This window comes from Enterococcus sp. AZ141 (genome assembly GCF_051714385.1).
In the GTDB taxonomy this organism is placed as follows: domain Bacteria; phylum Bacillota; class Bacilli; order Lactobacillales; family Enterococcaceae; genus Enterococcus_D; species Enterococcus_D entomosocium.
In genome coordinates, this window is record NZ_JBIORT010000001.1 from 3,032,501 (window position 1) to 3,147,843 (window position 115,343).

General features: G+C 41.7%; 94 protein-coding genes, 2 rRNA genes, 1 pseudogene, 1 riboswitch and 1 other annotated feature (1 of these 99 cut by a window edge). Of the genes and pseudogenes, 22 read left to right on the top strand and 75 right to left on the bottom strand.

Annotated features, from left to right (window positions below):
• The 15 genes from IGI89_RS14035 to IGI89_RS14105 form a co-directional block, all read right to left on the bottom strand.
• Window positions 1-1,078, bottom strand: a 23S ribosomal RNA gene (locus IGI89_RS14035) (it extends 1,837 nt beyond the left edge of the window).
• 229 nt (window positions 1,079-1,307) lie between these two features.
• A 16S ribosomal RNA gene (locus tag IGI89_RS14040) occupies window positions 1,308-2,867 on the bottom strand.
• Together the 16S and 23S rRNA genes form the textbook arrangement of a ribosomal RNA operon.
• Before the next feature lie 542 nt (window positions 2,868-3,409).
• On the bottom strand, window positions 3,410-3,595 hold the full coding sequence (locus tag IGI89_RS14045; RefSeq protein WP_005236216.1) for a hypothetical protein: 186 nt from the start codon (window positions 3,593-3,595) through the stop codon (window positions 3,410-3,412).
• 138 nt (window positions 3,596-3,733) lie between these two features.
• The gene (locus IGI89_RS14050) at window positions 3,734-4,255 is read right to left on the bottom strand and encodes a GNAT family N-acetyltransferase (protein WP_438735753.1); all 522 of its coding nucleotides are present in this window, start codon (window positions 4,253-4,255) and stop codon (window positions 3,734-3,736) included.
• A 57-nt stretch (window positions 4,256-4,312) separates the two neighbouring features.
• Window positions 4,313-5,251 carry a dihydroorotate oxidase gene (locus tag IGI89_RS14055; RefSeq protein WP_087664183.1) on the bottom strand — a complete coding sequence of 313 codons (939 nt, stop codon included), beginning with the start codon at window positions 5,249-5,251 and terminating at the stop codon, window positions 4,313-4,315.
• Window positions 5,252-5,457: 206 nt separating this feature from the next.
• Complete coding sequence (locus IGI89_RS14060; protein ID WP_438735754.1) at window positions 5,458-6,498, bottom strand: galactitol-1-phosphate 5-dehydrogenase; 1,041 nt, start codon at window positions 6,496-6,498, stop codon at window positions 5,458-5,460.
• Between the two features lie 17 nt (window positions 6,499-6,515).
• The gene (locus IGI89_RS14065; RefSeq protein WP_430601599.1) at window positions 6,516-7,175 is read right to left on the bottom strand and encodes a class II aldolase/adducin family protein; all 660 of its coding nucleotides are present in this window, start codon (window positions 7,173-7,175) and stop codon (window positions 6,516-6,518) included.
• Complete coding sequence (locus tag IGI89_RS14070; protein ID WP_438735755.1) at window positions 7,141-9,063, bottom strand: BglG family transcription antiterminator; 1,923 nt, start codon at window positions 9,061-9,063, stop codon at window positions 7,141-7,143. Before IGI89_RS14070 ends, IGI89_RS14065 begins: the two co-directional genes overlap by 35 nt.
• An 11-nt stretch (window positions 9,064-9,074) precedes the next feature.
• Window positions 9,075-9,515, bottom strand: a complete 441-nt coding sequence (locus IGI89_RS14075; RefSeq protein WP_438735757.1) for a PTS sugar transporter subunit IIA — start codon at window positions 9,513-9,515, stop codon at window positions 9,075-9,077.
• 62 nt (window positions 9,516-9,577) lie between these two features.
• Window positions 9,578-10,834 (bottom strand): PTS transporter subunit IIC, encoded by a 1,257-nt coding sequence (locus tag IGI89_RS14080; protein WP_005236230.1) that lies wholly within the window; start codon window positions 10,832-10,834, stop codon window positions 9,578-9,580.
• A 2-nt stretch (window positions 10,835-10,836) separates the two neighbouring features.
• The gene (locus IGI89_RS14085; RefSeq protein ID WP_015509814.1) at window positions 10,837-11,139 is read right to left on the bottom strand and encodes a PTS sugar transporter subunit IIB; all 303 of its coding nucleotides are present in this window, start codon (window positions 11,137-11,139) and stop codon (window positions 10,837-10,839) included.
• A gap of 24 nt (window positions 11,140-11,163) precedes the next feature.
• The gene (locus tag IGI89_RS14090) at window positions 11,164-12,237 is read right to left on the bottom strand and encodes an alcohol dehydrogenase catalytic domain-containing protein (RefSeq protein WP_438735856.1); all 1,074 of its coding nucleotides are present in this window, start codon (window positions 12,235-12,237) and stop codon (window positions 11,164-11,166) included.
• A 746-nt stretch (window positions 12,238-12,983) separates the two neighbouring features.
• The gene (locus IGI89_RS14095; protein WP_438735758.1) at window positions 12,984-13,877 is read right to left on the bottom strand and encodes a DUF5677 domain-containing protein; all 894 of its coding nucleotides are present in this window, start codon (window positions 13,875-13,877) and stop codon (window positions 12,984-12,986) included.
• A 747-nt stretch (window positions 13,878-14,624) separates the two neighbouring features.
• Window positions 14,625-14,954, bottom strand: coding sequence for a metal-sulfur cluster assembly factor (locus IGI89_RS14100; RefSeq protein ID WP_005231940.1), 330 nt, complete (start codon window positions 14,952-14,954; stop codon window positions 14,625-14,627).
• A gap of 74 nt (window positions 14,955-15,028) precedes the next feature.
• Window positions 15,029-15,964: a YitT family protein gene (locus IGI89_RS14105; protein ID WP_005230189.1), complete on the bottom strand. Its 936-nt coding sequence runs from the start codon at window positions 15,962-15,964 to the stop codon at window positions 15,029-15,031.
• Between the two features lie 153 nt (window positions 15,965-16,117).
• Between IGI89_RS14105 and IGI89_RS14110 the strand changes: the two genes are divergently transcribed.
• Entirely contained in the window at window positions 16,118-16,609 is a 492-nt protein-coding gene (locus IGI89_RS14110) for a YajQ family cyclic di-GMP-binding protein (protein WP_429961860.1), read from the top strand.
• 91 nt (window positions 16,610-16,700) lie between these two features.
• On the opposite strand, the gene IGI89_RS14115 is transcribed toward IGI89_RS14110, so the two are convergent.
• From IGI89_RS14115 to IGI89_RS14125, 3 genes are all read right to left on the bottom strand, one after another.
• A complete protein-coding gene (locus IGI89_RS14115; protein ID WP_429961859.1) occupies window positions 16,701-19,190 on the bottom strand; it encodes an ATP-dependent DNA helicase in 2,490 nt (829 codons plus the stop codon).
• A gap of 259 nt (window positions 19,191-19,449) precedes the next feature.
• Window positions 19,450-19,986: a hypothetical protein gene (locus tag IGI89_RS14120; protein WP_016613385.1), complete on the bottom strand. Its 537-nt coding sequence runs from the start codon at window positions 19,984-19,986 to the stop codon at window positions 19,450-19,452.
• A 278-nt stretch (window positions 19,987-20,264) separates the two neighbouring features.
• The gene (locus IGI89_RS14125; RefSeq protein ID WP_244733589.1) at window positions 20,265-20,678 is read right to left on the bottom strand and encodes a GNAT family N-acetyltransferase; all 414 of its coding nucleotides are present in this window, start codon (window positions 20,676-20,678) and stop codon (window positions 20,265-20,267) included.
• Between the two features lie 98 nt (window positions 20,679-20,776).
• On the opposite strand from IGI89_RS14125, the gene IGI89_RS14130 reads away from it, so the two are divergent.
• The 3 genes from IGI89_RS14130 (at window position 20,777) to IGI89_RS14140 (ending at window position 23,118) form a co-directional block, all read left to right on the top strand.
• Window positions 20,777-21,397 (top strand): MBL fold metallo-hydrolase, encoded by a 621-nt coding sequence (locus IGI89_RS14130; RefSeq protein WP_005236256.1) that lies wholly within the window; start codon window positions 20,777-20,779, stop codon window positions 21,395-21,397.
• A gap of 34 nt (window positions 21,398-21,431) precedes the next feature.
• Window positions 21,432-22,136 (top strand): histidine phosphatase family protein, encoded by a 705-nt coding sequence (locus tag IGI89_RS14135; RefSeq protein ID WP_005236258.1) that lies wholly within the window; start codon window positions 21,432-21,434, stop codon window positions 22,134-22,136.
• A gap of 148 nt (window positions 22,137-22,284) precedes the next feature.
• Window positions 22,285-23,118 (top strand): undecaprenyl-diphosphate phosphatase, encoded by an 834-nt coding sequence (locus tag IGI89_RS14140; RefSeq protein WP_005236259.1) that lies wholly within the window; start codon window positions 22,285-22,287, stop codon window positions 23,116-23,118.
• 74 nt (window positions 23,119-23,192) lie between these two features.
• Here the strand turns inward: IGI89_RS14140 and IGI89_RS14145 are convergent, their stop codons facing one another.
• Both IGI89_RS14145 and IGI89_RS14150 read right to left on the bottom strand, forming a co-directional pair.
• Window positions 23,193-23,816, bottom strand: coding sequence for a DUF47 domain-containing protein (locus tag IGI89_RS14145; RefSeq protein ID WP_008381351.1), 624 nt, complete (start codon window positions 23,814-23,816; stop codon window positions 23,193-23,195).
• A gap of 12 nt (window positions 23,817-23,828) precedes the next feature.
• A complete protein-coding gene (locus IGI89_RS14150) occupies window positions 23,829-24,884 on the bottom strand; it encodes an inorganic phosphate transporter (protein ID WP_438735759.1) in 1,056 nt (351 codons plus the stop codon).
• 236 nt (window positions 24,885-25,120) lie between these two features.
• Between IGI89_RS14150 and rpsT the strand changes: the two genes are divergently transcribed.
• Window positions 25,121-25,375, top strand: a complete 255-nt coding sequence (gene rpsT, locus IGI89_RS14155) for a 30S ribosomal protein S20 (RefSeq protein ID WP_005230162.1) — start codon at window positions 25,121-25,123, stop codon at window positions 25,373-25,375.
• 52 nt (window positions 25,376-25,427) lie between these two features.
• Here rpsT and holA read toward each other — a convergent pair whose 3' ends face one another.
• The 4 genes from holA to IGI89_RS14175 form a co-directional block, all read right to left on the bottom strand.
• A complete protein-coding gene (gene holA / locus IGI89_RS14160; RefSeq protein ID WP_301389368.1) occupies window positions 25,428-26,447 on the bottom strand; it encodes a DNA polymerase III subunit delta in 1,020 nt (339 codons plus the stop codon).
• Between the two features lie 31 nt (window positions 26,448-26,478).
• Window positions 26,479-28,722: a DNA internalization-related competence protein ComEC/Rec2 gene (locus IGI89_RS14165; protein WP_429969898.1), complete on the bottom strand. Its 2,244-nt coding sequence runs from the start codon at window positions 28,720-28,722 to the stop codon at window positions 26,479-26,481.
• Window positions 28,694-29,191: a ComE operon protein 2 gene (locus tag IGI89_RS14170; RefSeq protein WP_005236270.1), complete on the bottom strand. Its 498-nt coding sequence runs from the start codon at window positions 29,189-29,191 to the stop codon at window positions 28,694-28,696. Before IGI89_RS14170 ends, IGI89_RS14165 begins: the two co-directional genes overlap by 29 nt.
• 93 nt (window positions 29,192-29,284) lie before the next feature.
• On the bottom strand, window positions 29,285-29,926 hold the full coding sequence (locus tag IGI89_RS14175) for a helix-hairpin-helix domain-containing protein (RefSeq protein ID WP_429969899.1): 642 nt from the start codon (window positions 29,924-29,926) through the stop codon (window positions 29,285-29,287).
• Between the two features lie 371 nt (window positions 29,927-30,297).
• Here IGI89_RS14175 and IGI89_RS14180 point away from each other — a divergent pair, with 371 nt between their 5' ends.
• The 4 genes from IGI89_RS14180 to IGI89_RS14195 all read left to right on the top strand — a co-directional run bounded on the left by IGI89_RS14180 (window position 30,298) and on the right by IGI89_RS14195 (window position 35,739).
• Window positions 30,298-32,070 (top strand): sensor histidine kinase, encoded by a 1,773-nt coding sequence (locus IGI89_RS14180; protein ID WP_438735760.1) that lies wholly within the window; start codon window positions 30,298-30,300, stop codon window positions 32,068-32,070.
• Window positions 32,060-32,668 carry a response regulator transcription factor gene (locus tag IGI89_RS14185; RefSeq protein WP_005236276.1) on the top strand — a complete coding sequence of 203 codons (609 nt, stop codon included), beginning with the start codon at window positions 32,060-32,062 and terminating at the stop codon, window positions 32,666-32,668. The genes IGI89_RS14180 and IGI89_RS14185 overlap by 11 nt, the downstream gene beginning before the upstream one ends.
• Window positions 32,669-32,765: 97 nt before the next feature.
• Entirely contained in the window at window positions 32,766-33,458 is a 693-nt protein-coding gene (locus tag IGI89_RS14190; protein ID WP_438735761.1) for an ABC transporter ATP-binding protein, read from the top strand.
• 1 nt (window position 33,459) lies between these two features.
• Complete coding sequence (locus tag IGI89_RS14195; protein WP_429969901.1) at window positions 33,460-35,739, top strand: ABC transporter permease; 2,280 nt, start codon at window positions 33,460-33,462, stop codon at window positions 35,737-35,739.
• A gap of 488 nt (window positions 35,740-36,227) precedes the next feature.
• On the opposite strand, the gene IGI89_RS14200 is transcribed toward IGI89_RS14195, so the two are convergent.
• Window positions 36,228-37,268 carry a CAP domain-containing protein gene (locus IGI89_RS14200; protein ID WP_429961853.1) on the bottom strand — a complete coding sequence of 347 codons (1,041 nt, stop codon included), beginning with the start codon at window positions 37,266-37,268 and terminating at the stop codon, window positions 36,228-36,230.
• Window positions 37,269-37,464: 196 nt separating this feature from the next.
• Window positions 37,465-39,264 (bottom strand): penicillin-binding transpeptidase domain-containing protein, encoded by a 1,800-nt coding sequence (locus tag IGI89_RS14205; protein WP_429969902.1) that lies wholly within the window; start codon window positions 39,262-39,264, stop codon window positions 37,465-37,467.
• A 170-nt stretch (window positions 39,265-39,434) separates the two neighbouring features.
• Here IGI89_RS14205 and IGI89_RS14210 point away from each other — a divergent pair, with 170 nt between their 5' ends.
• Window positions 39,435-40,103, top strand: a complete 669-nt coding sequence (locus tag IGI89_RS14210; protein ID WP_005236299.1) for a response regulator transcription factor — start codon at window positions 39,435-39,437, stop codon at window positions 40,101-40,103.
• Entirely contained in the window at window positions 40,093-41,535 is a 1,443-nt protein-coding gene (locus IGI89_RS14215; protein WP_438735762.1) for a HAMP domain-containing sensor histidine kinase, read from the top strand. Before IGI89_RS14210 ends, IGI89_RS14215 begins: the two co-directional genes overlap by 11 nt.
• Before the next feature lie 72 nt (window positions 41,536-41,607).
• Here IGI89_RS14215 and IGI89_RS14220 read toward each other — a convergent pair whose 3' ends face one another.
• The 5 genes from IGI89_RS14220 to IGI89_RS14240 all read right to left on the bottom strand — a co-directional run bounded on the left by IGI89_RS14220 (window position 41,608) and on the right by IGI89_RS14240 (window position 46,578).
• Window positions 41,608-42,225, bottom strand: coding sequence for an HAD-IA family hydrolase (locus tag IGI89_RS14220; RefSeq protein ID WP_438735763.1), 618 nt, complete (start codon window positions 42,223-42,225; stop codon window positions 41,608-41,610).
• A 229-nt stretch (window positions 42,226-42,454) separates the two neighbouring features.
• Window positions 42,455-44,047: a TPM domain-containing protein gene (locus IGI89_RS14225; protein WP_429969904.1), complete on the bottom strand. Its 1,593-nt coding sequence runs from the start codon at window positions 44,045-44,047 to the stop codon at window positions 42,455-42,457.
• Window positions 44,048-44,187: 140 nt separating this feature from the next.
• Window positions 44,188-45,537, bottom strand: coding sequence for a PFL family protein (locus IGI89_RS14230; RefSeq protein ID WP_005236305.1), 1,350 nt, complete (start codon window positions 45,535-45,537; stop codon window positions 44,188-44,190).
• 8 nt (window positions 45,538-45,545) lie between these two features.
• Window positions 45,546-45,812, bottom strand: a complete 267-nt coding sequence (locus IGI89_RS14235) for an ACT domain-containing protein (RefSeq protein WP_005236306.1) — start codon at window positions 45,810-45,812, stop codon at window positions 45,546-45,548.
• Window positions 45,813-45,915: 103 nt separating this feature from the next.
• Window positions 45,916-46,578, bottom strand: a complete 663-nt coding sequence (locus IGI89_RS14240) for a 2,3-bisphosphoglycerate-dependent phosphoglycerate mutase (protein WP_142424606.1) — start codon at window positions 46,576-46,578, stop codon at window positions 45,916-45,918.
• A 393-nt stretch (window positions 46,579-46,971) separates the two neighbouring features.
• Between IGI89_RS14240 and IGI89_RS14245 the strand changes: the two genes are divergently transcribed.
• The 3 genes and pseudogenes from IGI89_RS14245 (at window position 46,972) to IGI89_RS14255 (ending at window position 50,340) form a co-directional block, all read left to right on the top strand.
• Complete coding sequence (locus tag IGI89_RS14245; RefSeq protein ID WP_005236308.1) at window positions 46,972-48,453, top strand: ABC transporter substrate-binding protein/permease; 1,482 nt, start codon at window positions 46,972-46,974, stop codon at window positions 48,451-48,453.
• Window positions 48,446-49,168 (top strand): amino acid ABC transporter ATP-binding protein, encoded by a 723-nt coding sequence (locus IGI89_RS14250; protein WP_005230134.1) that lies wholly within the window; start codon window positions 48,446-48,448, stop codon window positions 49,166-49,168. The genes IGI89_RS14245 and IGI89_RS14250 overlap by 8 nt, the downstream gene beginning before the upstream one ends.
• Window positions 49,169-49,185: 17 nt before the next feature.
• Window positions 49,186-50,340: pseudogene (locus tag IGI89_RS14255) on the top strand (pyridoxal phosphate-dependent aminotransferase).
• A gap of 154 nt (window positions 50,341-50,494) precedes the next feature.
• Here the strand turns inward: IGI89_RS14255 and IGI89_RS14260 are convergent.
• Window positions 50,495-51,202: a DUF4811 domain-containing protein gene (locus tag IGI89_RS14260; RefSeq protein WP_008381376.1), complete on the bottom strand. Its 708-nt coding sequence runs from the start codon at window positions 51,200-51,202 to the stop codon at window positions 50,495-50,497.
• Entirely contained in the window at window positions 51,199-52,677 is a 1,479-nt protein-coding gene (locus IGI89_RS14265; RefSeq protein WP_034872230.1) for an MDR family MFS transporter, read from the bottom strand. The genes IGI89_RS14260 and IGI89_RS14265 overlap by 4 nt, the downstream gene beginning before the upstream one ends.
• Window positions 52,678-52,814: 137 nt before the next feature.
• On the opposite strand from IGI89_RS14265, the gene IGI89_RS14270 reads away from it, so the two are divergent.
• From IGI89_RS14270 to spxB, 3 genes are all read left to right on the top strand, one after another.
• Window positions 52,815-53,300, top strand: coding sequence for a MerR family transcriptional regulator (locus IGI89_RS14270; RefSeq protein ID WP_016620848.1), 486 nt, complete (start codon window positions 52,815-52,817; stop codon window positions 53,298-53,300).
• Between the two features lie 175 nt (window positions 53,301-53,475).
• Window positions 53,476-54,168, top strand: a complete 693-nt coding sequence (locus IGI89_RS14275) for an N-acetylmannosamine-6-phosphate 2-epimerase (RefSeq protein ID WP_438735764.1) — start codon at window positions 53,476-53,478, stop codon at window positions 54,166-54,168.
• A 127-nt stretch (window positions 54,169-54,295) separates the two neighbouring features.
• Window positions 54,296-56,029: a pyruvate oxidase gene (gene spxB / locus IGI89_RS14280; RefSeq protein ID WP_429969905.1), complete on the top strand. Its 1,734-nt coding sequence runs from the start codon at window positions 54,296-54,298 to the stop codon at window positions 56,027-56,029.
• A gap of 77 nt (window positions 56,030-56,106) precedes the next feature.
• Here spxB and IGI89_RS14285 read toward each other — a convergent pair whose 3' ends face one another.
• On the bottom strand, window positions 56,107-56,235 hold the full coding sequence (locus IGI89_RS14285; protein WP_005236316.1) for a hypothetical protein: 129 nt from the start codon (window positions 56,233-56,235) through the stop codon (window positions 56,107-56,109).
• Window positions 56,236-56,646: 411 nt separating this feature from the next.
• Between IGI89_RS14285 and IGI89_RS14290 the strand changes: the two genes are divergently transcribed.
• Window positions 56,647-57,192 carry an NfeD family protein gene (locus IGI89_RS14290; protein ID WP_438735765.1) on the top strand — a complete coding sequence of 182 codons (546 nt, stop codon included), beginning with the start codon at window positions 56,647-56,649 and terminating at the stop codon, window positions 57,190-57,192.
• Between the two features lie 25 nt (window positions 57,193-57,217).
• Window positions 57,218-58,672, top strand: coding sequence for a flotillin family protein (locus IGI89_RS14295; RefSeq protein ID WP_008381386.1), 1,455 nt, complete (start codon window positions 57,218-57,220; stop codon window positions 58,670-58,672).
• A 78-nt stretch (window positions 58,673-58,750) separates the two neighbouring features.
• Here IGI89_RS14295 and IGI89_RS14300 read toward each other — a convergent pair whose 3' ends face one another.
• The 3 genes from IGI89_RS14300 to IGI89_RS14310 all read right to left on the bottom strand — a co-directional run bounded on the left by IGI89_RS14300 (window position 58,751) and on the right by IGI89_RS14310 (window position 61,074).
• A complete protein-coding gene (locus IGI89_RS14300; RefSeq protein ID WP_005236324.1) occupies window positions 58,751-59,320 on the bottom strand; it encodes a sugar O-acetyltransferase in 570 nt (189 codons plus the stop codon).
• Window positions 59,321-59,342: 22 nt separating this feature from the next.
• A complete protein-coding gene (locus tag IGI89_RS14305; RefSeq protein WP_008381393.1) occupies window positions 59,343-59,852 on the bottom strand; it encodes a cyclophilin-like fold protein in 510 nt (169 codons plus the stop codon).
• 124 nt (window positions 59,853-59,976) lie between these two features.
• Window positions 59,977-61,074, bottom strand: coding sequence for an alpha/beta hydrolase (locus tag IGI89_RS14310; protein WP_008381394.1), 1,098 nt, complete (start codon window positions 61,072-61,074; stop codon window positions 59,977-59,979).
• A gap of 215 nt (window positions 61,075-61,289) precedes the next feature.
• Between IGI89_RS14310 and IGI89_RS14315 the strand changes: the two genes are divergently transcribed.
• Window positions 61,290-62,168, top strand: coding sequence for a LysR family transcriptional regulator (locus tag IGI89_RS14315; RefSeq protein WP_438735767.1), 879 nt, complete (start codon window positions 61,290-61,292; stop codon window positions 62,166-62,168).
• Between the two features lie 309 nt (window positions 62,169-62,477).
• On the opposite strand, the gene IGI89_RS14320 is transcribed toward IGI89_RS14315, so the two are convergent.
• From IGI89_RS14320 to IGI89_RS14440, 25 genes are all read right to left on the bottom strand, one after another.
• The gene (locus IGI89_RS14320; protein ID WP_005236333.1) at window positions 62,478-62,939 is read right to left on the bottom strand and encodes a DUF3788 domain-containing protein; all 462 of its coding nucleotides are present in this window, start codon (window positions 62,937-62,939) and stop codon (window positions 62,478-62,480) included.
• 43 nt (window positions 62,940-62,982) lie between these two features.
• Window positions 62,983-63,447, bottom strand: a complete 465-nt coding sequence (locus IGI89_RS14325; protein WP_008381399.1) for a hypothetical protein — start codon at window positions 63,445-63,447, stop codon at window positions 62,983-62,985.
• A 231-nt stretch (window positions 63,448-63,678) separates the two neighbouring features.
• Window positions 63,679-63,810: a hypothetical protein gene (locus IGI89_RS14330; protein ID WP_438735768.1), complete on the bottom strand. Its 132-nt coding sequence runs from the start codon at window positions 63,808-63,810 to the stop codon at window positions 63,679-63,681.
• 171 nt (window positions 63,811-63,981) lie between these two features.
• Window positions 63,982-64,347, bottom strand: coding sequence for a hypothetical protein (locus tag IGI89_RS14335; RefSeq protein ID WP_438735769.1), 366 nt, complete (start codon window positions 64,345-64,347; stop codon window positions 63,982-63,984).
• Between the two features lie 268 nt (window positions 64,348-64,615).
• The gene (locus tag IGI89_RS14340) at window positions 64,616-65,599 is read right to left on the bottom strand and encodes a serine hydrolase domain-containing protein (protein ID WP_008381404.1); all 984 of its coding nucleotides are present in this window, start codon (window positions 65,597-65,599) and stop codon (window positions 64,616-64,618) included.
• 140 nt (window positions 65,600-65,739) lie between these two features.
• Window positions 65,740-66,276, bottom strand: coding sequence for a CDP-alcohol phosphatidyltransferase family protein (locus IGI89_RS14345; protein WP_438735770.1), 537 nt, complete (start codon window positions 66,274-66,276; stop codon window positions 65,740-65,742).
• Window positions 66,277-66,418: 142 nt separating this feature from the next.
• Window positions 66,419-67,102 (bottom strand): M23 family metallopeptidase, encoded by a 684-nt coding sequence (locus tag IGI89_RS14350; RefSeq protein WP_087664201.1) that lies wholly within the window; start codon window positions 67,100-67,102, stop codon window positions 66,419-66,421.
• A gap of 301 nt (window positions 67,103-67,403) precedes the next feature.
• The gene (locus IGI89_RS14355; RefSeq protein WP_430619527.1) at window positions 67,404-69,368 is read right to left on the bottom strand and encodes an FtsX-like permease family protein; all 1,965 of its coding nucleotides are present in this window, start codon (window positions 69,366-69,368) and stop codon (window positions 67,404-67,406) included.
• A gap of 3 nt (window positions 69,369-69,371) precedes the next feature.
• Window positions 69,372-70,130 (bottom strand): ABC transporter ATP-binding protein, encoded by a 759-nt coding sequence (locus IGI89_RS14360; protein ID WP_086332323.1) that lies wholly within the window; start codon window positions 70,128-70,130, stop codon window positions 69,372-69,374.
• Window positions 70,131-70,223: 93 nt separating this feature from the next.
• On the bottom strand, window positions 70,224-71,207 hold the full coding sequence (locus IGI89_RS14365; protein ID WP_086317327.1) for a sensor histidine kinase: 984 nt from the start codon (window positions 71,205-71,207) through the stop codon (window positions 70,224-70,226).
• A complete protein-coding gene (locus IGI89_RS14370) occupies window positions 71,200-71,892 on the bottom strand; it encodes a response regulator transcription factor (protein ID WP_086332322.1) in 693 nt (230 codons plus the stop codon). Before IGI89_RS14370 ends, IGI89_RS14365 begins: the two co-directional genes overlap by 8 nt.
• Before the next feature lie 107 nt (window positions 71,893-71,999).
• Complete coding sequence (locus IGI89_RS14375) at window positions 72,000-72,830, bottom strand: prenyltransferase (RefSeq protein ID WP_086317325.1); 831 nt, start codon at window positions 72,828-72,830, stop codon at window positions 72,000-72,002.
• Window positions 72,831-73,160: 330 nt separating this feature from the next.
• Window positions 73,161-73,589 (bottom strand): VOC family protein, encoded by a 429-nt coding sequence (locus IGI89_RS14380; protein ID WP_005236359.1) that lies wholly within the window; start codon window positions 73,587-73,589, stop codon window positions 73,161-73,163.
• Window positions 73,590-73,663: 74 nt separating this feature from the next.
• Window positions 73,664-75,325, bottom strand: a complete 1,662-nt coding sequence (locus IGI89_RS14385; protein ID WP_438735771.1) for a phosphoenolpyruvate carboxykinase (ATP) — start codon at window positions 75,323-75,325, stop codon at window positions 73,664-73,666.
• A gap of 424 nt (window positions 75,326-75,749) precedes the next feature.
• Window positions 75,750-77,117, bottom strand: a complete 1,368-nt coding sequence (gene rlmD, locus IGI89_RS14390; RefSeq protein WP_010749606.1) for a 23S rRNA (uracil(1939)-C(5))-methyltransferase RlmD — start codon at window positions 77,115-77,117, stop codon at window positions 75,750-75,752.
• Between the two features lie 244 nt (window positions 77,118-77,361).
• Window positions 77,362-79,191: a translational GTPase TypA gene (gene typA / locus IGI89_RS14395; protein WP_005236363.1), complete on the bottom strand. Its 1,830-nt coding sequence runs from the start codon at window positions 79,189-79,191 to the stop codon at window positions 77,362-77,364.
• A 127-nt stretch (window positions 79,192-79,318) separates the two neighbouring features.
• On the bottom strand, window positions 79,319-80,656 hold the full coding sequence (locus tag IGI89_RS14400) for a sensor histidine kinase (RefSeq protein ID WP_061054025.1): 1,338 nt from the start codon (window positions 80,654-80,656) through the stop codon (window positions 79,319-79,321).
• A 27-nt stretch (window positions 80,657-80,683) separates the two neighbouring features.
• The gene (locus IGI89_RS14405; RefSeq protein WP_087627605.1) at window positions 80,684-81,385 is read right to left on the bottom strand and encodes a LytR/AlgR family response regulator transcription factor; all 702 of its coding nucleotides are present in this window, start codon (window positions 81,383-81,385) and stop codon (window positions 80,684-80,686) included.
• Window positions 81,386-81,581: 196 nt separating this feature from the next.
• Window positions 81,582-82,043, bottom strand: a complete 462-nt coding sequence (locus IGI89_RS14410; RefSeq protein ID WP_153884046.1) for a hypothetical protein — start codon at window positions 82,041-82,043, stop codon at window positions 81,582-81,584.
• Entirely contained in the window at window positions 82,040-85,111 is a 3,072-nt protein-coding gene (locus tag IGI89_RS14415) for a glycoside hydrolase family 3 C-terminal domain-containing protein (RefSeq protein WP_438735772.1), read from the bottom strand. The genes IGI89_RS14410 and IGI89_RS14415 overlap by 4 nt, the downstream gene beginning before the upstream one ends.
• A gap of 80 nt (window positions 85,112-85,191) precedes the next feature.
• Entirely contained in the window at window positions 85,192-86,766 is a 1,575-nt protein-coding gene (locus IGI89_RS14420; protein WP_016611074.1) for an MFS transporter, read from the bottom strand.
• Window positions 86,763-89,324 carry a family 78 glycoside hydrolase catalytic domain gene (locus IGI89_RS14425; protein ID WP_438735773.1) on the bottom strand — a complete coding sequence of 854 codons (2,562 nt, stop codon included), beginning with the start codon at window positions 89,322-89,324 and terminating at the stop codon, window positions 86,763-86,765. The genes IGI89_RS14420 and IGI89_RS14425 overlap by 4 nt, the downstream gene beginning before the upstream one ends.
• Window positions 89,325-89,334: 10 nt before the next feature.
• Window positions 89,335-91,719 carry a glycoside hydrolase family 2 TIM barrel-domain containing protein gene (locus IGI89_RS14430; protein WP_438735774.1) on the bottom strand — a complete coding sequence of 795 codons (2,385 nt, stop codon included), beginning with the start codon at window positions 91,717-91,719 and terminating at the stop codon, window positions 89,335-89,337.
• Window positions 91,720-91,909: 190 nt separating this feature from the next.
• Window positions 91,910-92,920 (bottom strand): glycosyltransferase family 2 protein, encoded by a 1,011-nt coding sequence (locus IGI89_RS14435; protein WP_438735775.1) that lies wholly within the window; start codon window positions 92,918-92,920, stop codon window positions 91,910-91,912.
• Window positions 92,921-93,011: 91 nt separating this feature from the next.
• On the bottom strand, window positions 93,012-95,444 hold the full coding sequence (locus IGI89_RS14440; protein ID WP_438735776.1) for a glycoside hydrolase family 3 C-terminal domain-containing protein: 2,433 nt from the start codon (window positions 95,442-95,444) through the stop codon (window positions 93,012-93,014).
• Window positions 95,445-95,678: 234 nt separating this feature from the next.
• Between IGI89_RS14440 and glf the strand changes: the two genes are divergently transcribed.
• Window positions 95,679-96,806, top strand: coding sequence for a UDP-galactopyranose mutase (gene glf, locus IGI89_RS14445; protein ID WP_104010378.1), 1,128 nt, complete (start codon window positions 95,679-95,681; stop codon window positions 96,804-96,806).
• Between the two features lie 132 nt (window positions 96,807-96,938).
• Here the strand turns inward: glf and IGI89_RS14450 are convergent, their stop codons facing one another.
• The 3 genes from IGI89_RS14450 to IGI89_RS14460 form a co-directional block, all read right to left on the bottom strand.
• On the bottom strand, window positions 96,939-97,706 hold the full coding sequence (locus IGI89_RS14450) for an inositol monophosphatase family protein (protein WP_016611043.1): 768 nt from the start codon (window positions 97,704-97,706) through the stop codon (window positions 96,939-96,941).
• An 8-nt stretch (window positions 97,707-97,714) separates the two neighbouring features.
• Window positions 97,715-97,987, bottom strand: coding sequence for a UPF0223 family protein (locus IGI89_RS14455; protein WP_008381425.1), 273 nt, complete (start codon window positions 97,985-97,987; stop codon window positions 97,715-97,717).
• Between the two features lie 207 nt (window positions 97,988-98,194).
• Window positions 98,195-99,100 (bottom strand): hypothetical protein, encoded by a 906-nt coding sequence (locus IGI89_RS14460; protein ID WP_438735777.1) that lies wholly within the window; start codon window positions 99,098-99,100, stop codon window positions 98,195-98,197.
• 188 nt (window positions 99,101-99,288) lie between these two features.
• On the opposite strand from IGI89_RS14460, the gene IGI89_RS14465 reads away from it, so the two are divergent.
• Window positions 99,289-99,813, top strand: a complete 525-nt coding sequence (locus tag IGI89_RS14465; RefSeq protein ID WP_005236373.1) for a type 1 glutamine amidotransferase domain-containing protein — start codon at window positions 99,289-99,291, stop codon at window positions 99,811-99,813.
• A 72-nt stretch (window positions 99,814-99,885) separates the two neighbouring features.
• On the opposite strand, the gene IGI89_RS14470 is transcribed toward IGI89_RS14465, so the two are convergent.
• From IGI89_RS14470 to IGI89_RS14515, 10 genes are all read right to left on the bottom strand, one after another.
• Window positions 99,886-101,085, bottom strand: coding sequence for an MFS transporter (locus tag IGI89_RS14470; RefSeq protein ID WP_429947555.1), 1,200 nt, complete (start codon window positions 101,083-101,085; stop codon window positions 99,886-99,888).
• A gap of 162 nt (window positions 101,086-101,247) precedes the next feature.
• Window positions 101,248-102,519, bottom strand: coding sequence for an O-acetylhomoserine aminocarboxypropyltransferase/cysteine synthase family protein (locus tag IGI89_RS14475; protein WP_086332317.1), 1,272 nt, complete (start codon window positions 102,517-102,519; stop codon window positions 101,248-101,250).
• Between the two features lie 50 nt (window positions 102,520-102,569).
• Window positions 102,570-102,823, bottom strand: a binding site (T-box leader).
• Window positions 102,824-102,933: 110 nt separating this feature from the next.
• Window positions 102,934-104,340 (bottom strand): dihydrolipoyl dehydrogenase, encoded by a 1,407-nt coding sequence (gene lpdA, locus IGI89_RS14480; protein ID WP_005230052.1) that lies wholly within the window; start codon window positions 104,338-104,340, stop codon window positions 102,934-102,936.
• Window positions 104,341-104,347: 7 nt separating this feature from the next.
• A complete protein-coding gene (locus IGI89_RS14485; RefSeq protein WP_005236379.1) occupies window positions 104,348-105,994 on the bottom strand; it encodes a dihydrolipoyllysine-residue acetyltransferase in 1,647 nt (548 codons plus the stop codon).
• Between the two features lie 25 nt (window positions 105,995-106,019).
• Window positions 106,020-106,997 carry an alpha-ketoacid dehydrogenase subunit beta gene (locus IGI89_RS14490; protein ID WP_005230047.1) on the bottom strand — a complete coding sequence of 326 codons (978 nt, stop codon included), beginning with the start codon at window positions 106,995-106,997 and terminating at the stop codon, window positions 106,020-106,022.
• A gap of 2 nt (window positions 106,998-106,999) precedes the next feature.
• On the bottom strand, window positions 107,000-108,109 hold the full coding sequence (gene pdhA, locus IGI89_RS14495) for a pyruvate dehydrogenase (acetyl-transferring) E1 component subunit alpha (protein WP_005231936.1): 1,110 nt from the start codon (window positions 108,107-108,109) through the stop codon (window positions 107,000-107,002).
• Between the two features lie 434 nt (window positions 108,110-108,543).
• A complete protein-coding gene (gene mgtA / locus IGI89_RS14500; protein WP_005236382.1) occupies window positions 108,544-111,135 on the bottom strand; it encodes a magnesium-translocating P-type ATPase in 2,592 nt (863 codons plus the stop codon).
• A gap of 187 nt (window positions 111,136-111,322) precedes the next feature.
• Window positions 111,323-111,494: riboswitch (M-box (ykoK) riboswitch) on the bottom strand.
• Window positions 111,495-111,892: 398 nt separating this feature from the next.
• Entirely contained in the window at window positions 111,893-112,993 is a 1,101-nt protein-coding gene (gene wecB, locus IGI89_RS14505) for a non-hydrolyzing UDP-N-acetylglucosamine 2-epimerase (protein WP_034872223.1), read from the bottom strand.
• A gap of 121 nt (window positions 112,994-113,114) precedes the next feature.
• On the bottom strand, window positions 113,115-114,092 hold the full coding sequence (gene guaC, locus IGI89_RS14510) for a GMP reductase (RefSeq protein WP_080555199.1): 978 nt from the start codon (window positions 114,090-114,092) through the stop codon (window positions 113,115-113,117).
• 210 nt (window positions 114,093-114,302) lie between these two features.
• Window positions 114,303-115,217 (bottom strand): aldo/keto reductase, encoded by a 915-nt coding sequence (locus IGI89_RS14515; RefSeq protein ID WP_008381441.1) that lies wholly within the window; start codon window positions 115,215-115,217, stop codon window positions 114,303-114,305.
• Between the last annotated feature and the right edge of the window lie 126 nt (window positions 115,218-115,343).

Sequence of the window (115,343 nt, forward strand, 5' to 3'; positions counted from 1 at the left end):
CCCCACATCCTTTTCCACTTAATAGTTATTTGGGGACCTTAGCTGGTGGTCTGGGCTGTTTCCCTTTCGACTATGGATCTTATCACTCACAGTCTGACTCCCGGATATGAATGAATGGCATTCGGAGTTTATCTGAATTCGGTAACCCGAGATGGGCCCCTAGTCCAAACAGTGCTCTACCTCCATCATTCTCAATTCCGAGGCTAGCCCTAAAGCTATTTCGGAGAGAACCAGCTATCTCCAAGTTCGTTTGGAATTTCTCCGCTACCCACACCTCATCCCCGCACTTTTCAACGTACGTGGGTTCGGTCCTCCAGTGCGTTTTACCGCACCTTCAACCTGGACATGGGTAGATCACATGGTTTCGGGTCTACGACAACATACTCATTCGCCCTATTCAGACTCGCTTTCGCTGCGGCTCCGTCTCTTCAACTTAACCTCGCATGCTATCGTAACTCGCCGGTTCATTCTACAAAAGGCACGCTATCACCCATTAACGGGCTCTAACTTGTTGTAGGCACACGGTTTCAGGATCTATTTCACTCCCCTTCCGGGGTGCTTTTCACCTTTCCCTCACGGTACTGGTTCACTATCGGTCACTAGGGAGTATTTAGCCTTGGGAGATGGTCCTCCCGGATTCCGACGGAATTCCTCGTGTTCCGCCGTACTCAGGATCCTCCTAGGTGTTATCCAAATTTCGCCTACGGGGTTTTTACCCTCTTTGACATACTTTTCCAAGTATTTCGACTATCTGAATAGACTACCATATCGGAGTCCTACAACCCCAACAAGCAAGCTTGTTGGTTTGGGCTTTTCCCGTTTCGCTCGCCGCTACTCAGGGAATCGAATTTTCTTTCTCTTCCTGCAGGTACTTAGATGTTTCAGTTCTCTGCGTCTACCTCGACTGCGCTATGTATTCACGCAGACGTAACATCCTATAAAAGATGCTGGGTTTCCCCATTCGGAAATCTCTGGATCATAGCTTACTTACAGCTCCCCAAAGCATATCGGTGTTAGTCCCGTCCTTCATCGGCTCCTAGTGCCAAGGCATCCACCGTGCGCCCTTATTCACTTAACCTTTGACCTTACGGTCGGTTTTGAGTACTTCTTCTAGCGATAGAAGGTTGCTCAAGAAAATAAGCGTTGAACTTATTAAAAAACTCTTTTAACATTTCAACTCGGTGTGTGTTACTTGTTTTGATTTTTTCTTCGATATCCAGTTTTCAATGAACAAATTTTGTTTGAGAGTAGACCTCTCAAAACTGAACAAAGGCAAACGATGTGTAGTCTTCCGAAATATTCCTTAGAAAGGAGGTGATCCAGCCGCACCTTCCGATACGGCTACCTTGTTACGACTTCACCCCAATCATCTATCCCACCTTAGGCGGCTGGCTCCAAAAAGGTTACCTCACCGACTTCGGGTGTTACAAACTCTCGTGGTGTGACGGGCGGTGTGTACAAGGCCCGGGAACGTATTCACCGCGGCGTGCTGATCCGCGATTACTAGCGATTCCGGCTTCATGTAGGCGAGTTGCAGCCTACAATCCGAACTGAGAGAAGCTTTAAGAGATTAGCTTAGCCTCGCGACTTCGCAACTCGTTGTACTTCCCATTGTAGCACGTGTGTAGCCCAGGTCATAAGGGGCATGATGATTTGACGTCATCCCCACCTTCCTCCGGTTTGTCACCGGCAGTCTCGCTAGAGTGCCCAACTAAATGATGGCAACTAACAATAAGGGTTGCGCTCGTTGCGGGACTTAACCCAACATCTCACGACACGAGCTGACGACAACCATGCACCACCTGTCACTTTGCCCCCGAAGGGGAAGCTCTATCTCTAGAGTGGTCAAAGGATGTCAAGACCTGGTAAGGTTCTTCGCGTTGCTTCGAATTAAACCACATGCTCCACCGCTTGTGCGGGCCCCCGTCAATTCCTTTGAGTTTCAACCTTGCGGTCGTACTCCCCAGGCGGAGTGCTTAATGCGTTTGCTGCAGCACTGAAGGGCGGAAACCCTCCAACACTTAGCACTCATCGTTTACGGCGTGGACTACCAGGGTATCTAATCCTGTTCGCTCCCCACGCTTTCGAGCCTCAGCGTCAGTTACAGACCAGAGAGCCGCCTTCGCCACTGGTGTTCCTCCATATATCTACGCATTTCACCGCTACACATGGAATTCCACTCTCCTCTTCTGCACTCAAGTCTCCCAGTTTCCAATGACCCTCCCCGGTTGAGCCGGGGGCTTTCACATCAGACTTAAGAAACCGCCTGCGCTCGCTTTACGCCCAATAAATCCGGACAACGCTTGCCACCTACGTATTACCGCGGCTGCTGGCACGTAGTTAGCCGTGGCTTTCTGGTTAGATACCGTCAAGGGATGAACGTTCTACTCTCATCCTTGTTCTTCTCTAACAACAGAGTTTTACGATCCGAAAACCTTCTTCACTCACGCGGCGTTGCTCGGTCAGACTTTCGTCCATTGCCGAAGATTCCCTACTGCTGCCTCCCGTAGGAGTCTGGGCCGTGTCTCAGTCCCAGTGTGGCCGATCACCCTCTCAGGTCGGCTATGCATCGTTGCCTTGGTGAGCCGTTACCTCACCAACTAGCTAATGCACCGCGGGTCCATCCATCAGTGACGCAAAAGCGCCTTTCAACTTTCTTCCATGCGGAAAATAGTGTTATACGGTATTAGCACCTGTTTCCAAGTGTTATCCCCTTCTGATGGGCAGGTTACCCACGTGTTACTCACCCGTTCGCCACTCTTTTTCTTTCGATGGAGCAAGCTCCGGTGAAAGAAAAAGCGTTCGACTTGCATGTATTAGGCACGCCGCCAGCGTTCGTCCTGAGCCAGGATCAAACTCTCATAATGATTTGTTTGAATGACCATACGGTCATTAAGCTCATAAAAATTAACTTTGCTAGCTATTGCTTGCATGTATTTGTTTCAATAAATTGAAACGTCCTACACATTGGTTCGTTTGCTTGCTTTGTTCAGTTTTCAAAGGTCTACAGTGCTGTGTTAGCAACTTTTATATCATATCAGAGCGACGTTTGATTGTCAACTCTTTTTTAAAAGTTTTTTCGCTCGTTGTTTTTCAACTTCGCAGCGGCTGTCTCAGCGACTTCATTAGAATAACAAATGATTTGTTATTTGTCAACAACTTTTTTTAATTAATTTTGTTGATGTATCAACATCGATTAACTGTTTTAAAATTGCGACTTCGTTATAATATCATCTGTTTCATTTTTGGTCAAGTCTTTTTTTGAAGTTTTTTCAAAAGCTTTTTTGACCCGCTGGCTCAATTGCCAACGTTGAATACTTTATCATTCTAAGAATGAAAGAGCAAGCTTTTTTCTGAAATATTTTCAACTAAGTCGAGATAAACAAAAAAACTACCCAAAATAGGTAGTTTAATCAATATCGATCGTACGAAAACGGATCTGATTTTGATCGTCTCGTTTTAAGGTTGTTTCTTCTTTCAGATAAGAAAACTTCTTCTCATTGATCGCTGGATTCTCAAGCATTTCTTCATAACCCGCAAAAATATCATGGATATATTTTTTATACGCTTTTTTCTTTTTGATTCTTTTCTTCATTTGGCACCGTCCTTTACGTGCTTATCTTAGCAAGCCGAAAGGATTCTGACAACCATTATCCGCATTTTCATACCAAAAATTCACTTTGACACAACTATTCCATTAATTCAGCCAAGTGACACTAATGGAATAGAATGCTTAGCTTGCGGTCAAACGTTTTTGAAAAGCCAATCGCTCTCCGTTCGGAAAAGGGAATGTTACCTCCCCTTTGTATTGATAGCCAGCTGCTTGGATATTCTTTTGCATACCAATATTAGCTTTATACGTATCGATACGTAAATCAACGATTCCTTGCTCTAATGCAACCACTTCAAGAGCTTGCAGCAATTTGGCGCTTAACTTTTGCCCTTTAAAATGAGAACTGACAACGACGCGATGAATGGATAGATATGGACCGTTTCCATCCCACCCTGCGCCGGTAATTGCGTTGTAGACAGGATCATCACCAGAAACCAACGCTGCAGACGCTGCGATTTTTCCATCTTTCACCAACACATAGCTTTCACCATTGGCAATATCTGCTTTGATTTGATTTTCTTTAGGACCGTACCCATCTTGCCATTGCGGAGATCCTTGTGCTTTTAAGAAAGCAATGCCTTCTTCAAAAATCGCCATCAACTCAACCAGATCATCCTCCGTTGTTTTACGAAACTTCTCCATTAAAAACCACCTTTCTTCTATAAAAAGAAGCGGATAGTAAAGCATTCAAAGTCGTTCTTAATCAATCGTTTTTAATTTCCCCTGGAACTCACTGATTGATTGATACCCTTTTTCTTTCATGATCGCTGCTAATTCTTTCGTCAATCGTTCAAAGATCACCGGTCCTTCTTTTTGCAGCTCTGTGCCGATCTGCAACATAGAAGCGCCACATAACAAATGTTCGTACGCATCTTGACCATTACGAATCCCACCAGTACCGATAATTTTGATTTCTGGCTTGAGACGTGTATAGAAAGCCCGCACATTGGCTAATGCCGTTGGTTTCACATATTCGCCTCCCAAACCGCCAAAACCATCTTTTGGTTTGATAACTACTGAGTCAGTAGCAGGATCAATGAATAAAGCATTCCCAATACTATTGATTGAATTGATATAAGTTAACGGATACTTGTTCAATATCTTAGCCATCTCATCAAAGTGCGCCAAATCAAAGTATGGCGGCAATTTGACACCTAAAGGTTTTGTGAAAAAACCAAAGACGGTTTCCAGAATTTGATCGGTCAAAGGAAAATCATAGGCAACTTGGGGTTTTCCTGGCACGTTTGGACAAGAAAGATTTAACTCTGTGATTCCTTCAAAATCACTTTCTTGGATTTTCTTCAATAACTCAATGTTTTCAGCCACGCTCATACCAGCGACAGAGAAAAAGAAGGGCGCTTGCTGGGTCACTTCCTGCTGTTTTTTGATGGCATAGTCTAAGTAGTAGTCCACCCCTAGATTTGGTAATCCCATCGAATTGATGCTTCCTAACAGTAAATCGGTATAACGTGGTTCTGGATTTCCGGCACGCGCTTCTAGTGTTGCACTCTTCGTGACAAATGACCCAGCTGCTGACGCTGCTAATTCATCTAATTCCTCGATCGTCATACAATGGACTCCTGAGGCGTTCATAAACGGATTTTTGTATGTATATTTCCCAAAATTCGTAGCTAACATTGATTCATTCCTCCAATCTTTCCAACTAGTTTACCGTTTCATTTCTGAAAATGCAACGATGTCTTTGAGTTGGACAGGTTTTAGAACGAGCAACCTCTGTAATCAGAGTAGCAAATCAAAAAAACCATATCCATACAGCTTGTTAAAACTTACTGAATAAATATGGTTTTGAAAACAATCGGTTTATATTGTACTCAAATGTTTTTTTAGAGCATGATCATGATTTTATTAAAGCTTTCACTTCTATTTACCGCTAAATCAAATGCTCTTTGAAGATCCTCTAATGGAAAGCGATGGGAAATCATATGACTGACACTCAAGCGTCCGCTTTCTAAAAAGGTGATTGAATCAAACCATTCTTTACCTGGGAAAGGCGCAGAATAACTATTCCAAAAACCCTTAATGGTTAATTCACTGCGAAAGATTTTTTCAAATGCCCGTTGTCTAATCAAAACATCAGAATAAGCGATCCCTTGAAATCCAATTTTCCCGCCTTTTTTTGTCACTAAGAGACATTGCTCTTCGGTTATTTTAGTACCTGCACATTCCATTGCAATATCCACGCCTAAACCATCCGTTATTCGGGAGATCTCTGTTTCAAGATCTTGAAGACTAGGATTAATCGTATCGGTGACACCTAAATCTATTGCTTGTTCCAGTTTCTCTGATTGAATATCAATGCCAATGATCGTTTTCACACCCGCAATTTTTAACCATTGGATCGTCAGCAATCCAATCGTTCCTAACCCAAAAACTGCAACGACATCGCCCACTTTAGGTTCGATTCCATAAACACCATGCGCTGAGACAGCAAGAGGCTCAATCATGGCCGCTTCTTCAAAAGACAACTTAGTCCCTATTTTCACGATATTGCTCGCTGGCACGGATACGTACTCTGCAAATCCCCCAAACCGTTGCGATCCCATCATGATATAGTCCGTACATAATTGATACTTCCCGATAGCACAGTATGCACAGTTACGACAAGGAATAAACGGGACAACAGCGACCCGATCGTCTTTTTTTAAATGATGAACAGAATGACCAACTTTTACAATAGTCCCAGCCATCTCGTGCCCCATGATCATGGGTAACTGGTATTTCCAGCCTTTACTCATTTTGTGGATATCTGACCCACAGATTCCTGAAGCTTCTACTTTTACAATCACTTCATTCTGATGGCATTGTGGAACATCCATTTCTCGAATCTCAAATTCATTCAGTCCAATTAAGAAACCAGCCCTCATCCACTCTCCTCCAATCTTCATTCATGGGATTCATAGGCAACGTTTGTTTTGTCAGTATAATATTCATAGCCCTGCTGGAGAAGCGCTTGCGAATGTAAATGCACATAAGCATTTGTTTCTAGTCTTTCCAGATAATCATTTGCAAAAGCCAAATTAGTGGCTCCAACAATTACCCCATGTTCTCGCAATAACATTCCATAAGGTAGTTTTTCTTCATTTGTCACCATGTTTTGAGAGTAGTCACCAACCAAGTGTGCTAACTTTTCAGTTGTTGCAGGTGCATAATCCAAACAACGGATCGCATCCGGTCCGAAACGAAGGTTTTCACAGACGATGGGCATATCAGTCCCTATACAACTGTAAACCATCAAATTTAATGGATGAGCATGAATCACTGCTTTGATCCGTGGATCTGAGTGATAAAAACTCATATGCATATTGATTTCCCTGGTCAAGCGACCAGTGCCTTCGATGAGGGATAGTTTCTTATCTACCAAAAGAATTTGCGCTGCCTCTAATTCCCAAAGATACTGAACAGATGCCAAAGTAGGTGTCATCAAGAAATGATCTTCTGAAACTTTTATAGAGATATTGCCACCAGCAGCATCCGTTAGCTTCCTGTCAAATAAAGATTTGGCGATTTTACATATGAATTTCCGTTCTTCTAAATAATCCATCGGCTTCCTCCTGTCTAAAACGTAAATATTTTTCAATTAATCCATATTTCCCAAGAAACATTATATCTTCAACAATTTCTAAGTATTCTTCACTTCTTACAAGAGCGACGAAGAAAACATAAGTCACTTGAAAATAATCCTCAGATCCGTAAGAGATTTTTTGTTTATTCGTCAAAAGGCTGATCGTGCTACGGTGGACATTTCCCCGATTGTTCGCATGAGCTAAAGCAACACCTTCACTTATTACGATATAAGGTCCATTTTGTTTCACGTTTTCAACGACTTCTTCTACATAGCTCTGCTCGATACACTCATTTTGTGTCAATACTTCCCCTGCTAAGCGTAAAGAACGCTCCCAAGAACATTTTTGGTCGATTCTGATAACATGCGAATTTAACAAGTAATCATGCAATCTCCTTTGTGGTTGTTGGACAAATTGAACAAATTTTTCTTCAGTCTCTTCTTCATTAATCGTAAACAAACGGTCAACCATCTTTACTATTTTTTGGATATCTTCTTGGGTCACAAAAGGTGTTATTCTTAAAACATCCTCTTCCAAAAAAGGCGAAGAATCAGCAGTTAAGATTAAACGATTGGCTTTTTGACGGAAGCACATCTTACGATAAGTACCAAATGTTAGCACATTCATAATTTTGAACTGCTTGTATCGACTAATTTTCATAGCAATCATTTTCGCTATCGATAAATTTTCACACACGATCCAGATATCGATTTTGCTCATCTTATATTCTTGTCGGGTTAAGGCAGTTGCGATATGAATAGCGATCGTAGTAATAAATGATTCATTGAAGGATCGGGACAGGTAGTTTTCAATGACACCACTATTAGCCCTTACAGCTACGATAATATCCATAAACTGATGCCGCAAAAGACCGATATTTTCAATATCCAAAATAATGTTCTCTTCTTCAATAATTTGTAAGTGATTGTATATATCAGAAATTAAGTCAAATTCGTACTTTAGAGTCGTCCCTAAATCTTCATCAATTTTATTCAGAAAATAGATGACCAAATTATACAATTCAGCATCCTTCGCATTTTTTCGCTTTTTCAAATGACAAAATTCTGCTATTGCCTGTTTGTCTTCGAAAGAGATCGTTCGATCAAATCTTTTTTCAATTTGATCGATGAGTATGTTCAGGTTTTCCGACATAACGACAAATTTGGGAGATTCACCTTGTTCTTTGCGAGGCATATTGATAACGATAAAAATATAGACGAAAAGATCAAACTGCTGATACTTTTCTGCATACTTTAACTCGTTAAAAATGAATCCCAAAAAGTCTAAATACTCCATTGACCCGTCAAATGCCCGAAGGATTTGCATTCCGACATAATTGATGTATCCTTTTGCGTCTATATTTTCTAAAAACAATGTAAACAAATACTCTCTTTTCTCCGATTGATTCATCTTAAGGATAACCCCTTCACCCCTAAGCGTTTCGATATATTTACTCATGATCACTTCTTGTTTTTTCAACGTATTGATATCGCGGATGATTGTTAATCGACTGACGTAAAACAAATCAGCAAAATGATCCATCGTAAGAACATCTTCTGTTATCAATAAATTGATCAGAAGTAATGTGCGTCTTTCATCAGGATTCAAGGAATAGTCGTAAGGGGACAATTCTAAAACAAGCTGATAAGCTTCTGACAAATCTAGTTCATCAGGAACCCGTAAGTATCCGCTTTCAATTTTCACTTGCGGCATATCGTGAGTATTTAGAAACGAGTTCATGACTTTGATTTCACTCGTGAATTTCTTTGGCGAGAGATTCAAGTTTTTATAAAGTTGCTCCAATCTAATTTTCGTTATTTTGTTATATAGTAGGAGATAGATGATTTCAGCAGTAATTTTCCTCACAGCACTCCTCCTTAATGAATAGACAAATTCTCTCTTAGAAAATCAACAAGGTTTTCAGGTTCACACTTGCTTAATTGAACAATAAAATTTTGAGACTGGATGCTTAAAATCAATTTTTGAAGAAAATCAATATAGGTATGCTCATCTTTTAGTGCCATGCAAAATACATGTTCGACTGCTAAGTCATCTACTTGAGTATCCATCTGTTTAAAAGTCACAGGCTTTTTTAGTCTTGCATAACAAACAGAAGATTCTTTCACAGAGGGATCAAAGGTATGCGGAATCGCAACTGGCGGGTCAACTGGCAAACCAGTAGGAAAATGATGTTCGCGTTCGATACAAGACTCAATAAAACTATCCCCGACGATCCCTTCGTTAAGCAGCTCAAGTCCGCATTGTTTAATCACTTCTATATTTGAGCGCTCATTCAATTCGATTGCTTTAAATTTCATACACTATTTCTCTCCCACTAAGCCATTTATTTTGTCAATAATTCGTTTATTCATTCGGTCAATTACCCAACGATTCGATGAAATAAGCTGATTATAATATTTGCTAAATTGTAGCCCCAGAAACTATCTGTCACAACACCTTCCACAGGCACACCGGTCGCATTCATCATTTCGGTTGCTTCAGGTGCAAAGGTGTTTGTTCCAATTAGAACGATGACTAAGAAGAAAAAGCCAGTGACGAGTGTTCGAAAAAGATTGCCATTTGATGCTAATGCTAGCAGTGGAATCATATATACGATTACTGTTAAAACACCTACTGGAAAATAATGCATACCAGGGATAATAAATGCTAAGAATATTGCTATCGGAATCAGAATCACTGTCGTTGTGATCGCTGTCGGATCTCCAAGACCAAGAGCAATGTCCATTCCAATATATAATTTTTTCCCTTCGCCAATATGTTTCTTCATAAATTCTTTGGCAGCTTCTCCGATCGCAGTCAAGCCTTCCATCATAACAGAGACCATTTTGGGTATCAGTACTAGCACCGCCGAAACTCCAACCCCCATAGAAATCGCTACCGTAAATTCTTGGCGTGTCAATACGCCTAGAAAAGTTCCCACCAACAAACCGATAACTGCTGGATCTCCAAAAAAACCAATTTTACTTTCCACTTTTTCCAAACTGATATCGATTTTGTTAAGACCAGGAATCAAATCGATCAGTTTATTTACTAATAGTCCAAAAGGATAAGCGAATGTAATAAATGAAAATGTCGTACAAGTCGTGCCTTCCAGTCCGTAATACGCCTCCCATCTAGGAGCAAACCACTGAGCCACGAATAAAGTGACAATTGATAAGCCAACCGTAACAGTCAAACCTAGCCAAAAACTATCAAACAAGGCATACGCTAATGCTCCAGGAATCAAAAAATGAATATAGTTCCAAATGTCGACATTCATGACCGTTGTCCATTTCAAAAGAATAAACAATACATTCAACCCCACGATCATCAAAATAGCAATCGCTGCAAAAGGTACTGACCACGAAGCCGCTCCAACAGCAGCCCAGCCAACATCCATCGTGGTATATCCTGATCCCATTTCCTGATAATAATCGATGGCTGGTTGCAAGGAAGTACCAAGGAGTCCTACAACAAGTCCCAACCCTTGAAAGCCGATGCCGACTAAAAGCCCTGTTTTTAGCGCTTTGCCAATTTTCATCCTAAAGACACAGCTCAAAATAAAAATGACAACGGGTAGCATAACCGATGCCCCCATATCCATGATGTTCTGAATAACTGATAATACAGCTTCCATTTTTATCCCCCTTTAATAATTCGATGGCACTCTTCAACGATTTTCTGCGCGGTCTGCTCTTCGTTGATTCCAGAGATCAAACTGAAAACAGGAAGAATCGGTACTTTTACTGGCTTGACATATCGAGTAGTCACCAAGATTAAATCCACCGTTTCTGCTTTTGAGGGAATTTGACTAATATTCCCTTTGGTGATGGAAGCCTGAATGTTGCTCTGAGCCAAGATTTGTTTGACTTTCTCTTGAACAACTGTGGACGTGGCGATCCCACTACCACAGGCAATATAGATCTCAATTTTTTTATTCATTTTCTTTCTCCTCCTTTCCTTACTCTATTTTTGAGATTTCAATAAAGAATGAATTTTATACTCTTCTTCTGGTAGTAAAACGACTTTTAACGCCTTCCCTTCTCTTGTCAATTCGATGGCCTGATTGATGTCAGTTAAAGGCAACACATGAGAAATAATTTTTTCAGCAGGAAACTGATCTGATAAGGATAAATGGAAAGCTTTTTCGACTTGAATACTATTTGCACCATAATGACCATAAATCCAGAGATTGTTATAATGAACTGCATTCGTATCCATAGGCGTTAGTTGATTCTTTGCTACACCACCAAAAAAGACGACAGTCCCACATTTTCTAGCCATAAAAATACTTTGTTGCTGTGCTTCTATTGATGGATTGGCTGAAACCACTTTATGTGCGCCATGTCCATTCGTATACTCTTTCACCTTTTCAACAGGATTTTCTTTTGAAGAATCGATCCTATGATCTACATCAAACGCTTCCATAAGAGCTAGTCTGTCAGCATTTTTATCAATCACGATCACCTTGCTTGCTCCACGAATCCTTGCTAGAATCGCTAAAAAGACCCCAATTGGACCTGCACCAATAATGACGACCGAATCACCTAACGAAACCTGAATATTCTCCATGCATGCATAAGTGGAGGATAAGGGTTCAGCTAATGTTGCCGCGATAGGCTCTCGTCCTTCTGGCACTTCAAAAATCGCTCCTCGTTCTACTCTTGTAGCACTATATGCTATATACTCTGCAAAACCGCCTTGAAGATCGGTGTAACTTTCAGCTTCCGTACAACATTCGTGCTTCCCATTACGACAATTTTCGCAACGTAGGCAATGAGCCATAGGGTATACATAAACCATCTGCCCTCTTTGATACTTCGTCACATTTTCATCAATTTCGACGATCTCACCAACGATTTCGTGTCCATAAATATGAGGGTAGCGCCCCGCTTTTGAATCAGTCAGCAAATTGCGAATATCAGATCCGCACAGACCAACTGCCTTAACCTTCAATAGAAAACCTCCTTCTGGACAGCAGGGTCGCTCTACTTGTTCATAGCGAATATCTCCTGGTCCATACATCAACGCAGCCTTCATTTTTTTCACAAACGTTCAACTCCATTCATTCTTTCTTATTTTACATGTTCATTGTAAGGTGCGTCAGATGTACCTCACAAGTAACACTTTTAGTATTTCAAGTTCCATATTTGTTACTTGAAAGAGAAAATGTCTGTGAAAAACCAAGAACGATTTTTCCTTTTTGCAATTATTTCTGAAGTCACGTAAAAAACAAAAAACCTCGTAACAATGAGTCACGAGATTTTGGTGAAGCAATCTATTCTATTTATGAGTATTTAAAAACTATCCGTAGCTCATCATATTGATAAGTGGACTTTATTGAGTACTCTTATATAGATAAAAGATTTTGCCACCCTATAGTTTATGGGCTATTTATAGTAAATTCTTTTACCAGATATTGCTAATCAATTACTTAGAAAACAAATATATTACAAACGATCTTTTTTGATTTTATATTTTAAAACTAGATTAGAGTGTGTCATTTCTTTAATTTGGAAAATTTTCCCGATAAAGTTATTAGTACTTATGTGCATCGTATAATTCTTTCAGAAAAAAACATATAGAGTCCTACTTCATTAACTTTAAGTCTCAAAATTTATTTATAAAAGTAATAAGTATAGGAATTCAGATCCATACGTTAACAAGCCCTATATTTTTTAATGTATGCATAGTATAGGTTGGATTTTTTAATATTACATTTTCATGCTATTAAAATTCCATTCAGACGCTTTGACACAGAAAAATTCCCCTTCGGCTTGAAAAAACTATTTTTTATATACTCTTCTAAACTTATTTTTTTCCTTATCAAAAACAATGGAATTATAGGGACTTATTCCATAGCTTTTTCTATAAAAATATAATTTAACCTGCATATCAAAAGGAAATTTCATTTGTTTTATATCAAAATCAATGTATTTTTGTAAAACTTTTAAAACAGTAAACATCATCCAGTTAATCAAACTGAGCACTGCAACAATCATCTCTTTTTGAGAGTAGTCATATTCATTAGTACTGTTACTTAGTACAGCAGAAGGATTTAATGAGTGAACTTCGATACTGTATAACATATAGAATTGATAAATATGATAATCTTCAAGTCCTAAAAAATCTTTTTTTTGGCACAAATCTTTAAAATTTCTCTCACTATACCAGTTTAATTTTAACGTTTTACCCTTCTTAGTTATATTAGATGGCTGATATTTATTCCATTGAAATACCCAAAAATTATATTCCTCAAAAAGATCTTCATATTTTGAGCATCTCTCTTCTTTACTCAAAATTTCTATATATTTCTTCATAGTATTTAACTCGTTACTGATTACGTATCGTTTAGCAGTGAGCGATTTTTGCTTAGAATCATCTATTGTGTTTAAATACACATAATTCTCAATAAATATTCTTGCTAATGCATTTATTCCACTTATATTTCTATTTTTTATCAATGTATCTATAGAATTCATTATATCAACTAGACTTTCAGTTAATATATATAGTGCCGTTTTTACTAAAATCTCTTCATTCTTTTTGCTGCTTATTTTACTCCACGAATACGTATGTTTTTTCTGATATACTCTTAACTGATATAGCAATCCACTACTTCCACAACATACTTCTAGTAAATCTTTAAAAAAGATATATTCTTTACTCTTATATATCATATAAAACTCCTTATAAATATGAATATATACTTGTTTTTTTCTATATATGGTTATATTGAATACTAAAAGACAATTCACAAAATTCCACATTATCTGGAATGCATAAAATTATGGATTAATTAATTAAATTATATACAACCAGACCTTTCTAATATACATTCGTAGTATTTATTGATAAATAACCAAAAATTTTTTATTGCATTACCGCCTGAGAAGATTATAAATAATAAGAACAATAGAATTTCTGAAAATATAAGGAATAAAAAAAAGAATTTCTTTCCTGATCCTATAACTATTCTTTTTTTACTACAAGATTTTTCTTATAAAAAATTTAATTCGCTAACAAAGCATGAAAGTACGTTATAGTTATTTAGCCGATTTTTGGAGTTTAACGGAAAGAGATTTGTAATTTAATTCAATATCTCTTCTTATTGTGCTTCCCATTAAAAACTTAAAAAATTATCCTTTACACATTGACACACTTAATACACTGACAATGTATCCTATTATATTATATAAATTGCTTAAACTTCAAGTTAGCCTTCACACTTTCATTGGTGTACACTGCCTCTAATAACTCATCTATAATAATGTTTTATTACTAAAAAACACTTCTACCAACTTTTTCAAAGTTAATAAAAGAGTTCTGTGTTTATATCCTCATTTTGCCAACTGTCCGACACCTAAGAAAACAGCTTGTTCCATCTAGTTAACAAATATGAAACAACTTTCTATGATTGAAAATCCTTAACGAATCCCCAAAGCAATCCGTGCATAACGACTCATTTTATCGGTCGTCCAAGCGGGATACCAGACTAATTTTACCTCTGGATTTTTGACTTCTGGAATATCGCTTAGTGCTTCGTGTATCGATTCAGTCAATACGTCGGCTAAGGGACAGCCCATTGTTGTTAAGGTCATTTTGATTACGGTATTGCCTGTTTCTGCATCAAATTCGACTTCATAAACTAAGCCTAGATTCACTATATCAATCCCCAACTCAGGGTCAATCACGGTTTCCAAGGCAGCCAAGACACGCTCTTTGATTGCTTCTGCTTCTACTTCAGTATATGCCACGGTTGAAGACCTCCTTTAATTCTTGTTTCAAATAATACCTTCTTTTGCAAGATTTGTAAATGGACGATCCTTGATTATGGACGGCTTTTCTTGTGTATTTTCAGTTCTGGGAAGACCCCTGTCGTTTTAAAGGTCCGTTGTTCATCATCTGTCGCAAAACGGCCTGTAATCGATTGGGTCGGCACAAAATTAATAAACGCATTGCCGTCAGCTTCTAAAACAGCTTGTTCTAAATCGTAGATCTCGTAGCGGGTCACGACCATCATGATCATATTGCCAGGTACGCCTGAATACCCTCCGACTGAGGGGAACAAAGTCATGCCGCGAAACACATGCTTAGAAATATTTTTCCCAACAGCTTCCGCATTGGTCGTAATAATCATTGCCGTTACCTTTTGATGACTTGTGTGCAGCATGTCCACAACGTAGCTCATTGCGAAAATCGAAATGATCGTGTACAAGGCACTTTCCCAGGAAAAGACGAAACCTGAGACCATGACAATGATGCCGTTTAAAATAAACATATATTTACCGACTGTTTTTCCAGTCGTTTTTGATAATATCAACGAAAGGATATCCATTCCGCCGGTGGTAAAACCCATTTTCAGTGAAAACGCAACGCCGACGCCCAACAGTACGCCACCTAGCAAAGCGTTAACCAAAATATTGTCAGTGATCGCTCCTTGCGGAAGGATCATCGTTAAGACGGAAACGACAACGACATTGATAAAGCTCAATAGTGTCGATGATTTCCCGAGTTTGATGAACCCGAGAACAAAGATAGGCAAGTTTAAGAGGAAAATAAACAGCCCTGTACTAAGGTGAACGCCAAAATGTTCCAAGGCAAGTGCCACGATCAATTGGGCGACCCCGTTCATCCCAGCAGAAAGAACGTTTGCGGGAATCAAAAAGAAATTTAAAGCAATGGCTGCAGTAATACCTGACAGCAAAATAACCCCTATTTTTTTCAATCGTTCTGATTGTTCGTGCTTCGTTAATAACTTACTCACAATGATCTAGCTCCTTCACTAAAAATCTCCTTCCAAAGAATAGCAGTTTGTGTGAAAAAATGAAACAATTATTTGCAAAAATTTACTTTTCATTCCCGCATCGTTCGCCTCCATGTTAAAATCATAGGTAAGAGATGAGAGGAGTGATTGATTTTGGCAAAAGAAGCAAGTTTTGATGTCGTATCTGAGATCAACACAGAAGAAGTGAAAAACGCCATTCAACAGGCGGAAAAAGAATTGAAAAACCGATTTGATTTTAAAGGCTCCACGGTAGAAATCAAGATGACTGAGGGCAAACTGACGATCGTTGGAGATGATGAATTTAAGTTGGAGCAAATCAAAGATGTGCTCTTTGCGAAGATGATCAAACGGAATGTACCAACGAAAAATATTCAATTTGGCGAAACGGAGCATGCCTTGGGGGCAAAAGCTCGTCAAACGGCAGAATTGATCAATGGGATTGATAAAGAAAACGCCAAAAAAATAACGACAGCGATCAAAAACGCCAAGCTAAAAGTTAAAACTCAAATTCAAGACAATCAAATTCGGGTAACCGGCAAAAGTCGTGACGATCTGCAAGAAGTGATCCAATTGTTGCGTAAACTGCCCCTGACGATCGATTTACAGTTTACAAATTATCGCTAATCAAAAAAACTAGAACAGAGTCTAACGTGATGGTTAGGCAAAATCGGCCTTACCCGCTGATTTTGCACAACCTCTCCTGAAAGCTCTGCTTCTAGTTTTTTTCTTGCCAAAAATGAGTCAATGCCTTTGATAACTCTTGTGGCCGACGAATGTTTAAGGCATGCTGCCAGTGCAGTGGGAAAAGTTCTTGGTAACGCGGTGTCCGAAAACGTTGATCCAGCAATAACACCACGCCGCGATCGCTGACATCCCGGATCACTCGACCGGCTGCTTGCAGGACTTTATTCATCCCGGGCAGCTGATAGGCATACGCAAAGCCAGCTGCCTTTTTCTCATCGTAATATTCCCGAATCAATTCTTGCTCGTGATTGATTTGCGGCAGTCCGACTCCTACCACTGCCGCACCGATCAAGCGATCGCCTTTCAAGTCGATCCCTTCAGAAAAAATTCCACCAAGGACACAAAATGCCACTAATGTTTTTGGCTGGCTCTCTTGTCCGTCTTGACTTGTTTCTAGCAGGGATGATCGTTGCCGCTCAAAAGATCGAAATTGTGCAAGAAACGCCTCGCGCTCTGCTTCGTTCATGGCTGTCCCCTGAATCAAGACCTCCACCTCTGGCGCCTGTTGGGAAAATGCTGCCGCCACATCATCCAAGTAACGATAAGAAGGGAAAAAGACCATATAGTTTCCCGCTTTCGCTGCGGTCATTTGCTGGATTGCATCAACGATTGCAGGAATGCTGGCTTCACGTTGGCGATACGTTGTTTGGATATAGTCTGCAATAAAAATTCCCTGATTTTTCGGATCAAAAGGACTTGGCAGGCGATAGCGCAAAGCTTCATTGCCGCCTCCTAATACCTCTTGATAATAGGTCAAAGGAGTAAAGCTCGCAGAAAACAACAGGCTGGCCTTGCCCTTATCTAACACAGATTCCAAAAACGGCGCTGGTTCAATGCAAAATTGCCGTAGTTTGATATCATAGCGGTCGATCTCCACCGTCGTTTCGTAGTGATCATCATAAAATTCACTGATCTTCAAATAATGGTTAGCTTCAAAATACACTTGCAGCACTTCTTCTTGCAATTCATGCTCAGGATTTGCCGGCAACCATTCCTTCATCAATTCAGCTACTTTGTAGAGCTGATTGCCCATCGTTTCATGGGGAGCTGCTTGATGGTGGTATTCCCACTCTTCCTCTTTTGCTATTTGAGCAATAGCCGCAAATTCTTTGTCAACTTTGTTTAGGGCGCGTTTTAATTTTTGCTGGTCATTGGATAGTTTCTTCTTTAATTCCTTAAATGGCTGCCGGGTAATGGTTGCCGAATACATTTCTTTGGAACGGTTGACTAAGTTATGGGCCTCATCCACTAGAAAGAAATATTCTTCATCCGGCTCCTCAAAAAATCTTCGCAAATAAACGGTGGGATCAAACAAATAATTATAATCACCAATAATGACATCGCAAAAGACACTGACATCCAGTGAAAGCTCGAAGGGACAGACCGTATGTTTCTTTCCGTAGGTCTCGATCACTTCTCGGGTTATTTGGTTCTCGTGATGCAACAGATCCCATAGTGCTTCGTTGATTCGATTGTAATAGCCTTGCGCATACGCACAGTGTTCTGGCGTACAGTTTCGTTCATCTAAAAAACAGATTTTGTCTTTGGCGGTAATCGTGACACTTTTGGTTTCACTACCGTTGTCTGCTAACTTGCTCAGTGCATCTTCGGCCACTTGTCTGGTGATCGTCTTCGCCGTCAGATAAAAGACTCGATCAGCCCCTTCTTCCCCTAGCACTTTTAATGCGGGAAACAGCGTTGACATGGTTTTTCCAGTTCCAGTTGGCGCTTCCGCAAAAAGTCGCTTGCCATTTTTTAGTGTTTTATACGCCGCTGCTGCTAACTCTCGCTGCCCTTTGCGAAAGGTTTCAAAGGGAAAAGACAGCAGCTGCAAAGACGTATTGCGGACACGGCGCCAATTCTCTTGAAAAACTAACCATTTATGATATTCCTGAAGTAATTCTTCATAAAAAACAGCTAATTCTGAAAACTGAAATGTTCTTCTCGTACGGGTGGTCAGCTTTTCAGTGGTTTGATAATAAGTCAATTGTACGGCGATTCGATCGATGGGTCTCTTAGGATCATTACCTTCAGCAGTAGGTTCTGCTTCTGGTTTCTCTTGATTTTCACTGTCACTAAGCGCTGCTTGTTCATTTTCTTGTAGTAAAAACAAATAAGCATAAACCATTCCCTGGGCAAAAAACAAATCGATTTGATCTTCAGGGATATCTTCGAACGCTGGTTCTGAAGTTTTGATCTCATCGATCACCCAAGAATTAACAGTTGCATCAAAAAAGAGACCATCGGCACGTCCTTCGACAGTGATCGAATCTTTCTCAAATTGGCTTTCTCGTTTGAAAAAGACTTCTTTTTGATACCCATCCCCAGCCTCTTTTTGTAGTTGGCGATGGATACGGGCGCCTTCTTGCGCGGTATGATTACTGACTTTGCGGCTATCAATATCGCCTCGGCGCAAAATAAATTCTACGATTTTTCTAACCGCAACTTTTCCTTTATACACGTGTTCACCTTCTCGTTTGCCATTATAGCGGATAGATTACTTTTGGAAAAGCGAACAGAAACAGCTTTTCATCCTCTGCGGAGAGTATCCTATCCAAACAGGTTTTATCACCATGAAAAAACCACTTGCAACAAAACACCTACTCATCAGATAATTGACTTCATTTTTTCTTCCAGAAAATGGGTTTGGCGAAGGATTTACAAAAAAGCCTACTCTACTCACCTAAGCAAGTAAAGCAGGGCTATTTTTTGAAAGATATTTATTGATCGACTTGAATATCATAACTGACACCATTTTGGTCAAAAGCTTGTTGATTGTCTAGATCTAAGGTGAACTCAAAGGTCCGTCCATCTGCTTTGATCGTCAAATGCTTCCCTTCAACCGTGTATGATGCATCTTGATAGGTGATCTCATAAATTTGATAAGGGTCGTTGGACAACTGTACCTCTGAATGGGAAAAATGACGCTGAAAATCACTTTCGATTTGTCCTTCATACAAGGCAACATCACTAGAGCTGGCTGAACTATCTTCTAAATCTGCCATCGGCAAATACTGCTTAACGATCGTCAACTCATTCTCATGAAAATCATAAACCCCTTGGCTTTGCGGAAAGATGACACTCTCATCTTGGATCAGCATCAAATCAAGGTCGCCATTTTCAACCGTTTTTGAGGCGGAAGTAACAGTTTCAGAAACTTCTTTCGAATCGTTGATGGTTAGCTCCTCTTGGCCACAGCTCACTAAAGCGAGCGCGGCGAAGCATAGAGTGAAAAAAAATTGCAGGGATTTTTTCATAAAAACACCTTCTTACAAAGAGTTGAGGTATACCAATCAAAACTAACGCAAGATACAGATCACACACTTTCCTCGAAGTTGGTCACGAAGAATGTTCATGCTTTCGTCAAAAACTAGACCCGTTTCAAACGAATCAACGCTTTCTTATTTTAATTAGTATAACAGCAGTTTTTTGCTAATGCGGTTTCTTAGAAAAATTTTCGAATTCCCACAATAATTCTAAGCTTTTCTCTCATCAAACTATTGGTTATCCTTATCACCTGCCTGCCAAAGGTTGATCACAGCATCTTCACGAAGTAAAGCCTATCCGTGCCAAGCACAGGTGTATCCGTAAGCACAGCAAACGGTTCGAAGCCGACTGCTTGGTAGAATTGCGGCGCTTGGTAGTCTTGGGTGGTAACCGTCACGGAACGACACCCCGCTTTTTTACCGTGATCAAAAAGTGCTTTTATCAATTGTTTCCCGACCCCCTGATTCTGATGGCTTGGATCAACTGCTAACAATTGAATATGGATCGTATTGCCTGTCCGTTTTCCAATCACCCCACCAAGTTGATCCTGATTGTCAAAAAAAGCAAATGAAAGCTGCTCTTGATCGGAAAAGGCACTCACTGCCTCTGTTTTTTTCGTTGAATGATTTAGCCATTGACAGACTGCCTGACGATTGTCTTCTGCGTTTATCGTTTTTATCATTAATTTTTCACTCCTAAAAACCTTTCTTTGTTTCCTCTTATACTTTAAGCTATACTTATAGTCAGACACAAGTATTTGTGATCCTAGGAGGTTTTAGCATGAAAATCATTGGTTTAGTGACAGGACCCGTTCAAGAAAATTGTTACCTAATTTGGAAAGAAGATGTTTTGTTGATTATTGATCCTGGAGCAGAAGCAGCGAGATTGATCGCTGAGATCGAAAAAACAGGCGCAAAACCAGCAGCGATTTTATTGACCCACACTCATTATGACCATATCGGCGCAGTTGACCATTTGCGGGATTATTATCAGATCCCCGTTTACGTGAGTCCGCTTGAGCAAGGATGGCTAAGTGATCCTATGAAAAACCTTTCTGGCCGTCATCCTGAATTAGGAACCATCACCGCACGTCCAGCTGAATTCGAGCTAGAGTTGAAAGAGTACGAGATAGCTGGCATGTCCTTTAAGGTTGTTGCAACCCCGGGTCATTCCATTGGCAGCGTCAGTTTTATTTTTGACAATTTTGTCGTTTCCGGAGACGCCTTATTTAAAGGTAGCATTGGTCGGACAGACCTGCCAACCGGAAATTTGGAACAATTGCTGACCAGCATCCAAACGCAACTCTTTGTTTTACCGAATCAAATGGCGGTCTATCCTGGCCACGGAGAACCAACAACGATCGAAATTGAGAAACGGACCAATCCGTTTTTTAACGCATAAACGTATGACGAATCAAAAGGAGGAATAACTAGTTATGGCAAAGACGGAATTGTATGTCGTGCGTCACGGAAAAACAATGTTTAACACATTGCAGCGGGTGCAAGGCTGGTGTGACACACCATTGACTCGAACCGGTGAACAAGGCATCCACTATTTAGGCCTTGGGTTACGCGATGTGGATTTTGTAGAAGCAGTATCCAGTGACAGCGGTCGAGCGATTGAAACCATGCGTCTGATACTGGGTGAACATGTCAGAGGACCGGAGATCCCTTATCACATCGACAAACGGATTCGTGAATGGTGCTTTGGCTCCCTTGAAGGGGCCTATGATGCAGAAATGTGGGGCGTTCTGCCGCGGATTCTTGATTTTCCTGATTATGATGAGATGATTGCTAATCATGTCACGTTTGAGGCGATTGCCAATGCGATCTACCACGCCGATACAGCCAATTGGGCGGAAACCTTTGATGTTTTGACCGAACGTGTCAAAACAGGGTTTGAAGATATCGCCTATCGCGTTGAGAAAAAAGGCGGCGGCAATGCGTTAGTTGTGTCTCACGGCTTAACGATCGCTTTTCTTTTGCATCTGATCAATGATGAGAACAATGTTCGTATGGATATTGAAAATGGTTCGGTCACTCGACTGATCTACGAAGACGGCAGCTTTACCATCGCCGAAGTTGGTAACACAGAATACATCAAAAAAGGCTTAGCGCTCTCCCAAGAGCTTTTGTCCTAAGAGAAACCTCTGACGGCTAATCAATTTCTTCAAGAAAGGAGCAGTTTTTGTTTTAAAAACTGCCCTCTTTTTTTAGGAAAAAGATTGGTATTCGAATCAGGAAACGGTATACTAAGAGTTGTATTTTGTCATAGAAAGGACTGGACCAATGTTTTTTACAAATTTTATAAAAGCGATTTTATTTGGGATCATTGAAGGGATCACGGAATGGCTGCCAATTAGCAGCACTGGTCACTTGATTCTTGCCGACGAATTTATCGGTTTGAATGTTACCCCCGAATTTATGACGATGTTCAATGTTGTCATTCAATTGGGCGCGATACTAGCGGTCGTCTACTTATATTTCCATAAACTGAACCCTTTTTCCCCACAAAAAAATGAAATAGAGAAAAAAGATACGTGGACGTTATGGTTTAAAGTTATTGTTGCGGTCTTGCCATCGGTTATTATCGGATTGCCGTTAGATGATTGGTTAGATGCGCACTTCTACAACTTTTTCTCCGTTTCGATCGTCTTGATCGTTTATGGGATCGGCTTTATCGTAGTTGAAAAACGAAACAAGAATAAAGCACCGAAATGTACCGATTTGAACAAATTCACCTACAAAGCGGCCTTGATTGTCGGCATGTTCCAGGTATTGGCATTGATCCCAGGAACTTCTCGTTCTGGTGCTACTATCTTAGGTGCTATCATGATCGGCGCTTCTCGTTATGTTGCTGCTGAATTTTCATTTTTCTTAGGTATTCCAACCATGTTTGGTGCCAGTGCCTTGAAAATCTTCAAGTTTTTGAAAGATGGCAATGCCTTTGATTTCCAAGGAACCGTCATCTTATTAACAGGAACCATCGTCTCATTCATCGTTTCGATCATCGCGATCCGTTTCTTGATGAACTACATCAAGCGTAACGATTTTACCGTATTTGGATGGTATCGTATCGTTTTAGGAATCATTTTGATCGGCTATTGGCTGATCCAATTATAAGCAAAAAGAGCAACTCTTGTGGCACTTACCTGCCCAAGAGTTGCTCTTTTTTTGTTTGAAAGGTCTCTAGTTCCTCACGTGTTTTTGATTACCATACCGTCAATAATATCCACCGCACTTTCGGTGTCGTTGATAATTGATTCAAAACGATCATAAACATCTTTCCATTTAATGATTTCAAGAACGTCCGTTTCGTCTGTGAATAACGCTTTTTTCATTTTTGAATACAAACGGTCTGCTTCTGATTCAATCGTATTCACATCATTAATCATTTGACGCAATGTTTTTGAATTTTTGAACTTAGGAAATTCTTTTAAGGCCGTTTCAACGCCTTGTGTCGCTTGAACGATCATTCCAGCAAATAAGTTGGTTTCAGGGCGGATCTTCGTAATGACCAAATTCTCAAATAAATAAGTCAGTCCCATAATGCCATCCAAAATATCATCTAGACGCTCTGAAATGACTAGGATGTCCTCGCGATCGATAGGGGTGATAAATGAATCATATAACTCATTGGTTAGCTCAGCGATCACTTTATCCCCTTCTTTTTCCAAAGCATGAATCTCAGCTGCTGCTTCGGTCAATGCTCGTTCAGAATAATCGTTGATCAAAAGCGAAAAACGTTTGGCAGCTAAATGGCCGTTCGTCGCCAACTGCTCCATTGCTGCAAAATAATCGAATCCTTTTTTTCGTGCCATTACTTTCTCTCCTCACAAAATTAGCAATAAAAATTTGACCATTAGAAACGCAATCAATCCACAGCCAGGAAAGGTTAAAATCCAAGCATAGATCATTTCTTTTACAATGCGCCAATCAACGCTAGAAAAACGCCGAGACGCTCCAACGCCCATGATAGCGGTCGTTTTCGTGTGCGTTGTTGAAACTGGGATACCAAATACGGAAGACAAGAACAAACAGATTGCTGCAGTAACATCTGCAGAAAAGCCTTGGTATTTTTCCAGTTTTACCATATCCATCCCCACTGATTTAATGATCTTCATCCCACCGACCGATGTACCGATCCCCATGGTCAAGGAACAAAGAACCATCACCCACAGTGGGATGGCAAAGCCATTGCCGGTCTTTTCAGCAAGATTGTTGTAAAAAAGGCCTAACATGAACACACCCATGAATTTTTGTCCATCTTGGGCACCATGCAAGAAGGCATTGGCACCAGCCGCAATGGCTTGACCAACTGTAAAAATTTTGTTGGCTTTTCGCCGTTGGGTATCGCGAAAGAGCCATACGATCAGTTTCGTGATCAGAAAGACGCCAATGAAGCCCATCAACGTAGAAACGACAAGACCGATCAAAACTTTCAGCCACTCCTCGCCATTGACTGCATGTAACCCACCAAGGGCCATGGCTGCACCAGTCAGTCCTGCGATCAACGCGTGGGATTCACTGGTTGGGATCCCAAAATACCAAGCTGCGACCGTCCAAACAACAATTGAAAATAAGGCAGCGGCTAATGCGATCTGTGAGACCCGAAAACTCCCGCCTGAATCAAAAGTCACAATGTTGCTGATGGTTTCTGCAACTTGCGCATTAAAATACGTCATCACTAGCACACCTAAGAAATTCATGACGACAGCCATGCCAATGGCGATATTCGGGCGTAAGACTCTCGTGGAGACAGCGGTTGCAATAGCATTCGGCGCATCCGTCCACCCGTTGACGAAAATCACCCCTAATGACAAGACAATCGTTAGAAACAAAGCGATATTCACATAGATTCCCCCATTTAAAAATTCCGAAGTAATCATAGCATAGAAAGCTCTTTCTGTGTAAACTTTTTATAACTATTCAGTAAAAAATGTGTAAAGAAGCATTTTTCAAAACCATAAAGCAAAAAATAGCACGGCCAAAAAACAAATTTTTGTGTTAAGTAAAATTTCTTTACAACTTTTATTGCAATCACTCTTGGCATTAGGTATAATGACTAGTGTTGATTTATACGTTTTCTAAACGTAATTGAACTTTTTTTTCGGAGGTGAAATACATGCCAAACATTGAATCTGCAATCAAACGTGTTCGCACAAGCGAAGCGGCTAATGCTAAGAATTCATCTCAAGTAAGCACAATGCGTACAGCAATCAAAAAATTTGATCAAGCTGTTGAAGCTGGTGCTGATAACGTAGATGCGTTATATAAAGATGCTGTTAAAGCAATCGATATGGCTGAGACTAAAGGATTGATCCACAAGAACAAAGCTAGTCGCGACAAATCTCGTTTAAGTAAAAAAATTGCAAAATAAGCAAATTAAGAAAGGCGCAGCAATCATCGATTGCTGCGCCTTTCTTTTTGACTTACTGTTTGCCATGTTTTAAAACAAATAGCTGGAACAAATACTCTTTGTCCATCTGGCCACTTTTTACTAAGTAATCATTTTCGATCAATTCGTTATAGAGTGCCGCTAATTGCTTTTCTCCAAAGCCTCGCGCTTGCTGCATCGCTAACTTCACTCGGTACGGATGAATCCCCAACGTTTCTGCGATATTGGCTTGCTGGTAGCCAATTTTCATCAAAATCGCTGCCTGTAACAGTAGACGGACTTGGCTGATCAAAATAGCATTGATCTTGATCGTCTCTTCCCCTTGCAATAATAGATCGTCATACAAGCGCAACGCATCCGATACGTTCCCCTTTAAGACATCACTGGTTAATTCAAAGACATTATGTTCCAACGTCTTAGGGATCAACTGCAAGACGATCTCTTTCGTGATTTTATTGCCGTTTCCTGCATACAATCGTAGTTTCTGTAACTCCTGCATCGCTTTTGATAGTTGCAGATCCGTTAACCGTAAAAACAAATCAAACGCCTCTCGGCTCATCTCGATGCCATCATTGGCCAACGACTGTTGGAGATACTGACGCACGTCGGCTTCTTTCATAGGTGCGACATCAATCACAACTGCGGCTTTCTTCAGCTGCTTAGTAATTTTTTTCCGTTCATCTAATTTATCGACATCTGCAAAAATCACCATTACCGATGATTCCAATGGGTCTTTGATGTAATTCAAAAAATCATCTAGGTCATGCTCAGGTGCATTGCTCTTTTTTTCAGCCGTTAAGAAAAATGGCCGCTCAACGAAAAGTAATCGCTGATCGCCAAAAAAAGGCAACGATTGGGCTTCTTGGATCACCATATCAAGGGGATCTTTCTCCATGTCAAAGGAAGCAAAATTCAGATCATCTTTCCCAACGGAAAAACGCTCCAAAAAGGCCGTGCGAACTTGCTCTTGTAAAAACATTTCACTGCCGATGACTAGATAAATCGATTGCAACTCCTTGGTTCGAATTGCTTGCAACGCTTTTTGTAATTCCATCGTTCCCCCCGCTTTCATTCTTATCCTACCATTAGTCAATCGGATAGTCTAGCAGCGTTTTTATCAAAAATGATTGTTGTTTTTCAGACCAAATAAATTGGATCATGCCTTGCTGATCGGTTCGCAAAACGGTCTGATTTACCAACGTTTCAAGCACCTCTTCATGAGGATGCCCGTACCGATTGTTCCGTCCACTTGAAACGATCCCGAATTGGGGATCGATTGCCGCAACAAACTCAGGTGCCGTCGAGGTTCGACTGCCATGATGCCCTAGTTTCAATACATCAACTTTTAAATTCGGATAATCATGAATCAACTTTTTTTCCCCTGCTTGTTCGAGATCACCAGTAAACAAAAACGTTTTGTCTCCTACCTTGGTTTTAATCACCAGCGAATCTTCGTTTTGTCCTGCACCTGATTCTGGTGCCAATACTTGCAACTGAAGGGAATCCCCCACCACTTGGTCAATCGTCGTCCAAACAACGTTTGTCTGCTTAAGCAGTTCGTTTAATAGCTTGGCGATGCGGTGATCTTGTTCACTTCCTGGTACGAGATATAACGTTTCAACGGGGATCGCCTTCATCAAGGCTAGTGCGTCCCCCATATGGTCCGTGTCCCCATGAGTTAGAAACAAACCAGTAATCTTCCTGACTCCCTCCCCTTTCAGAAAAGGAATCAATGTAGATTCCGCGGCAGCTTGTCGTTTGCGCTCTTGCCAGTTTTCTTTCGGAAAAGACAGTGAACCTCCAGTATCGATCACATAAACTTCGCGATTTTTTTCTGCCTGCAAAACGATACTATCGCCTTGACCAACATCGACATAACTAATGGTGGATAAAACTCGATTCTGCTGAAAGACGATTGGTACAACAAGCGAAAAACAGATCACCAGCAGCCACCTTTTCTTTTGGTAAAAGAGCATGCTGAATAAACAACAACTGCCAGCCAATCCTGCAGGAACGGCACCCACCGTTATCGACACGCCTCCTACAGCGCCCACGACAACTTCCATAAGCAGCAAAAGCCCTTCAAAAAGGGCAATCAGCCCACTGATGGTTGGGAAAAGTGTCCCAGCAATGAACATTACGAAACAGGCTGGTAGCAAAACCAATTGAAAAAACGGTAAAAAGACAAACGTCAAAAAGCCCCCAAATAATGGGAATTCATAAAAGAGCGAGACAATGACAGGCGCAGCCAGCACCGTGAGGAACTGACAGCGCCAAAACCACGTCAATCCGATTGGTCGCTGCATTACTATCAAGAAGGTCATCAAAAGACTTAGTTGCCCCGATGTTTGAAGCAATACTTTGGGATCAACGAATAAAAGAGCCGTTAAGACGATCCCATAATGATCACTTGCCGATAGCCGTTGTTGATAAAGAGTGGTCACTTGAGTAACCGACAATGCCAAGACAGCACGCCAGACACTAATGCCGCCGCCACAAATCCCAATTACGACCAAGAAAAAGACCCCCATTGGCAACAGCATTTCTTTTTGCGTAAACCCCAATCGGCAGAAGCATCCGCGAAACCATTTGAAAAATAAGACAACATGCATTCCTGAGATCGTAAAAAAATGCAATAAGCCACTCGCACGATACATTTGACGTACTTCTTGAAAGTCATGGTCTTTAAAACCAAAGAGCAACGCATTGATATAGGCTGCTGAGCGTTCAGGAAAGATTCGTTGCACAGAAGAAATAACCTCTGCTCGAACTTTTGCAAGCGAAAAGCCTGAGTCTGCTTCTTCCATTCCTACAATTTTCTCAATATGGACTGTGCCAATAATCGATCGACTGGCCAAATAGGCAGAATAGTCAAAGCTATGGCGATTTCGTGGTTTTTCAGGAAGAGAAAAAAATCCTTTCACCAGCAGCTTTTTTCCCCAAACGGATCGATCCTGCCATTGCTGTTTTTCAGTCTCTGAATAAACCGTGTAACGGCCAATCACTTTACCTGCAGAGGATTTTGCTTCAAATGTAAGTAGATCGCCATTGACTTTGATCGTGTCTGGCAGCACATTGACTACCCCTTGATACTCACCTTCTTGTATGTTCCCAGTCCGAGAAAGAGAAACGCGGACACTTAACAGCAACAGTCCGACAAAACAAATCATGCACAAAAATGCTTGTCGTTTTAAGACAAGCATCCCGAAATAATAAAGTGCAATGAGTCCCAGTAAGATGGACTGCCGATAGTAAGCAGTCACCGAACAAGCAAAAATAATACTAAGAAATAAAAATGAATCAGTTCTTTTTTGTTGGTTGTGCATCATTCAGCACACCAAACGAAAGTTTTTCAAAATACACCGGATCGAGTTCAACTTGGTGGACGGAAGCACCTACTTGTTGAATCAGTTCCATTGCATACTGATTGTTGCGATAGTCATTCAAATAATGGATCTTTTTGACCCCTGCTTGCAAAATTGCTTTCGTACAGGGAAGACAGGGAAAATGCGTCACATAGATTTCCGCATTGTCTGTTGACACCCCTAATTTTGCACATTGCAATAAGGCATTCATTTCTGCATGAATCGTCCGAATACAATGGTCATCGACAACATAACAGCCATCGTCAATGCAGTGTACATCGCCACTGACGGACCCGTTGTAGCCTCCAGCGATGATTCGGCGATCTTTGACTAATGTAGCGCCGACTTCAAGTCGGGAACACGTACTGCGTAAAGACAGTAATACAGCTTGTGCCATAAAATACTGGTCCCATGGGATTCTCGTATTGCTCATTCGTTTGCTCCTTTGTCATTGATTAGTTCTATTCTAATCGAATTTCTTGAATTTTCAACCGTCATTTCTTAGTATTTCTTACATTTATTTGGTTCAGTCCGCCACTGTAATCATCTCTTTCAAGGACTCAAAGGTCTTCTCTCCGATGCCTGTGATCTTTTTTAGGTCATCAATCTGTTTAAAAAAGCCATATTCTTCTCGGTAAGCGATGATTGCTTCTGCTTTTTTGGCACCCACACCTGGCAGTTCTTGCAGTTGCTGTGCACTGGCTTGATTCAGATTGATTTGTGTCACTGCTGTTTGGCTGCCACCTACTCCTGAAGCATTCATCTCCATAAACGCTTGATCCTCTTTATGAGGGACGATCACCATCTGTTGATCTTGTAGCACTTGTGCTAAGTTTATGGCTGTTTCTAACGCCTCTTCTGTCAGACCACCTGCTTGTTCGATCAATTCATACATCCGCGCACCTGATTTCAAGCGATAAATTCCCGGTTGGTGCACTTCCCCTTTGACATCGATAACGATCTCATACTCTTCATCGTGAAGACTATCTTCTTGAAGGGCTCCACCTTCCCCCATTTCAGACGATTGACCTGCTGCATCTGCCATTGAATGCCAGTTTGTTTCTTTTTTTTGCGAGAACGGTACAAACCAGATGATCAGCAACACCATCAAAACAGCACCACCAACTGCAAATCGCCAATAGTCTTTGAACAGCTTCCATCGATCCATTTTCACCACCTCATAGATGAAATACGCAGATAATTCAGTATTATTTGGAAAACGGAAAAATAAAGACGATCTTTTTGCAGCAAAAAAATGACGGAACCAATCATAGTGCCATTTTCATAGAATGCAAATTCTTAGACAAAATGACAATGTATTGCAGAATTAGGGTGCTGTTAAGGCAAATCTTCAAAAAGCGCTTGAATCAGATTGAAACTATTGATACACTATTTGATAAAAAATCACAGGGAAATGTTGGATGTCTAAAGTAACCCAGCGTCTCAAAGTCCATGGATAAGAATGCTGCCAATGATAATCACCCTTGTGATAAATTGAACATTTCATTTGAAATTTTTCACAAAAAAAAGGAGGCCGACTTGATTAAATCGTATAGATGGCAAATGATGCATATCTTACTGGGGAGTTTCTACCTAATCTTGATGATTTATTTCACTCACACTATTTATCAAACTACATATTTAGGCATTCGGGCTTACCAAATAAATGACGAATGGTTTATAAAACGTATTTATGATGGTGGTCTGGGAGCGGATACTTCGCTGCAAATCAATGATCAGCTAGTAGAGCTCGATGGAAATTTGCCAAAAGAGAATAAACAATTAACAAATTGGCTAGTTGTCGAGCAAATCAATTCACTCACGATCCAAAGAGAGCAGCAACGAATCACTTATCGCTTTGATTCGCCCAAAACATTTCTGCCGATATTTTTTACACTTTTAGCTTTTAGTGGATCGTTAGTTTTATTCTTGCTCTTTTTTTATCGAAAACAGCTTCTTTCAAAAAGATCACGGCTTTTTTATTTATGGCTCTTTGTATTTGCGTTTATTTTTTTAGCGGCGTTTCCTTCAAGTATTGGGAATACGTTAGGTAGAGTGATTTTGATTATCTCCTTATCCACTTTTCCATTTTTCTTGAATTCATTTTTGAAGATCAACAGCTCATATAAAATAAGCAATATAGGAATCTTTCCAGCACTGCTCCTCCTATTAAATCTAGCAGCAACCTGTTATGCCGCTTTTTTTCAGATTGGCTATGTACTCGCTGAATATTTAGCAGTCGGTTTTGTTTACAGCTTGATGCTACTGATGCTTGGCGAATATTGCTTCTCTTTTTTTAATAAAAGTCACAAAAAACATAGAACAGCTACCAAAGTCAACCTTCCAGTAATTCTATTTGTAAGTATTGCCCCTTTTCTTTATTTATATGCATTCCCTATTGGATGGAGTGCACCTTACTATATGCTGGTATTTTTTATCTTTCTGCCTTTTATAGGAATTTTCCATCGCTTAGCAATTGATCGCGTCTTGAAATTTCGGTACCGTATCACAACCAGATCGATCTATCTGATACTCTCACTATTTTTAACGGTAATCGTCATTTTTATCAGCCAACTTAACGCTTACGTTCCTAATCTACTAATTATTCTTTATCTCTTCCTTTTAATATATACTCTTTTGCCGCTTCTACAAGAATTATTCTATTTAGCAAGTCACCATAATGAACCAATGAATTCACTAGATGTATTTTTAGCAGTTGAAAAAGAACGAGAGACAATTTCAAGCTATATTCACGATGGGATCATTCAAGAGATCATCCACTTGTTACGTCAAATTGAAAATGATAGACAAACAGTGCCAAAAGAAAAAATCATCCAGCAGCTTGATGAATTGATTTATGATTTAAGAGAACTTTGCTCAGATATATATCCTCTGCTTCTGCAAGAAATAGGATTAGAAAAAACATTGGCTTCTCTTTTCGTTCAAATACAGCAAAACCACCCTGTGCTCATACATTTTGCCTATGACCGAACCATCCATTCAGATTCACCTGAAATCAACAACTTCATCTTGCGCTCAGTCAAAGAATTGCTCAATAACAGTATTTTGCATGGACATGCAACAGAACTGATAATCACAAATGCAGTTGAGGATGATACAGTAGTATTCGAAATTAGTGATAACGGAACTTTTGGACAAGACTCTCTTAGTAAAGGTCCTCATTTCGGATTAAATGTAATTAAAGAAAAGCTTTCGTTATTGTCGGGTAGATTTGTCATTCACTACTCACCTACAACCATTCAGCTTAGAATTCCAAAAAATATTTTCGAAGGAGCAAACTATGCCGATTAAACTTGCATTGTTAGACGACCACGAACTCGTCCTTGAAGGAATCAAAAATACGCTGCAAAAAGAGCCCTCATTTTCGATTATAGGCGCATTTACAAAACCAACAGATTTTTTTCAAGCTATGGCAAACCAGTCAATTGATATTGTCCTCCTCGATATGATGCTAAAGGGCACGCATGCCTTTGAGCTGATTCCTCGTATTCATACCTTAACTGATGATACTTTGCCAAAAATAATTATGCTGTCGGGTTTTTATGAACCACTTCTTCATAAGCGTGCCTTTGAACTTGGTATATGGGCTTTTTTGAGAAAAGAAGCTTCGTATGATGAATTGATCACAACGATAAAAACGGTCTACCATGGCAATAAAGTTTCCCCTGAACACCTTTTTCTTGAAAAAGACATGCGTCTCTTAAGTGAGATAGAACGGCAAGTATTAGAATTGATTTCGCAGGAACAAACCAATGAAAAAATCGCAAAAAAACTATTTATCAGTCGCAGAACCGTCGAAAACCACGTTTCATCTATCTGCAATAAGTTGAACGTACAAACAAGGATCGGTGCTGTTCGAGAAGGAATCAAACTGAATTTAATCAAATGATGAACTCCGCAAAAAAACATTCGGATAATACGGATGTTTTTTTGTTTTTGCTTTATTAAGATAACAGTACATACAAGAAAACTTTAGGAGGATCAAAATGATCGAATTGAAACATATCAATAAATTTTATGGTGAAAATAATCGTAAAATCATTGCATTAAATGATGTGAGCCTCACGATCAATAAGGGTGAATTCATCATCATTTTAGGGCCATCAGGCTCAGGAAAAAGCACTCTTTTAAACCTATTAGGCGGTATGGATCGTCCAAGCCAAGGAGAGTTTCGCATGGGAGAAAAAGAAATCTCTCATCTTTCTGATGAACAGCTTTCAGATTATCGGCGTGACGTCGTCGGTTTTGTCTTCCAGTTCTACAACTTGATTCCTAGCTTAACCGCTTTAGAAAATGTCGGCATTGCACAACAACTGAGTACAAATAATGAACCAGCCTCTCACTACCTTGAATCTGTAGGGTTATCCCATAGAAAAAATAACTTCCCTAACCAATTATCTGGCGGAGAAATGCAGCGAGTATCGATTGCACGTGCTTTGGCAAAAGCCCCAAAACTCTTACTTTGCGACGAACCAACTGGCGCTTTAGATTCACATACAGGGAAAAAAATATTATTTTTATTAAAAAAAGCTGCGGTGAATGTGGATACTGCTGTGGTGATGGTCACACATAATGCAGAGTTCGCTCAATATGCGGATAAAATTATTCATTTGCATGACGGAAAAATCAAGTCGATTGAACAAAATAAGCCTCTGAAGGTAAAAACAAAGGAGTCTTGATATGAAATTTCTGTCTATAAAACTGGTTAGAGATCTTAAAAGAAATTGGACGCAATTCTTCTCCGTCTTCTTAATGGCGTTTCTAAGTGTCCTTGTATTTGTTGGGTTACAAGGTGTTTGGGGCGGTTTGGAAAAAAGCCTGGACAACTTTATTGATGCAAATGGTCTGGCAGATGCTTGGGTTTATGGTACTGGCTTTACTGAAAACGATATCCAATCAACCCAAGCACTAGATGGGATAGAAAAGACATTCTCTCAGTACGAATTTACAGTTTCTGATTTGACTAATCAAGCGCCTTCCTCATCATCAGAACGCACTTTGACTCTTAGTGCACCACTTGGAAAACCTATCGCAGAGCCTTATTTCGTTCAAGGTACTACCTTCCATGAATCCCCTGGCTTTGTTTGGATCAATCACGACTACGCACAGGCGAATGATCTTACCTTAAATCAATCACTGAGGATTATGGTTGACGGTCGCGAAATTGAATTGACCATAGCAGGGATGATTTTAACAACTGACAAGCTTTTCTTCACTGGTACACAAGAGTATATTGCCCCCGACCCGAAACGCTATGGCTACGGGATTTTATCAGAAGCGACTTTAGAAATGATGCTGGAGACATCCGTTTTACCTAACGTCGTCGAAGTCTCTGGGACTAACTCTCGCTTAAGAACCGAAATTGAATCGATTATGGGGGAACGCCATATTGCGTACTATGATCAAGCAACCTTGACGGAAGTTTCTGAAGCCTTGGGCCGCGTCACTCAAATTCGAAATCTATCCTTTATGTTTTCGTTCTTGTTTATCTTACTAGCAATTCTTGCAATGTATACAACGATCAAACGGTTGATTGATACCCAAACAAAAGAAATCGCAGTCCTTCAAGCGTTGGGGTTTTCAAATAGAACAATCGGGTTTCATTTCACTAGCTTCGGCTTGATCATCGGCAGCTTTGGCATCGCCGCTGGCTTGGCAGCAGCGCCCTTGCTTTCGCATTTTGTTTTAGAAACGCAAAAGAATATTCTATCTCTCCCACACTGGACAGTTTCCTACAATTACCTTTCATTAATCGTTTGTCTGCTCGTGTTAATCATTTGTATAGCTTCTGCTTATTTTGCTTCTGATCAAGCATGTACTGGCCTGCCAGCGGACTTCCTTAGAGGGAATACAAAAGGCAAGAGTGCCCATTTGTTACTAGAAAAGCTTTCGTTCTTCTGGAACCCGTTAAGTTATGAAGCCAAATGGGGGTTTCGCGATGCTGCTTCTAACAAAATGAGAGTTTTAATGGGGATCATCGGAGTTGCTGGTGGTATGATGCTGATCACAGCCGGACTAGGCATGCCCCAATCCATCAACCACTTAGTTAACAAAGCTTATACAGAGGATTTTACTTATCATCAACGAATAAATACTAGTGATTCAGCATTTTGGGAAGAGTCGTTTGGTCAAGAGGTACAAATTTTACCTACCCGCTTTGCACCTGATGACGGCTACAATCGCTTACTGATGATCATTGATCAAGGGGATTTTGTTCATATGAAAACAACTGACAACGAGTTGATTACTCCTAGCGGTATTTATCTAACAGAAGGTTTTGCTAACAGATCAGGCATCCAAAAAGGCGATCAGATAGAAGTCTTTCCAGCATTTCATGAAAGCTCATTTCGCTTTGAAGTATCTGGGATCATAACTAGTGAAACAAACCAAGGTGCATATTTGTTAAAAGAAACTTGGCTGGAAGCTGGTGGGACTTTTCTGCCTCAGACGCTTTTAGTAGACGAGGAAACTGCTGAAGCATTGTCCGGCAATCCTGCAATCGCATCAACGATTGCGCGACAAGATCAAATGGACAATGCGTATGAATTTGTTGATAGTCTAAGAGGGATCTTTACAATGATCATTGCTTTTGCAGTTTTATTAGTCATCGTTGTCCTTTACAATTTAGGAACGCTAAATTTTGTCGAACGAACTCGTGACTATACCACTTTAAGCGTCCTTGGCTTTAGAAAAAAAGAACTTCGCCGAATCACTATGATTGAAAATGCTGCAACAACGATGGTTGGCTGGCTGATTGGGATTCCTGCTGGAAGGTGGTTCCTTTCGCAGTATGTAAGCAACTTTTCAACCATCACGATTGAATACACCGCCCACTTCACCTGGATCAATGTTACAATCGCCTCTTCAATTGTTTGGCTTAGTTCGTTAAGTACAACATTTCTTGTCAGCCAACGGATCAAAAAACTGGACTTGGTTTCTGCATTGAAAAATGTCGACTGATTCCCTACTAAAGAAGGTGCACCTATAATTGGTTTCTACAAGTACACCGTCTTTCTAACCTACTTAAACTTTTTTTTGGAGGTATCGGTATTTATAGCACTTCAGTTTTCTGCATCTCTTTTTTCTTCTCTGTTCATTGACCACGATTGCTGCTTTTTTAATCGAAAAAGTGAATTGGGGTCTCTTTGGTACTTTCGGTATGTACTGGCTCGGACTAATTTGTGACTCATCACTAATTTTTTTCGTCATTGACAGTCTCATTCGGATATCTGGGAATATAGGAACGATCAACATTTCTGAAAAAGGAAAGCTGCTGATTGATATAGGGTCGATCGTTTTAATCATAAGCTACTTGATTTATGGGATTGTGTCAGCAAATCGTATTGTCCATACGACGTATGAAGTAAAGATTGAGCTTGATGCTGCTAACGCAGCAATCTCAAATGAGCAGTGTTTTTTAACTAATCAATTTCAAGCAATTCAGGAATTCACGACGCCGATCCTCGGTGATACAACGTTGTATAATATGGCTGTTCGCTGGTATCGATCGCAATACCGATCCCGAGAAATTGATACTCATCGTTTAGAATCGTTGCCCGATGTCCCTCTGAATTCATTAAACCTTGATGGGCGTAAATACTGCTGGCTTGGCCAAATGCCAAATTCTCCCCTGCAGCAGTGAAGCTGATCCCGTCTTCTTGCATCCGATCAAATGGAGTCGATCCATCTAACCCAATATGGTCAAAATATCGATGTTCTGCCATGTCTTGGCTATGCTTCACGGCAGTCTCACTGGTTGCTTCACTAAATCCAAGGGGCGACAAACCAAATTTCACTCGGGTGGCATTCGTTAATTCAAATAACTGTGTTCGTAAGCCGCTTAAAACGGCGGCTTGATTTTGGCGAAAATCATTCGCATGGCGTGTTTCTAGCGAGCGATTGATGATTTGAATCGCAGTCACTGTATCTTCGGCATGAACATCATAGAAAAAAGTAATCAATTGATCGTCTTGTAAGAACAGATCATAGTCGGCATCGGAATCGATGCGATACCGTCTTGATCCTCGTTGTAGACTTTCTTGGCGCGTACCCATCTGATTACGAACGCTTGCTTTTGAAGACCCGATACCTAGCGTGTCATCGATAAGAATCGTGTCTTGATTCGTATAGATCCCTTGCGCAATATCATGTTCATCGTACATCACCATCATGAAGTTACGAAAATCATCGTGATAGGAAGTCCAGTTCAGTCCATACCTATTCGCTGATTCATTGATCGCTTCTCCAAAGGTTTCTTCGATCACTTGTCGTGATTCATTATATAAATATGTCTGGGCAGGTGTTTCTACCGATGGCCTGGCTGAAGTGTCTTGTGAAGGAGAAAATTGGGACGAGAGAGATTGAGTGATCTCGTTGAGTCGAGCATCCCGAAATGCCAAGCGCCCGTCTTGCCATGTAATCATCTGGCTTACAAAATAAAGAAGCCCGATGAGAAAAATGCTTTTGATTAAGAATTTTATTTTTTTCATATGACACCTCCGTCAATGAATCATTATGTGTTAGCTGTAGCGCGATCGTTTATCCACTCATTCATCCCTAGATTGGATCGCTGATAACCCATCCTGCCTTTTCTAAAGACTATCATTCCTGTGGAAAATTGACCAGCTGCAGCATGAAACTTCTTAGATGGTCTATGTCTTTTTAAGCTCCTGTTAAGAAACTTTTTTACTCACGAAAACTTTGCAGCGCCATCGAACGCTCCATCAATGGATTGGCAATTTTAGCTAAGGTATGACGATCGTATTCTTCTGGTCGCTTGATAGTGAGGTAAAGAATAAACTGTGGATCATCCGTTGGATAGATCGAGACCGCCGAATAAATATAATCAAACTCTCCTGTCATGTAACCTTGACCATTCTCATTGGCGATCTGAGCAGTCCCAGTTTTGACAGAAATCTCATGGTTCGTCAGTTGGTATACATCATAAGCGGTGCCATAGCGTTCATCCGTCACTACATCGGTCATGTATTCCAATACAGCATCAGCCGCTGTTTGTGAAATAGGCTGAGAAACGACTTCTGGAAAAACTTGGGTCTCTTCTCCCACTTGCCGAATCAATTGCGGACGAATCATCTCGCCACCATTGGCAAATGCGCTAAATAACTGCATCATCTGCATCTGATTGACCCCAATCGCATGGCCATAAGAACTCATGGCATAATCCACCCGATTTCTTGAAGGTAAGATACCAGGCACCTCACCGGGAAGCTCACTTCCTGTAACTTTCCCTAGTCCAAAATCAGTTAAATACTGCGCCCATGCATCAAAACCGATCCGTTGCTGAAGTCGAACCATCCCAGTGTTGCTTGACCAAGCTAACGCTTGCCGCATCGTCAACTCACCATTTGCTCCTGAGTCGTGGTCGTTGATGACTCGATCTTCAATCTGCATACTCACAGGATTGTAGCGTTCCGTCGGATCAAAAACACCTTCATCAATCGCTGCCGCAACGGTTGCCAGCTTCAAGGTCGAACCTGGTTCATACATCTCTTCCGTAAAAAGATTACGCCAAATAAAGTGCTCATCCGCAATTCCTTCTTGGGTCTCTGGATGAAAACTAGGTCTTTGAGCCATCGTTAAAATCTCTCCAGTTTTCGCATCCATTAATAAAGCCGTCAGATTCTCTGGTCGTGTTTGTTCCATAACCTCATCCATCACTGATTCAGTGAATAACTGCAGATGAGCATCTAATGTCGTCCAAACATCGTTCCCATCTACGCCTTCTTCTACCATTTGATTGGTTGCAGGAACAGGATTCCCTGAAGCATTGACTTGAAAAGACTCTCGCCCATTTTGATTCTTCAAAAAGTCGTTCAGTACATATTCTAATCCAGAAACTCCGACTCGAATTTCATCATCATCTGACGTTGTTCCTATCAAATGTGAAGAAAAGATACCATTCGGATAACTGCGACTTGAACGAGCATCGAAATAGATACCGTTGATTCCAGCTGCATCAAACGCCGTTTCGATTTGATTTCGAGTAGTCACACTTAGACCACTGCCAACATTGCCAAATTCCACTTGAAAGACAGGCGGATCTGTTTGATTCGCACCGTCTGTCAAGATAGACAAAACTTGCTCGTTAGAAATAGGTAAATACTCCGAAAGAATCGTTGCGGTCTCCTCAAAGCGCGCTCTGTCTAAATACATGGGTCGTCCATTGTCAATGTAATCTTCAGAAAGAACCGCTCGAACAGTATAGGAAAGAATATCCTGTGCGATCACTGTCCCCTGCCGATCAAAAATCGCCCCTCGACTTGTTTCGATCGATCTTGAACTATAATATAAATTTTCTATTCTTTCAGACAAAGAGACGCCAGCAATCACGCCGACTTGAACAATGTAAATCAAACGTGCAGAAAACCCCATAAAAAGCGCAAGACTGATTATGTATAACCAATGACCGACAAGCTTACGATTTTTCTTCGCTTTTTTCTTTTTGACTATATGATAGTCATACATCGCCAAAGCGCCCCTTTCGATCGAATATACCTCTATAGTATTGGGTATTTGTGATGATCTTGTGAGGGAAAGAACAATTATTTTTCAAAGAGTCATTTTCCTATTAATTCAGCGATTATGCTGTGATATACTTTAAAAAATATAAATTATTTTTAAGGATGTGAATAAAATTGCAAAAAATATTGATTGTCGATGATGACACTCATATGCGTGCCCTAGTGAAAACTTATGCGGAGATCGAAGGGTATCTATGTTTTGAAGCATCAGATGGAAAAGAAACTTTGGAAAAATTAACCAATCATTCATTCGATTTGATTCTCCTAGATGTCATGATGCCGGGAAAAGATGGCTTTCAGACGCTTTCGGAAATCAGAGGTAGCTGTAACACGCCAGTCATCATGATTACCGCTCGAAAGGAAGAGTATGACAAACTCTTTGGCTTCAATCTTGGTGCCGATGATTACATCGCCAAGCCATTTAGCCCTAAAGAGCTGATGGCTCGCATCAAAGCTGTGTTGAAACGAAGTAGTCAATTTCAGTTCGAAAAGATCGTTTATGGCGATCTCGAAGTCAATGTTTTTTCTCATACTGTAACGATCAAAGGGAATCCTCTGCCGCTTACGCCAAAAGAATTCGATCTGCTGGTCTATTTGACAAAAAATAATCATATTGCTTTGAGCCGAGAATCAATTTTAGAAGGTGTCTGGGGCTTCGATTATTTCGGTGATACCAGAACAGTGGATACACACATCAAGTCCTTGCGAGAGCGTCTAGGGGATTACCGAGAGTTGATCCAAACGGTTTGGGGCGTTGGGTATAAATTTGATTATGAAGACTAGTCGGTTAGGTTTTACTTACATCAAAAGTAAATTACTCGTGCGGCTTTGGTCCGCCAATATGCTGCTGGTCATCATTGGCATTGCTTTTTTATGGACTGTTCAAATTTTGCTCTTTGAACCAAATTATATCAATGTAACGAAAGAATCACTTTTAGAAACAGTTCAGGAAACAGCTGCCGCTGTTGAAGAAATGGCAGTAGATCCAGATGATTTACCAGAAGATCCATTGCTTTTCCTCAGTAAAACGATCGTTGGGACTCTTTTTTTAGTCGACGAGGATGGCGAAATTCTGGCGGCATTTAACAATGGACAACAATTAAACATAGATGGGTTGAGCAACGAATACAGCTGGTTGTTATCTCATGCACCCACTGTCCTTAACGGTGAGAGCCTTAGTACTGTAGAAGACTTTGAAAAGTCTTCTGCCATTCTTATTGGCGTTCCTACGACTCTTTTCCAACGCCCAGCTGCCCTTTTGCTCTCCAATACGATCACTCAAATCGAAGCGCTTCAAAGCATGAATCGACAGCAACTCTTTCTATTCACCATCATATTAACAATTTTTGCATCAACGATCTCCTTTTTTTTAGCACAGCATTTTATTCGCCCGATCAAAACCATCAAAGAAGCCATCATCCGCTTAACCAACGGAGAGCTTTATTCCGTACCCAAACTAAACCGTGGCGATGAATTAGGTACACTTTCTGAATCTGTTGCGGACTTAAGCACAGAACTTCATCGAGTAGACGTGTTGCGAAAAGAAGTGATTGCCAATGTTTCTCATGAACTACGATCCCCCCTCGCGTTGATCACGGGTTATGGGGAGATGGTACGTGATGTTTCTGGAAGTGACGAAAGCCTTCGAAAAGAACATATGGAACTAATTATCAGCGAAGCCCACCGTATGAGTGCCATGGTTGATGACATCATGGATTTCTCTATCATGCAAGCAGGCTATACACAGCTTAAAAATGAAATCTGGAATACATACGAGGTGGTTTCCTCCGTCGTTGCCTACGCAAGAGGGATCGCCAATCAATATGACATCACTGTCGATTTTGAAGCAGATAGTAAGAATGGAATTGCTCTTTTTGATCGCATCAAAATGGAACAGGTTTTGCGTAATTTAATAAACAATGGCATCAACCATACACCTAAAAACGAGCGTCTTTTGATCAAATTAACGAATACATCTACAAGAACAAAAGTTGCTGTCATCAATCCTGGAAAAGATATCCCTCCAGAACAACTCGAACTTATTTGGGAAAGATACCAACGCGTCCAACATCAAGCAGGACATAAAGAAGGAACCGGCATCGGTTTAGCGATCGTGAAAACCATTTTGACTTCTCATGCCTTCGAATATGGTGCTGAGTCGAAAAATGGTGTGACCTGTTTTTGGTTTGTTGTGCCGAGACTAGAAGACCAATGAGAACTACGTTTATACCGTTCATCATGAGTACTGAATGACTTACTTTCTATGCACAAAAAAAGCCTTGATTTCTCAAGACTTAATGATTTCTTGTATTTCAGCCATTGATTGGACGGTATGGTCGGCAGATACATCTTTTAAGAGACCTTCTATATCATAAAATATCGTCTTGACACCTGCTCCTTGTCCTGCAAAAACATCCATCGTGCGATCACCGATCATGACAGTCTGATCTTTGTCTAAATGATATTTTTCGACAAGATAAATCAACGAAGTTGGATCAGGTTTACGGGGAAAGTTGTTTTCCGGTCCTACGATCTCAACGATCAGGTCTGCCATCTGTTCTTTTTCTAACAGCTCTTTTGTTGAAACGACATCGCGGTGGGTCAAAATGTAGTTCTTGCCACCAGCAGCAACCACGGCTTCTAATGTTTCTTTGGTTCCTACAAAGGAAAGCGACAAACGATCATCCAGCGCTTCATTTGCTTTGAATGCTTTAGTGAACTCTTGAAAATCTAAGTTGTATTTTTCAGCAACTTTTTTGGAAGATGAATCTTTCAATATATAATAAATCTCCGCTGGATCTGGATCGAAGCCATACTCCTTCAATGTCTTAATAAAAGCTTTTAACATGATTGGGTAGCTGTCGTAAAGTGTTCCGTCAAAATCCCATATGTAAGATTGGTACATGATATCCCTCGTTTTCTCCCTTTTTCAAATGAATGAAAGTTCCATTCATTTTCTGTAACTCTAAAAAGTTTACCACACTTTGTTTGGTTTGTCTTATTTATCAAGGGATTTCCTCCACAAGAAAAAAGCCATTAACCTTGTAACAATTCCATTTGCACAAACCAAAATACAAAGGAATATGTTACAGGTTAATGAACGTTCATCTTTACTAAAAAAGCATTTGAAATAATTACCAGCTACCAGAAACACCGCCACCGCTGCTACTTCCTCCGCTAAAACCGCCAAAATCATTCGAAGAACTTTGTGTATCGGCAATGACTTGTTCTTGATGGGACACGTGATTATTCATCATCACAAAGAACAACGCCATATTCATCCCATGCGGGTCATACTCTTGGCGAGCATTATTTAAAACTGCTGCTCGATCAGAAGCATCAAATGAGGATAATTTGTTTGCTAAATCTGGGTGATTTTGATAAACCTGTTTCAAGTCAACTTGGAACAAGGCATCTGTTTTCACTTCCGCTAGAACATTAGAAACTTCTTTCGGAATGGCTTGTACCATCTCAGCATAGGTCGCTTTTTCCGTCACAAGTTGCGCTAAATAACGCCCCTGCTCATTGCGTCTTCTGATCTCTTCTTTGGCTTGCTTAGCTATTTCTGCTCGATAAGCATCTGCTAAAGGCAGATTTTCGGGTAACACCGCATCAGTCAAATCGTAGTCTGCCATCCTTTCAGTCACTTCCCTGCCTAATTGGGCTTCATAGGTTTTTAAGGTGTCATGTTGTGTAAGGATCACCTGACCGAAATGTTTGACCGTGGTTTTTTTCTTCATCAGCAAGTTTGAAAAATAAGAGCCAATTGCTGGATTCGTCAAGGCATGTTGGATAACTCGTTTATCCGCAGTCGACAATCCGGTGATCGAACTCAATTTCGCTGGCACGTAAGTACTCGTCACATACTGCGTAAATGCTTGTTGACAATCTTTTGCCGTCTGATACTGATGGTAACGCTGATAGTTCTTTCTATTGCTAGCCCATTTCAAGAAATCTTTCTGTTGGAAGTGACTATCTTCTAACAGATGTTTCGGCAACGGCAGGTGCTCTTCAAATTGCCGTTTGGTTTTAAGATGGCGAAAACTGATGAACCCGACAAGGCCTGCAGCTGCTGCCGCTACGACACCACTGACGATTTTTCCAATAGTGAACCACATTTGCTTAGTGGATTCTGCTTCTTGTGCCTGTTTTTCTGCTAACATTTGATTGCCATCTTGATAAATCGTCCCTAATCCAATCGTTTCATCCGCTTCTTTCATTCGCTGATAGACTTCATTAGAAGCTGCCAATATCGCTGTATCATAATCTTCATCTCGTAATGCGTCTTTGGCATCTTCATCCACTAAATCATCTTCCGATAGCTCACTGAAGACATAGGATAGTCCATCGCCATAACCCAGACGAAACTCACGATCATCAATGGCAAAGAGAAACAATAGTCCATTATTGTCCTCTGGATTTCCTAAACCATATTCATTGAACAGTTCCAAATTACGCTCTTCAATCGATTGCCCATCTAAGGAAGGGATCGTGATCACAGCATATTCTGGCGCGCCAGTCAATGATTGGAACCCCTCTTTATTCAAGGCATCGATCTGTTCGATCGTCTCTTGTGAAAGGACCCCGGCATCATCGCGAACAAATGTCTGTCCGAAGGCAATTGATGGTTGAAGGACAAAAAATCCCATCAAACCAACAAAAACCAACATCCCAAGTTGGAAGATTTTCTTCATTTTACCACCCCTTTTTATCGTGTTATCTTTCATTGTATTCGATTCCAAACAAAAAAACATCCGCCTTAGGAATGAAAAAAATAGTAACAGGACCAAAAAACCTTTAAAAGACAGCATTCTGATTAGTCTTTTAAAGGTCACTTTATCATATTTTCTTACAAAATGAACACGAGCTAGTTTTTAAATGAATGGATCGGTGCGGGAATACGGCCGCCACGCAAAATGAAATCAGTAGACTTCGCAGGATTGGTTTTCATCACTGGCGCTGTCCCTAATAACCCACCAAACTCGATGCGATCGCCGATTTCTTTGCCTTTCGCTGGAATGATTCGGACAGCTGTCGTCTTGTGGTTGATGACACCGATCGCTGCTTCATCCGCGATCATTGCGGCGATCGTCTCAGCCGAAGTATCTCCCGGAATCGCAATCATATCTAAGCCGACAGAGCAGATTGCCGTCATGGCTTCAAGTTTTTCTAAATTCAATAAACCAGCTTCTACTGCTTTGATCATTCCTGCATCTTCAGAAACGGGGATAAAAGCACCCGACAGACCACCAACATGGTTGCAGGCCATTACGCCGCCTTTTTTGACTGCATCATTTAACAATGCCAAAGCAGCTGTCGTTCCGTGGGTACCGACAGATTCTAAGCCCATTTCTTCTAAAATCAATGCCACACTATCACCAACAGCAGGAGTTGGTGCCAGCGAAAGGTCGACGATCCCAAATGGAACGCCCAAGCGCTCTGAAGCCACGCGCCCGACTAATTGCCCCATCCGCGTGATCTTGAAAGCCGTTTTTTTAACTGTTTCCGCCACGACATCAAAGGACTCGCCTTTGACTTTTTCCAAGGCACGTTTGACGACACCAGGTCCGCTGACACCGACGTTGATTTCCACATCAGCTTCACCGACTCCATGAAAAGCCCCCGCCATAAAGGGATTGTCTTCCACAGCATTGGCAAAAACGACCAGCTTCGCACAGCCCATATCTGATGCTTCGGCAGTCTTCTTGACTGTTTCTCCCATCAGACGCACTGCATCCATGTTGATCCCAGCTTTCGTTGATCCAATATTGACCGACGAACAGACAAAATTGGTTTGTGCCAAGGCTTCTGGAATCGATTCGATCAATGCAAGGTCACCGCCTTGATAGCCTTTTTCTACTAGCGCACTATAGCCGCCGATGAAATTGACCCCGACTTCTTGCGCCGCTCGATCCAATGTCTTCGCAACTTTGATACAGTCTGCGGGTGTCGGCTGGCAAGCTGCTACTACGATCGCTACAGGCGTAACCGAAATCCGCTTGTTTATGATCGGAATACCATACTCACTTTCGATTTCTTCACCAACTTTGACGAGGTCTTTGGCTCTTGTCGTGATTTTTTGAAAAATTTTCTCACAGGTACGATCAATATCGGCGTCGATACAATCCAATAATGAAATCCCCATCGTGATCGTACGAATATCTAAGTTTTCTTCTTCCACCATGCGAATGGTTTCAAGTATTTGATTTGTCTCCATAGTGCCTCCTATAATTTATGCATGGTATCAAAAATCTCTTGATTTTGAATGCTGATTTTCACACCTAATGCCTGACCTATTTGGTGAAGCTCCTCACGAACACCGTCAAAATCCTGATTGGCATCCATGTTTAAAAGCATCATCATCGTGAAGTAATCTTCCATGATCGTTTGGGACACATCTAAAATATTGATTTCTAATTCTGCTAATTTCTGGCTGACACCAGCGATGATCCCAACCTTGTCTTTTCCAATAACGGTTAATACGGCTTTCATATTCTCCCGCCTTTCATTAAATTTTTCTTATTATAGCACAACAAAACCACATTTTCGATGTAACATCAAACGAAAATGTGGTTTATTCTTTAAATGTTCGTTATTACGCCCGTTCAATCAAGTTTGCTTGGCTATCAAACTCATAAATGATCGGCTGTGCGTTAGGAATATCGATCGTATCCATGTCATCTTTGGGCACGTCCTCCAAGTATTTGACTAACGCCCGCAAACTGTTCCCATGACCAGTAATGAGAATATTCTTATGATCTTTAAGTAACGGAACCACCTGATCTTGCCAAAATGGAACCACTCGGGCCACGACCATTCCCAGATTTTCTCCCTTAGGAATCAAGCGAGGATCCAAAGAATCGTAGCGTCGATCGAAATCATTTTCCTCCACATATAAAGGCGGTTCATCATATCCTCGACGCCATTTTTGCACCTGTTCTTTTCCATATTGTGCCACCATCTCATCTTTATTGACCCCTACCAGTTGCCCATAATGACGCTCGTTTAAGCGCCATGTTTTGTGTACAGGCACCCAAAGCTGATTGCTAGCTTCCAAAACGGCATCACACGTGATGATCGTTCGTTGAAGCACAGATGCAAAGGCAAAATCAAAAGTAATCCCCATTGCTTTGATCTGTTCCCCTGCTACCCATGCTTGTTGCCGGCCTTTCTCGGTCAGCGAAACATCCAGCCATCCTGTCCAATAATTTTCGAAATTTGCTTCACTTTCTCCGTGTCGAATCAATACGACCTTCATCCTACCGCCTCCTCTTCACTTTTATTATCGCAAGAAATCAAAAAAAAGTCTTATGTTTCGTTTTTTTTGGCTTCTTCTGAGACCATTTTCCATTTGTTCATTCAGTGTGGTCACATTTCTTTATTATCCGTTATTTTCAGAGTGAAAGATCGAATATGTATTTTTAGAAAAAAGACGCTGTGCCTTCTTCACATTGCTCTTGGTCGGATTGCAAAAAAATTGAATAAATGGTTTTACGCTCTACAACATTTTTTGACTTTTTTTCTCTGACTTATTGACTTCAACTGATGTTATGCTATGATAGTTTCTATCACTTATATGTATTATTATACATTTATTAGTTATTATTTGCATTTTTAATAGATGCGCAGAAAAAGTTAAAGGGGCGTTTACATGAAAAGGTTTAGTAAGGGTACTGTTTTATTAGGGATCATCACAGCATTGCTGCCGTTTTTCTTTGTCGGACAAGCACATGCAGAAGAAACTGATCCAATCTATGAAAAAGTCAAAGAAAATGGTGTATTAGTCGTGGGTTTATCTGCCGATTATGCACCTTATGAATTCCGTGCCAATGTTGACGGAAAAAATGAAATCGTGGGAATCGATATTTCCATTGCCCAAAAGATTGCAGATGACTTAGGGGTCGATCTGAAAATCGAGGAACTTGGATTTGATGCGTTGTTAGGGGCGTTAAAAACAGGCAAAATTGATGTCGTCATCTCTGGGATGGCTGCTACGGATGAGCGCCGCAAAGAAGTCAATTTCACTGACACCTATATGGAAGTCCAACAAACTGTTCTGGTTCGAGCGGAAGACGCGGATCGTTTCCAATCGACGGCTGATTTTGATGGTGTGGCTGTCGGTGCACAACGACAAACCACCCAAGAAGAGCTGGCAAATACAGAATTGACTGGCGCGACTGTCACCTCTTTGCAAAGGGTGCCTGATTTGATCACCAATCTAAAATCACGCAAGATCGATGCGATCGTGATGGAAGGTCCCGTTGCCGAAGCATATGTGACGGCGAATGATACATTGGCATTAGCCGAAAATGTCACGTTTGAAAACGGTGTGAAGGAGACCGCCATCGCCATCTCGAAAGAAGCGCCAGTTTTACTGGAAAAACTCAATTCCTCCATTGAAACCATCATTAGTAATGATCTTTTAAGCCAATACAAAGAAGATGCCTATCGATTGATGTTTACCGAAGATGGCACGATCGATGAAGAGCAAAGCTTTTGGGAAAAATATCTGCCTTTTTATATCACCGGAACTGGCTATACCATCTTCCTAGCCTTGGTTGGGGTATTATTCGGCTCTATCGGTGGCAGTTTGTTAGCCTTTATGAAGCTTTCTAAATCAAAAGCACTGAAAGTCATTGCCGCTGTCTATATTGAATATGTTCGAGGAACACCTTTGTTAGTACAAATATTTATTGTATACTTTGGAACAGGCGTGTTAGGCTTAGAGCTTTCGAAATTAGCTGCCGGCTGTATTGCCTTAGCACTAAACAGTGCCGCCTATGTGGCAGAAATCATTCGTGCCGGGATCAATGCCGTCAACAAAGGACAGCTGGAAGCCGCTCGTTCATTAGGAATGAATCAGATCCAAGCGATGCGCTTCATCATTTTCCCGCAAGCCATCAAAAACATCTTGCCTGCTCTAGGAAATGAATTTGTCACGGTCATTAAAGAGTCTTCGGTCGTATCGGTGATCGGTGTGTCTGAACTGATTTTCCAAACAGGCGTCGTTCAAGGGGCCAGCTTCAAACCGTTTTTACCATACGTTATCGTATCATTGATCTACTTTGTATTGACCTTCGCCCTCTCACGTCTCTTGGGTGTTGCTGAAAGGAGAATGAAAACTAGTGATTAAAGTTGAAAAATTAGTGAAAACATTTGGCGAGAATACCGTCTTAAAAGAAATCGATCTTGAAGTGACACCTGGTGAAGTCGTTGTGATCATCGGACCCTCAGGAAGTGGAAAAAGTACTTTCTTACGCTGCTTGAACCTTCTTGAACAGCCGACCGGTGGGAAAATCACCTTCGAAGGCAATGATTTGTTGGCAAAAGGTGTGAAAATCGATCAGATTCGTCAAAAAATGGGAATGGTTTTTCAAAGCTTCAATCTATTCCCTCATAAAACGGTGTTAGAAAATCTGACTATCAGCCCGATCAAAGTCAAACAGCAAGAGCAAGCCGCTGCCGAAGAGACAGCGAAAGGATTGCTGGAGCAAGTTGGCTTAGCTGAAAAAGCGGATAGTTACCCCTCTAGCCTTTCTGGCGGGCAGCAGCAACGGGTCGCTATTGCTAGAGCGTTGGCAATGGATCCTGATGTAATGCTCTTTGACGAACCAACATCGGCTTTGGACCCAGAAATGGTCGGAGAAGTGTTGACGGTCATGCAAGCTTTAGCAGAAAAAGGCATGACGATGGTGGTCGTTACCCACGAAATGGGCTTCGCTAAAGAAGTTGCCGATCGTGTCATCTTTATGGCTGACGGTATCATTCAAGAACAAGGAACACCAGAACAAATCTTTGAGCATCCGCAAAATGCGCGGACACAGGATTTTTTAAGCAAAGTTTTATAGAAATTGGAGATGACAAAATGAACCGTCCGTTGATTGCAGAACGTTTTTTACAACCAGAGGAAAATCTTTTAATGGAGATCGCCACTCTTGCGAAGAAAACCCCAAATTTGATTGATTTGTCGATTGGTGATCCTGATTTGATTACAGATGCGACGATCATTGAAGCAGCTTTTGCTGACGTCAAAGCGGGTCATACAAAATACACCGCTTCAGACGGCAGTGCTGATTTTATCCAAACTGTCGTTGATTTTTATCAAAAGCAATACCAGCTTACTTTTTCTCCTAGCCAAGTACGAGGAACTGTCGGTGCATTGCATGGCATGTACTTAGCTTTGGCTGCCATCATTGATCCTGGTGATGAAGTGATTATTCATGAACCATACTTTTCACCTTATAAACAACAAGTCGAACTAGTCGGTGGTGTGCCGGTCTTTATCCCGACCTTTGAAAAAGATGGCTTTCAAATCGATGTCGAGGTCTTAAAATCCGCCATCACTGAAAAAACTCGGGCGATCATCATCAATTCACCAAACAATCCTACTGGTGCTGTTTTTTCTCCAGAAACTTTTGAAAAAATCGCAGCAGTTGCCATTGAACATGACTTGCTGATCCTCTCGGATGAAGTCTATGAAGCCTTTTGCTTTGATGATACCTTTGTACCGATGGCAGCCTTCGCACCTGAGAACACCATCACATTCAGCAGTTTCTCAAAAGCCTTTGCCATGACTGGCTGGCGGATCGGCTACATGATCGCACCTGAATCGATCAATCTTACGGCAAAACTGATCAATGAGGCGATCGCCTATTCGGCACCAACCCCTTCATAACGGGCAGGTATTTACGCATTGAATCACTATGATACCCTCGTGCCGCAAGTGGTTGCTGTCTTTAAGGAACGACTGACTTACATTGAACAACGGGTTGCTGAGATCCCATTCCTTTCCTTATCCCCTGTCAAAGGAAGCATGTATGCCTTCATCAACATTGAACAAACAGGGTTGGACTCTGTCAGCTTTGTAGAGAAATTATTAAAGGAAACCAGTGTGCTGATGATCCCTGGGAAAGCCTTTGGAGAAACGACCGGCGATGGCTATGTTCGCTTAGCTGCCACCCAATCGTTGGACTTGTTAAAAGAAGCTTTCGACCGAATTGCCGCGTGCTCATTTGACTAAAGAAAATCCCACTCACTACTAGTGTGTGGGATTTTTATTGTTGATGGACACGACCAACATTCAGCAGCTGTTTCGCTATGTCACAAGTTTCATGTAGAAAAAGGGACAGAAGAATCCGATTTGATTCTTCCATCCCCTGACTATCTACTCGTTTTTACTTTTTTGCTTCTTCAAGCAGTTTTGCCATCGCTTCTTTTTGATAAGCTTCTGTCAATTCAGCGATTTTTGCTTTTTGGGCTGCCTCGTCCATAGTTGGATCAGCCATTAATGCAGCTTGCATTTTTTCTTGGACATACGCTTGTCCTTGTGTTTTCATGGTGTCCGCTTGTTCTTTCGCTAAAGAAGCCAGTTTTTTTGCTTGATCCACACTCAAGACTTCCCATGAATCTGGTAATGAGAACGTATTGGTACGGCTGACATATTGGCCATCGTTATCAGCGATTCCGAACAAGAAGCGTGATAGGTCACTTTTATAAACCCAGCGCGTCGTTTTTGTTTCTAATTGAGCTGAATCAGCCCCTGTTTCCACGACATTGGTCACTTTATCAGTACCGGTTTGTTTTGGTTCCTCTTGATCAGCATCCGTTTTATACAGGTAGATTTTTTCCGTACCATCTCCTAATGGCTGATACAATAGCAAATCAAAATTCTCGTTATCGGCACTAGAAACCAGTGCTGTTGTTTTAGCAGTCGTTTCTTTTTCCATTCCAAAATGGTAAGTCAAATTGGCCATCAATGCGACGACACTAGCTACGAAGACTAGACCTAAGACCAATGATAAACCTGTTTGCCGCTTGTTTTTGGCAAAGACATTCAATACCGCAAATCCTAACACGCTAAGAACGATCAAAAGCAAGATCATTTGTCCGCACCTCCTTCAAGAACCGTCAATCGTGGTTCTTTTTTCTTTAAGGAGAAGGCGATCAAGAAACCTAAGAAACTAAAGACCGCTGCCACATAAAAGGCGGCATGGTAGCCGGATAAAGTCGCTTCGATTGCTTGGTCTTTGTAGGCCAAAGGCGTTTTATCCAGCAAAGAATCACTTGGCAAGTTGCCTTTGGTGACGTTTGTCAAGACACTGATCAAGATAGCCGTACCAATTGAGCTGGCTACTTGACGGAAGGTATTGTTTACTGCGGTACCGTGACTGATCAGATTACCAGGCAAGGCATTCATTCCTGAAGTCGTTACTGGCATCATCACCATTGAGATCCCGAACATCCGAATCCCATAAAGAATAATGATATGCAAAATCGGTGTATCTTTTGTTAGGAAAGCAAATGGTAAGGTTGCGGCGGTCAAGATAAACATCCCGGTGATGGCTAAACGTTTTGCACCATACTTATCAAAGATCGCACCAGTAATCGGCATCATGATCCCCATGATCAGCGCACCTGGTAATAACATCAATCCTGAATGGAACGCTGATTCACCACGAATGTTTTGGATATACAATGGGAGAACCATTTCAGCACCGATCATCGCCATATTCGTGACCCCTGAAAGGATCGATGCCAAGGTAAAGGTCGTTGACTTGAACACGCGCAACTCTAAGAACGGATGCTCAATGTGCAATTGACGCCATGCAAAGAAAGCAATGAAAAAGACACCGGCTGCAAGAAAACCGATTACTTCAATACTGCCCCACCCTTTGTCACCGACGCTTGAAAAGCCATAGAGCAATGTACCAAAACCAAGCGTTGATAAAATCGCTGAGAACAGATCGATTTTCGGATGCGACAATTCAATCACACTCTTCATTAGAAAGAGCGCTAAGACTAAGACTAAAACGACGATCGGAATGACCATTCCGAACAAATAACGCCAGTCATAATGATCAATGATCCAACCAGATAACGTTGGGCCTAAGGCTGGTGCCAACCCGATAACGATTCCGGACATACCCATGGCTGAACCGCGTTTTTCTGGTGGGAAGATCGACAACATGATATTTTGCAAAAGCGGCATCGAGATCCCTACACCAGCAGCTTGCACTAAGCGGCCAATCAATAATGTAGAAAAGTTCGGTGCAGCAAAGCAAGCGATCGTTCCAGCCAGGAAGATGCTCATTGCGGTTAAGTAAAGATTTCTTGAGCTGAACTTGTTGATCAGCCATGCGGTGATCGGGATCATGATCCCATTGACCAGCAAGAAACCGGTGGTTAGCCATTGGACATCAGATGCAGAGATGTCAAAGGCATCCATCAAGGTTGGAAAAGCCGTTGTTAACAATGTCTGGTTCAAAACAGTACAAAACGTACCGATCAGCAAAACCATAACCAGTAAGGAACGATTGTAAGGTTTGCCGTAGATATCTAAAGGACGACTCGTTGACATATTTCACACTCTTTTCAGTATATTTTTCATAAAACCTTCTTTACTTTAAATCTTTCCCTAACATTTGTCAACCTACTTGACATAAAAGTAAAACAAGTTACAATGTTAACAAATACCTTTACAAGAATGGAGTCCGTATGTCTCATCTTTTTCGAAAACTCGTTGATAATGAAAACTTGTTGGTCGGCATCAGCGAACTTAGCCAAATGTGTGATATCTCCCCTCGCCAATTGCGTTATTGGGAACAAAAAGGATTTATTCAATCGGTCCCACAAGAAGAAAATGCCCCACGAAAATACCGACTGCCCACGGTCGTCAAAGTGGAAATGATCAAAACGTTTTTAGATGAAGGCTTTACGTTAGCCAAGGCTGTTGAAAAAGCAGACAAAAAAATCAAGACCGCCCATCATATTCGCAAAGTGTTTTCTGGGGTTTTACAGAATTTAGAAGTCATCAATGAACGGTTTACGATCATCAGTCTGGGACCAGTAGACGAAGACGGAAAAATCCTCCATATCATTCACGATGAAGAAACAGACCGATTGCAATACGAAGTGCTGCCGGCTAATCAAACGATCGATTTTGAGAAGTTCAAGCAATGCACGTCAAAACAAGCGGAATAAAGGATTCCCTATCCTCACCTCCTAATGAAGCAAGCACCCTTGATGACGGTGCTTGCTTCTTTTTTGGTGTTCGCTTTCCTTTTAAAGAAGGTGTCGTTTCATTTACATGGAAAAAGCCTCATGATATAGTCGAAGGGAGAAACGAACCTTTAAAAGAATGGGAAGTGTCATATACATGGAAAAAGAAGTTTTTATCCAACAAATCAAGGACGGAGTGATCGTTTCTTGTCAAGCATTGCCTGGAGAACCCCTATATACCGAAAACGGCGGTGTCATGCCCCTATTGGCAAAAGCAGCTCAAGAAGCTGGTGCTGTTGGCATCCGTGCCAATTCCGTTCGCGATATTCGCGAGATCCAAGCAGCTGTTGATTTGCCGATCATCGGAATCATCAAAAAAGACTATCCACCGGAAGAACCATTTATCACAGCAACCATCAAAGAGGTACACGAATTAGCAGCTTTACATATTGCGGTGATCGCCTTGGACTGCACCTTGCGCAAACGTCATGATGGCTTGACGATCAATGCCTTTATCAAGCAAATCAAAGCTCTTTACCCCCATCAACTACTCATGGCAGATATCGCCACCTATGAGGAAGGCATCAATGCCTTTGAAGCGGGTGTCGATTTTGTTGGTACAACTTTGTCCGGCTACACGGCGAATAGTCCTACCAATGAGGAACCGGATTATCAGTTGATCCAGCAATTGGTTGCGGCGAAGGTTCCAGTAATAGCCGAAGGCAAGATCCACACCCCGGAACAAGCAAAAAAAATTCAGGATATGGGTGTGACCGGTATCGTGGTTGGTGGTGCCATCACCCGACCAAAAGAGATCGCCAGTCGATTCGTGCAAGAGCTTCTCAACTGAGTCGTTCATTTCCTAAAATAAGTCTTTCTATGCGCCTTGTGACAGAAGGCGCATTCTTTGTTGTCTTTTTGAGAAACGTTTATACTTAAAAGAGAACGAATGACAACAGAGAAAGCGAGTGAAGAAAATGACAAAAATCAATGCTGGTACAGCAATGATCAAGATTTTTGAAGCGTGGGGCATCGACCATATCTATGGAATCCCCGGTGGATCTTTCAACTCAACGATGGATGCTTTGTACCATGAACGGCAATCGGTCAAATATGTTCAAGTACGTCATGAAGAAGCGGGTGCGCTGGCAGCGGCGGCTGATGCCAAACTAACGGGAAAAGTCGGTGCGGTTTTCGGTTCTGCTGGTCCAGGTGCCACCCACTTGATCAATGGCTTATATGATGCCCAAATGGATAATGTGCCCGTCGTTGCCTTGTTAGGACAAGTAGCTTCGAGCTCGATGAACTACAATGATTTTCAAGAAATGAATGAAAATCCGATGTTCGCTGATGTCAGTATCTACAATCGCACGGTCATGTCCCCTGAAAGTTTGCCCCACGTGGTGGACGAAGCCATTAAAGCATCCTACAAATTTAAAGGAGTCGCTGTGGTAACGATCCCGGTCGATTACGGGTTTGCAGAAATCGACGAACAGGAGATTGCAACCGCAAAAAATCATAAGACAGGTGTTCTCCAGCCTGATGAAGAGGGTTTACAGGCTGCCCTTCCTTATTTTGAACAAGCAAAAAAACCCGTCCTTTATATCGGACAAGGTCTCTTTGGTCATTTTGATGCCATCGATGCTTTTTCTAAGCATTTCTCGATGCCTATCGCAGCTTCTGTCTTAGCCAAAGGCATCGTGCCTGATCTTTATGAAAACTTTCTTGGATTTGCTGGACGGGTTGCGACAAAACCTGCCAATGAAGCTTTGGCAGAAGCCGATCTCATCGTTTTTGTCGGCAGTGACTTCCCTTTTGGCCGCCGCTTTTTCAATCCTGGTGCCAACTTTGTCCAAGTTGATATCGACGCCTCGAAATTTGGTCGTCGTCATCAGACGGATGTCTCCGTTTTAGGAGATGGTGCGACCGCTCTTAGAAAATGGACAGAGATGGCAGCCCCTCGTCCTGCAGATGCTTGGTTAAAAGCCAATCAAGAAAACTGTCGCAATTGGCATGCATGGCGCCATCATTTTTACCATGATTCGCAAGTTCCTTTGCGTCCTGAACCTGTCTATCGAGAAATCAACCGGATTGCAGCTCCTGATGCCCTGTTTGTCACGGATGTCGGTAATGTGACGATCCACAGTATCCGTCATTTAGAAATGACGGGTGAACAGCGTTTTATAACGTCTGGCTGGTTTGCGACAATGGGTAATGGTGTACCTGGTGGGATCGCAGCTCAATTGAGCTATCCGAATCGCCAAGTATTTACCTTTAGTGGGGATGGCGGTTTTGCGATGCAAATGCAAGACATCATCACCCAAGTGAAATATGATTTACCAATCATCAACGTGGTCTTTTCCAATGACTCATTCGGCTTCATCGAAGCGGAGCAAGAAGATACCGAGCAAACCAAGTTCGGTGTCCAACTAGCCGGTGCTGATTTTGGTAAAGTTGGGGAAGCATTAGGTGCGAAAGGCTTCACGGTAACGAAGGAAGATGAATTAGCATCCGTCTTTACACAAGCTAAAGAAATCAACGGACCTGTGGTGATCGATGTCAAGATCGCTAACGAACGACCTCTTCCTGTCGAAGAACTGAAACTTGATCCGAACCGCTTCAGCGCTGAAGAAATCGCAGCGTTTAAAGCAAAATACCAAGTCCATGATCTGCCAGCTTTGAGTGAGTTGTACGTGAATTCTGAGGAATAAAAAAAAAGAGAGAAAGACAGCAACCCTGTCCTTCTCTCTTTTTTTAATCGCTCATTTCGTATTAATAATCCATCGCCTTACTTATTATAAATTTTCGGGCCTTTACGCATGTTTTTCCGATCATTTTTTGGGGATTCCATCTTTTTTGAACGGCCGCCGCCTTGTTTTTTCTTGATTAGTTCTAACATTTTTTCTTTTTGATCCATCGATTCCACCTCTATTTCTTAGCAATACGATCTGTCGGTTGAAAAGAAGTGTTCCTGACTTCTTTTATGTTTGCGAACAACTACTTTATTTCGATTGGGTTAAAAAACAAACGCTGCCTATTGACGTGTCTAGAGTCAGCAGTTCCTTTTGACATTTTTACTACCCTGATTTAATCTACTTTGATTTTGATTGTTTGTCAATGGCTCTTGAAAAAATCATGTGCTTTTGTTGCCTTCTCCCAAATAACAAACCACCATTTATTATATTATTTTATCATTTTATCTAATTAAATCGAATATTTTTATTATTTATTGGTATAATTATAACAGAATCTCTGTTCCTTTCTTTTGCTTCCTTCGTTCTTCTTCCGATTGTCTCCTAACTTTCGTCGTTCTCACAAATCACACTATTTGAAAGGAGGTGGATATGTGCTGCACACTTATGCACCTGAGCAAATTTATTTGTATGTTTTGATTGGCTGTGCTGTTTTAGCCTTTTTGCTGCTTCTGTTTGGGGATATCTTCGATTTCGACGGACCAGTCGATCCGATGTTAATTATTCCATGGTTTGCCTTTACAAGTCTCTTCGGTTACTTAGGAGAAAGTTTTCTGTCTGGCTATTCGCTCCTACTTTTCGTCATTAGCGGCTGCCTTGCTACAGGGCTCGTTTTTCTCTTGAATTTTTACGTGCTGATTCCCATGCGAAATGCGGAAGCGACACTGTCAAGTTCTGAGAAAGATTTTGAAGGTCGCATCGCAACGGTGCTGACGCCGATTCCTTGTGAAGGAATGGGCGAAATTCAACTCACAAGTGTCACTGGTTCAAGCAATCGACCAGCTACGGCTTTCCAACCAATCGATGAACCATTAGCAGCTGGATCGAAGGTTTTGATTATTGAAGTCAAAGAACGAGTTTGCTACGTCGTTCCTTACACAAAAAAATTTTTGGATAACTAAACTAAATCACTAAAGAGGTGTATCTATGGATATTCTATTATCACCAATCGTTTTCCCGATCGCCATCGTGGCATTCATTTTATTAATGCTTTTGATCGTCTTTGTCACGAAATATCAAACAGCCAAGCCCGATGAAGCATTGATCATCAGCGGAAGCTATCTAGGTAGCAAAAATGTACACGCCGATGAAAGCAACAACAAAATCAAAATCGTGCGTGGTGGCGGAGCCTTTGTTTTGCCAGTGTTTCAACGATCGAATCGAATCAGTTTGCTCTCCAGCAAGCTGGATGTCTCAACGCCGGAAGTCTACACTGAACAAGGGGTTCCCGTGATGTGTGACGGAACTTCCATTATTAAGATCGGCTCATCCGTGGAAGAAATTGCAACGGCAGCGGAACAATTTCTAGGAAAAACCCGTGAAGAATTAGAAAATGAAGCGCGGGAAGTGCTAGAAGGCCATTTGCGTTCGATCCTTGGTTCGATGACTGTGGAAGAAATTTATCAAAATCGCGACAAATTCAGCCAAAGTGTGCAAGAAGTAGCCTCTGTCGATCTAGCGAAAATGGGCTTGATCATTGTCTCCTTTACGATCAAAGAAGTACGAGACAAAAACGGCTATTTGGATTCTCTTGGAAAGCCTAGAATCGCCCAAGTCAAACGGGATGCTGAAATTGCGGAAGCTGAAGCACTGAAAGAAACCCGCATCAAAAAAGCCCAATCGGAACAAGAATCGCAAACAGCGGAATCAAAACGCATGACCGAAATCGCTGAAGCATTGAAGGAAAAAGAATTGAAGCTGGCGCTTTATAAGAAAGAACAAGACATCGCCAAAGCCGATGCCGATCAAGCCTATCATCTACAAAGTGCCATCATGAAACAAAAAGTCCGAGAACAAGAGATTGAAGTCGAAGTCGTTGAACGACAAAAACAAATCGAATTGGAAGAAAAAGAAATCTTGCGTCGTGAGAAGCAATTTGATTCAGAGATCAAGAAAAAAGCCGATGCGGATCGTTATGCGCTTGAACAAGAAGCGCTAGCCAAAAAAGCATCTGCCTTAGCTACCACTGAAGCCGAGCAATTTCGAACAGAGTCCTTGGCAAAAGCCGAAGCCGATAAGATTCGTTTGATCGGTTTGGCAGAAGCCGAAACCACTTTGGCGAAAGGAACGGCAGAAGCCGAAACGAAAGAAAAAGTCGCTGAAGCCTTCAAGAAATACGATGAAGCAGCCATTCTGAGCATGATCGTCGAGATCCTGCCACAATTAGTCAAAGAAGCAGCCGCACCACTAGGCAATATCGATAAAATTTCAGTCGTTGATACAGGATCAGGTGAAGGTGGCGGTGCCAATCGTGTCACCAATTACGCCACCAATCTCTTATCGACCACACAAGAAACGTTGAAAGAAACCCTCGGTCTTGATGTGAAATCGTTGATTGAAAACTTCGCCGGTTCCACTACGAGCGAGCCGCCTCAAGAATAAGAAAACTGCTGTTAGTCTTCATCGCTTTACAAGCGACAAGGCGAACAGCAGTTTTTTTCTTACTCATTGCTATTATGCTTACTCAGTAACCTCTTTGACATATTTTGCAGGTACACCAGCCACGATCGTGCGCTCAGCGACATCTTTGGTCACCACCGACCCAGCAGCAATGATCGCATGGTCACCGATGGTCACACCGGCAACGATCGTTGCATTTGAGCCAATCCAGACATTCTTCCCAATCGTAATGGGGGCTGGATAAAGCGTGCTACGATCTTCAGGGTGAAGGCCATGATTCAAGGTAGCTAGAACAACGTTATGCCCAATTAGGGTATCATCACCGATCGTGATCCCTCCTTGGTCTTGAAAATGACAACCCGCATTGATAAAGACATCTTTGCCAATGCTGATATTCTTGCCATAATCTGTATAAAAGGGTGGAAACAGCGAAAAAGTCGGCTCAACTGGTTTTCCTGTTAATTGGGCAAAAAGTTCTTGTAACTCATCAGACTCATGGTAGACTGTATTGATTTTCATCGTGATTTTTCTCGCCTTAGCACTCAGAGCTACCATTTGTTTGGAAGCTTGCGAACCGGCAAGTAAGGGTTCGCCACTTGCCATGAGTTTGTTTAATTGATCGATCGTCATGTGTTTTTCTCCTATTCATTTGTTATTCACGAGGATTTCTTAACGAAAAAATAACCTCTACGTCTTCCGCCCCAAGTACTTCTTTTAACCCCGTCGGATCTTCAATGACACCGATACGATTATAACCACCATAAGAATTGGTAAAGGTCTGATAAAACAGCACCAACGTATGACTATTCCAGCTCATGATTTCTCCTTCGTGAATGATCTCCGGCCGTTCTGTAGTCATTTCTGGCAAATTCTCAGAAAAACGATAATATTTCTCGTTGTTGTTCAAATCACTCATTGTCACCGTAAAGGGCATTTGATTCATTAGGTGCTCAGACACCTCATTTTCATAAAACTTCGCTAGAAAATCCTGTTGACCAACCGTAATGACGACAGCTGTTGCTGCTGAAAACTGCTGGACATTCTCTTGGCTAGCTTCCGATGAAGTTTCGTTAGCGGATTGCATATTGGTTCTCTCTGTTTCGCTTGTCCCACAGGCACTTAATAAGAACAGCAAAATAGCGGATATCAATTTTATAAGCATCTCTTCGCTCCTTTCTGGTGATGATTCTATGTAGAAGCGGGCAACTGAATGCGTATTTTCAAAAAAACACGACTGCTCAGCAGAGGCAGAGTGACCGAACAGTCGTGAAGATCGTTGTGGCTATTTAGTTCAAATGTTCTTGGAAGAATTGGGTCATTTGATCAAAAGGAATTACGTCTGTTTGATCATATAGATCAACGTGCGAAGCATTAGGAATGACCGTCAACTCTTTGTTATCGCCTTGTAATTGTTCAAAGGCGTCTTGACTGAAGTAAAGAGAGTGGGCTTCTTCTCCATGGAGTAATAAAACGGCGCTTTGGATCTCATCGATATACGACAAGAGCGGCATATTTAAGAACGACAGCGATGATGTCACGTTCCAACCGTCATTAGAATTTAACGAACGTTCATGATAGCCGCGTTCCGTTTTGTAGTAATCGAAATAATCTTGCATAAAGACCGGTGCATCCTCCGGTAGTGTATCTGGCACTCCACCTGCTCTTTCGTAGCTACCGTTAGCAAAATCGACTGTCCGCTGGGCGTTCAGCTGTTGGCGCAATTCATGACGTCCTTCAGCCCCCATCTCATCAAAATACCCCTGAGCATTGACTCTCGACATGTCATACATCGTGGCGGAAACCGTCGCTCTCACACGGGTATCAATGGCTGCGGCATTCAATGCCATCCCGCCCCAACCGCAAATTCCGATCAAGCCGATTCTTTCTTCATCTACATTTTCTTGGACTGACAAAAAATCGACTGCTGCCTGAAAGTCTTCTGTATTGATATCTGGTGATGCCACATAGCGTGGTTCCCCACCGCTTTCGCCTGTGTATGAAGGATCAAAAGCGATCGTAACAAAACCTCGTTCAGCCATCGTTTGGGCATATAGACCAGATGTCTGTTCTTTGACTGCCCCAAAGGGTCCGCTAACCGCGATTGCTGGAAGTGGTCCTTGCGCATCAATTGGTTCATAAAGATCAGCAACTAAAGTGATGCCGTAGCGATTTTCAAAAGTTACTTTTCGGTGATTCACCGTGTCACTTTCTGGGAAAACTTTGTCCCATTCATCTGTAAATGAAACATTTTCTGTCATCGTTTCTCCTCCTGAACTGGCTTGTGTTGCTTCGTTTGCCGCCTCGTTATTGCTGCTGCAAGCACCTAAAATAAGTGGTGCTAGCATCAATAGTGATACAAGTGCCTTTTTTTGCCAATTTTTCATTTCATTCGCCTTCTTTCATGGTCAATCATCCTGTACCTTAGGGCGACATATACAACTCCTTTTCTCTTTTGATCTTTTGTTTGTTACCAGCAACTCATAGATCAAAAGAGTGATTCTCGGATTAAATCTATTGTACTTCGCGGTCTTTTCCATGTAAAATATCAATATCAAATACCTAACTATTCATTATACGAATAACAAGAGGAGCACTTTAAATGGAATTAAAAAATCTGACCACCTTTTTAGCAGTTGCAGAAAAAGAGACAATTTCGGCTGCCGCAAAACATCTGCATCTTTCTCAACCTTCCTTGTCCCGACAATTGATGGAGCTAGAAAAAGAATTAGGCGTGACGTTGTTCACCCGAGGCAATCGCAAAATCACACTAACAGAAGACGGACTGTTGTTTCGTAAACGGGCGGAAGAAATCGTAGAATTATTAGAAAAGACCCGCTCAGAATTTTCGTCGCCTCGAGATACGATCGCCGGCAATGTATCGATCGGAGCTGGAGAAACTTATGTGATTCAGTTGCTAGGAGCGATCATCAAAGAAATCCAAGCTGAATACCCTAACATCAAATTTCACTTTTATAGCGGCAACGCCGATGAGGTCAAAGAACGATTGGATAAAGGATTGTTGGATTTCGGTGTCGTAATCAGTCCAGCAGACGTCAAAAAGTACCATTCCTTACGCTTACCTGCCAAAGATACCTGGGGCGTGTTGATGCGAAAAGACAGTCCTCTAGCTGTCAACGAAGTCATTACCCCAAAAGATCTCTGGGACGTTCCCTTGATTACTTCGCGACAAAGTTTGGTCAGCAGTGAACTTTCTAAATGGTTGAAAAAAGACCTGAAAAAATTGACGGTCGTCGCCACATATAACCTAGTTTACAATGCATCAAAGCTGGTAGAAGAAGGTGTCGGTTACGGATTGACTCTAGATAAATTAGTCAACTTCGCCCCAGATAGCCAATTGTGTTTTAGAAAATTGAGCCCAGCACTGGAATCAAACCTTGACGTCATTTGGAAAAACACTCAAGTTTTTTCAAAAGCTTCTGGACTTTTCTTGGAGCGGATGAAGGAACAGTTTTCGTAGGATAGGTATTGAAAAACAAAAAACGAAGTGTTTCATCTTTCACATGAAACACCTCGTTTTTCTTTATTAAATGAGATGATTTATTGGCTAAAATCAGTTAAGGCATTCCCGTTCTTTAACTTGGACGTCTTTTTCCATCCACTGAAATAGATGAAAAAATAGCCTATCTCCTTTAAATCACGACTCTTTATTACGAGACTTCCTAAAAAGCCATTGCGCATTCCGATAGCTATGGGTAAAAATATACAAATTTCCTTAGCTTTTAAGAACGACAAATATAAGAATTTTATTTTTTCGAAAGAAAATTGCTTAAATAGAATGCTTTCGAAACTCAGCGATTTGGTAAATATCACTCAAAGGAACGTCACTCGCTACATCAAAAATCACAGAAAAAAACTTCATTTTCGTGCCATTGGTCGGCGCCTTATGAATCCTTTCTTTTGTGTCATCACTGATTGGTAGAGACAATAACTGTGTTCGGACTTTCTCGCTAAAGTGAAAGGAGACTTTGAAGAAGCCCTCCCACATCGAAAGCCAAAAAATTGGTTTCACTTTATTCGTCCCACGAGTCGTTGTCCATTTGTATTCACCTTTGGACAACCACGCTTTTCCATCTTGGTAATAGCGCCAATCCATAAGAGAGATGCCCTCGTTTTCAAGCGTTTCGACAAAACGTTGATAAATGGCATATCCCTCACCCAGTGATTCCGCAATCAGTTGCTCTGTTGGTTTCACGTTTTTGTCTCGAAACAATTGCTCTTTGCCTTCCATCCTTTCGCTCAACTCCTTGCGCTTTTTTTAGGTTTTTGCTACGTTACAATTTAATTTTGTTGATATCATCAGTGATGACCCAATCGTCCATATTTTTTTCACGATTGTACTGAAATGGCGTTATTTCTTCTAATTCAGCGATTTCATAGACCGCTAGATACTTTTTCCCTGCCCAACGATCGACTTGCTTTTTCGATAGATTCAACTCTTTTTCATAGCGTTCTACAAAATCTATGGATTCTTCTTTCGTCATCTTTTCAGATTCAGTCACATTGGCAATGATGCCCCGATGAGTGATGGTCAAATCGCCGCCGGTCTCCACAAAATAAACAAGATCGTTGATTTTGGCTCTTCCTCCTAAGGGTGATTTTCTGCCAGCTGCCCCCCGAATGATCATTGTTTTGTCGCCATGAATCAGTTTCTCAAGCTCTTTGGCTTCCTTATTTAAATAGACCAAATGTTCTGCCCGCCCAGCTTTTCCTTGATACCATTCTGCTGTTTTTGTCATAAGAAGTTCCTCTTTTCATATGAATTGTTTTTTAGCGTTGTCCATTCCATACTGAATGGTTATTGGAACATTTTTTCAATCGTGTATAGGTGAGAGCTGCAACTGTTTCGATTGATGAATGAATAAAAACATTTGTGCAAAGGCATCTGGGATACCGCATTGGTCAAATGTTTCCGCATCTTCTTTCGTTTCGAACTTGGTGATGTCAGCCCAAATTTCTCAATCTACTAATCATTCAAAAGAACGGTATCCTCTTTGTTTGAAAATGTATTCACGGTTGAATTGTTCAACGACTGGAACAAATTCTGCTGTTGAAGCACCTTTTATTAATTTGTATAAGTTATGAAATGCAACCTGTCCCATCGTGTGTTCCTCCTTTCCGATTCCCTCAAGAAACAGAGCATTTAAACAACTAATAGTCGTCGATTCAACATTCGAATGACTTTTTAACATCCCGTTGTATTTTTCCCTATAATTTCTAAACAGTTGCAACAAAAAGTCCGTTCATCTGAAGAGCATCCGATACTAAAACGATCACTCAATCACTTCCCCTAAAAGCTTGTCGTGGGGAACGATCAAACATTTCTCGATTGCTTTCCAATAGCTTTCATACAGCCTTTTTTGGGCTTTGCCATAGTTTTCTTCGGTATCAAACTCCCAATAGTGGGCATATTTCACACATTTTATGACTCTTGTCAATGGATCAGGCAGGCGTCCTTCCTTGATGGTGCTCATTTCTTTAATGTAACGGGTTCGTTTCATTAATCGAAAGAACAAAGCCCCCTCCATGGCCTTCATTGCCTCTGTTGCTTCCTGCATGATTGCTTCAAAGGTATCGACTTCACTTGGTTTTACTTGATAAATACTGATTTCTGAAAACACTCCGACCGCTCCTTTCACTTGTGATTTTCTTCTCAATTATAGTATACCAAGTTTACGCCGTTGATAGTTTGGTCATTTTATTCATTTCTCATTTATCTTCCGTTTATTATTGATTTGGCCTCCTATATGCGGGATCAAATTGCTAGATTTTAAATTCATAAAAGACTAGCAGCCAAGCTTTATCCGTAGTCACCTGCTCGCCATAGTCATTAAAAGGATCATAAAGCTTTCACCTACAAAAAAAGCAATCAACTTTTGACAGTAGACTGCTTTTTCTTAACGCTCATTATTGCAAAAAGAACGGTTTTAGCTCTGTCTCGATAAAGTCGATTCGATCAAAGACAGTTGGCTTAAAATAAGCCGTAATAGCAATGACGCAATCTGATTCGGGATCAATATAAAGGACATTTCCGCTATTACCGATGGCGGCATAGGTGCTTTTCTCAGTATCCAAAATCCACCACAAATATCCATAACTCATGTTTTGAAATTTCTCTATGTTTGTCTCTAGCGGATTGACCATTTCAGTGAGCCATTGTGAGGAAATCACTTGTTTCCCTTGATGGATGCCTTGGTTCAAGCATAGCTCACCGATTTTGGCTAAATCTTTTGCTGAAAGGCATAACCCGTAACCTGCCGCCCCAATATTTAAAGGATCGCAAAACCAAACTGGTTTTTTTGGTGCCTTGCTCATTGTAAAGTGCTTATGTTCTTGTGCCGTTTTCGCATAATAATTGGTTATTTCGGCTACACCAAGAGGGCGAAATAAATAATGGTTCGCATAATCAACGGTCGTCATTCCAGAAGCTTTCGCTAACAAACCAGTGAGGATCTGCAGACAAACGGTTTGATAATTGAATTCATTTGTCACTCCTTTTCTTCCTCCCAATAAATCAAGGGAGGCGCTGGTCCAGTCGTCACTCGAACAAACTTTTGTCCATGGATCACCTTTGCATTTATACGGGGCTCGCATCGTTAATAGGTGTTTGATGGTAATATCGTGAATCGTTTTTTCGCCCCGTTTTACGGAATAGTCTGGAAAATAATCGAGTACTTTGTCATTGACACTCCTGATGAGGCCTTGATCTATCGCTATTCCGACTAGTAGAGAAACGATACTTTTCGTAGCGGACATAAGGTGGCAAGTATCGTCTGGCTTATACTCATGCCATTCATCCGAGTAAACTTCCTTTCCATTTTGGTAGGCAGAAATTTGGCAAATATTGGGCTGGTTTTTACTGATACATGCATGCAGTTCTTGTCTGTTCATTTGTGAAGCCTCCCTTCAAAGATAAGCATAGTACCATTAAAAATTGTTTTCAATGTTATTTTTAAAATTGTTTTTGAAAGGACTTTTAAAAGACTACTTCAGAGGAACAAACAAAAAAGGCCCTCAATGATAGAGGTACCTTACATAAAACTTTCGAATATCGATTTTTGATTTCTATCCAGTTTTTTTGTGAGGATCGTTATCAACAATTCTTCTAATGCCGAAATAGTGGCGATGGTCCCCAAAATCAAGACAACAATTCTTTCATGGAATACGATGAGCAGCAATGGAAAAATACATAAAAGAAATCCGACTGCATTGTTGAGCCATGTATGCAGACTGCTAAAAGACTGAAATTTTACATAGCCAATCAGATAACTGACGAAGCGGATGATAGCGATCACCAAGATCCAAACCATGATCGTTTGGGTTTCCAAAAGCTGCGGTAGAAAAGAAAGAAAGACAGCGAGAAAAAAGCTTACATCTGCGAAACTATCTAGTAAGGCACCGACCTCACTCGTGAGGTTCATCCTTCTTGCTAGTAGCCCATCGACAAGGTCACTTAAAAAACAATAGGAATAAAGCAGCCAAAACCAGCCAGACATTGGCTGAAGGAATAGTAAAAGTGGTGCTAGAATCAGTCGAGAAGTAGTAATGATATTGGGTAATTGCTTCATTTGTTCCCCCTGAGATACATTTTCTGAATACCTAAGATTGTTGCAAGTTTTTTAAAGAAGCTCAGAAACGTTAAAATGTTCTTTCTTCTAAGCATTTCGGCGATGCCCCCTATCAAAGTCTCACAGCTAGTCCCTAATGCTCCTATAAAAATCGTATCCGTTCTGTACTATCTGGTATCTGATTCCGAACCTTTATCCATCGTCCTGCTCGGTAAACCTCGTATTCTTCAAAGCGGCAAGGCAGCCCTTTTGCATGGGCGATATCGTTACTGTCCATCACTTGAAAATGCAGATGAGGCGAAGTCGAATTGCCGGAATGACCGACATTGCCAATCACCATCCCTTTGGTGATTTTTTGTCCTACGGAAACTTTGATGGATCCTTTTTGCAAATGGACGAATGCCATATATACGCCCTCAGAAGCTTTTATCACAATGTAGTTGCCAGCTATTTGTTGATACTCATCTTTTTGTTCATTAAAAAACAAACCATTTTTTAAAGCAATCGAAAAATCTACAACCCAATGAACGACTTTGCGTTCCCGATAGCCCTCTCCTACAACAATCACTTCACCATCACAGGGCGCATAGATTTCTTTGCCCCAACAATAACAGTTCTCAAGGGGAACTCCTAAGAAGAAATAGCGCAGAAAGCTTCGGTCGTGAAAAGCTTTTGTTTTCCCCTCAAAATCGACTTGTAAAAAATCAAACGCATAACGTAACCCCATTCGATCGGTGCCATGACTAGGAATCTTCTTGGCTGGTGTAGTCGGCGCAAGCCACTCACCTCTTAAGGGAAATTCAATGGTTATCGGCTGCTCTTTCATAGGACTTTCTCCTTTTTGGATCACATGATCTCTTTTATTTGGAAATGACTATCAGCCTCGCGGCAATCTATACCTGTGCTTTACTCCTTTTCACTATAGGTCACCTAAGCCTTTTTTTCAACTCTAAAAAAGTGGGCTAATAGGAGTAGCTAAAAAAAAACACCTCAATCATATAGTGATTCCAAAAAGTTAGATCAAAAATTCTAACTTCTAGAAGTCGCTTCATGGATGAGGTGTTCTCACATTCTATTTTACTGTAGGTCCTGTCGGTGACGACTGTTCGACTAACTTTTTTTAACGGCTATTGTTTTCGCTCCACAAGTCGGTAGTAGACTCTTGCAGTGATGAAATACACCAGTAAATAGATCATTGTAAACAGCAGAACAGAGATCATCGATACCGTGATCAATAAGTTGCGATCTGTCAGACCAAAAAGAAGCAATAACTTCCGAATCATCGGCAAAGCAAATGCGAGATGGATGATCGCTACCGCCAATGGAAATGAGAAAATCATCAAGACTTGCTGCTGGATCACTTGTTTGACTTCCTTATGGCTTAACCCAACTTTTTGCAAGATCTCAAAGCGTTCTTTGTCCTCCATCCCTTCGGAAACTTGTTTATAATAAATGATCAATGCGGCAGCTAAAATAAAGACCACACCAAAAATCAAGCCTAAGAAGAAGAAGCCGCCGGTAAAGGTTTTGGTCTCACCTTCAAAAAGATCTTTTGACTGAACGCTCGCATGAGCATCTGCTGCCAGAAGTTCGCTGCGAATCTCTTTTGCGATCGCTTCGCGATCGCTTGCTTGAAAATTAAAGACTGTTGTTGTCATTGGTTGCTGGTAAAGTTGAAAATCTTCTTTTTGATACCAAGAGCTTAGCTTTTCAGTAAGCCACTGATCATCCGCCACAAGAACAAGATGCTGAACCGGGTTTTCTGTTTTCGTGAATGTTGGCAGTTCCTTCAATTCCCGCAAACGAAATTGACGATCATCGATCGTGGTCTTTTCTGGTAATGCTTGTTGGGTCCAAGTTGCGGGAAAAACAAATAATTCACCTTCAGCAGGTCCTGTTTTCCCACTGATTTCATGGTATTCAGAACTGGTAAGAAAAATAAGATACACGGCTTTATCTAAACTACCGCTATTTTCTTCAAAAGTGGTTGAGGGAACAAAATTTGGTTCCTCAAAGGTAAAAAGCAATGGTCTTGTTGTAGTGACTTGCTGGCGCTCTTTGATCGTTAGCTTCTCTTCAAGTCCATCAATCACTGTGTTGATTTGCTGGGAATCAGCCGCTGACTCAATTTGAACATCGTATGGAAAACGAGTTTCGATCACATTCTTTTGTCCAAAGTAAAGACTGGCGGTCGTAGCAACTGTCACTAACACCATCGTTGATAAAATACAAATACTTGCTAAACCAGCCGCATTTTGTTTCATCCGATACAGCATGGTAGAGACATTGATAAAATGGGTCGTTTGATAATAATAGGTCGTTCGTTTTCTTAAAAACTGCAACGCTTTGATACTGCCAGAAATAAACAACAGATAGGTGGCTAAAATCACGAGGATCACTGCGACAAAGAACAGGCCTAAGGCACTGATGGGAGACTTGATCGTCACAGAGATCGTATAGCCGGCTACTAAACAAAGGACACCTAATAGTGCTAAAATGCCTTTCGCACGAGGCTCTTTTTCATTACGCTTGCTTCCCTGTAGCAGTTGAAGTGGGTTGGTTTTGCGTACTTGCAACAGGTCAATTAAAAATAGACAACCAAACACGCACATAAAATAGAGGATCACAAATCCAATGCTCTCAAATGAAAGTTTAAAAACAAAGAATTCGCCTACGGCTAAGATTTTCTTCAGAATCAAAAATCCTAATCGTGCAAACAATAAGCCGCTGATCAACCCGGCCGCAAGACTAATAAGAAAACTGTAAAAGAGTTCCCAAAAGACCACGAAGGCTATCTCGCGTTTTCCTAGTCCCAAAACATTGTAGAGACCAAATTCTTTTTTTCGCTGCTTGATCAAAAAGTTATTGGTGTAAAAGGAAAAGATCGCCGCAAAGATCATCAGGATGATATTTCCTAAATGAAACATGAAAATGGCGCTTTGACTACTAGGAAGTTCCTTCATCCCCGGATTGTTCACGATGATTTGCGTCATCATCAAAACAGCTACCAAGAAACTCATGGATACTAAAAAGGGTGTGTAGGCTTTGGCATTTTTACGTAAATTGGAGAAGGCGATTTTTTGAAAGAACATTCGTTACTCCTCCTTCGCAAAAACAGCAGTCATTGTTTCGGCGATTGCTTCTAGAAAAGCGGTATCACTCCGTTCTCCTCGATACAACTGGTGAAATACATACCCGTCTTTGATAAACAAGACGCGTTGTGCGCGACTGGCTGCGATCGAACTGTGGGTGACCATCACGATCGTCTGTCCGTTTTGATTGATCTGCTGAAATAATGTCAGTAGTTGATCAGAGGTTTTCGAATCCAGCGCTCCGGTTGGCTCATCTGCTAATAGCAGTTCTGGTTTTGTGATGATCGCTCGTGCGACGGCAACACGTTGCTTTTGTCCGCCAGACAATTCATACGGGTAATGCTGCAATAAATCGGCGATCCCTAAAGTTTGTACAATAGGCTGAAGCTGCAATTCCATTTGTTTGACGCAAACTTTCGATAAAACTAATGGCAATAAAATATTGTCCTTTACCGTAAAAGTGTCCAATAAATTAAAGTCTTGAAAGACAAAGCCTAAGTGATCCCGTCGAAAACTTGCTGCATCTTTTTCTTTGATGGTGGTCAAATCGATGCCATTCAGCTGCATCTCACCCGCTGTCGGTTGGTCTAACGTCGCCATCAAGTTCAGTAGCGTACTCTTCCCCGAACCTGATTCCCCCATGATGGCTACATATTCCCCTTCTTCTACCTTAAAGGTGATATTCTTCAACGCTTCGACGGGTTGCCCATTCAGCTGGCTTTGATAGATTTTTTTTACTTGTTGAATGTTTAAAAGTGTCATCTTGTTCCCTCCTTCCTTTTTAGAATAAGCTGACTGGCAGAAAAAAGCGACTTACAATAAAAACCGCAAACTTACAGTGTTGAAAGTTTGCGGCTATCGGTTATTTGTGGTGGGAAAATGAAGTGTGACGATGGTTCCCTGTCCCACTTCAGAATCAATCGCTAAACGGCAGCCGATTTTTTCAGCCGCTTGTTGACTCATATATAAGCCTAGCCCGCTCGCTCGTTGCTGAAAGCGACCATTTTGTCCCGTATATCCTTTCTCAAACACCCTTGGCAAGTCTTCCTTACGAATACCAATGCCGCTATCTTGAATCACTAAGGCATTGTCTTTAGTGAAAACATTAATGCCACCGGTTTCAGTATACTTCAAGCTGTTGAAAAGAACCTGTTCAAAAATAAAAATGAGCCACTTTCGATCAGATGTCACCGTCAAATCCACTGCCATATCCAGTTGCAGATTCTTTTTCGAGAAAAACAAGGCATACTTTTTGATTGTTTGACGAACAAGGGGCTCTAAAGCAATCGACTCAAAGACAAAATCATCATTCGCTAAATTTTGTCGCAAATAATTCAACATCATTTGCAAGTAATCGTTCACCTTAAATAATTCCGCTTTGACCTCCGTCGGTGACAGGGTATCGCTTTGAACCAAAAGATCCAACGCCGCTAGAGGCGTTTTGATTTGATGAAGCCACAAGCCGAAATCTTCATAAATTTCTTCATTTTTCACGGTCGCTTTGTATTCAGACAGAGTTTTTTCTTTTGCCATCTGCCTAAGAAGCGTTTGATACTCGTCTTCTAGCCGATTTCGAGTGGTCGGCAAGAACGCCAACGCCGCTTCCGTCATACGTTCTTTTCTTAATAAATGCTGTAGCTGCTTTCTTTTTTGTGCGTAACGAAAATAATGAAAAAGGGAAAGACCTCCTAAAATCACCCCTGAAAAAACCGCATAGTCAATGAAGGGTTCTAATGGAAGGCTGTGAAGAAAGAATAACCCTAGTAGACCCGCACTAAATAGCAGGTAAACGAGATAAAACTTTCCATACAACACGAAATATTCTTTCACATTAGTCATAGGCGTGTTCCTTTTCTATCAAATAGCCTTTATTCTTTACCGTTTGGATCAAATCGGATAGTTCGATCTGGCTCAATTTTTTTCGCAAACGAGTCATATTGACGGCTAATGTATTGTTATCGATGAACTCTTCACTATTCCAGAGCATTTCAATGATGGTCTCTTTGGCTACGATCTTCCCTCGATGCTGCAAAAGCAAGGAAAGAATCCGAGCTTCATTTGGAGAAAGCGGCAACTGTTCCCCCTGATTTTTTAATACATTTTCTGTTGGATAAAAGGTTACTTGCCCTATGTCAAAGGTCAGCGCTTGTTGGTGGCTATACTGATAGCTGCGCCGTAGCAACGCTTGGATTTTTGCCAAAACGAAGGCTAAATCAAAGGGTTTTGTTAAATAATCATCCGCCCCCATGTTCATCGCCATGATTTGATTCATCTGCTGATCCATCGACGAAAGAAAAATGATCGGTACTTCTGACTCCTTGCGAATTTCTTGGCACCAATGATACCCATTGTAATAAGGCAAGGAGATATCTAAAAGAACGAGATCAGGTTTGATGTCGTGAAACTCTTGCAAGAGTTCAGCAAAATTCTTGGCCGAATGGCATTCGTATCCCCACTGCTGCAAATAATCGGCTAAAACAGAGACGATCGTCGCATCATCTTCAACCAGATAGATTTTTTGCATGTCTTTCTCCCCTCTGTTGATTATTCGGTCGGTTCTTTAGAGACAGTGTACCAGAAAAGAAAAAGAATCGTCTAGATGGAGGAACATTCCAAAGGACTGTTTTTTCCTTAATCTTCTGCCAAGTGAGCAAGGATTTCTTGGTACCGTCGGGTGGCGAAGGAACTAATTTGTCCTTTTTTACAAAAATTCAGTTTCCCCAGTTTTGGTACAACCCGTTCTACAATAACATTGCCATTTTTAACTTTCGATTCAAACTGCTGCAAAGCCTCCAGAAACCGTGCGTCTTTTCTGGCAGAAGGATAAAAAGACAAGACATACAGATAATAAAAAAGATTGTACCCTCTAAAGGGGTATTCTGTCTGCATAAACAATGTGCCCATTCCGTAATGACAGGGACTGATTGGCTGACGAATCTCCCAATGAGCAAGCAAGCATTCGATTGCTTGATTAAGTGTTTCCATCTGTTCACGATCATGAGTATATCGAAAGGCATCAAGGACCGTTAACGTCGTCATCGGGGTTGAATAGCGGGTCTCCGGGCCGCGACCAAAACTGTATTTATTGCACTTCCAGCCGCCATCTGTTTCCTGAGTAGCAAGAAAATAGTGAAAGGTCTGTTGTAGCCGCGGGTCCCTTGCGTAACCAAGAGCACACAGCGTTCGCAAAGCCAGCGCTGTATGACAGGGATAAATCCCCCCTGATGGCGAAATTTTAAATCTGCCATCTTCTCTCCATCCTTGAAAGATCAATGCAGCGGTCTCTTTTAATAAGTTCTCCTCAGGCGACATACCAAGTTCAAGCAAATAATGAGGACACTCTAAGGTTGTAAAGGGTGCTCCTTTCAGTAATTTATGGTCTGGCGTCGACCATAAATCGGCGCCATGATCATATTGACGGGAAATGATTGCTTCGATATCTTGCTGAACCGTCTGATCCATATTGTTCCTCCTCCATTTCTTAAGTGCCCTGCAATCAACGCAACAATCCTTATTGACCCACAATGCAACAGCTTCTAGAATGATAAAATCGACGTTTTTCAACACATGAGTTAGATTTTTGTATTCGAATTGTCCAAATAAATTTTAGGACCAACGAGTTTTTCAGGATGGACGTACTTAAAACAAGAGTGTTCAGATTTTCCTGATGACAGGTTCTAAAAAAGTTTCTCTCTAAACTCGCCTGATTATGCTAGCCCCTTAATGAAAGATCACCTTAATAAGAACGCGCTCACGCAATAATTTAATGCCACACTCTTCTAGTTAAAGGAATCAGGCATAATGAAATAGCTCAAAACGAATGCCTTCTGGGCTTTCAAAGAATAAGGCATAGTAGTTAGGAGCGATGCGCTCTTTGTACTCCATTGGTCGATCGTGAAGGATCTTTACCCCTAAGGTTTTTATTTTGGGAAAGACCGCATCTACTACTTCGCGGCTTTCCGCCTTAAACGCCATGTGCTGAACCGAGCCAGGTTTTCTTGAATCGATTTTCTCCTTCTTCCATTCTTTTCGTGGGGAACAAATACCGAAATCAAATGAATCCCCTATATATTCTACTACTTCCATCTCGGCATGTTCTAAATACCCAGAATATTTCTTCTGAAGGTCGAAACCTAATAGTGCAAATAATTGATCATAAAAACCTTCTGCTTTTTTTACATCATTGACTGTGATTTGGATATGGTGAAACTGAATGTTCATAATCGCTCCTTTCTGGCTAACAAAGTAAGTGTTTCAGGAAGAAAAGCCGCTTGCGGAAGTTTGATTCAATGGAATTAGCTAGGAAACTCATTTAATGTAGAAATCACATTTTCCATTGCCTTTGCTACCTCTTTAGGCAACTTATTATAGCCATCATTTTCTGTTTCTTGAGCCAAAATAAAGTCCAGCCGTCCTTGCATCCGCTCTCTTAAATGAGAAACATAGGAGGCATCTTGAAAATCGACTTTAAAGCCTGTTACTGGCAGGAAACTCATTTCGGTGATCCCACCGAAATTTTTAAATTCAGCCTCGCCTTCCACAATTTTTTCAATCGATGTTAGTGTGACTTCAGGCGTGACTTTCTTGCCTTTGTAAAAGCCTGTATTTAGAATGTAACAAGCCGTTTGGTTTTCTTTAAACAAGTGCATGAAATGGGCAAAATCTTCCCCTAAAGGATAGACCCTAAATGGATTGGCATAAGGTTCGATGACCAGTTTATCTATATCCGTGGTCTCGACAATATGTTCAGCTGTCGTGCGCTTCGTAGCTAAGGTCAAACCAAAAACAGCGGCTAAAATCGGATCGTCAATTTTTACTACAGGAGGTAGCGTGTCATCTTTCATGATCCAAAATATTGCATCGATCGGCGAATCTAAATGATCCACCCGGTTAGGTGTGACATACCGTGACTTGACGGTTCGACCATTCCCGTTACGAATATCTTGGGTCACAAGCACCTTCTTTCCTTCCTCGTCTAAAGTAACCCCAACATTTTGACAGGTGATAAAGTAGCGGACATTTGGGTTGGTTAATGGATAATCCTGCGTTTTATCAAAATAAGAAGGCTCCAGAGCAGTGGACGCACCGTTTGTTTGATTGATCACAAACGCATCGTCATGCAGAACCTTGATATCATATTTGCCATCATGTTCTGCCAATGTAATGGTCGATTTTCCTGATCCTGAAAGACCAAAAGCAGCCATCGTAAATGTTCGATTCGGTAGCTGATATTGCTTCATTCCTCCATGACACGCCACAAAGCCATTGCGATGCGCGGTAGCCCAAGCCAAAGTTAATGTCGCTTTTTTCAATTCACCAAAATAGTTTAAGCCTAAGACTGCCGCAACATTGTGTTCAGGATCAAAGAGAGATAGCCCATAGGGAAAATCAGGATGTGTCCAGTCCGGATCAGCGTACAAGAATATATCTGTCTCTGGATAGTTCTTGGAGTGTTGATACCTTTCCTGCCATGATTTCGTCAGCATTTGAAAATTCAACAAATAAGAATAAAAATTGGTTTCATAGTACTCTGGTAGCAACAGGTGTGCTTTGACCATAAACGCTTCGTCTAACCCTACAACAACTTCACCGCCATAGAATTTTTTACGTGTCCCTTGAAATAAAGCATCTCTTAAAATCCCTTCATACAATTTTCGATCAATCCCGGGATGTCCGATGATGCGTCGAGCTGCCGCTGTCCGTCCAACAACTTTTCCGTCATTAAACACGATGACTTTAGCATCCTCTGGTAGTCCTAACTCCTTGGTGTGTGTGACCCGCATATCCGTAAGAATAGCACCAGAAGATTCTTTTGCTAAGCAATAGGCCGTGGCTAGATCATGAATCCAAGTGACATTGTTCCCATAAAAAGCTGACTCTATCAACACTTTAAAACTCGACAAATGCGTATTCTGCGGTGTAATCTCTTTGTGTGAAAATGCACGAATCGTTGCCATGTGTAATCCCTCCTAACAAAAATTTTCTATTCACTACGTTTATTATAATACTTTCTAATCACCACACGCCATATTTTTATACACATTAACTATAAATTGCCGACAAACCATTTTGTTAAAGGATTTGGCTGTCTGCATATTTGTAGCTTCACTGCTTTTTGCATTGATTTTGTCCCCGCTCATCATTAGTGAGAAAGAACAAAAAAACTGGAACAAAAAAGAATGTCTTTCTGTTCCAGTTTCTGGTTTTATATTTCATCCATTCTAAACGTCACAATCGACGTAACTAGATAGACAGATGGGTTTTAGTTGCTTATTTCTCAATTGACTTGCTTTCTCTAGTAACTTTGCTATCGTAAGATTTTATGACATTTACCATAAAAAGAATTCAAAATCAAAATTGCTGAAAAAAACTTGTTGTTTCTTAACCACGTTCTAACAACACGACACACTCCACATGGGTCGTTTGTGGGAACAAATCTACAGGTTGAACTTCTTTTGTCACATACCCTTCTTCCGCAAACAACGCGAGATCACGAGCCAAGGTTGCTGGATTGCAGGAAATGTAAACGATGCGCTCTGGTTTAACCGCAGCAGTCGTTTCGATAAAGCTAGCATCTAAACCTTTGCGAGGTGGATCAACGAAGACGACTGTCGGTTGAATGCCTTCGCGTAGCCATTGCGGCATGATTTTTTCGGCTTTACCGATAAAGTAATGCACGTTTTCGACACCATTTCTTTTGGCATTGGCTTTGGCATCGTTCACTGCTTCAGGAATGACTTCCATCCCTAACACTTCTTTCACGCGATCAGCCAAACTAATCCCGATCGTTCCGATTCCTGCATAAGCATCCACAACGACATCATTTTCAGACAGTTGCGCCATCTCGAAGGCGGTTTGATACAAGACTTCTGTTTGCGCTGTGTTGACTTGGTAGAAAGATTTCGCTGAGATTTGGAAGGTTTTACCTAATAATTGATCATCGATCGATGACTTGCCATACAACACACGCTCGAATTCCCCCATGATCACATTGGTTTTTTCTTCATTGATGTTTTGAATGACAGAAACAACTTCTGGAATCTCTTCGTGGATCACTTCCGCGATTTCTTCTCCTTTGAAGAATTTCGGTTTACGTGTCACTAATACGACCATCATTTCACCTGAGTGATGCCCACGACGAACGACAATATGGCGTAAGAACCCTTCATGGGCTTCTTCATTGTAGGCTTTGACATTGAACCGCTGCAAAATATCTCTGACTTTGATGATTGCTTGATCGATGTTTGGATCTTGAATATAAAAGTCTTCGATCGGTACCAGAGTATGGCTGTTTTTGCGGTAAAATCCAGTCGTTAATTCCCCATGGATTTTTTGCACAGGGATTTGCGCTTTGTTGCGGTAACCAAATGGTTTTTCCATTCCGATTGGCGCATTGACTGTGATTTCAGGCAATTTGGCGATTTTAGCCAAAACATTCTCTACTTGCTGCTGTTTGAAGGCTAATTGTTTGTCATAGCTCAAATGACTCAATGGAGCGATCCCGGTGCGCAACAATGCTTCATTCGGCAATTCTTGCCGATCAGGACTTGCTTGCAACAATTTCATCACTTTGGCAAAACCAAATTTGTTGCCGACTTTCAACACTTTGACTAAGGCACGTTCATTTGGCAGGGTGTTTTCAATAAATAATAAGTACCCATCGACTTTGGCGATCCCATTTCCTTCATGGGAAAGATCCAAAATATCAACTTCAAGTTCCTGATTCTTTTTAACAGGATAATTTTTCATAGATTTCTCCTTTGTGCTTGCTTTCTTCATTTTAAAAAGGAATGGCCGAAATTGCAAGCGGTGTTTATTCTAACGGTTCAACTTGACTTCGAGCAAAAAAGAACCGAAGGAGGGAAATCGGCTGATTGCTTTTTCTGGGTCCTGCGGCGAAGAGCCGCTGCAACACAGGAGCAATCCCTTTTCCATCCTTCGGAAAATCGAACAGATCAGAAGTGTTTAAAACTTTTGATCACTGTTTTAGTTATCAGTTATTTTTCTTTTTCTGTGATTTTTCCCGTTCGCTCTTGTTCAAGATTTGTTTTCTTAAACGAATGCTTTCTGGTGTTACTTCACAGTATTCATCATCATTCAAGAATTCCAGTGATTCTTCCAAAGAAAGAATACGAGGTTTCTTGATAACTGAGGTTTGGTCTTTGTTTGCAGAACGGACGTTGGTCATTTGTTTTGCTTTCGTGATATTGACCGTTAAGTCTTTGTCACGAGAGTTTTCACCAATGATCATTCCTTCGTACACTTCGGTACCTGGTTCAACGAAGACCGTTCCACGTTCTTCAATACTCATGATCGAGTAAGTCGTTGCTTTTCCTGTATCGATCGATACAAGTGCGCCTTGATGACGGCCACCAATTTGTCCTTGGATCATTGGCAAATATTGATCGAAGGTGTGGTGCATGATGCCGTAGCCGCGAGTCATTGATAGGAATTCTGTCGTGTAACCGATCAAGCCACGAGCTGGTGCCAAGAAAATGATCCGTACTTGTCCATTCCCTGTATTGATCATATCTTGCATTTCTGCTTTACGCATTCCCAATGATTCGATTACTGATCCCATGTATTCTTCTGGGGTATCTATTTGCACCCGTTCAAATGGTTCGCATTTCACGCCATCGATTTCGCGTTCGATAACTTCTGGACGAGAAACTTGCAATTCAAAGCCTTCACGACGCATATTTTCGATCAAAATTGACAAATGAAGTTCGCCACGTCCAGAAACGATCCATGAGTCAGGTCCGATTGGATCCACACGCAATGAAACGTCTGTTTGCAATTGCGCCATTAAGCGTTCTTCAATTTTACGAGCGGTTACGAATTTTCCTTCGCGACCCGCAAATGGTGAATTGTTCACGATAAAGGTCATTTGCAAAGTTGGTTCATCAATGTGTAAAACAGGTAATGAATCTTGATGATCGATTGGTGTAACAGTTTCACCAACGAAGATATCTTCCATCCCAGAAACGGCAATCAAATCACCGGCTTTGGCTTCTTGGATTTCCAAACGTTTCAAACCGAAGAAACCGAAAAGTTTCGTCACACGGAATTTTTTAACTTCTCCGTTTAATTTCATCAATGCAACTTGGTCGCCGACTTTGATTGATCCGCGGAAGACACGGCCAATACCGATACGTCCAACGTAGTCATTGTAATCAAGCAATGATACTTGGAATTGCAATGGTTCGTCGCTGTTGTCGATTGGCGCTGGAATATGTTCGATGATCGTATCAAACAATGGTGCCATCGTTTTTTGTTGATCAGCAGGATCATCTGATTCACTTGAAGTTCCGTTAATCGCAGAAGCGTAGATCACTGGGAAGTCCAATTGGTCATCGTCGGCACCTAATTCGATAAATAGTTCTAAGACTTCATCGACAACATGCTCAGGACGAGCAGATGGTTTGTCGATTTTGTTGACAACTACGATTGGCACTAAGTGTTGTTCCAACGCTTTTTTCAATACGAAACGTGTTTGAGGCATCGTTCCTTCATAAGCATCAACAACCAAAACAACACCATCGACCATTTTCATGATCCGCTCTACTTCACCACCAAAGTCCGCGTGTCCTGGGGTATCCATGATATTGATTTTTGTACCGTTGTATTCAACCGCTGTATTTTTCGCTAAGATCGTGATGCCACGTTCTTTTTCGATCGCATTTGAATCCATCGCCCGTTCTTGTAATTGGGTATGGCTATCTAACGTTTGGGATTGTTTCAATAATTCATCAACTAATGTAGTTTTTCCGTGGTCAACGTGGGCAATAATAGCGACGTTGCGGATATCATTTCTAATATTCAATTTATAAACTCCTTTTTTGGTGACATTGCACTCGACAAGCCATTATACCAGAATTTCTTTCTGAAATATAGTGCAAAGTTTTCATTTTTACAGAAAAAGCAGACATCTTAGCGATATCTGCTCCAATTTATCCTCGTTTTGGCATAGAATGCCTTACGGGAAACAGCAATTTCAGTTCAAACCAGCCATCTTCTGTTTGGATCACCATCGTTCCTTTGTATTTATTCACCGTTTCGCGGACACTTTTTAATCCATACCCATGAAAATGTTTGTCTTTCTTGGTAGTGATCGGCAAGCCGTTTTCAAACGTTAAGGGTTCTTCGTAGCGATTTTCTAGGCAGATCAAAAGCATCTCCCCTTTACGGCTGATTTTCAATTGAATCAAGCGATTATCTTCTTTGGTGATTTTGCGGACACTTTCAATGGCATTGTCGATAATATTACCAAAAAGCGTACTGATATCCACTGAATTCATAAAAGAAAGGCTTGCCCCATCTGCAATCACGGTGAAGGTGATTTTTTCTTTCTGACAAAAGATTTGTTTTCCTGTCAAAACAATATCTAACACACTATTGCCAGTGTCCATCCTTAAGTCATACGAGTTGATTTCTTTTTCCATGACAGCCAAATAATCCTGTGTCTCCTGTGAGAGAGGATCATTTTTCAAAATATTGATCAAGTGTTTCAGGTCGTGATACTTTTGATTAATGATCTCAATGCTTCTTTCCGAGGTTTGATAATTGATCATTTGATTTTTTAGCAAGCTTTCTAACTTCTGAACCTCAAATTTTTGTTTCATTTCATTCAATTGAACGTGGTAGGCAAACAGCAGCGCCACTCCCCCAAAATCCACCATCGTTCGAATATTAAAAATATCTCTAGCCATGCTGCCACTAAAAGGAGTATTTTGATACACATAGCTGATATTGCTCATGGTGAAAACAACGATCACGATAATCATCACCGAAGTGATTTCTCGATAGGTGATCACTTGTTCGGCACTTTCGATCACAAATCGTTTTTCCAATTTGTACAAAAGGCCTAACAGCATACTGCATCCCAAAAAAATAAACGCATAGGTCCCGATATAATCGAAGGAAACTTTGAAATCCAGTACAAGGAAATAGTAGATTTGATACGTGAGTGATGCAGCAAATTCACCTACGATAAATGCCCGTGCAGTGAAATACAAGGCATTTTTCCACGGAATCTCAGCAGTGGTAAAAAGAAATAGAAACATTATAAGTGCTGAAATGATAATGATCGGAATAAAATAGACTTGTGAGACATCGGCATTGATGATTTCCATATGCAGATACAAGATCAAAAGGAATACAAAGACCCGCCCAATTTTTTTCTTGGTTAGCTTCTCTGTTTTCGTCAGTAATACGAAAAGTAAGGTACTCATCCAATAAGCGATCGCATAAAAAATACCTGGAGTTTCTGATAGTTGATACGGGGACAAAATTGCTTCACCTCATCTAATAGTCATTTAGACATGCCATTGTTTCGCCAGTGTATCCATGATCAATTTGCGTTTTCCTCGGCTGATAGGCAACTCTGCTTCTCCAACGATCACAGTCGAATGATTAATACCCGTGATATGCCTCAGATTGACAATAAACCCACGATGGATCCGTAAAAAACGATCTGGTTGTAACTGCTGTTCCAATTCCCGCATGACACCGATCGATTCTAATTCTTGATCCGTTAATTTAAAAATCAATTTATGTCCTTGGCTTTCCACGTACTGAATCGCGTCTTGATTGACGCGATAATAATTCTGTCCGGCTTTAATACGCAGAAAACTGTCTTCTTTCATCTTCAGTCGCTTGATTGTTTTTTTTAAATACTCCGACAACGAATAATAATTAAAGGGTTTAAGGATATAGCCAATTGCATTGACATCATAGCCTTTGACTGCATATTGCGCCGTACTGGTAATAAAAATGACGAAGACATCGGAATCCCGCTTGCGAATTTCCTCGATCGCTGACATTCCATCGATCAATGGTAGATGGATATCCATCAACAGCAAATCAAATTCCGAGTCATAACGCTCTACGAAATCATACCCATCATGAAAGGTTTCTACTTGAAAAACGACTCCTTCTTTTTCTTGAAAAGTTTGTAAATAAGACAAGAGCTGTTGCCGATATTCTTCTTGATCTTCCACGATTCCAACACGGATCATGCGCTCACCAGCCCGCTGCGTTTTTTTATAGTCATAGTATTCAATCTCCCTCCTCATAAAAAGTAAAGCGTTTTTTTGTCGTTTTTCTTTTTTTATTTTAACATAGTTCGTTATTTGTGAATCGATTGTTTTTACGCAGGAAAAGCATAGAGAACGAACGCTTTCACGTCATCTCTATGCTTTATTTTTTATCGCTTTAACCAGTAACTGTTTTCTTCTGTCCAACATCGAAAAAGGCTGCGATGACAGAGATCAACCAAGTGGCTACGAAGATAACGATGATCATGATGGCTTGTGAGCCCGCATCGAACGCCGCTTCATTGTTCATTTCAAGGTTAGAGCCGAAAATATAGCCAAAGGATTCAAGTCGCATGCTGATGAAGCGCACTCCACCTAAGATAATCAATAAACTAGCTACGATACGGCTGATATCAGCTGCCATTAACAGTGATTTGGTTTTTGCATGAAAGGATAGCCCAATCGTCAAAAGCAGGAATACTAGCGCTGCTGCTAACAAATACAAAACATTGACTTGCAGGTCTTGATAATACGCTTTATTAACGTTGGAGATATACAAGAAGACCAAACTCGTCGTAAGGACGAAAACCAGCAGATAGATATACAAACTGATTTTTTGTTTCTTTAGCATTGTCATCATTGTTCCGCTCCCTTCTTCTTCATTGAAATAAAGACATAGCCACCAAAGCTAATAACTGCTACTGCAAGGCCGCCATAGATTCCGACGGTCATGGCTGTCTCCCACCATGGCGTAATTCGGATCGTCTGAACATTTTGGGCGGCACTTTGGGCATAGGCATATAATTGATACTTCATGTTTTCTCTCGCTTGTTCAACAAATTGCGCATCTTGGGCTGCCAAATCAACGGTCAGATAAGGCCAAGCCTCTAAGACATTCGCCATCGTCTCATTTGAGGCAAAATCTGCCATCATCGTAACGCCTGCCATAATAATGGATTCTGGACGGAAGTAGCCGTTGTTGTTGACCATATCTGTCGTCAATAAGCCATTAAAGCCCCACTCTTCTCGTAAAATATTGATCAACATTGGGACAGAATTGTTCCCATTCGTTGCACCGATCCGACTGAAGGTCACCATTGCACCTAACGCACCGGCATCCTCAAATGATCCTTGGAAGGCACGTAAATCGCCTTCACGGGCTTTTTGCTCCGTCATATAAGGCGCGATGCCACTTCGTTGTGTTTCTTGATCATTAAATGCCAGATGTTTTGGACCGATTATGATTCCGTAGTCCAAGGCACCTTTGACTGTATTTGCCGACATATAATTAGACAACATTGGGTCTTCCGAATAGTATTCATGGTTTCTTCCGTTGTAAGGGGTCCGATGAATATTAGCTGCTGTCCCCCAAATCAAGTAATTTCCACTCCATAGACCGTCATTACCAAGTAAGTTGCCCCATTCTTCTGCCAGCTCATGACTAAAGGTGCTGCCGATGATCGTAGCATTTGCCATCGTTCCTAGATGGTAATCAGCATTTTCATCCTCTTCATTTAACCCTCGACCACTTAGCGTTGTGCCGAAACCATTCGGACCGTCATTTTGATAAACGAGTGGCGAATTGATTTCTTCAATGACATCACTCGTACTTCCACCTTTAGCGATTCGCGGTATCAAAATGTCTAAAGGAATCTGATTGACTAGCTGATCCCAACGAATATCATCGATGTCAGTGACCCCTGCCATATCAGAAAACATCAATGGGTCTTCGATTCCATCTACATTGGCTTCCCCATTTTCCGTAAATTGATAGTTTTCATTCGAAAGGTTTTGGACCCATTCTTCCACTTTGTCACCGTCGATCGTCAAATCGTCATAGGTTCGAGGAAAAGTTCCTGCCCAATCTTGTCGAGTAAGATAGGTGGCATAGTCTGGTTTGTAGTAGTTGATGTCGGCATCTTCCAGCTGATTCACGATCGCCGTGCCATTTTCAGAATAAGCAAATGTTTCTTCGTCAACGGTTCCTTCTTCACCGATCGCCACACTCACTACCTGAGCTTCATTTCCATCGGTATCATGCCCTTTAGCTGCCAATACTGCATTGACGGCTTCGTGTGCTCCATCACCAACAGCAAAATAATAATCGCCGCCATCTAAAATATACCCGCCTAATCCGTCTTTCGCTGTCGAATCCCAGCTAGCCATATATTTCATGTCAACTTCGATCGTAACTGTTTGCGATTCAGAAGGCTCTAATAGCTCTGTTTTCTCAAATCCGATGAGATTGACAGCTGCCTTTTCGATGTTTTGCTCACGATTATAGTCCGTGTATGGCGCATTAAAGTATAGCTGACTAGCAAATTTACCGCTTACATTTCCTGTATTGGTAACAGTCACTGTCGCAGTTACTTTATTGTTTTCTTCGTCGATATCGATCGCATCTAAACGCTGGTCAAAGGTCGTATAAGAAAGACCAAACCCAAAATCATAGGTCACTTCATTGGCATAATCCCAAACGTCTGCCCCATCGATCGCACCGACGTTGCTATCGGCTTGTCCAGCACCGACCACTGTATCATAATAGCGGGTTTCATAATATTTATAACCGGTATAAATTCCTTCGGCTTGGATCAAGTAGTGGTCGGCAGCTAATGACGCATCCCCACCAAAGCTTCCTAAAGGAGAAGTTGCTGGCAGTTCCCCCATCAAGGATTCCTCAAAACGAATTTGAGATAGATCATCCAACTCAATTTTACCAAAATTCTGCATCGCAGGGGAATTCGCAGTTGCAACAGCATAGGTGTCCGTCAAGCGTCCTGAAGGATTGACTGCTCCCGTCAAAATATCGGCAACACCTAAGAAGCCATAAGCACCAGGGAACCCAACGTACAAAATAGCATCGATGGCATCGTCTTTTTCCAGCTCGTCGATTTCCATCGTCGAACTGCTGTTGATCATAACGATCACGCGATCGAAGTTTTCTTTCGCAAGCTCAATCAAGGCTTTCTCATTTTCAACTAGACCTAGCGGCGTATCCGTCCCATAAACTTCTTGATCGATGCCTTTTTCTCCAGGATAGTAATCACTGCCCTCAGAGCCTGGTCGTGAAATCACCACAATGGCGGCATCATTATACTCAGCAAAGCTTTCTGTAAAGTCGGAATCATCATTTTGTGCCGTCTCATACAGATCTGTTGCTGGTTCAGATGGTTCATAAGGGGTTGAAAAATTAGCTGGACGATGCCCGTAGATCGGAACGGTATTCCCAAAACGCTCAAAAGAGCCGGTCTGGATCTCCCCCAGACCATTGTAGATCTCCGTCATCGTAGGATTTAATTCAAATCCTCGTTCCTCTAAAGCTTCTTGCAGATTGATTTGGGAATCGCCAACAACGGTACTCCCCATTGTCCCACCTAAAAATGGATAAGCACTCCCCATCCCCAACAAGGTGACCCGATTCTCTGTTTCCGCTAGGGGCAACGATTGATTTTGATTTTTTAATAAAACGGTCCCTTCTGCTGACATTCGTTCACCCAGGTCACGATGGGCTTGGATCAGCTCCGCACTAGTTTCGTAATCAGAAGTGAATTTGTCATCATTGATGATTTTGGTACTTGAAGTCCCAAGGGCACCATCAATGATCGGGCGCCACTGATCTGCAACGCCGGTCAAGCCCATCAAAGCACCTGACATCGATAATGACAGTGCAGTCATCCCTCTGCATAGTCGTGATAGATTTTGATTCATGTAGATTTCCTCCTTTTTTCAACTCATGTTTTCCCTTTGGATATGTTTCTTGAATGGTATTTTCTTATCTACTCCCTCCTTTAGGTTTTCATCGCTTCTTGCGATTGTTTTGCCCGTTGTTCTTCTAAAATCAATCGTTCTTGGGGATCGATCCATTCTCCGCCAGATTGGAGAACCTTTTCCTTCTGACTAGCTAAGATCAGCGCCTGGTCTTCTTTCGTGTGCTTTTCTACGGTTAGAAAAAGGAGCAAGATCGCAATACCCGCATAACAAATCAACTCAAACCCTAAAAATGCCCAAACAAGAACGGACGAAACTTGTGCGTTTTGGGTGACAGCAGTCGGGTCATAGCCGCTGAGCGTCAGCAAACTGTTGACTAAGGCATTCCCAACCCCTGTCAGACCTACCATGATCGAACCGTAAACAGACATCGTAAACCCATCGCTACGAAAGCCATTTTTGGCTTCTAAGTGATCCAGCACATCTGAAAGTAGCGCTAGTGTCACAAACATCGCAGGCACAGCACCGATCCCTTTTAAAACCAAACCGATGGCAACCGTTGTGAAATCATGGACATCGATAAAACTGATCAGGCCACCTACCACAGCAAAAACGATCCCTAGCAAAACGGAATTGCGTTTACCCAGTTTGTTTGCCAGCGGCCATGCCACCAACATCCCAATTGCGGTCGGTAAACCAGCGATCAAACCTAGTGAGCCCATTGCGACACCGGCAGAGGCTTCGTCGACCACGGAACTAAACATCCAGCGAGCGTAATACCCCATCGATCCGTTTTTTACGAGCCCACCGAACTGGAACAAGAAGAAGTAAGAGATGATCAACCACCAATACTTATCCGAAATACAGGCGGAGAACTGCTTTTTCAAAGAAATCTTCTCTTCTTTGATCGCTAGTTTGGCGTTTTCTTCAGTGATTCGTTCTCGGGTAAAGTAATACTCTAAGAAAATGGCTAGAAACGTCGTGACACATAAAAAGATCATCATCACGCGCCAGTTGTTATAGCTAGCTGCTCGATCGATCACACCCTCCGTCGAAACGAAAAGATAGCTTTGTAACAAGATCGGCACTAAGATACTTCCGCCTAACCCGACAGCCGCTACACCCGAGGCATTAGAAAATGTCGCTAATTTGCCGCGCTGATTACTATCTCGTGTGGATAAGGCGACCATGGAACTATGTGCTGTGTAAAAGAATGGATAGGCTACGGCGTAATAAAAATTATAGGAAAACGCCAGCCAGATCATCTGTAACGTCGGGGATGCGTTCGTTGGTGTAATGAATAGAAATACGATCGCTATCACCAATAACGGTGCAGAAATCAACATATACGGTCGAGCTTTTCCCTGGCTGGTTCGCGTATTATCGATTAATCGACCAACGAATAAGTTACCCAAAATGACAAAGACCACTGAGATTAATGGTAATAAGGCTGAAAAATGCCCGAACTGATTTGTATCTGTCCAACCAATCACATCTGAATAATAACGGTTCAAATAGGCACCGAAGATCGCATTGGAAAGCAATGCCAAAAAAGGCCCAATAAAATATCCTAGAAAAACTTCTTTCTTTTCGACTTTTGCGGTGGTGATTTTAGTCTTGAAGGCGGGCGCTTCAAAGAGTGTTTTGACTTTCATGCGCTGCTTCCTCCTATTGCTTCTGAAAAATGATACTGTCCGTTGGTCAACTGATGGCGCTGACCACTAGGCATTTGTAAATAAGCGGTCGTCCCGATAGGTACCTGCACTTCAATCGAAAAGTAACCATCAGCGATCTGCCAATTGCTGATAATTTCGCCATAACTACACCTTACTTTCGTCTTGGCAAAGGTCAGATCACCACCAATGATCGGTCGCACAGTGAACGCTTGATAGCCGCCTTTGATCGGTTCGATCCCGGCGATCCGCCGATAGAAAAAGTCGCCGACTGCCCCGCTGGCATAATGATTGAAGGAAACCATTCCATTGGTTCCATCATCGGCACCCGTATTACTAGTACCGTCTTCTCTCAAGGCATCCCAGCGTTCCCAAATCGTTGTTCCGCCAGCTTTTACTTGAAAAAGCCAAGATGGGCAGGTATCTGTTAAAAGCATTCGATAGGCTTCTTCTACATACCCATTATCTGCCAATGCAAACAAAATATACGGGGTACCAGGAAAACCGGTGCCGATATGATATTCGTTTTCTCGTACCAAACGTGCCAGGTTGGCTGCCGCTTTTTTCGCATCTGTCTCTGAAAGCATTTGGTAATAAAGCGGTAAGACATACGCAGTTTGAAATTCTTTTTTCACACGGGCATCTTTGTCCATCAGTAATTGGCGATAAGCAGTGGATGTTTCATGAAAAATTTTCTGATAGTACGTGCTATCTTCAGAATAGCCCAAGATCTTTGCAATCTGTGCTAAAAGATTGCTGGTGTTGGCAAGGCTAGCCGTGCCTGTCCATTTGCCCCGCAGCATCCACGTCCAAAGTTTGCCTTCAGGGGCGACCCAATCGCCATAATGATGCAGCAAACGCCAAATTCGTCGGTGCTTGCCAAAGGAAAACAGTTGTGCCCAAAACAGACACGCTTTGTGGTATTTCTTCATCGCATGGTATGTGGTGCGCAGGATTTCTGGATCACCACTACTTAAGTACTCCGCCCATGGAACCAAAATCACGGCATCTCCCCAGTGATCAACGGCCATTGGGATCATGATCTCCCATTGAAAAGGCACGACCACCAGCGGTACGGTTACTGGAATTCCGCCACTTTTTCTTTGTTCTGAACGGACATCTTGAAGCCACTTCTCATAAAAACGACGCATATCAAAGTTAGTAGAAGCCGTTCGAGCAAACAAAGCAATATCCCCGGTCCAGCCCATTCGTTCATCCCGTTGGGGGCAATCGGTGGGAATATCGACAAAATTAGATTTTGCTCCCCACAAAATGTTGCTTTGCAGCTGATTCAACTGAGGATTAGAACAAGTAAAAGAGCCGGTTTCCCTTACGTCAGAATACAAAGCGATTCCTTCAATGATGATTGCTTCTGGATCGATTCCTTCGACACTCAGATAGCGAAAGCCCATGTAGGTCAACCGTGGCTGATAGACTTGCTTTCCCTCCTTGCAGGTGTAAATAATTGCTTGCTTCGCAGTCCTGAGCGGTTCGGTAAACAGTTCGCCATCCATCAAAATTTCAGCATGTCTGATCGTTAGTTTCTGACCTTCATTTCCTTGAATGGTCAGCTTGACAATACCGGCAAAATTTTGCCCCATGTCATAGAGCCATTTTCCACTCGGTGATCGTGTCATTGACGTTGGCTCAAAAACCTCATGCTCTCGCACAGGCACACCAATTTGGGCAATGATCCGCGGCTTGATTTTGACTGTTTCAAGGGAAGCTGGTTGCCACGAGCGTTGCATTTCATGGAACCGTGCATCGTAAATTTCGCCGTTGTAAAATTCCGCCTCTTTTAACGGACCCTCCATTGCTGTTTGCCAGTTTGTATCAGTAACGATCTTCTCAAAAGACCCATCACTGTATTCAATGTGAACCTCCGCTAAAAAGGCTTGTCTTTTGGCATAGACGCGGTTGCGTCGTGCGTAGGTAAACGCACCAGAAGCCCATCCTCCTGCCACGACAACTTCCATTTCGTTGCTCTTTGCCAACTGTTTTGTGATGTCATACGTTTGATACTGCAACTGATGTTTATAAGAGGTGAAACCTGGAGCAAAATAGTCGCGACCAATTTTTTCTCCATTCAGGGTCATCTCATAGATCCCTAAAGCTGTGGCATAAATCCGTGCCTTGACAACTGACTTTTCACAGGAAAAGGTATGTTTGAAGTACATCGGTTTTGGCGATGCTTTCTTCTCCGTAAAACGATAACTTCCATTGGTGATCCATGATGCTAAAAATGAACCGTCCATCTTCCCCGTCTCAAAATCGCAACTGGCTGCTGCTTGATTTCCTTGATCATCTTCTACTGTCAAATGGACGGTATAAGTGGCGAAAGGCTCCAATGGCGGACCATCGTAATAATGATGGTTCCCACTGGTCGCATCGCACGTCCATTCCCCCAGCGTTAAGACTGCTTTTTTGATCGTTGTATTTTGTCTTTGACTGGCAACGGTATAGGAAAAACAAGGATTGGACTTATCAGTGACGCATTCTTTTTCTAAATCTTCAACAGTAAAACGCGTAATCTCTAGCATACATCCTCCTTCATTTCGTGTCATTGCTTTTTTTCACTACTTCGTTTATCTGAATGGCTGTACGCTCAGACCTACTTCCGTCAGCTGCCATCAGTTCGATTTCGTTTGCTTCAGAATCAGCTTGCACGATCGCTAGTGCTTCGCCATAATAGGTTTTCGTTTTCGAACCAGTATAGCCTTCTGGGTTGTAAGGACAAGCATGACCTAACCCTAATAGCTTACCGCCTTTGACAGAAACCGCGACTTCATGGTTTTCCATCGGCTTTAAAATGCCGTTGCGATCGGTATACCGCAAACGAATAAAGGCCAGCCCTCGAGGAGAAACAGTACTACTTTCAGGTTCAAGCGTTAACTGAGTTTCTTTTTGTGCGGTCACTAAAGAACTACGGCCAATTTCTTGCTCATTTTCGTCATAGGAAACAACGGTCAATGTGCCACTTTGATAAGTGGTCTTGACGACGGTTCGACAATCATTTTTCATTTTTTTCTTAACGACGAGCTGATCATTCAAATAAAGAGCGATTTGAGCCGCTCGAGCATAGACTTCTACTTCGGCTTTCTGACCTTCGCAGCCCGGCCATGTCCAAGAAGGCATCGCATCCGTCAATTTCCATGCGGATGGTGAATGTTTGCCTTTTTGATAAACAGGCTTCACCGCTAAAAGGGGCGTTGTGGTTTTTTCGAATGCCACTTTTGTGTAAAGGGTTTCGCCACCTGCTGCACCGGTGATATCCAAGCGACCGCTTCCAGCGGTCAACCAACCAGCTGGACTGGCATTTTTAGGATAGGCATCTTCATAAACCCACGAACCAATACCGGCTTCACCGATATAGTCCATGCCTGCCCACACGAAATCCCCAATAATACGAGGGTGTTTTTTTGCCAGTTCCAAGAAATAAAAAGCATCCTTACAGAAAGTTTCTGTGCCTAAAATCAGGCGCTTTGGATATTTTTTCAGGTCTTTTTTATAGCGTAAAATGCCGTAATTGTAGCCGGCTATGTCCATATTGGCAAATGATTCATAGGTCGTGCGGTCACTTCCTCTGAGGGTGGCCCCCAACTTCATGGTTTTATCGCCCAACAAACCAGCCAGCTTATTATAAAACTCACTTCCGACAGCTTTTTTCTTTTCTTTTTGGGCTTTTTCATCAGTATAGACCCCAAAGCCTAATGAGCTTAGATAATTGAAAAAGATGTTGACACCACATGTTACCGGTCGCGTTGGGTCCAACCCATGCAAGTGTTCCGTTAACTCTTTCGTCAGCTCGATCCCCCGTGGTTCGGCTGTTTCCGAGACTTCATTCCCCGTCGAATAGAGGATCACGCTAGGATGATTAAAATCTTTGTCCACCATATCAGCAAGATCCTGACGCCACCAATCACTAAAATCATTGGCATAATCGTAACGGGTTTTATGGGTGTACCACATGTCGACATATTCATCCATGACCAGCATTCCCAACTCGTCACAAGCATCAAGTAGTGCTTTTGAGCAAGGATTATGGGCTGAACGAATCGCATTATAGCCAGCTTCTTGCAAGAGCTTGACTTTTCGTCTTTCGGCATCTGGAAAAGCAGCGGCGCCTAACAAGCCGTTGTCATGATGTATACAGGCCCCTATTAAGATGCGACGAACCCCATTGATCAAAAGCCCCGCTTCCGAATCCCAAGTCAGCGTTCGTAAGCCGAATCGAGTTTGATACTGACTGCCTTCATACTCAATTTGACACTGGTATAAGTTCGGCTCTTCTGGTGACCATGCCTTTGCATTGGGCAGCGGTAGGTTGATCTGTGCTGATCCGTCGATCGAGACATTCGTCCTTGCGATCACTTCCTCCCCATCGACAATCGAGACCCGCGCTTCGCCTTTACTGTTGGATTTTAAAGTCAATGAAATCACTGGTGGTTTTGTTGATACAGTAGTGATTTTTATGCCATTTAGCAAAAGATGCTTTTTCGGTAAAACCAGCAGATTGACGGGACGGTAAATCCCTGTGCCAGTGTACCAGCGACTATTTGGCTGATCGGCATTTCGGGCAATGACCTCAATGGTATTTTCCGATCCAAAGTGCAAGAACGCATCCGCTTCGACATAAAAGTTGGTGTATCCGTATGGACGAAAACCAGCCTTTTTTCCATTGATGATCACTTCGGCGTTGCGATAGACTCCTTCAAATTCAAAAACGACTTTTTTATCTTGGTAGTCCTCAGGCACGAAAAATGTTTTCTTATAGAGGTAATCAAGTCCTTCATACCAGCCGATGTTGGCAGCGCCTAAACTCGATTCGCTTCGTGGCTCTTCGCGCATTGCATCATGTGGGATGGAAACAGGTTTCTGAATGTTTGTGCCTAAAACACCACAGACCCAACCTTCATTAAAATTTATGATCTCCAAAAGAATCCCTCTTTCTTCCTCAATTCTTTACGAAACCAATTATAGCGTGCACAACACGCAAAAAAACGCTTTCTCACGAATGGTCGACTTTTTTGCACGAACGGTTATGATCTCCAAAAAAAAGACAAACCTCATTGATTCATAAGGTTTGTCCACTGTCTTGAAATAATCTTATCTGAATTGATTTCCTTCAATTAAAGCCATAAAATTTTTGAGCAAGGTGGTAAAATCCTAAAGAAGCTTTTCGCCCGATGGCACCTGGGAAATGGACGCCGTGTCCTAAGAGACCGAACCGTAAACGAAAATACAGCAGCTGATCACGAGAGCGAATCAACTTCCACAGCTCCTTTTTCTTTAGCAAGCTTTCTTTCGACCCTTCTTTGATCAACAAAATCGTTGAAACAGTTGTGATTGCTTCTAAATATCGACGCATATAACGAGTGAGTTCTTTGCCGGTTTGATCCAGTGAAAGATAGTAATCGATCATTGTCCGGTTGACTTTCAATTGCTGGTCGATACGACTGATCATCACTTTTTCATTGACGGACTGATCCGATCGACCAATATAATAGCGATAAAAATCGACATTTAAGTAGACCATTTTTTTGACGTAGGGCAATGGTTCATAGACATACAGATTATCTACATAAAAGGTATGTTTGGGCAACTGCAAGTTTGCTTTTTCTAATACGCTTTTGCGATAGATCACCGAGTGCATCAATAGGTACTTACTGAACGGAAATCGCACGTCCCCCCAGCCGAATGGTTCATTTTCTGGCAAGAAGCGCTGATAATGAATGCAACGCTTGTTTTTCTTCCACTGGGTTTCATAGACGTAATTACTAATAACCATATCGACCGAATTTGCCTGTGGATCGCTTGTCAAAAAGATCAAAATTTGTTGGTAGGCCTCTTCATCTACCCAATCGTCGCTATCTACGATTTTGATGAAGGTGCCACTAGCAACTTCTAAGCCCGTATTGATCGCTTGACCATGTCCGCCGTTTTCTTGATGGACTGCTTTGATTTGCTTTGGGTAAGAACGCTGATAGCGTTCAGCGATCGCTCCGGTTTGATCATGGGACCCGTCATTTACAATAATGATCTCAACGGTTTCCCCTCCTAATAATAATGAATCAATACAGCGTTCCATATAATCTTGCGAATTATAGCATGGAACAATTATACTTAAAGTTTTCACGCTTGATCCCTTCCCCACATTTAACTTTTTTGCTTCTTTCCCCAAAGTGTTGCAGCAGATTTATTTTTGTCTTTTGAAAAACATGTAACGATCAGTGAAGCTGCGATAGTTGTTTCTTGTACTTTCTTTGAAGCTTTTTGTTACGGATAAATGCCCGACAAAGCCCGAAGCTTCCTTTGAAGAAATGCCCATTACACATAACCAACAGTTGGTCGATCATTGCCATGCTGACCATTCCATTGGTCATCTTGGCGATGCCACGAAACGGCATGTTCCAAATGAATAATAAGTTTAGATCCAATTTTCCTTTTTTTTCGTTGCGCTTCCTCATGGTATTCAAGACAAGAAAAACCAAACGACCTAGAGGACTTTTTGCCTGCTGCAACTCTGCAATAGTACTGTTTTTGGCTAATGGCTGATCGCTTGATTCTTGCGGTAATTGTTGGTTCAAAAACTGTGCAAAATCATGTAGCGTTGCTTGTTCGATCCGCTCAGGATAAATAGCTCGTTCGTTCACCGTTCTTGGTCGTAAAGTGGCGGCTTTCTGATCGATCAAAAGCGTGCCTTGAAGTTGGCTCTCTTCACAATTCCCACCAATAAATAGGGTATATTCTCCTGCCTCAACTGCCCAGCAATTTTGTTGGCTGTCATAAACACGAAAGGTCTTATCATCAAAAGGCAATGTGACCGTGCGTTTTTCACCACTGGCTAAGGCTACTTTTTTGAATCCTTTTAATTCTTTTTTCGGTCGCATCAGTTGACTTTCTTTCAAACCAACATACAATTGGACTACTTCTTCACCATCTCTGTCTCCAACATTTTCAATTGTAAATTTTACTTGATTTTCTTCAATGATTAAACCACTATAAGCAAATTCCGTATAACTTAGACCGTAGCCAAATGGAAACAAAATTGGTTTTTTAAACGTGTCATAATAGCGATAGCCAACAAACAGTCGCTCTTTGTAATAGGCAAAGCGGCTTGTTGCTGGGAATTCTTGACCGAACAAAACATCGTCATAGGAATATGGATAACTTTCTGCTAGTTTTCCGCTCGGATTATATCGACCGAAGATCACATCCAGCATCGCAGAAGCGCCTGCTTGTCCACCTAAGTAGCCATGAAGCACACCAGCAGCTTTATCCAGCCAGGGCATTTCAACAACCCCTCCCGCAGATAAAACAACAATTACTTTTGCAGTCGTCTGACAAAGTTTTTCAATCAACTGATTTTGATTTGCGGGCATCGCCAACGTCTCACGATCGATCCCTTCACTTTCATAGCTCTCGTCAAGTCCGGCAAAGACCAGCACAACCTCACAGTCAGCTGCTAAAGAAACAGCTTCTTCGATCAATGCTGCTTGTTCTGTTGCTGTTTTACTACTACTTTTTCGGACATAGCCTTGTGCATAACCTGCCATTTCAGGAGTATAATCGCCAATCTTTTCTAAAATCGACTCGACTTGTTTCGCATTTACCATCGAAGACCCCGCACCTTGGTACCGAGGTGTTTGAGCAAAATCGCCAATAATTCCAACCTTTTGCTTAGGATTTAAAGGCAAGCAGTTGTCATCATTTTTAAGCAGAACCACGCTGCTTCTGGCTGCTTCTCTTGCGATTGTATGATGCTTTGCCCAATCGATCGCATCTGTTCCAGATTGCTTCTTCGTCTCTGAGAAGACCGCTGCTAGTTCAGCAACCCGTACATCAAGCTCCGACTCAGCCAAACGATTCCTTTCAATTGCTTCAATAATTTCTTGTGCGCCAGCGATCCCTTGCCCTGGCATCGCCAAATGACAGCCATTTCTGACCCCTTCAACATGGTCATTATCCCCGCCCCAGTCGGAGACAACAAAGCCAGCAAATCCCCATTCATCTCGGAGAATCTCTTGTAATAAGCGTTTGTTTTCATTGGCGTAAATGCCATTGATCATATTATAGGCGCTCATGATACTTTTAGGTTTTCCTTCAGTGACGGCGATTTCAAAATTTGTTAAATACATTTCTCGTAATGTCCGCTGATCAACGATGGAATCCGATGCCATTCGTCTCGTTTCTTGACTATTGACAGCAAAATGCTTCGGGCAGGCAATCGTCCCGTTTTCTTGAATACCTCTGATATTTGCAGCCGCCATTTTCCCTGCCAAATAAGGGTCCTCACTGAAATACTCAAAATTGCGCCCGCCTTTAGGATTTCGCTTGATGTTCAGACCTGGACCCAAAACGACATCAACCTCTAACGCTTTTGCTTCTAATCCAATACATTCACCAACCTTCGCAGCAAGTTCACAGTCCCAGCTGTTTGCAATTGTTGCCGCCGGCGGAAAACAAGTTGCTGGAACGCTTTCATTCAGCCCCAGGTGATCTGCTTCTCCCATTTGTTTACGAATACCGTGCGGACCATCTGCCATAAAAATCGATGGACAGATCGCTGGCAGCTCATGTGTCTCCCAAGTATTTTTTCCTGAAACAAACAATGCCTTTTGTAAACGTGTTAATTCTGCGATTTTTTCTTGGCTATTCATCTAAACCCAACTTTCTGCTATGTATAAATCATACGTCTATAAATCTACTAGCAGTAGTTTATCATGGAAACGCCAAGCAATGAGCGCCCTTTCATGAACGGTCGCTTTTTGCTCATGAATAACCAGCCAATTATAAAGATTCTTTGACTCTTTTAGAAAACGCTTGCTTTGCTCGGTGGCAGCCTTTATCTTAGAATTTGTATATCTTAAACAAAAGCTGAGAGGAGCGAACACATGAAGACTGGCAACTACCAGTACTTGATCGTTGGTGCGGGCTTATTCGGGTCGATCTTTGCCCATGAAGCAGCCAGAAAAGGGCATCGTTGTCTGGTGATCGATAAGCGTGACCACATCGGAGGCAACTTGTATACTTATCAAGAAGACGGCATCACGGTTCATCAATACGGCGCCCATATTTTCCACACGGATAGCAAAGAGATTTGGGCTTATATGAATCGCTTTGCTGACTTCATTCCTTTTACCAATCAAGTCTTGGCGAACTACCAAGACCAACTCTATAACTTGCCTTTTAATATGAATACCTTTTATCAACTGTGGGGCGTGCGAACGCCTGCAGAAGCGCAAGAAGAGATTAAACAGCAAATTGAAAGTGCCGGTATAACAGGAAAGCCTAAAAACCTTGAAGAACAGGCGATCCAATTAGTGGGAACCGATATTTATCGTAAGCTGATAGCCGGTTATACGCAGAAGCAATGGGGAAAGCCCCCTAGCGAGTTGCCGAGCTTTATCATTCGTCGACTGCCGATTCGTTTCACCTATGATAACAATTATTTCAACCATCGGTTTCAAGGAATTCCCGAAGGTGGCTATACGCCGATTTTCCAGAAATTATTAGATGATGATCGGATCGATGTTTGTTTGAAAACGGACTTTGAAGCTGAAAAAGCAGCCTATTTAGCACGTTTTCCTAAAATAATCTATACAGGACCGATCGATGCCTTTTTCGACCAAAGATACGGTCCTCTAGAATATCGTTCGTTACGTTTTGAAACAACCAAACATCCATCACCAAACCTTCAAGGAAATCCCGTAATCAATTACACGGATGAAAAGATTCCCTTTACCCGCAGCATGGAATGGAAACACTTCGATAAGCAAGGTGAGTCAGATACAACCATTCTTACCAAAGAATATCCATCCCCATTCACGATTGGTGCTGAACCCTATTATCCTATCAATGACGAAAAAAATAACCAGCTGTATAAAAAATACAAACAGCTGGCTGCGAAACAGCCGCAAGTCCTGTTCGGAGGACGTCTCGGCTCGTATCGGTATTTAGATATGGATCAAATCGTCAGTGAAGCATTAAAGCTAGCACAAAAAGAACTTACTGCGAACTAAAAAGGCTGGGCTGCCGTTTTCGCTACTTAGGGACAGCGTTGACTACCACCAGGTCCAACTAGTGGGAAACGGAGCCAGCCTTTTTTTCTATGAGCGTCAGTTCATCGTTTATCAGATAGTAGGCATGCTTTCTTATTGATTGACGATCGCCAATAATTCTTCAAAAGCTTTCGGTGTACCGCCTACGAACAATTCCCGTCCATTCAAGGATAGCGGCTCTCCTTTGATGTTTGCCATCTTTAATCCAAGGGTTTCTAACAAAACGCCCCCTGGCGCATAATCCCATGGCGCAAGATGAGAAAGATAGCCTGCTCTTTGTCCTTTAGCGAGGGCGATCAGCTCTACCCCAGCACAGCCAGTCATACGAATGCCTAATGCTTTGTCACTGACCTCGGTTTCGTGGTGGCGGTTATGGATCAACATGGGCGAATTCAAGCCAACGAGACCTTCGGATAAGGCAATATCTTTCGGCGGTTCGATCTTCTCGCCATTGTTATAGACACCAATCTCTGGACCACCCCATAAGAATTCATCTTTCATAACATTATAGACAAAGCCAAAGCGCCCTTTGCCCTCTTCGTAGATCGCGATCATGATACAAAAGTTTTCTTTTTCTAACACGAAATTCATCGTTCCATCGATCGGATCAATGATGAAGACCCGCCCACTCATGTCGGCAAGTGTGTCCAGTCCGTTTTCTTCACCTAAAATTTTGGCATCCGGATCATAGGATTGGATCTTACCAATCAGAAAATCTTGCGTGGCTTTATCCAATTCTGTCACTAAGTCTTTCCGTCCTGATTTTGTCTCGACCACTAAGTCTTCTTTATTTAAATTGTCTTTGATCGTTTCACCTGCAGCGATCATCCACTGGCGAACTTCATTAACGATTTCATGCATTCGTTGATCTACCCTTTCATTTTTAGTTTTCCCTCAGTCTTTTTCGCTGCCTGCACAGCATGGTACAGCGAATAGCCTGATAGTTCTTCAAATTCTCTGCCTAAACGGCGTTCCTCGCCAATGCTAGGAACGACTTTCTTAAAGGCTTGATACGCCTCAAGAAACGTACTACTAGGAAGGCCTTTTTCATAGGCTTGTTCTAATCGTTCCCACATCTTCATGACGACGACCATTTCATCTGTCGACCAATCTAAGTCAAGAGGATATTGATAATCCCGCATATTACCACTCCTATTCATCTTATTCAGTGTACCACAAAATTGAAAATAGGTCAGAGCCTCCGCTGCAAAAAAGGTACATCCTAGCAATGAATGTACCTCTTGTATACAAACTATTGAGATTTTTAAAAGCTGAAATCCGTGAATCTCAAATAAGAAGGAAATTCCTTTTTTCTTCCAACGAGATTGCTTAGTAAAAGATGACCGATTTCAAAAAGGTTCGTCTAGAAAAGCCCGCAAAAACAAAAAATTTTTAATGATAGTAATTGATTTCCACCACTGTTTACTTATGAAAAACTCTGGATAATCCGTTCCCCATTGCCATGGAATGACAAATGATCCATCTTCTTGTTGGTATTTTAAAATTTCTTGGGCTTCTTTTTTACATAATTCTTCACTAAAGATCCCAAGCAGCTGCTCTCTTGTAAAGAAAAAATTTGAAGGTTTACTGACATAAGATGTGAACCACTCTTCTGGCTCGTTTGAGACTGCATGGCGAATTTGCCAGAATAAGATCTCGCGAAAGCGTTCATTTGCTAAAACAGGCTGATACTGGATTTCTTCACAGTCTTGTAATAATTCTAGATAGACGACTAATGTGTGCATTTCACTGGTTGGCTCCTTAAGAAAACTTGCAACTGCTGTTTCGGCGATTTCTTGTGCTTTTTGATAGAGGGTCGTTTCCCCTGTTCTTAAGATCGTACCAGCTAGACTGACCGTTGGGTTGTCTGCTGGCACGCCCACAGGACTCTCCCACCAAATCGCATGCGGATAGGATACCGTTGACGGCACTTGGTTGAGCCATTTCCCTTCAGAAAATTCTTTTCCACTAGCTAAATACCTTAGAATCCCTTGGACTTGTGGATTTGACGAATGAAGGCATTCAAGCTCTCGTAAAATTCGACATGCCTCCCACACTGCAATCGGTGTACTATTGGGATTCCAATAATCAGGTTCCAAACCATGCCCATAACCACCATCTTCATTTTGGTAGACTTGTAACGCCTTTAATACAGCCTCGCGAGATCCATTTTCAAAATGGTACTGCCAACGAGCAAGGTCTAAAGGGCGCGCGTTTTTGTAAATAAATTTTCGTGCTTTTTCGAATGCTTCCATATCTTCGCCTCCTTTGGCTTTCTTTTATTATCGCTTACTCCCCTAATGATTACAACGCTTACATCAATATCATTTCTCTGAACGACCATTCTCAGAATAGCTTCTTGGCATTTTTCAGGAAGCATACTTTTGGTGTTTCCCTTGGCATGATGTTACAGTAAGAATAACAAGAAAAAGGAGGAATTCTCTTGCGTTTAGAAAACAAAAAAATCATTGCCTTAGTCGACAATGATTTCGAAGATTTAGAACTTTGGTATCCGGTCCATCGGTTACGGGAAGAAGGCGCACAAGTCGATTTAGTCGGTGAAGAAGCGCATAAAACGTATATTGGCAAATATGGTGTACCCGCAGAATCAGCCTATGCTTTTTCTGATATTCACGCCGATGACTACGATGCCATCTTAGTTCCGGGTGGTTGGGCACCTGATAAATTACGGCGTTTCCCAGAGGTCATCTCTTTCGTGCGAACGATGGACAAAGACCAAAAAATCATTGGACAAATCTGTCATGCAGGCTGGGTCTTGATTTCTGCGAATATCCTGCAAGGCAAGACGGTTACCAGTACACCAGGCATCAAAGATGATATGACAAATGCTGGAGCCACATGGGTCGATACACCTGTGGTTACGGATGGACATATCGTTTCCAGCCGCCGTCCCCCAGATCTACCAGACTATATGCGGGAATTTATTGCTGTTTTAGAAAAGAAATAGTACCCATTGATCAGATTTAAAAGAGTTGCGACCAAAGCAAATACGGCCGCAACTCTTTTTTCTACCTATCGATCATTCGCTTACGATCGCTAGTTTCTGGTTACTTTTAGGGATTTTTTTCACACCGATAAAGGTCAATGCAGCACCTAGAACGGCAAACCCAGTCCCAATCAAAAGCATTTCCCAGACACCGAAGCTTTGGATCAACATCCCGCCCAAAAGATTGCCGATCACGCCACCGATCGTGGTAGCGATAATGATGATCGTTTGTCCAAAAACCCGGTCTTCATCTGCCAAACTATGGTTGAACAAATAAGCAGAAGCAGGAATAAACAAGGCAAAACTAACCCCTTGCATCAAATGGCTCATTTCCATCAGGATGATGGAGCTGATCAACAGCATCAGCACCCCACGAATGGCAAAGGCAACACTGGACAGCAACAGCCAAAAACGGCTAGACCGTATCCTCACTAACTGTTCAAAGAAAATCATGCCCGGCAATTCGCATAACGCCGCAATCATCAGGGCGATGCCAACTTCCTTACTGCCACCGCCAATATCGGCAAAAATTTGTGCCAAAAAACTGTTGATCATCGTGTGGAAGCTGAAGAGAAAGCTAAATCCGACAAAGAGAAAGAGTAAAAAAGGATATTTTTTTAAAAAGGCACCTGAATGACTTTGTTCTGTATGCATCACGGGCATTTCTGGCTTCTTGATCGCTGGCAGCAAAAGCAAAATAATGAGAAACAAAACGGCTTGCCCGATAGCGATCATTGGTAAAAGGGCTGCCGAAAACTCCTCTAAGAGCTGCCCCAGTAAAAAGGAGGTCCCCGCAAAGCCTAGTGACCCACCGGCACGGGAAAAGCCAAAATTGATTTTGTTGCCGCTATTTGTGTATTCAAACGCCAAGGCGTTGAGAAAGGACTGCATGGAAACGAGCAAAATCCCTCCTAAAACATAGGTCAGTATTGATAATCCAGGGACCATCACACCTGCTAAGAGCACCGCGACCACGCCGATTGTCATCGTTTTCAAGACAACGATCAGTGGTACTTTGCTTTTTTTGATAATGACTTGACTGATGAAGGGCTGCAAAATCGTAGACGCAATATTGACTAGGGCTAAAATACCGCCAATTTTTGCTGGATCGACCTTGAAATAAATCAAAAAGAGTGTCGCAAAGCCATAGATTGAGCAAAACATCATCCAATAAAGAAATTGCAAACTTGTGTAGTAAAACCGAATCCTCTTGTCACTTGCATGATTACGCATACATCCCCCACCTTATCCATATTCCTTAGCAACTAAATATAGCATAGAACCGATGGATTTACTATCCTTCTATAAACAGAAACCGCAGTTTTATTTGAAACACTAACCCACAACAAAAAAGCGCAGCATAGTATCCTGCGCTTTTCCTACTGCTTCAACTATTTAGAGCTGTTGGAAGGCTTGCGTGAGATCTTCCAATAGATCGTCGATGTTTTCCAATCCAATGGATAAGCGAATCGTCTCTGGACGAATTTTGGCTGCTGCAAGTTCTTCTACGCTAAGCTGAGAATGGGTCGTCGAAGCTGGATGGATGATCAAGGACTTTGCATCGCCAACGTTCGCCAGTAGCGAGAAGAGCTTAGTTGCGCCACAAAAGGTTTTGCTTGCTTCTGCCCCACCCTTTAATCCGAAGGAAAAGACCGAACTGGTCCCTTTGGGGAAATACTCCTGCGCCCGCTTAAAATAAGGACTGTCCGGCAGGGTTGGGAAATGAACCCAAGAAACTTCCGGGTGCTTGGCTAAAAATTCAGCAACTTGTTGCGCATTTTCTACATGACGTTCCATCCGCAACGAGAGGGTCTCGATGCCTAAAAGCAACACCCATGAATTGAAGGGAGAAATCGCAGCACCTGTATCCCGTAAAAGAATCGTTCGGGCCCGAGTGATATAGGCAGCGTTACCAGCGGCTTCTACCCATGAAATTCCATGGTAACTATGATCGGGATCGACCAGCTTGGGAAATTTGCCGTTTGTCCAATCAAAGTTGCCACTATCAATAATAGCCCCTCCTAAAACAGCCCCGTGACCACCGAGGTATTTTGTCGTGGAATAAACGATGATGTCCGCACCATGCTCAAACCCTCGAAAAAGATAGGGAGTCGCAAAGGTGTTGTCAATGATGAGGGGAATCCCGGCTTCATGAGCGATCGCTGCAATCTTTTTAAAGTCGGCAATATCAATATCTGGATTGCCTAAAGACTCTAGAAAAACTGCTTTGGTATTTTCTTGGATGGCTGCTTTTAGTGCTGGTAGATCTTCACTATCGACAAAGCTTGTGGTGATGCCAAAATCTGGCAATGTATGGGCGAACAAATTATAGGTACCGCCATAAATTGAAGCGGCAGAAACGATATGATCTCCTGCTTGCGCGAGATTTAAAATTGCATAGGTGATCGCTGCTGAGCCAGAAGCCGTAGCTAACGCACCGACACCACCTTCTAATAGGGCTAATCGCTCTTCTAGAACCGCGGTCGTCGGATTGGTAATACGGGTATAGATATTGCCGCTCTCACTAAGACTAAATCTCGCTGCCGCTTGGTCAGCATCATCAAACACATAGGATGTGGTTTGATAAATGGGTACGGCGCGACTTCCTGTGGTAGGATCTGGTATTTGTCCTCCGTGTAATTGAATCGTCTCAAATCTTTCTGTCATACTATTCCTCCTTAATAATGCAAATAAAAAAGCCCTCTGATATCGAGATATCAAAGGACGTGTTTACGTGTTACCACCTTTATTCGAGCAGACTTTCCAGCATGCTTCTCAGCAAGTACGCGACAAATAAACGTCGTTATACTCTGACGCGATAGCGGGCGCACCCGGATCTCCTTATCTTTCGTACAAGTTCAGAAGATCACCTTAGAGGCCATTTTCGATTGATCCTACAAGTTCTTCTTGCACCTTACGAAGACTCTCTAGGCTTGCCAAATCAATTTACTTTTCTCATCAACGGTTGAAATATTAAGAGCATCGTATCATTTCCAGAAGATTCTGTCAATAGCATAGGATCGCTTTATTTCTGGTGATAAAAAAACTCGTTCACTAAATGATGAACGAGTTTCACAAAGCTTAAATGTGGATTGGTAATCCTAGAGCTAACTCAGCAGCATCCATTGTGATCTCACCTAGAGATGGATGTGGATGGATCGTTAACGCGATATCTTCTGCGTTCATGCCAGATTCAATAGCAAGAGCAAGTTCTGAAACCATATCGCTTGCTCCTAGACCAGCAATTTGCGCACCGATGATCACATTGTCTTCAACCGTTGTTACTAAGCGGATGAATCCTTCAGTTTTTCCTAGAGATAACGCACGACCGTTACCTGAGAATGGGAATTTGAATGCTTTTGCTTCAATTCCAGCATCTTTGGCATCTTTGATCGTCATACCGACAGAAGCCAATTCTGGGTCAGTAAAGGCAACTGCTGGCATTGCTTTGTAATCAACGGCAACTTTTTTACCAGAGATTGCTTCAGCAGCGATTTTTGCTTCGTAGCTAGCTTTATGTGCTAATGCAGCACCAGGTACGATATCACCAATTGCGTAGATGTTTGATACGTTGGTACGGCCCTGTTTGTCAACCGTGATCAATCCGCGTTCGCCTACTTCAACACCTGCTTGTTCTAAGCCCATGTCATCAGTATTTGGACGACGACCAACAGTAACCATCACGTAATCAGCAGTAACTGATTCTTCTTTACCATCTACGGCATATTTCACAGTTACGCTATCGCCATTGTCAATTGCTTCTTTCGCCATTGCGTTGGTAACGACTGTTACACCTTTTTTCGCAAAGTCTTCTTCAACCAATTTGACCATGTCTTTTTCATAGGTTGGCAAGATTTGAGGAGAGCCTTCAAGGATCGTTACTTCTGCCCCTAGGTTTGCATAAGCTGCACCTAGTTCAGAACCAATGACACCGCCACCGATAACAACGAATTTTTTAGGAACTTCTTTTAATGCCAATCCGCCAGTTGAATCAAGAACACGTCCGCCGAATTTGAAACCAGGGATTTCAATTGGACGAGAACCTGTTGCGATGATTGCATTGTTGAAAGAGTATGTTTGTGCTGAATCTGGGTGGATGACACGCAATGTGTGATCATCAACGAAGAAAGCTTCTCCTTCAATCGTTTCTACTTTGTGTTTTTTCAATAGGAAACCAACACCTGAAGTTAATGTTTTAACGACTTTGTTGTCTTTCCATTCTTGAGTTTTGGTAAAATCAAGGGAAACATTTTCACTTGTTACACCAAACATTGTTGAATCCAAAGATTCTTGATAATGATGACCTGCAGCGATCAAGGCTTTTGAAGGGATACAACCAACGTTCAAACAAACGCCGCCGATGTATTCTCTTTCAATGATTGCTACTTTTTGTCCCATTTCAGCAGCGCGGATGGCAGCTACATAGCCGCCAGGTCCCGCACCGATTACAACTGTATCTAATTCAACAGCAAAATCTCCAACTACCATTTGTTAATCATCCTTCCATCATTAATAGCTCTGGATCAGCTAATAGACGTTTGATATTATTCATTGCTTGTTGCGCTGTTGCGCCATCAACGATACGGTGGTCGAAGCTTAATGAAAGTTTCATCACACGTCCGACAACGATTTCGCCTTCAGCGTTTACGATTGGTTGTTGCGCGATTGTACCTACACCCAAAATAGCTACTTCAGGGTAGTTGATTACTGGAGTGAACCAGCCGCCACCAACTGAACCGATGTTACTGATTGTGATGGTACCATTACGCATATCATCTGCAGCCAATTTGCCGTCATGAGCAAGTTTTGCTTTTTCGTTGATTTCATCAGCGATAGCAAACATGCCTTTACGATCTGCATCTTTTACGTTTGGTACATACAACCCATGGTCAGTATCTGTTGCGATACCGATGTTGTAATAGTTTTTGTATACGATCTCTTGTTTTGCATCATCGATCGACGCATTCAAGATAGGGAATTTTTTCACTGTTGCAGTCAATGCTTTCACAACATATGGTAAGAAAGTAAGTTTTGTGCCGTTTGCAGCAGCAACTTCTTTGAATTTCTTACGGTTATCCCAAAGGTTTGTTACTTCTACTTCATCATGCAAGGTTACATGAGGTGCTGTTTGTTTGCTGTTTACCATCGCTTTAGCGATTGCTTTACGTGTAGGTGTTAAGGCAACACGTTCTTCTAAATCACCTAAGTTTGATTTGAAGGCTTTTGCTGGAGCTGCTGGTTTGCTTTCAGTTGCTGCAGCTTTTGTTTCTTCTTTCGCAGGAGCTTGAGTTTCAGCTTTTGCAGCTTGTCCGCCACCTGATAGGAAGTTTTCGATGTCTTCTTTTGTTACACGTCCGCCTTTACCTGTTGCTGATACTTGGGAAATATCCACATCTTTTTCGCGAGCGAATTGACGGACAGAAGGCATAGCCAAGACACGTTTGTTAGGATCTGCTGCTTCAACAACACTTGCTGAACCAGAAGTTTCCACTTTTTCTTTTGGTGCTTCTGCAGGTGCGCTTGATGAAGCAGGCGCACTGTTGTGACCAGGTGCGTCGATTTCAACTAAAACATCACCAACATTTGCAACTGTTCCTTCAGCAACAACGATGTTTTTCACTGTTCCTGTTACTGGAGATGGGATTTCTTCGACTGATTTGTCGTTTTGAACTTCAAGCAACGTATCGTCTTCATTGATGGTATCTCCTGCTTTAACGAACCATTTTACGATTTCGCCTTCTGCAATTCCTTCACCGATATCTGGTAATTTGAATTGGAAAACGCCTGCGCCTTCAGAAGAACCAGCTGATGCTTCAGCCGTTTCCGTTGTAGGTTCTGCTGCTGGTTTTGCTGGTGTTTGAGACTCTGCTGCTACACCTGCATCGCCTTCGTTGTCTTCATGTCCTGGTGCATCGATCTCAACAAGGACATCTCCAACGTTTGCGACTGTACCTTCAGGGACAACGATGTTTTTCACTGTTCCTGTTACTGGAGATGGAATTTCTTCCACTGATTTATCATTTTGAACTTCTAGTAAGGTATCATCTTCATTGATGGTATCCCCTGCTTTGACGAACCATTTTACGATTTCGCCTTCTGCAATTCCTTCACCGATATCCGGTAATTTAAATTGAAATGCCATTTTCTATTCTTCCCTTCTTCAACTATTAAAAGTTCACGATTTCTTTCACTTTGTCTTCGATGTCTTTTGCATTTGGCAACCAAATGTTTTCAGCTTGACCGAATGGGAAGATCGTATCTGGTGCAGACACGCGTCCGATTGGAGCTTCTAGTGATAGAACCGCACGTTCAGAAATTTCAGAAACGACTTGAGCGCCAACACCTGCTTGTTTTTGTGCTTCTTGAACGACAACCACACGACCAGTTTTTTCAACTGATTTGATGATCGTTTCAACATCAAGAGGAGCAACTGTACGCAAGTCGATAATTTCAGCGTTGATGTTTTCTTTCGCTAAGTTGTCAGCAGCTTTGATTGCTTCACGAACCATTGCACCATAAGTGATGATTGAAACATCAGAACCTTCACGAGTTACTGCTGCTTTGTCTAAAGGAACTTCGTATGCTTCTTCTGGCACTTCTTCACGGAATGAACGGTAAAGTTTCATGTGCTCTAAGAAAACAACTGGGTCATTGCTGCGGATAGAAGCAATCAATAATCCTTTTGCATCATATGGGTTTGATGGAATAACGACACGGATACCAGGTGATTGAGCGATCAATCCTTCCAAGTTATCTGAGTGCAATTCTGGTGTGTGCACACCGCCACCAAATGGTGAACGAATAGTGATTGGTAAATTACGTGTACCACCCATACGGTAACGAGTACGCGCCATTTGACCAACGATTTCGTCAAATGTTTCAAATACGAAACCAAAGAATTGGATTTCTGGAACTGGACGGAAACCTTCTAATGCTAAACCGAAAGCCAAGCCGCCGATACCAGATTCAGCAAGAGGGGTATCGAAGACACGATCTTCGCCGAATTTTTCTTGTAAACCTTCTGTTGCACGGAAAACCCCGCCGTTTTTACCGACATCTTCACCAAAGACTAAAATCTCTTTGTCATTTTCCATTTCAACAGCTAAGGCATCTGTAATTGCTTGAATCATTGTTTTTTGTGCCATGACTATTTCGACTCCTTCGCTTCGTAAGTTGCAATTTGTTCTTTAATGTTTTGTGGTTGTACTTCAAACATGTTTTTCAAGAAATCTGAAACTTTTTGTTTTGGCACGCGGTCCGCTTCAGCGATCGCTGCTTTGATTTCTTCTTTTGTTTGTTCAATGACTTGTTCTTCTTTTTCTTCAGACCAAAGTCCTTTTTCAGTTAGGTAAGTACGGAAACGTACCAATGGATCTTTTTGTTGCCATTCGCTGTCCATGTCTTTTGAACGGTAACGGGTTGGATCATCACCAGACAATGTATGTGGACCGTAACGGTAAGTCAAGGTTTCAATCAATACAGGACCGTTGCCGTTTGCTGCCCATTCACGAGCTGCTTTAGAAACATAGTACACTGCCAATGGATCCATACCGTCAACTTGGATACCAGGGATCCCAGCTGCTGCAGCTTTTTGTGCCAATGTTGGTGCCGCACTTTGTACTTCACGAGGTGTAGAGATCGCAAAACCATTGTTTTGGATATAGAATACAGCGTTTGCATGGTAAGCCCCTGCAAAGTTGATTGCTTCATAGAAGTCCCCTTGTGAAGAACCGCCATCACCTGTATAAGTGAATACAACATTTTTCTTGTTGCGTTTTTTCAATCCTAAAGCAACGCCGGCTGCTTGGACGTATTGTGCACCAATAATGATTTGTGGTGGCAATGCTTTTAAATCTTCTGGATAAAGGTTCCCAGCAACGTGGCCACGTGACCATAAGAAAGCTTCTTTCAATGGCAGACCGTGTTGGATCAATTGTGGTACATCACGGTAACCAGGTAATAAAACGTCTTCTTTTTCAAAAGCAAATTGACTTGCTAATTGGCTTGCTTCTTGTCCAGCAGTTGGCGCGAAGAAACCTAGACGACCTTGACGGTTTAACGCAGTTGAGCGTTGGTCTAATACACGAGACCATACCATACGAGTCATCAATTCAACTAATTCGTCGTCACTTAAATCTGGTACTAACTCTTGATTTACAATTTTCCCGTCTTTGTCCAAAGCTTGGTAAGTTGGAAAATCCGCATTGACTTGCTCCAAAATCGCTTGGAAATCAAGTGCTTTTTGTTTTTTTGCCATCTTGACACACTTTCCTCTCTGATATAAAAATTCACTTTCGTATGTAACAGGGTTTAAATCTGTACTATCGAAATTTCATTTACTCTTATAAATTATCATTTAACTTCGAAAATGACAAGTGAAAAGGGTATTTTTTTTAATAAAAGAATTCCCACTGTAGCAACTCTTAAGAAAACATTAGTGAAATTAATCACATTAAAGCAATCGCTTTCTTCAATTTTTTCTTTTCAGATTCTTTTTTTTATTTAAGAATAGTACAGCATCCACCATTCCGCTAAACAGATTTATCATTAACCTCCTTTTATCACTTGTGAAGGATTCGACTTGAATCAAAGAGAAATTTCTTAATATGAGAAAAAAATAATACAGAGAACGGATAAAAAGAAACAGATCGGCGATTCTCCCCCTGTTAGGAAGAACGCCGACCTGTTTTTTTAAATCCATTCTCTCGTGACATGAATGTAAATGCGTTTCGCAAACTCAACTGTTACTAAATAAGCTAGATTGATACCGACATACCATGGCCAGTAACTTGATGGCAGTGCTGCAAAATCAAAGACGGTATGCAATGGCGTCAAGATGACCAAGAAGCCAACTGCAATCGCTAGAACACTTGAAATCAAAACTGCAGGTGATGCGATACTTTTGATAAATGGTAATTTTCTCGTTCTGATCATGTGAACGACTAAGGTTTGTGTCGTCAAGCCAATCATAAACCATCCTGCTTGGAACAAGGCTTGCTCTTGGATGGTATTTGCACTAAAGACATGCCACATCATAAAGAAAGTCAAAATATCGAAGATGCTGCTGACAGGTCCAATGCCGACGGTAAACTTCAATAGTCCACCCACTTGCCATTTAACTGGTTTTTCTAACTCTTCTTTATCTACGTTGTCCCATGGGATCGTCAATTGGGCCATATCGTACACCAAGTTTTGAACCAACAGTTGAATGGACAACATTGGTAAGAAAGGTAAAAAGGCACTAGCAACTAAGATCGAGAACACATTCCCGAAATTCGAACTCAAAGTCATTTTGATGTACTTCATCATATTGGTAAATACTTTGCGGCCTTCGATGACCCCTTTATCAAGGACATTCAAACTTTTTTCTAATAAAATGATCGAGCTGGCATCTTTGGTGATATCTGCTGCGGTATCAACCGAGATACCAACATCTGCTGTACGTAAAGCAGGCGCGTCGTTGATGCCATCTCCCATAAAGCCGACCGTATGGCCTGCCGCTTGAATGGTTTCAATGATTCGGGATTTTTGCATTGGATTTAATTTTGCAAACAGATTAGTTTTTGCAGCTTTCTCTGCTAACTCTTCATCTGACAGATGATCTATATCGGTTCCTAACAAGTATTCATCTGCATCAATACCAACATCTCGACAAACTTTTTGCGCAACGATCGCATTATCTCCCGTTAACACTTTGACATTGATGCCATGACCGTGTAAAGAAGCAATCGCTGTTTTTGCTGTTTCTTTTGCTGGATCTAAGAAGCCCATAAAGCCAATCATGATCATATCTTGTTCATCTTCTACAGAATAAACGGCATCTGCGTGGGCATCTCGTTTTACAGCAACAGTCAACACGCGCATTCCTTGTTTATTCAAGCGCAAATTCACTTGACGCAATTGTTTTCTCAATTGAGGAGTCAATTCCATCACTTTGCCATCAACTTCTACGTACTTGCAGACTTGTTCCATTTCCTCGGCGGCACCTTTAGTGACCATCAGTTGATGACCATCTGCATTGACAACAACCGTCAAGCGGCGACGTGAGAAGTCAAACGGAATCTCATCGATTTTTGTCACATCGTTAAATGGCGCTGCCAAGCCTTCTTCTTCATAGTAGTTTAAGACAGCAATATCCATCAGGTTTTTCCACCCTGTTTGATAGTAAGAATTTAAATACGTCATATCAAGGACTTGTTTATCTTCTACGCCAAATGGGTTTAAATGCTGTACCAGTACAACACGATCTTCGGTGATCGTACCCGTTTTATCGGTACATAGTACATCCATTGCACCTAAGTTTTGAATCGAAGGCAATTCTTTGACGATCACTTTTTCTTTTGATAAAGAGATCGCCCCTTTGGCTAAGTTACTGGTGACGATCATTGGTAGCATTTCTGGCGTCAAACCAACTGCTACTGCAATCGCGAAGAACAACGCTTCGCCCCAATCACCCTTGGTCAAACCATTGATCAATAAAACGATTGGGAAAAGAACCATGACCATTCGCAACAATAGCTTGCTAACTTTTGTTAAGCCATCTTCAAAGGTTGTTTTGCCCCGTTTCGTGGTCGCATTTTTGGCAATATCACCGAAGAAAGTACTTTGACCGGTTTTCAAAATAATGGCTTTTCCTTGACCACTTAAGACATCGGTACCCATGAAAACAAGATCTTGCATATCTAGTGCAGAAATTTGTTCATCGCTTTCTTTGATCCCAGCATCGACAAATTTTTCAACTGGCATTGATTCGCCTGTTAATGAAGATTGATTGATAAATAAATCTTTGGTCCAAATCAAGATCGCATCCGCAGGAATCATGTCGCCGGTTGCTAAGGTGACGATGTCTCCTGGAACGACTTCATCCATCGGAATTTCTCTCGTGATTCCATCTCGGGTTACGGAACAAGTATTTTCAATAAGTTCTTTTAACGCTAAGCTTGCTTTTTGGGAACGGTATTCTTGGACGAAAGTAATCATGACACTGGCTAAAATCATGATTCCCATCACGATCACTGCTTCAATATCGCCTGTTACAAAAGAAATAACCATTAATAATGCCAAAACTAACACAAAAGGATCTTTGAAAGCACCTAGGATCATCAACCAAGCAGGTGTTGGTTTTTGCGCATCCACTTTGTTTGGACCGTACTCTGCCAAACGTTCTGCAGCATCTTCTTCCGATAGCCCTTGGAAGGATGTCCGCATTTCCATCAGCAGTTCTCTTTCGGTCAATTTTGCCAGTAATTTTAGTTCTTGATCTTTCGATAGTTTTTTTAACATCTTTTTTTCCTCCTAGCACTTAGGAGTTGCTTACGCCACCCCTAGCGATTCGATAATTACTCCGCTGTTTCATCTGGGGACTGGGGTATTCCATGTGAATCTTCCTTTCTTTTTATTAGGTAAGTCACTGTGGAACATGCGTAAAAGACACAAAAAAACGCACGCTCCCAATAAGCATGCGTAAAAAACTCATGATCATTGTAGAGCTTTAGCACTATAGGGCGTAGATAGCAAATCTGCTATCAGCTACTTTGGGTTTAACCTTCACGATTAGACCTGTCCTACCAACTAAGTATCTCTCGATACTTTTGCGGCAGCAGCTTGTGTCCATATAGGAGCCTCACCTAACAATTATTTGTATAAAATGTCAGTTCGCCGGAAGTCTATCTTCCAACTACCCACATAATAACTGCTATCCTAGCCAATGTCAACCGCAACAATGGAAAAAAGCACCCTTTTTTCATAGATTTTCGTTGGTTTTCAAATGAAAGGTCTTACAATAAAATAACAACGTTAAAGAACTGGTGTGATTTTATATGTGACAAAACTTTTTTTACACGAACAGATAGAGAGAAATCCTCTCAGGGCAAAACCCAGAATTCATCAAGTCACTTCGGCTATCCCATTGAAGGAGAGAATGTAATAAATTTCCGAACTCGAATAAAAAATAGACAGCCATTTAAATAAACAGCTGCCTATTTCTCTTTCACATCCGATTCTGAAAAATGATTTTTTCGGTATTCTTTCGATCTAGCTCTCACGAAAAATGATCTGCTAAAATTTTCAAGATTCGCCGACTAGCTTTCCCATCGCCATAGGGATTTTCTGCATGTGCCATGGCATTGTAAGCTTCTGGATCCTCTAGTAGTCGCTTCGTTTCTTGATAAACCGCAGCTTCAGACGTACCGATCAGTTTTAACGTACCTGCAGCAATTCCTTCTGGGCGCTCTGTTGTATCTCGCAAGACCAAAACAGGAACGCCTAACGACGGTGCTTCTTCTTGGACACCACCAGAATCCGTCAAAATCAATGTGCTTTGATTGGCAACATTGTGAAAATCAATGACATCTAAAGGCTCAATCAGCGTGACATTTTCTAGTTCCCCAAGTATCTCCATAGCAATCCCTCGGACTTGAGGATTTTTATGCATAGGAAAAACCACTTTGATGGTTGGTTTCTCCTTAGCGATCTTCGCTAAAGCGCGGAAGACTTGCTTCATCGGAACACCTAAGTTCTCGCGACGGTGCATTGTCAGAAGAATCATGGTTTTATCTGCTGCAGAAAGTTCTGGATGCTGATAGTCCTCCGAGATCGTATAACGCATCGCATCAATGGCGGTATTTCCCGTTACAAAAATTGCAGCTTTATTGCGATTTTCCGCTAATAAATTTTCTTTGCTTTGGACAGTTGGCGCAAAATAAAAATCCGCTAATACATCGATCAGCTGACGATTGGCTTCCTCCGGATAAGGAGATTTTTTGTTCCATGTACGCAAACCGGCTTCCACATGCCCCACAGGAATCTGCTGATAGAAAGCTGCCGTCGCGGCTGCATAAGCTGTGGTCGTATCCCCGTGAACGAGTACGATATCAGGGGTTTCTTTTTGCAAGATAGGTTCCAGATCCAGCAAAACTTTGGTAGTGATTCCTGTCAAAGTTTGCCCTAAAGTCATAATATCCAGATCATAATCTGGTATGATTTCAAAAACCGTTAAAACTTGATCCAACATTTCTCGATGCTGCGCCGTCACCACAACGATCGATTCAAAACGCGGGTCGTTTTCCAATTCCTTTACTAGTGGCGCCATTTTGATGGCTTCCGGTCTGGTACCGAACACAGACATCACTTTGATTGTCATTTGGTCACCCGCTCCTCTACTTCTCATTGCTTCTATTATAACGAAGAAAACAGAAAAACAAAATGGTTGTTCCAACAAAAAAAGAAACGACCGCTAAAAGGCCGTTTCTTCAGTATCCATCTTAAATAGTATCTCCATTGAAAATCGAATTTTTCACGATTACGTAATCCACTTTACGAATCGATTCTAAATCTTTTCCACCTGCATAAGAGATCGATGACTGCAAGTCTTGCTGCATTTCAACTAACGTATCTTTTAAAGAACCTTTGTATTGAATCCAAATTTTCTTTCCTTCTACGTTTTTCTTTTCACCTTTTTGAAATTCTGATGCAGAACCAAAGTATTCTTTCATTACAACGCCATTTTCTACCTTGGTTTCCCCTGGTGATTCTTCATGCCCAGCAAACAATGAACCGATCATGACCATGGTTGCACCAAAGCGGACAGATTTAGCGATATCGCCGTGTGTCCGAATGCCACCATCTGCAATGATTGGTTTGCGAGCAGCTTTGGCACACCAGCGTAATGCTGCCAATTGCCATCCGCCAGTCCCGAAACCAGTTTTGATTTTTGTGATACAAACTTTCCCTGGTCCAATACCGACTTTTGTTGCATCTGCGCCAGCGTTTTCCAATTCACGAACTGCTTCTGGCGTTCCAACATTTCCAGCGATCACAAACGTTGCTGGTAAATGCTTCTTGATGTGTTGAATCATATTGATCACGGCGTTTGAGTGACCATGGGCAATATCGATCGTGATAAAATCAGGAACAAGCTCTTTCTCAGCTAGTTCTTCTACAAAGGCATATTCATTTTCTTTGACACCCACGCTGATTGAACTAATCAAGCCGCGGCTTTTCATTTTTTTGATGAATGGAATCCGTGCTTCTTCATCAAAGCGGTGCATAATATAAAAATAGCCATTTTCAGCTAAAAATTCTGCGATTGAATCATCAATAATTGTTTGCATATTTGCAGGAACAACAGGCATTTTAAACGAGTGTCCGCCTAATGTCACCGTGGTATCACATTCTGAACGGCTGTTCACGATACACTTGTTAGGAATCAGTTGTATATCTTCGTAATCAAAAACTTTCATGTCAAACATAAAAATATCCTCCAAATCTTACTAAGAGTGAAGCAAGCATCAAATGGCAGCAGCCTATTTTTAACGCCCACAACAATTTAAACCACCTGGAAATGAAATACAAGCTTTTTAGAAATACTTTTTGAAAAAAAAGGATGAATGTTCGTCTTTCGCGAACATTCATCCTTATAACAACTGAATAAAACGGAATTTACGTATAAATTAAGGCAAGATGTTCCCTGCTGCTTTATACACTTCATACCATTCATGGCGGGTCAATACGATCGAAGAAGCTTGCGCAATTTCTTCAATTCGATGCGGGGTCATCGTTCCGGCAATCACTTGCATATTTGCTGGATGACGTAAGATCCACGCAGAGGCAATACCTGTCGGTGTCGTTTGATACTTGTTCGCTAGTTCGGTTAATTTTTCGTTTAACTCTGGGAATTTCTCGTTGCCGATAAAGACCCCTTCAAAGAAACCATACTGATACGGAGACCAAGCTTGGATCGTCATCTCATGCAAACGAGAATATTCCAAAATTTCTCCATCATGGTCGACACTGCCAGCATCCGTCATATTGACATGAATCCCTTGATCGATCATCCCTGTATGCATGATCCCGAATTGCAGTTGATTCGCTACTAAAGGTTGCGAAACATATTTTTTCAATAGCTCGATTTGACCAGGTTTTTGATTGCTGACACCGAAGTATTTCACTTTGCCGTCTTTTTCTAATTGATCAAAGGCAGCTGCCACTTCTTCTGGTTCAAACAAAGTATCAGGGCGATGCAATAGTAGCGCATCCAAATGATCGGTTTTCAAACGCTGTAAACTACCTTCAACGGAAGAAATGATATGCTCTTTCGAAAAATCAAACATTTCACCTGGAACGATGCCACATTTTGATTGAATGAACAACTCTTCTCTTTTGGCATCCGTTTTTGCTAACGCTTCCGCAAAAATCGTTTCACACTCCCCACGCCCATAGATATCGGCATGGTCAAAAAAGGTAATGTCATTTTCAATCGCTGTCGTCAATACTTTCACTGGGTCTTTGGCATTGTTGATTCGCATCAAGCCTAAAATCACGCTAGATACTTCTAAATCAGTGGGACCGAATTTAATTTTTTTCACGTAAAGTTCCTCCTTATTTAAACTACATTCTTATTTTAGCACAACAAGATGAAAACGCTACACCAACGTCAAAAAAACCTCCTATAAAATGAAAACCACCAGCACAACCGATTGGTTCTACTGGCA

What these genes read in the sequence shown, in the direction of transcription:
- IGI89_RS14045 (WP_005236216.1), bottom strand. Translation starts at nt 3,595, where the DNA reads ATGAAGAAAAGAATCAAAAAGAAAAAAGCGTATAAAAAATATATCCAT.
- IGI89_RS14050 (WP_438735753.1), bottom strand. Translation starts at nt 4,255, where the DNA reads ATGGAGAAGTTTCGTAAAACAACGGAGGATGATCTGGTTGAGTTGATG.
- IGI89_RS14055 (WP_087664183.1), bottom strand. Translation starts at nt 5,251, where the DNA reads ATGTTAGCTACGAATTTTGGGAAATATACATACAAAAATCCGTTTATG.
- IGI89_RS14060 (WP_438735754.1), bottom strand. Translation starts at nt 6,498, where the DNA reads ATGAGGGCTGGTTTCTTAATTGGACTGAATGAATTTGAGATTCGAGAA.
- IGI89_RS14065 (WP_430601599.1), bottom strand. Translation starts at nt 7,175, where the DNA reads ATGGATTATTTAGAAGAACGGAAATTCATATGTAAAATCGCCAAATCT.
- IGI89_RS14075 (WP_438735757.1), bottom strand. Translation starts at nt 9,515, where the DNA reads ATGAAATTTAAAGCAATCGAATTGAATGAGCGCTCAAATATAGAAGTG.
- IGI89_RS14080 (WP_005236230.1), bottom strand. Translation starts at nt 10,834, where the DNA reads ATGGAAGCTGTATTATCAGTTATTCAGAACATCATGGATATGGGGGCA.
- IGI89_RS14085 (WP_015509814.1), bottom strand. Translation starts at nt 11,139, where the DNA reads ATGAATAAAAAAATTGAGATCTATATTGCCTGTGGTAGTGGGATCGCC.
- IGI89_RS14090 (WP_438735856.1), bottom strand. Translation starts at nt 12,237, where the DNA reads ATGAAGGCTGCGTTGATGTATGGACCAGGAGATATTCGCTATGAACAA.
- IGI89_RS14095 (WP_438735758.1), bottom strand. Translation starts at nt 13,877, where the DNA reads ATGATATATAAGAGTAAAGAATATATCTTTTTTAAAGATTTACTAGAA.
- IGI89_RS14120 (WP_016613385.1), bottom strand. Translation starts at nt 19,986, where the DNA reads ATGAAAAAATCCCTGCAATTTTTTTTCACTCTATGCTTCGCCGCGCTC.
- IGI89_RS14125 (WP_244733589.1), bottom strand. Translation starts at nt 20,678, where the DNA reads ATGATAAAAACGATAAACGCAGAAGACAATCGTCAGGCAGTCTGTCAA.
- IGI89_RS14130 (WP_005236256.1), top strand. Translation starts at nt 20,777, where the DNA reads ATGAAAATCATTGGTTTAGTGACAGGACCCGTTCAAGAAAATTGTTAC.
- IGI89_RS14135 (WP_005236258.1), top strand. Translation starts at nt 21,432, where the DNA reads ATGGCAAAGACGGAATTGTATGTCGTGCGTCACGGAAAAACAATGTTT.
- IGI89_RS14140 (WP_005236259.1), top strand. Translation starts at nt 22,285, where the DNA reads ATGTTTTTTACAAATTTTATAAAAGCGATTTTATTTGGGATCATTGAA.
- IGI89_RS14145 (WP_008381351.1), bottom strand. Translation starts at nt 23,816, where the DNA reads ATGGCACGAAAAAAAGGATTCGATTATTTTGCAGCAATGGAGCAGTTG.
- IGI89_RS14150 (WP_438735759.1), bottom strand. Translation starts at nt 24,884, where the DNA reads ATGATTACTTCGGAATTTTTAAATGGGGGAATCTATGTGAATATCGCT.
- rpsT (WP_005230162.1), top strand. Translation starts at nt 25,121, where the DNA reads ATGCCAAACATTGAATCTGCAATCAAACGTGTTCGCACAAGCGAAGCG.
- holA (WP_301389368.1), bottom strand. Translation starts at nt 26,447, where the DNA reads ATGGAATTACAAAAAGCGTTGCAAGCAATTCGAACCAAGGAGTTGCAA.
- IGI89_RS14165 (WP_429969898.1), bottom strand. Translation starts at nt 28,722, where the DNA reads ATGATGCACAACCAACAAAAAAGAACTGATTCATTTTTATTTCTTAGT.
- IGI89_RS14170 (WP_005236270.1), bottom strand. Translation starts at nt 29,191, where the DNA reads ATGAGCAATACGAGAATCCCATGGGACCAGTATTTTATGGCACAAGCT.
- IGI89_RS14175 (WP_429969899.1), bottom strand. Translation starts at nt 29,926, where the DNA reads ATGGATCGATGGAAGCTGTTCAAAGACTATTGGCGATTTGCAGTTGGT.
- IGI89_RS14185 (WP_005236276.1), top strand. Translation starts at nt 32,060, where the DNA reads ATGCCGATTAAACTTGCATTGTTAGACGACCACGAACTCGTCCTTGAA.
- IGI89_RS14190 (WP_438735761.1), top strand. Translation starts at nt 32,766, where the DNA reads ATGATCGAATTGAAACATATCAATAAATTTTATGGTGAAAATAATCGT.
- IGI89_RS14195 (WP_429969901.1), top strand. Translation starts at nt 33,460, where the DNA reads ATGAAATTTCTGTCTATAAAACTGGTTAGAGATCTTAAAAGAAATTGG.
- IGI89_RS14200 (WP_429961853.1), bottom strand. Translation starts at nt 37,268, where the DNA reads ATGAAAAAAATAAAATTCTTAATCAAAAGCATTTTTCTCATCGGGCTT.
- IGI89_RS14205 (WP_429969902.1), bottom strand. Translation starts at nt 39,264, where the DNA reads ATGTATGACTATCATATAGTCAAAAAGAAAAAAGCGAAGAAAAATCGT.
- IGI89_RS14215 (WP_438735762.1), top strand. Translation starts at nt 40,093, where the DNA reads ATGAAGACTAGTCGGTTAGGTTTTACTTACATCAAAAGTAAATTACTC.
- IGI89_RS14220 (WP_438735763.1), bottom strand. Translation starts at nt 42,225, where the DNA reads ATGTACCAATCTTACATATGGGATTTTGACGGAACACTTTACGACAGC.
- IGI89_RS14225 (WP_429969904.1), bottom strand. Translation starts at nt 44,047, where the DNA reads ATGAAAGATAACACGATAAAAAGGGGTGGTAAAATGAAGAAAATCTTC.
- IGI89_RS14230 (WP_005236305.1), bottom strand. Translation starts at nt 45,537, where the DNA reads ATGGAGACAAATCAAATACTTGAAACCATTCGCATGGTGGAAGAAGAA.
- IGI89_RS14235 (WP_005236306.1), bottom strand. Translation starts at nt 45,812, where the DNA reads ATGAAAGCCGTATTAACCGTTATTGGAAAAGACAAGGTTGGGATCATC.
- IGI89_RS14240 (WP_142424606.1), bottom strand. Translation starts at nt 46,578, where the DNA reads ATGAAGGTCGTATTGATTCGACACGGAGAAAGTGAAGCAAATTTCGAA.
- IGI89_RS14245 (WP_005236308.1), top strand. Translation starts at nt 46,972, where the DNA reads ATGAAAAGGTTTAGTAAGGGTACTGTTTTATTAGGGATCATCACAGCA.
- IGI89_RS14260 (WP_008381376.1), bottom strand. Translation starts at nt 51,202, where the DNA reads ATGATCTTGCTTTTGATCGTTCTTAGCGTGTTAGGATTTGCGGTATTG.
- IGI89_RS14265 (WP_034872230.1), bottom strand. Translation starts at nt 52,677, where the DNA reads ATGTCAACGAGTCGTCCTTTAGATATCTACGGCAAACCTTACAATCGT.
- IGI89_RS14270 (WP_016620848.1), top strand. Translation starts at nt 52,815, where the DNA reads ATGTCTCATCTTTTTCGAAAACTCGTTGATAATGAAAACTTGTTGGTC.
- IGI89_RS14275 (WP_438735764.1), top strand. Translation starts at nt 53,476, where the DNA reads ATGGAAAAAGAAGTTTTTATCCAACAAATCAAGGACGGAGTGATCGTT.
- spxB (WP_429969905.1), top strand. Translation starts at nt 54,296, where the DNA reads ATGACAAAAATCAATGCTGGTACAGCAATGATCAAGATTTTTGAAGCG.
- IGI89_RS14285 (WP_005236316.1), bottom strand. Translation starts at nt 56,235, where the DNA reads ATGGATCAAAAAGAAAAAATGTTAGAACTAATCAAGAAAAAACAAGGC.
- IGI89_RS14295 (WP_008381386.1), top strand. Translation starts at nt 57,218, where the DNA reads ATGGATATTCTATTATCACCAATCGTTTTCCCGATCGCCATCGTGGCA.
- IGI89_RS14300 (WP_005236324.1), bottom strand. Translation starts at nt 59,320, where the DNA reads ATGACGATCGATCAATTAAACAAACTCATGGCAAGTGGCGAACCCTTA.
- IGI89_RS14305 (WP_008381393.1), bottom strand. Translation starts at nt 59,852, where the DNA reads ATGCTTATAAAATTGATATCCGCTATTTTGCTGTTCTTATTAAGTGCC.
- IGI89_RS14310 (WP_008381394.1), bottom strand. Translation starts at nt 61,074, where the DNA reads ATGAAAAATTGGCAAAAAAAGGCACTTGTATCACTATTGATGCTAGCA.
- IGI89_RS14315 (WP_438735767.1), top strand. Translation starts at nt 61,290, where the DNA reads ATGGAATTAAAAAATCTGACCACCTTTTTAGCAGTTGCAGAAAAAGAG.
- IGI89_RS14320 (WP_005236333.1), bottom strand. Translation starts at nt 62,939, where the DNA reads ATGGAAGGCAAAGAGCAATTGTTTCGAGACAAAAACGTGAAACCAACA.
- IGI89_RS14325 (WP_008381399.1), bottom strand. Translation starts at nt 63,447, where the DNA reads ATGACAAAAACAGCAGAATGGTATCAAGGAAAAGCTGGGCGGGCAGAA.
- IGI89_RS14330 (WP_438735768.1), bottom strand. Translation starts at nt 63,810, where the DNA reads ATGGGACAGGTTGCATTTCATAACTTATACAAATTAATAAAAGGTGCT.
- IGI89_RS14340 (WP_008381404.1), bottom strand. Translation starts at nt 65,599, where the DNA reads ATGAACAGACAAGAACTGCATGCATGTATCAGTAAAAACCAGCCCAAT.
- IGI89_RS14345 (WP_438735770.1), bottom strand. Translation starts at nt 66,276, where the DNA reads ATGAAGCAATTACCCAATATCATTACTACTTCTCGACTGATTCTAGCA.
- IGI89_RS14350 (WP_087664201.1), bottom strand. Translation starts at nt 67,102, where the DNA reads ATGAAAGAGCAGCCGATAACCATTGAATTTCCCTTAAGAGGTGAGTGG.
- IGI89_RS14355 (WP_430619527.1), bottom strand. Translation starts at nt 69,368, where the DNA reads ATGTTCTTTCAAAAAATCGCCTTCTCCAATTTACGTAAAAATGCCAAA.
- IGI89_RS14360 (WP_086332323.1), bottom strand. Translation starts at nt 70,130, where the DNA reads ATGACACTTTTAAACATTCAACAAGTAAAAAAAATCTATCAAAGCCAG.
- IGI89_RS14365 (WP_086317327.1), bottom strand. Translation starts at nt 71,207, where the DNA reads ATGACTAATGTGAAAGAATATTTCGTGTTGTATGGAAAGTTTTATCTC.
- IGI89_RS14370 (WP_086332322.1), bottom strand. Translation starts at nt 71,892, where the DNA reads ATGCAAAAAATCTATCTGGTTGAAGATGATGCGACGATCGTCTCTGTT.
- IGI89_RS14375 (WP_086317325.1), bottom strand. Translation starts at nt 72,830, where the DNA reads ATGGATCAGACGGTTCAGCAAGATATCGAAGCAATCATTTCCCGTCAA.
- IGI89_RS14380 (WP_005236359.1), bottom strand. Translation starts at nt 73,589, where the DNA reads ATGAACATTCAGTTTCACCATATCCAAATCACAGTCAATGATGTAAAA.
- IGI89_RS14385 (WP_438735771.1), bottom strand. Translation starts at nt 75,325, where the DNA reads ATGGCAACGATTCGTGCATTTTCACACAAAGAGATTACACCGCAGAAT.
- rlmD (WP_010749606.1), bottom strand. Translation starts at nt 77,117, where the DNA reads ATGAAAAATTATCCTGTTAAAAAGAATCAGGAACTTGAAGTTGATATT.
- IGI89_RS14405 (WP_087627605.1), bottom strand. Translation starts at nt 81,385, where the DNA reads ATGATCCGTGTTGGAATCGTGGAAGATCAAGAAGAATATCGGCAACAG.
- IGI89_RS14410 (WP_153884046.1), bottom strand. Translation starts at nt 82,043, where the DNA reads ATGATGACAATGCTAAAGAAACAAAAAATCAGTTTGTATATCTATCTG.
- IGI89_RS14415 (WP_438735772.1), bottom strand. Translation starts at nt 85,111, where the DNA reads ATGAATCAAAATCTATCACGACTATGCAGAGGGATGACTGCACTGTCA.
- IGI89_RS14420 (WP_016611074.1), bottom strand. Translation starts at nt 86,766, where the DNA reads ATGAAAGTCAAAACACTCTTTGAAGCGCCCGCCTTCAAGACTAAAATC.
- IGI89_RS14425 (WP_438735773.1), bottom strand. Translation starts at nt 89,324, where the DNA reads ATGCTAGAGATTACGCGTTTTACTGTTGAAGATTTAGAAAAAGAATGC.
- IGI89_RS14440 (WP_438735776.1), bottom strand. Translation starts at nt 95,444, where the DNA reads ATGAATAGCCAAGAAAAAATCGCAGAATTAACACGTTTACAAAAGGCA.
- glf (WP_104010378.1), top strand. Translation starts at nt 95,679, where the DNA reads ATGAAGACTGGCAACTACCAGTACTTGATCGTTGGTGCGGGCTTATTC.
- IGI89_RS14450 (WP_016611043.1), bottom strand. Translation starts at nt 97,706, where the DNA reads ATGCATGAAATCGTTAATGAAGTTCGCCAGTGGATGATCGCTGCAGGT.
- IGI89_RS14455 (WP_008381425.1), bottom strand. Translation starts at nt 97,987, where the DNA reads ATGCGGGATTATCAATATCCTCTTGACTTAGATTGGTCGACAGATGAA.
- IGI89_RS14460 (WP_438735777.1), bottom strand. Translation starts at nt 99,100, where the DNA reads ATGGAAGCATTCGAAAAAGCACGAAAATTTATTTACAAAAACGCGCGC.
- IGI89_RS14470 (WP_429947555.1), bottom strand. Translation starts at nt 101,085, where the DNA reads ATGCGTAATCATGCAAGTGACAAGAGGATTCGGTTTTACTACACAAGT.
- IGI89_RS14475 (WP_086332317.1), bottom strand. Translation starts at nt 102,519, where the DNA reads ATGACAGAAAGATTTGAGACGATTCAATTACACGGAGGACAAATACCA.
- lpdA (WP_005230052.1), bottom strand. Translation starts at nt 104,340, where the DNA reads ATGGTAGTTGGAGATTTTGCTGTTGAATTAGATACAGTTGTAATCGGT.
- IGI89_RS14485 (WP_005236379.1), bottom strand. Translation starts at nt 105,994, where the DNA reads ATGGCATTTCAATTTAAATTACCGGATATCGGTGAAGGAATTGCAGAA.
- IGI89_RS14490 (WP_005230047.1), bottom strand. Translation starts at nt 106,997, where the DNA reads ATGGCACAAAAAACAATGATTCAAGCAATTACAGATGCCTTAGCTGTT.
- pdhA (WP_005231936.1), bottom strand. Translation starts at nt 108,109, where the DNA reads ATGGCAAAAAAACAAAAAGCACTTGATTTCCAAGCGATTTTGGAGCAA.
- mgtA (WP_005236382.1), bottom strand. Translation starts at nt 111,135, where the DNA reads ATGTTAAAAAAACTATCGAAAGATCAAGAACTAAAATTACTGGCAAAA.
- wecB (WP_034872223.1), bottom strand. Translation starts at nt 112,993, where the DNA reads ATGACAATCAAAGTGATGTCTGTGTTCGGTACCAGACCGGAAGCCATC.
- guaC (WP_080555199.1), bottom strand. Translation starts at nt 114,092, where the DNA reads ATGAAAGTTTTTGATTACGAAGATATACAACTGATTCCTAACAAGTGT.